113 protein-coding genes and 9 pseudogenes (2 of these 122 running past the window's edge) are annotated in these 109,257 nt (G+C 69.0%); 58 read left to right on the top strand and 64 right to left on the bottom strand.

Annotation, left to right across the window (positions count from 1 at the left end; all coding sequences use genetic code 11):
• A protein-coding gene (locus QFZ67_RS03460; RefSeq protein ID WP_307659594.1) for a phosphoketolase crosses the window boundary here: on the bottom strand, positions 1-675 show its 5' portion. Its footprint begins 1,710 nt before the window's first position; the window shows 675 of its 2,385 coding nt (coding positions 1-675); it begins with the start codon at positions 673-675; its stop codon lies beyond the left edge, outside the window.
• A gap of 843 nt (positions 676-1,518) precedes the next feature.
• On the opposite strand from QFZ67_RS03460, the gene QFZ67_RS03455 reads away from it, so the two are divergent.
• Positions 1,519-3,246: a GAF domain-containing protein gene (locus QFZ67_RS03455; RefSeq protein WP_307659593.1), complete on the top strand. Its 1,728-nt coding sequence runs from the start codon at positions 1,519-1,521 to the stop codon at positions 3,244-3,246.
• A 197-nt stretch (positions 3,247-3,443) separates the two neighbouring features.
• Here QFZ67_RS03455 and QFZ67_RS03450 read toward each other — a convergent pair whose 3' ends face one another.
• Together QFZ67_RS03450 and QFZ67_RS03445 are read right to left on the bottom strand one after the other, a co-directional pair.
• Positions 3,444-4,142 (bottom strand): response regulator transcription factor, encoded by a 699-nt coding sequence (locus QFZ67_RS03450; protein ID WP_307659592.1) that lies wholly within the window; start codon positions 4,140-4,142, stop codon positions 3,444-3,446.
• A 149-nt stretch (positions 4,143-4,291) separates the two neighbouring features.
• Complete coding sequence (locus QFZ67_RS03445) at positions 4,292-5,191, bottom strand: universal stress protein (protein ID WP_307659591.1); 900 nt, start codon at positions 5,189-5,191, stop codon at positions 4,292-4,294.
• On the opposite strand from QFZ67_RS03445, the gene QFZ67_RS03440 reads away from it, so the two are divergent.
• The 4 genes from QFZ67_RS03440 to QFZ67_RS03425 all read left to right on the top strand — a co-directional run bounded on the left by QFZ67_RS03440 (position 5,190) and on the right by QFZ67_RS03425 (position 8,780).
• Complete coding sequence (locus tag QFZ67_RS03440; protein WP_307659590.1) at positions 5,190-5,798, top strand: universal stress protein; 609 nt, start codon at positions 5,190-5,192, stop codon at positions 5,796-5,798. The genes QFZ67_RS03445 and QFZ67_RS03440 overlap by 2 nt on opposite strands.
• Positions 5,799-6,245: 447 nt before the next feature.
• Positions 6,246-7,115, top strand: a complete 870-nt coding sequence (locus QFZ67_RS03435; protein ID WP_307659589.1) for a universal stress protein — start codon at positions 6,246-6,248, stop codon at positions 7,113-7,115.
• Positions 7,116-7,246: 131 nt separating this feature from the next.
• Positions 7,247-7,450 (top strand): hypothetical protein, encoded by a 204-nt coding sequence (locus tag QFZ67_RS03430; RefSeq protein ID WP_307659588.1) that lies wholly within the window; start codon positions 7,247-7,249, stop codon positions 7,448-7,450.
• Between the two features lie 451 nt (positions 7,451-7,901).
• Positions 7,902-8,780 carry a universal stress protein gene (locus QFZ67_RS03425; protein WP_307659587.1) on the top strand — a complete coding sequence of 293 codons (879 nt, stop codon included), beginning with the start codon at positions 7,902-7,904 and terminating at the stop codon, positions 8,778-8,780.
• A 534-nt stretch (positions 8,781-9,314) separates the two neighbouring features.
• Here the strand turns inward: QFZ67_RS03425 and QFZ67_RS03420 are convergent.
• From QFZ67_RS03420 to QFZ67_RS03385, 8 genes are all read right to left on the bottom strand, one after another.
• The gene (locus QFZ67_RS03420; protein WP_307665717.1) at positions 9,315-10,838 is read right to left on the bottom strand and encodes an aldehyde dehydrogenase family protein; all 1,524 of its coding nucleotides are present in this window, start codon (positions 10,836-10,838) and stop codon (positions 9,315-9,317) included.
• Positions 10,839-10,980: 142 nt separating this feature from the next.
• Positions 10,981-12,543, bottom strand: coding sequence for a GMC family oxidoreductase (locus QFZ67_RS03415; protein WP_307659586.1), 1,563 nt, complete (start codon positions 12,541-12,543; stop codon positions 10,981-10,983).
• Positions 12,544-12,566: 23 nt separating this feature from the next.
• Entirely contained in the window at positions 12,567-14,153 is a 1,587-nt protein-coding gene (locus QFZ67_RS03410; RefSeq protein ID WP_307659585.1) for an APC family permease, read from the bottom strand.
• Positions 14,150-15,619, bottom strand: a complete 1,470-nt coding sequence (locus tag QFZ67_RS03405) for an aldehyde dehydrogenase family protein (RefSeq protein ID WP_307659584.1) — start codon at positions 15,617-15,619, stop codon at positions 14,150-14,152. The genes QFZ67_RS03410 and QFZ67_RS03405 overlap by 4 nt, the downstream gene beginning before the upstream one ends.
• Positions 15,620-15,807: 188 nt before the next feature.
• A complete protein-coding gene (locus QFZ67_RS03400; RefSeq protein WP_307659583.1) occupies positions 15,808-17,061 on the bottom strand; it encodes a GAF domain-containing protein in 1,254 nt (417 codons plus the stop codon).
• A 57-nt stretch (positions 17,062-17,118) separates the two neighbouring features.
• Positions 17,119-17,700 carry an N-acetylmuramoyl-L-alanine amidase gene (locus QFZ67_RS03395; RefSeq protein WP_307659582.1) on the bottom strand — a complete coding sequence of 194 codons (582 nt, stop codon included), beginning with the start codon at positions 17,698-17,700 and terminating at the stop codon, positions 17,119-17,121.
• 176 nt (positions 17,701-17,876) lie between these two features.
• Positions 17,877-19,235 carry an SWF or SNF family helicase gene (locus QFZ67_RS03390; protein WP_307659581.1) on the bottom strand — a complete coding sequence of 453 codons (1,359 nt, stop codon included), beginning with the start codon at positions 19,233-19,235 and terminating at the stop codon, positions 17,877-17,879.
• The gene (locus tag QFZ67_RS03385) at positions 19,232-22,156 is read right to left on the bottom strand and encodes a DEAD/DEAH box helicase (RefSeq protein WP_307659580.1); all 2,925 of its coding nucleotides are present in this window, start codon (positions 22,154-22,156) and stop codon (positions 19,232-19,234) included. The genes QFZ67_RS03390 and QFZ67_RS03385 overlap by 4 nt, the downstream gene beginning before the upstream one ends.
• A 270-nt stretch (positions 22,157-22,426) precedes the next feature.
• Between QFZ67_RS03385 and QFZ67_RS03380 the strand changes: the two genes are divergently transcribed.
• Both QFZ67_RS03380 and QFZ67_RS03375 read left to right on the top strand, forming a co-directional pair.
• Positions 22,427-23,506 (top strand): acyl-CoA desaturase, encoded by a 1,080-nt coding sequence (locus QFZ67_RS03380; protein WP_307659579.1) that lies wholly within the window; start codon positions 22,427-22,429, stop codon positions 23,504-23,506.
• A gap of 69 nt (positions 23,507-23,575) precedes the next feature.
• Positions 23,576-23,758 (top strand): hypothetical protein, encoded by a 183-nt coding sequence (locus QFZ67_RS03375; protein WP_215094399.1) that lies wholly within the window; start codon positions 23,576-23,578, stop codon positions 23,756-23,758.
• Between the two features lie 191 nt (positions 23,759-23,949).
• On the opposite strand, the gene QFZ67_RS03370 is transcribed toward QFZ67_RS03375, so the two are convergent.
• The 4 genes and pseudogenes from QFZ67_RS03370 to QFZ67_RS03355 form a co-directional block, all read right to left on the bottom strand.
• Positions 23,950-24,750, bottom strand: coding sequence for a hypothetical protein (locus QFZ67_RS03370; RefSeq protein ID WP_307659578.1), 801 nt, complete (start codon positions 24,748-24,750; stop codon positions 23,950-23,952).
• Between the two features lie 531 nt (positions 24,751-25,281).
• A complete protein-coding gene (locus tag QFZ67_RS03365; RefSeq protein WP_307659577.1) occupies positions 25,282-25,587 on the bottom strand; it encodes a hypothetical protein in 306 nt (101 codons plus the stop codon).
• A gap of 83 nt (positions 25,588-25,670) precedes the next feature.
• Positions 25,671-25,808, bottom strand: a pseudogene (locus QFZ67_RS03360) (PadR family transcriptional regulator); the annotation flags it as partial.
• Positions 25,809-25,813: 5 nt separating this feature from the next.
• Positions 25,814-26,413: a class I SAM-dependent methyltransferase gene (locus tag QFZ67_RS03355; protein ID WP_307659576.1), complete on the bottom strand. Its 600-nt coding sequence runs from the start codon at positions 26,411-26,413 to the stop codon at positions 25,814-25,816.
• A 151-nt stretch (positions 26,414-26,564) separates the two neighbouring features.
• Here QFZ67_RS03355 and QFZ67_RS03350 point away from each other — a divergent pair, with 151 nt between their 5' ends.
• From QFZ67_RS03350 to QFZ67_RS03335, 4 genes are read left to right on the top strand one after another with little or no spacing between them, the layout of a single operon-like run.
• Entirely contained in the window at positions 26,565-27,401 is an 837-nt protein-coding gene (locus QFZ67_RS03350) for an MHYT domain-containing protein (RefSeq protein ID WP_307659575.1), read from the top strand.
• A 48-nt stretch (positions 27,402-27,449) separates the two neighbouring features.
• Positions 27,450-30,041, top strand: a complete 2,592-nt coding sequence (locus QFZ67_RS03345) for an ATP-binding protein (protein ID WP_307659574.1) — start codon at positions 27,450-27,452, stop codon at positions 30,039-30,041.
• Positions 30,038-30,460, top strand: a complete 423-nt coding sequence (locus QFZ67_RS03340; protein WP_307659573.1) for a roadblock/LC7 domain-containing protein — start codon at positions 30,038-30,040, stop codon at positions 30,458-30,460. Before QFZ67_RS03345 ends, QFZ67_RS03340 begins: the two co-directional genes overlap by 4 nt.
• A 5-nt stretch (positions 30,461-30,465) precedes the next feature.
• Positions 30,466-30,876: a DUF742 domain-containing protein gene (locus QFZ67_RS03335; protein ID WP_307665716.1), complete on the top strand. Its 411-nt coding sequence runs from the start codon at positions 30,466-30,468 to the stop codon at positions 30,874-30,876.
• On the opposite strand, the gene QFZ67_RS03330 is transcribed toward QFZ67_RS03335, so the two are convergent.
• The gene (locus QFZ67_RS03330) at positions 30,873-31,433 is read right to left on the bottom strand and encodes a GNAT family N-acetyltransferase (protein ID WP_307659572.1); all 561 of its coding nucleotides are present in this window, start codon (positions 31,431-31,433) and stop codon (positions 30,873-30,875) included. The genes QFZ67_RS03335 and QFZ67_RS03330 overlap by 4 nt on opposite strands.
• Positions 31,434-31,738: 305 nt before the next feature.
• Between QFZ67_RS03330 and QFZ67_RS03325 the strand changes: the two genes are divergently transcribed.
• The 8 genes and pseudogenes from QFZ67_RS03325 (at position 31,739) to QFZ67_RS03290 (ending at position 38,565) form a co-directional block, all read left to right on the top strand.
• Positions 31,739-32,344 (top strand): ATP/GTP-binding protein, encoded by a 606-nt coding sequence (locus QFZ67_RS03325; RefSeq protein WP_307659571.1) that lies wholly within the window; start codon positions 31,739-31,741, stop codon positions 32,342-32,344.
• A gap of 85 nt (positions 32,345-32,429) precedes the next feature.
• On the top strand, positions 32,430-32,834 hold the full coding sequence (locus QFZ67_RS03320) for a roadblock/LC7 domain-containing protein (protein WP_215096117.1): 405 nt from the start codon (positions 32,430-32,432) through the stop codon (positions 32,832-32,834).
• Between the two features lie 121 nt (positions 32,835-32,955).
• Positions 32,956-33,954, top strand: coding sequence for a DUF6397 family protein (locus QFZ67_RS03315; RefSeq protein WP_307659570.1), 999 nt, complete (start codon positions 32,956-32,958; stop codon positions 33,952-33,954).
• Between the two features lie 271 nt (positions 33,955-34,225).
• Complete coding sequence (locus QFZ67_RS03310; protein WP_307659569.1) at positions 34,226-34,732, top strand: two-component system response regulator; 507 nt, start codon at positions 34,226-34,228, stop codon at positions 34,730-34,732.
• Between the two features lie 200 nt (positions 34,733-34,932).
• Positions 34,933-35,097: pseudogene (locus QFZ67_RS03305) on the top strand (helix-turn-helix domain-containing protein); the annotation flags it as partial.
• Positions 35,098-35,419: 322 nt separating this feature from the next.
• Entirely contained in the window at positions 35,420-36,448 is a 1,029-nt protein-coding gene (gene tdh / locus QFZ67_RS03300; RefSeq protein ID WP_307659568.1) for an L-threonine 3-dehydrogenase, read from the top strand.
• A gap of 24 nt (positions 36,449-36,472) precedes the next feature.
• Complete coding sequence (locus QFZ67_RS03295) at positions 36,473-37,654, top strand: glycine C-acetyltransferase (protein WP_307659567.1); 1,182 nt, start codon at positions 36,473-36,475, stop codon at positions 37,652-37,654.
• Positions 37,651-38,565 (top strand): LysR family transcriptional regulator, encoded by a 915-nt coding sequence (locus QFZ67_RS03290; protein WP_307659566.1) that lies wholly within the window; start codon positions 37,651-37,653, stop codon positions 38,563-38,565. Before QFZ67_RS03295 ends, QFZ67_RS03290 begins: the two co-directional genes overlap by 4 nt.
• Positions 38,566-38,579: 14 nt before the next feature.
• On the opposite strand, the gene QFZ67_RS03285 is transcribed toward QFZ67_RS03290, so the two are convergent.
• The 7 genes from QFZ67_RS03285 to QFZ67_RS03255 form a co-directional block, all read right to left on the bottom strand.
• Positions 38,580-39,092, bottom strand: a complete 513-nt coding sequence (locus tag QFZ67_RS03285) for an SRPBCC family protein (protein ID WP_307659565.1) — start codon at positions 39,090-39,092, stop codon at positions 38,580-38,582.
• Between the two features lie 46 nt (positions 39,093-39,138).
• Positions 39,139-40,755, bottom strand: coding sequence for a cation acetate symporter (locus QFZ67_RS03280; protein WP_307659564.1), 1,617 nt, complete (start codon positions 40,753-40,755; stop codon positions 39,139-39,141).
• Positions 40,752-41,141, bottom strand: coding sequence for a DUF485 domain-containing protein (locus QFZ67_RS03275; protein ID WP_307659563.1), 390 nt, complete (start codon positions 41,139-41,141; stop codon positions 40,752-40,754). Before QFZ67_RS03275 ends, QFZ67_RS03280 begins: the two co-directional genes overlap by 4 nt.
• Positions 41,142-41,350: 209 nt before the next feature.
• Positions 41,351-41,623, bottom strand: a complete 273-nt coding sequence (locus QFZ67_RS03270) for an EamA family transporter (protein WP_373430200.1) — start codon at positions 41,621-41,623, stop codon at positions 41,351-41,353.
• Between the two features lie 107 nt (positions 41,624-41,730).
• Entirely contained in the window at positions 41,731-43,920 is a 2,190-nt protein-coding gene (locus tag QFZ67_RS03265) for an RICIN domain-containing protein (RefSeq protein WP_373429939.1), read from the bottom strand.
• A gap of 156 nt (positions 43,921-44,076) precedes the next feature.
• Positions 44,077-44,262: a hypothetical protein gene (locus QFZ67_RS03260; RefSeq protein ID WP_307659562.1), complete on the bottom strand. Its 186-nt coding sequence runs from the start codon at positions 44,260-44,262 to the stop codon at positions 44,077-44,079.
• Complete coding sequence (locus QFZ67_RS03255; RefSeq protein WP_307659561.1) at positions 44,259-45,518, bottom strand: glycoside hydrolase family 16 protein; 1,260 nt, start codon at positions 45,516-45,518, stop codon at positions 44,259-44,261. Before QFZ67_RS03255 ends, QFZ67_RS03260 begins: the two co-directional genes overlap by 4 nt.
• A 226-nt stretch (positions 45,519-45,744) precedes the next feature.
• On the opposite strand from QFZ67_RS03255, the gene QFZ67_RS03250 reads away from it, so the two are divergent.
• From QFZ67_RS03250 to QFZ67_RS03225, 6 genes and pseudogenes are all read left to right on the top strand, one after another.
• Complete coding sequence (locus tag QFZ67_RS03250; protein ID WP_307659560.1) at positions 45,745-47,028, top strand: MFS transporter; 1,284 nt, start codon at positions 45,745-45,747, stop codon at positions 47,026-47,028.
• Positions 47,025-47,450, top strand: a pseudogene (locus QFZ67_RS03245) (heme-binding protein). Before QFZ67_RS03250 ends, QFZ67_RS03245 begins: the two are co-directional and overlap by 4 nt.
• Before the next feature lie 69 nt (positions 47,451-47,519).
• Positions 47,520-47,819: a helix-turn-helix transcriptional regulator gene (locus QFZ67_RS03240; protein WP_307659559.1), complete on the top strand. Its 300-nt coding sequence runs from the start codon at positions 47,520-47,522 to the stop codon at positions 47,817-47,819.
• Positions 47,816-48,043, top strand: a complete 228-nt coding sequence (locus tag QFZ67_RS03235) for a DNA-binding transcriptional regulator (RefSeq protein ID WP_307659558.1) — start codon at positions 47,816-47,818, stop codon at positions 48,041-48,043. Before QFZ67_RS03240 ends, QFZ67_RS03235 begins: the two co-directional genes overlap by 4 nt.
• Before the next feature lie 190 nt (positions 48,044-48,233).
• On the top strand, positions 48,234-49,001 hold the full coding sequence (locus QFZ67_RS03230) for a uracil-DNA glycosylase (protein WP_307659557.1): 768 nt from the start codon (positions 48,234-48,236) through the stop codon (positions 48,999-49,001).
• A gap of 97 nt (positions 49,002-49,098) precedes the next feature.
• A complete protein-coding gene (locus QFZ67_RS03225; protein ID WP_307659556.1) occupies positions 49,099-50,064 on the top strand; it encodes an LLM class F420-dependent oxidoreductase in 966 nt (321 codons plus the stop codon).
• Between the two features lie 49 nt (positions 50,065-50,113).
• On the opposite strand, the gene QFZ67_RS03220 is transcribed toward QFZ67_RS03225, so the two are convergent.
• The 5 genes from QFZ67_RS03220 to QFZ67_RS03200 all read right to left on the bottom strand — a co-directional run bounded on the left by QFZ67_RS03220 (position 50,114) and on the right by QFZ67_RS03200 (position 55,408).
• Positions 50,114-50,548: a VOC family protein gene (locus tag QFZ67_RS03220; RefSeq protein WP_307659555.1), complete on the bottom strand. Its 435-nt coding sequence runs from the start codon at positions 50,546-50,548 to the stop codon at positions 50,114-50,116.
• A gap of 143 nt (positions 50,549-50,691) precedes the next feature.
• The gene (locus QFZ67_RS03215; protein ID WP_307659554.1) at positions 50,692-52,629 is read right to left on the bottom strand and encodes a transglycosylase domain-containing protein; all 1,938 of its coding nucleotides are present in this window, start codon (positions 52,627-52,629) and stop codon (positions 50,692-50,694) included.
• A 69-nt stretch (positions 52,630-52,698) separates the two neighbouring features.
• Positions 52,699-53,970 (bottom strand): HAMP domain-containing sensor histidine kinase, encoded by a 1,272-nt coding sequence (locus QFZ67_RS03210; RefSeq protein WP_307659553.1) that lies wholly within the window; start codon positions 53,968-53,970, stop codon positions 52,699-52,701.
• 2 nt (positions 53,971-53,972) lie between these two features.
• A complete protein-coding gene (gene cseB / locus QFZ67_RS03205; RefSeq protein ID WP_307659552.1) occupies positions 53,973-54,695 on the bottom strand; it encodes a two-component system response regulator CseB in 723 nt (240 codons plus the stop codon).
• Complete coding sequence (locus QFZ67_RS03200; protein ID WP_307659551.1) at positions 54,692-55,408, bottom strand: hypothetical protein; 717 nt, start codon at positions 55,406-55,408, stop codon at positions 54,692-54,694. The genes cseB and QFZ67_RS03200 overlap by 4 nt, the downstream gene beginning before the upstream one ends.
• Before the next feature lie 160 nt (positions 55,409-55,568).
• Here QFZ67_RS03200 and QFZ67_RS03195 point away from each other — a divergent pair, with 160 nt between their 5' ends.
• Positions 55,569-57,161, top strand: a complete 1,593-nt coding sequence (locus QFZ67_RS03195; RefSeq protein WP_307659550.1) for an adenosine deaminase — start codon at positions 55,569-55,571, stop codon at positions 57,159-57,161.
• A gap of 19 nt (positions 57,162-57,180) precedes the next feature.
• Here the strand turns inward: QFZ67_RS03195 and QFZ67_RS03190 are convergent, their stop codons facing one another.
• The 3 genes from QFZ67_RS03190 to QFZ67_RS03180 all read right to left on the bottom strand — a co-directional run bounded on the left by QFZ67_RS03190 (position 57,181) and on the right by QFZ67_RS03180 (position 59,720).
• On the bottom strand, positions 57,181-57,810 hold the full coding sequence (locus QFZ67_RS03190) for a class F sortase (RefSeq protein ID WP_307659549.1): 630 nt from the start codon (positions 57,808-57,810) through the stop codon (positions 57,181-57,183).
• A gap of 173 nt (positions 57,811-57,983) precedes the next feature.
• Positions 57,984-58,472 (bottom strand): sortase, encoded by a 489-nt coding sequence (locus QFZ67_RS03185; protein ID WP_307659548.1) that lies wholly within the window; start codon positions 58,470-58,472, stop codon positions 57,984-57,986.
• Positions 58,473-58,772: 300 nt separating this feature from the next.
• Positions 58,773-59,720, bottom strand: coding sequence for an AraC family transcriptional regulator (locus tag QFZ67_RS03180; protein ID WP_307659547.1), 948 nt, complete (start codon positions 59,718-59,720; stop codon positions 58,773-58,775).
• Between the two features lie 137 nt (positions 59,721-59,857).
• Between QFZ67_RS03180 and QFZ67_RS03175 the strand changes: the two genes are divergently transcribed.
• Complete coding sequence (locus QFZ67_RS03175; RefSeq protein WP_307659546.1) at positions 59,858-60,145, top strand: DUF1330 domain-containing protein; 288 nt, start codon at positions 59,858-59,860, stop codon at positions 60,143-60,145.
• 57 nt (positions 60,146-60,202) lie between these two features.
• Here the strand turns inward: QFZ67_RS03175 and QFZ67_RS03170 are convergent, their stop codons facing one another.
• Positions 60,203-60,502, bottom strand: coding sequence for a hypothetical protein (locus QFZ67_RS03170; RefSeq protein WP_307659545.1), 300 nt, complete (start codon positions 60,500-60,502; stop codon positions 60,203-60,205).
• A 931-nt stretch (positions 60,503-61,433) separates the two neighbouring features.
• A pseudogene (locus QFZ67_RS03165) lies at positions 61,434-61,956 on the bottom strand (ROK family protein).
• Between the two features lie 113 nt (positions 61,957-62,069).
• Between QFZ67_RS03165 and QFZ67_RS03160 the strand changes: the two are divergent.
• From QFZ67_RS03160 to QFZ67_RS03140, 5 genes are all read left to right on the top strand, one after another.
• The gene (locus tag QFZ67_RS03160; RefSeq protein ID WP_307659544.1) at positions 62,070-62,801 is read left to right on the top strand and encodes a GntR family transcriptional regulator; all 732 of its coding nucleotides are present in this window, start codon (positions 62,070-62,072) and stop codon (positions 62,799-62,801) included.
• A gap of 88 nt (positions 62,802-62,889) precedes the next feature.
• Positions 62,890-63,387, top strand: coding sequence for a Gfo/Idh/MocA family oxidoreductase (locus QFZ67_RS03155; RefSeq protein WP_307659543.1), 498 nt, complete (start codon positions 62,890-62,892; stop codon positions 63,385-63,387).
• A gap of 78 nt (positions 63,388-63,465) precedes the next feature.
• Complete coding sequence (locus QFZ67_RS03150) at positions 63,466-63,813, top strand: hypothetical protein (protein ID WP_307659542.1); 348 nt, start codon at positions 63,466-63,468, stop codon at positions 63,811-63,813.
• A complete protein-coding gene (locus QFZ67_RS03145) occupies positions 63,780-64,013 on the top strand; it encodes a hypothetical protein (RefSeq protein ID WP_307659541.1) in 234 nt (77 codons plus the stop codon). Before QFZ67_RS03150 ends, QFZ67_RS03145 begins: the two co-directional genes overlap by 34 nt.
• Positions 64,010-64,516 carry a hypothetical protein gene (locus tag QFZ67_RS03140; protein ID WP_307659540.1) on the top strand — a complete coding sequence of 169 codons (507 nt, stop codon included), beginning with the start codon at positions 64,010-64,012 and terminating at the stop codon, positions 64,514-64,516. The genes QFZ67_RS03145 and QFZ67_RS03140 overlap by 4 nt, the downstream gene beginning before the upstream one ends.
• On the opposite strand, the gene QFZ67_RS03135 is transcribed toward QFZ67_RS03140, so the two are convergent.
• A complete protein-coding gene (locus QFZ67_RS03135) occupies positions 64,513-65,232 on the bottom strand; it encodes an ATP-binding protein (protein ID WP_307659539.1) in 720 nt (239 codons plus the stop codon). The two genes, QFZ67_RS03140 and QFZ67_RS03135, sit on opposite strands and share 4 nt — an antisense overlap.
• Between QFZ67_RS03135 and QFZ67_RS03130 the strand changes: the two genes are divergently transcribed.
• Entirely contained in the window at positions 65,225-65,596 is a 372-nt protein-coding gene (locus tag QFZ67_RS03130) for a hypothetical protein (protein WP_307659538.1), read from the top strand. The genes QFZ67_RS03135 and QFZ67_RS03130 overlap by 8 nt on opposite strands.
• A 35-nt stretch (positions 65,597-65,631) precedes the next feature.
• Here QFZ67_RS03130 and QFZ67_RS03125 read toward each other — a convergent pair whose 3' ends face one another.
• Positions 65,632-66,603, bottom strand: a complete 972-nt coding sequence (locus QFZ67_RS03125; RefSeq protein ID WP_307659537.1) for a serine protease — start codon at positions 66,601-66,603, stop codon at positions 65,632-65,634.
• Between the two features lie 354 nt (positions 66,604-66,957).
• Between QFZ67_RS03125 and QFZ67_RS03120 the strand changes: the two genes are divergently transcribed.
• Both QFZ67_RS03120 and QFZ67_RS03115 read left to right on the top strand, forming a co-directional pair.
• A complete protein-coding gene (locus QFZ67_RS03120) occupies positions 66,958-67,617 on the top strand; it encodes a hypothetical protein (protein ID WP_307659536.1) in 660 nt (219 codons plus the stop codon).
• Positions 67,618-67,621: 4 nt separating this feature from the next.
• Positions 67,622-67,861, top strand: coding sequence for a hypothetical protein (locus QFZ67_RS03115; protein WP_307659535.1), 240 nt, complete (start codon positions 67,622-67,624; stop codon positions 67,859-67,861).
• A 325-nt stretch (positions 67,862-68,186) separates the two neighbouring features.
• On the opposite strand, the gene QFZ67_RS03110 is transcribed toward QFZ67_RS03115, so the two are convergent.
• A complete protein-coding gene (locus QFZ67_RS03110; protein ID WP_307659534.1) occupies positions 68,187-68,855 on the bottom strand; it encodes a TetR/AcrR family transcriptional regulator in 669 nt (222 codons plus the stop codon).
• Between the two features lie 96 nt (positions 68,856-68,951).
• Here QFZ67_RS03110 and QFZ67_RS03105 point away from each other — a divergent pair, with 96 nt between their 5' ends.
• On the top strand, positions 68,952-69,881 hold the full coding sequence (locus tag QFZ67_RS03105) for a zinc-binding dehydrogenase (RefSeq protein WP_307659533.1): 930 nt from the start codon (positions 68,952-68,954) through the stop codon (positions 69,879-69,881).
• A gap of 912 nt (positions 69,882-70,793) precedes the next feature.
• The gene (locus QFZ67_RS03100; RefSeq protein WP_307659235.1) at positions 70,794-71,144 is read left to right on the top strand and encodes a PRC-barrel domain containing protein; all 351 of its coding nucleotides are present in this window, start codon (positions 70,794-70,796) and stop codon (positions 71,142-71,144) included.
• Positions 71,145-71,256: 112 nt separating this feature from the next.
• On the opposite strand, the pseudogene QFZ67_RS03095 reads toward QFZ67_RS03100, so the two are convergent.
• A pseudogene (locus tag QFZ67_RS03095) lies at positions 71,257-71,538 on the bottom strand (CBS domain-containing protein); the annotation flags it as partial.
• Between the two features lie 308 nt (positions 71,539-71,846).
• On the opposite strand from QFZ67_RS03095, the gene QFZ67_RS03090 reads away from it, so the two are divergent.
• The 4 genes and pseudogenes from QFZ67_RS03090 (at position 71,847) to QFZ67_RS03075 (ending at position 74,371) form a co-directional block, all read left to right on the top strand.
• Positions 71,847-72,398, top strand: a complete 552-nt coding sequence (locus tag QFZ67_RS03090) for a phosphatase PAP2 family protein (protein WP_307659532.1) — start codon at positions 71,847-71,849, stop codon at positions 72,396-72,398.
• Positions 72,399-72,649: 251 nt separating this feature from the next.
• The gene (locus tag QFZ67_RS03085; RefSeq protein ID WP_307659531.1) at positions 72,650-73,060 is read left to right on the top strand and encodes a phage holin family protein; all 411 of its coding nucleotides are present in this window, start codon (positions 72,650-72,652) and stop codon (positions 73,058-73,060) included.
• The gene (locus QFZ67_RS03080; protein WP_307659530.1) at positions 73,057-73,485 is read left to right on the top strand and encodes a DUF3618 domain-containing protein; all 429 of its coding nucleotides are present in this window, start codon (positions 73,057-73,059) and stop codon (positions 73,483-73,485) included. The genes QFZ67_RS03085 and QFZ67_RS03080 overlap by 4 nt, the downstream gene beginning before the upstream one ends.
• Positions 73,485-74,371, top strand: a pseudogene (locus QFZ67_RS03075) (YihY/virulence factor BrkB family protein). Before QFZ67_RS03080 ends, QFZ67_RS03075 begins: the two are co-directional and overlap by 1 nt.
• Before the next feature lie 1,120 nt (positions 74,372-75,491).
• Here QFZ67_RS03075 and QFZ67_RS03070 read toward each other — a convergent pair.
• Positions 75,492-75,932, bottom strand: coding sequence for a hypothetical protein (locus QFZ67_RS03070; protein ID WP_307659529.1), 441 nt, complete (start codon positions 75,930-75,932; stop codon positions 75,492-75,494).
• A 33-nt stretch (positions 75,933-75,965) separates the two neighbouring features.
• On the opposite strand from QFZ67_RS03070, the gene QFZ67_RS03065 reads away from it, so the two are divergent.
• Positions 75,966-76,217, top strand: coding sequence for a hypothetical protein (locus QFZ67_RS03065; protein ID WP_307659528.1), 252 nt, complete (start codon positions 75,966-75,968; stop codon positions 76,215-76,217).
• A 456-nt stretch (positions 76,218-76,673) separates the two neighbouring features.
• Here QFZ67_RS03065 and QFZ67_RS03060 read toward each other — a convergent pair whose 3' ends face one another.
• Both QFZ67_RS03060 and QFZ67_RS03055 read right to left on the bottom strand, forming a co-directional pair.
• Positions 76,674-77,048 (bottom strand): ANTAR domain-containing protein, encoded by a 375-nt coding sequence (locus QFZ67_RS03060; RefSeq protein WP_307659527.1) that lies wholly within the window; start codon positions 77,046-77,048, stop codon positions 76,674-76,676.
• 118 nt (positions 77,049-77,166) lie between these two features.
• On the bottom strand, positions 77,167-77,397 hold the full coding sequence (locus tag QFZ67_RS03055; protein ID WP_307659526.1) for a DUF5133 domain-containing protein: 231 nt from the start codon (positions 77,395-77,397) through the stop codon (positions 77,167-77,169).
• Positions 77,398-78,236: 839 nt separating this feature from the next.
• Between QFZ67_RS03055 and QFZ67_RS03050 the strand changes: the two genes are divergently transcribed.
• Positions 78,237-78,734, top strand: coding sequence for a hypothetical protein (locus QFZ67_RS03050; protein WP_307659525.1), 498 nt, complete (start codon positions 78,237-78,239; stop codon positions 78,732-78,734).
• Between the two features lie 61 nt (positions 78,735-78,795).
• Here QFZ67_RS03050 and QFZ67_RS03045 read toward each other — a convergent pair whose 3' ends face one another.
• Entirely contained in the window at positions 78,796-78,957 is a 162-nt protein-coding gene (locus tag QFZ67_RS03045) for a type II toxin-antitoxin system RelE/ParE family toxin (RefSeq protein ID WP_373429933.1), read from the bottom strand.
• A 78-nt stretch (positions 78,958-79,035) separates the two neighbouring features.
• Positions 79,036-79,293, bottom strand: a complete 258-nt coding sequence (locus QFZ67_RS03040; protein ID WP_307659524.1) for a type II toxin-antitoxin system Phd/YefM family antitoxin — start codon at positions 79,291-79,293, stop codon at positions 79,036-79,038.
• A gap of 333 nt (positions 79,294-79,626) precedes the next feature.
• On the opposite strand from QFZ67_RS03040, the gene QFZ67_RS03035 reads away from it, so the two are divergent.
• From QFZ67_RS03035 to QFZ67_RS03025, 3 genes and pseudogenes are all read left to right on the top strand, one after another.
• Positions 79,627-79,884 carry a hypothetical protein gene (locus QFZ67_RS03035; protein ID WP_307665714.1) on the top strand — a complete coding sequence of 86 codons (258 nt, stop codon included), beginning with the start codon at positions 79,627-79,629 and terminating at the stop codon, positions 79,882-79,884.
• 8 nt (positions 79,885-79,892) lie between these two features.
• The gene (locus QFZ67_RS03030) at positions 79,893-80,261 is read left to right on the top strand and encodes a hypothetical protein (protein ID WP_307665713.1); all 369 of its coding nucleotides are present in this window, start codon (positions 79,893-79,895) and stop codon (positions 80,259-80,261) included.
• A 173-nt stretch (positions 80,262-80,434) separates the two neighbouring features.
• A pseudogene (locus QFZ67_RS03025) lies at positions 80,435-80,626 on the top strand (DUF3830 family protein); the annotation flags it as partial.
• Positions 80,627-80,657: 31 nt separating this feature from the next.
• On the opposite strand, the gene QFZ67_RS03020 reads toward QFZ67_RS03025, so the two are convergent.
• Complete coding sequence (locus QFZ67_RS03020) at positions 80,658-81,107, bottom strand: hypothetical protein (protein ID WP_307659523.1); 450 nt, start codon at positions 81,105-81,107, stop codon at positions 80,658-80,660.
• Between the two features lie 620 nt (positions 81,108-81,727).
• Here QFZ67_RS03020 and QFZ67_RS03015 point away from each other — a divergent pair.
• A complete protein-coding gene (locus QFZ67_RS03015) occupies positions 81,728-81,916 on the top strand; it encodes a hypothetical protein (protein ID WP_307659522.1) in 189 nt (62 codons plus the stop codon).
• A gap of 77 nt (positions 81,917-81,993) precedes the next feature.
• On the top strand, positions 81,994-82,125 hold the full coding sequence (locus QFZ67_RS03010) for a hypothetical protein (RefSeq protein ID WP_307659521.1): 132 nt from the start codon (positions 81,994-81,996) through the stop codon (positions 82,123-82,125).
• Between the two features lie 103 nt (positions 82,126-82,228).
• Here QFZ67_RS03010 and QFZ67_RS03005 read toward each other — a convergent pair whose 3' ends face one another.
• Positions 82,229-82,864, bottom strand: coding sequence for a serine protease (locus QFZ67_RS03005; protein ID WP_307659520.1), 636 nt, complete (start codon positions 82,862-82,864; stop codon positions 82,229-82,231).
• A gap of 6 nt (positions 82,865-82,870) precedes the next feature.
• Positions 82,871-83,368, bottom strand: coding sequence for a hypothetical protein (locus QFZ67_RS03000; protein ID WP_307659519.1), 498 nt, complete (start codon positions 83,366-83,368; stop codon positions 82,871-82,873).
• A 921-nt stretch (positions 83,369-84,289) separates the two neighbouring features.
• Here QFZ67_RS03000 and QFZ67_RS02995 point away from each other — a divergent pair.
• Positions 84,290-84,959, top strand: a pseudogene (locus QFZ67_RS02995) (transposase family protein).
• A gap of 75 nt (positions 84,960-85,034) precedes the next feature.
• Here the strand turns inward: QFZ67_RS02995 and QFZ67_RS02990 are convergent.
• The 5 genes from QFZ67_RS02990 to QFZ67_RS02970 all read right to left on the bottom strand — a co-directional run bounded on the left by QFZ67_RS02990 (position 85,035) and on the right by QFZ67_RS02970 (position 87,505).
• Positions 85,035-85,469: a VOC family protein gene (locus tag QFZ67_RS02990; RefSeq protein WP_307659518.1), complete on the bottom strand. Its 435-nt coding sequence runs from the start codon at positions 85,467-85,469 to the stop codon at positions 85,035-85,037.
• 96 nt (positions 85,470-85,565) lie between these two features.
• Positions 85,566-85,901 carry a hypothetical protein gene (locus tag QFZ67_RS02985; RefSeq protein WP_307659517.1) on the bottom strand — a complete coding sequence of 112 codons (336 nt, stop codon included), beginning with the start codon at positions 85,899-85,901 and terminating at the stop codon, positions 85,566-85,568.
• 254 nt (positions 85,902-86,155) lie between these two features.
• A complete protein-coding gene (locus QFZ67_RS02980) occupies positions 86,156-86,692 on the bottom strand; it encodes a hypothetical protein (RefSeq protein ID WP_307659516.1) in 537 nt (178 codons plus the stop codon).
• Between the two features lie 19 nt (positions 86,693-86,711).
• Positions 86,712-87,272: a hypothetical protein gene (locus QFZ67_RS02975; protein WP_307659515.1), complete on the bottom strand. Its 561-nt coding sequence runs from the start codon at positions 87,270-87,272 to the stop codon at positions 86,712-86,714.
• A 62-nt stretch (positions 87,273-87,334) separates the two neighbouring features.
• Positions 87,335-87,505 carry a hydrophobic protein gene (locus QFZ67_RS02970; RefSeq protein WP_307665712.1) on the bottom strand — a complete coding sequence of 57 codons (171 nt, stop codon included), beginning with the start codon at positions 87,503-87,505 and terminating at the stop codon, positions 87,335-87,337.
• 190 nt (positions 87,506-87,695) lie between these two features.
• Here QFZ67_RS02970 and QFZ67_RS02965 point away from each other — a divergent pair, with 190 nt between their 5' ends.
• Positions 87,696-88,142 carry a hypothetical protein gene (locus QFZ67_RS02965; protein ID WP_307659514.1) on the top strand — a complete coding sequence of 149 codons (447 nt, stop codon included), beginning with the start codon at positions 87,696-87,698 and terminating at the stop codon, positions 88,140-88,142.
• Between the two features lie 35 nt (positions 88,143-88,177).
• Here QFZ67_RS02965 and QFZ67_RS02960 read toward each other — a convergent pair whose 3' ends face one another.
• Entirely contained in the window at positions 88,178-88,570 is a 393-nt protein-coding gene (locus tag QFZ67_RS02960; RefSeq protein WP_307659513.1) for a cytochrome c oxidase subunit 4, read from the bottom strand.
• Complete coding sequence (gene ctaD, locus QFZ67_RS02955) at positions 88,567-90,276, bottom strand: cytochrome c oxidase subunit I (protein WP_307659512.1); 1,710 nt, start codon at positions 90,274-90,276, stop codon at positions 88,567-88,569. The genes QFZ67_RS02960 and ctaD overlap by 4 nt, the downstream gene beginning before the upstream one ends.
• Before the next feature lie 224 nt (positions 90,277-90,500).
• On the opposite strand from ctaD, the gene QFZ67_RS02950 reads away from it, so the two are divergent.
• Complete coding sequence (locus QFZ67_RS02950; RefSeq protein WP_307659511.1) at positions 90,501-92,147, top strand: ubiquinol-cytochrome c reductase cytochrome b subunit; 1,647 nt, start codon at positions 90,501-90,503, stop codon at positions 92,145-92,147.
• Between the two features lie 67 nt (positions 92,148-92,214).
• On the opposite strand, the gene QFZ67_RS02945 is transcribed toward QFZ67_RS02950, so the two are convergent.
• The 6 genes from QFZ67_RS02945 to QFZ67_RS02920 all read right to left on the bottom strand — a co-directional run bounded on the left by QFZ67_RS02945 (position 92,215) and on the right by QFZ67_RS02920 (position 95,294).
• Positions 92,215-92,538: a plasmid stabilization protein gene (locus QFZ67_RS02945; RefSeq protein WP_307659510.1), complete on the bottom strand. Its 324-nt coding sequence runs from the start codon at positions 92,536-92,538 to the stop codon at positions 92,215-92,217.
• 125 nt (positions 92,539-92,663) lie between these two features.
• Positions 92,664-93,443 carry a metallophosphoesterase gene (locus QFZ67_RS02940; protein WP_307659509.1) on the bottom strand — a complete coding sequence of 260 codons (780 nt, stop codon included), beginning with the start codon at positions 93,441-93,443 and terminating at the stop codon, positions 92,664-92,666.
• Positions 93,440-93,694, bottom strand: coding sequence for a hypothetical protein (locus QFZ67_RS02935; protein WP_307659508.1), 255 nt, complete (start codon positions 93,692-93,694; stop codon positions 93,440-93,442). The genes QFZ67_RS02940 and QFZ67_RS02935 overlap by 4 nt, the downstream gene beginning before the upstream one ends.
• Positions 93,691-94,326 carry a nucleotidyltransferase family protein gene (locus tag QFZ67_RS02930; RefSeq protein ID WP_373429930.1) on the bottom strand — a complete coding sequence of 212 codons (636 nt, stop codon included), beginning with the start codon at positions 94,324-94,326 and terminating at the stop codon, positions 93,691-93,693. The genes QFZ67_RS02935 and QFZ67_RS02930 overlap by 4 nt, the downstream gene beginning before the upstream one ends.
• Positions 94,327-94,388: 62 nt before the next feature.
• Positions 94,389-94,622 carry a DUF5133 domain-containing protein gene (locus tag QFZ67_RS02925; protein WP_307659506.1) on the bottom strand — a complete coding sequence of 78 codons (234 nt, stop codon included), beginning with the start codon at positions 94,620-94,622 and terminating at the stop codon, positions 94,389-94,391.
• Positions 94,623-94,997: 375 nt separating this feature from the next.
• Positions 94,998-95,294: an antibiotic biosynthesis monooxygenase gene (locus tag QFZ67_RS02920; RefSeq protein ID WP_307659505.1), complete on the bottom strand. Its 297-nt coding sequence runs from the start codon at positions 95,292-95,294 to the stop codon at positions 94,998-95,000.
• Positions 95,295-95,524: 230 nt separating this feature from the next.
• Here QFZ67_RS02920 and QFZ67_RS02915 point away from each other — a divergent pair, with 230 nt between their 5' ends.
• The 4 genes from QFZ67_RS02915 to QFZ67_RS02900 all read left to right on the top strand — a co-directional run bounded on the left by QFZ67_RS02915 (position 95,525) and on the right by QFZ67_RS02900 (position 102,338).
• Positions 95,525-97,930 (top strand): SpoIIE family protein phosphatase, encoded by a 2,406-nt coding sequence (locus QFZ67_RS02915; RefSeq protein ID WP_307659504.1) that lies wholly within the window; start codon positions 95,525-95,527, stop codon positions 97,928-97,930.
• 471 nt (positions 97,931-98,401) lie between these two features.
• On the top strand, positions 98,402-99,088 hold the full coding sequence (locus tag QFZ67_RS02910; RefSeq protein ID WP_307659503.1) for a FadR/GntR family transcriptional regulator: 687 nt from the start codon (positions 98,402-98,404) through the stop codon (positions 99,086-99,088).
• Positions 99,085-100,500, top strand: a complete 1,416-nt coding sequence (locus QFZ67_RS02905) for a hypothetical protein (RefSeq protein ID WP_307659502.1) — start codon at positions 99,085-99,087, stop codon at positions 100,498-100,500. Before QFZ67_RS02910 ends, QFZ67_RS02905 begins: the two co-directional genes overlap by 4 nt.
• Positions 100,497-102,338 carry a GMC family oxidoreductase gene (locus QFZ67_RS02900; RefSeq protein WP_307659501.1) on the top strand — a complete coding sequence of 614 codons (1,842 nt, stop codon included), beginning with the start codon at positions 100,497-100,499 and terminating at the stop codon, positions 102,336-102,338. The genes QFZ67_RS02905 and QFZ67_RS02900 overlap by 4 nt, the downstream gene beginning before the upstream one ends.
• 37 nt (positions 102,339-102,375) lie before the next feature.
• On the opposite strand, the gene QFZ67_RS02895 is transcribed toward QFZ67_RS02900, so the two are convergent.
• The 4 genes and pseudogenes from QFZ67_RS02895 to QFZ67_RS02880 all read right to left on the bottom strand — a co-directional run.
• Positions 102,376-103,854, bottom strand: coding sequence for a glutamate-cysteine ligase family protein (locus QFZ67_RS02895; RefSeq protein ID WP_307659500.1), 1,479 nt, complete (start codon positions 103,852-103,854; stop codon positions 102,376-102,378).
• A 91-nt stretch (positions 103,855-103,945) separates the two neighbouring features.
• Positions 103,946-104,293 (bottom strand): TetR family transcriptional regulator C-terminal domain-containing protein, encoded by a 348-nt coding sequence (locus QFZ67_RS02890; protein ID WP_307665711.1) that lies wholly within the window; start codon positions 104,291-104,293, stop codon positions 103,946-103,948.
• Entirely contained in the window at positions 104,290-104,553 is a 264-nt protein-coding gene (locus tag QFZ67_RS02885; RefSeq protein ID WP_307659499.1) for a TetR/AcrR family transcriptional regulator, read from the bottom strand. Before QFZ67_RS02885 ends, QFZ67_RS02890 begins: the two co-directional genes overlap by 4 nt.
• A gap of 102 nt (positions 104,554-104,655) precedes the next feature.
• Positions 104,656-105,351 (bottom strand): annotated as a pseudogene (locus tag QFZ67_RS02880) (3-hydroxybutyryl-CoA dehydrogenase); the annotation flags it as partial.
• On the opposite strand from QFZ67_RS02880, the gene QFZ67_RS02875 reads away from it, so the two are divergent.
• A complete protein-coding gene (locus QFZ67_RS02875; protein WP_307659498.1) occupies positions 105,290-105,958 on the top strand; it encodes an aldehyde dehydrogenase family protein in 669 nt (222 codons plus the stop codon). The pseudogene QFZ67_RS02880 and the gene QFZ67_RS02875 sit on opposite strands and share 62 nt — an antisense overlap.
• Before the next feature lie 35 nt (positions 105,959-105,993).
• On the opposite strand, the gene QFZ67_RS02870 is transcribed toward QFZ67_RS02875, so the two are convergent.
• The gene (locus QFZ67_RS02870) at positions 105,994-107,247 is read right to left on the bottom strand and encodes an AI-2E family transporter (RefSeq protein WP_307659497.1); all 1,254 of its coding nucleotides are present in this window, start codon (positions 107,245-107,247) and stop codon (positions 105,994-105,996) included.
• Between the two features lie 75 nt (positions 107,248-107,322).
• Positions 107,323-107,862 (bottom strand): ATP-binding protein, encoded by a 540-nt coding sequence (locus tag QFZ67_RS02865; RefSeq protein WP_307659496.1) that lies wholly within the window; start codon positions 107,860-107,862, stop codon positions 107,323-107,325.
• Between the two features lie 201 nt (positions 107,863-108,063).
• Here QFZ67_RS02865 and QFZ67_RS02860 point away from each other — a divergent pair, with 201 nt between their 5' ends.
• Together QFZ67_RS02860 and QFZ67_RS02855 are read left to right on the top strand one after the other, a co-directional pair.
• Positions 108,064-108,279, top strand: coding sequence for a DUF397 domain-containing protein (locus QFZ67_RS02860; protein ID WP_373430199.1), 216 nt, complete (start codon positions 108,064-108,066; stop codon positions 108,277-108,279).
• Between the two features lie 87 nt (positions 108,280-108,366).
• Positions 108,367-109,257, top strand: the 5' portion of a protein-coding gene (locus tag QFZ67_RS02855) for a helix-turn-helix transcriptional regulator (protein WP_307659494.1). Its footprint extends 12 nt past the window's final position; only the first 891 of its 903 coding nucleotides appear in the window; its start codon is at positions 108,367-108,369; its stop codon lies off the right edge, out of view.

Raw genomic sequence — 109,257 nt, 5'->3', positions numbered from 1 at the left:
CCTGGGCAGGCGCGCAAGCACGGTCGGGTTGGCGATCTTGTACCCGTTCAAGTGCAGGACCGGCAGGACCGCTCCGTCGTGGACCGGGTCGAGGAACTTGTTGGAGTGCCAGGACGCAGCCAGCGGCCCGGTCTCCGCCTCTCCGTCGCCGATGACGCAGGCGACCAGCAGACCGGGGTTGTCCAGGGCCGCGCCGTAGGCATGGGAGAGCGAATACCCCAGCTCACCCCCCTCGTGGATCGATCCCGGAGTCTCCGGGGCCACATGGCTGGGCACTCCGCCGGGGAAGGAGAACTGACGGAACAGGCGCGCCATACCCTCCGCGTCCCGGCTCACGTCCGGGTACGTCTCGGAATACGTGCCCTCCAGCCATGAGTTGGCCAGGACGGCCGGTCCTCCATGGCCGGGGCCCCAGACACAGATGGTGTCCTTCCCATGGTCCCGGGCCACCCGGTTGAGGTGGGTGTAGACGAGATTCAGACCGGGCGAGGTGCCCCAGTGGCCCAGCAGCCGAGGCTTGATGTGCTCCGGCTTCAATGGCTCGCGGAGCAGAGGATTGGCCATCAGGTAGATCTGGCCAACGGCCAGGTAGTTCGCGGCCCTCCAATGCGCGTCCAACGCCGCCAGCTCTGCTTCATCTAGGTAGTTGGCTGATCCCGGGTGAATGTCAGGCATTTCGTGCTCCTTTGCAGGTGCCGAGCGGAGAGTTCGGCATGGTACGTCGGTACGGGCAGGCGGCCGTTGGGACCGATGCGCTCGGCTCATCTCCCAACGGGGCGGGGTCGGTGGTCAGGGCGGAGAGCAGTGCTGAACCGGGCAGCACGACGACGCAGAAGACGGCTGTGGCCTACCGCGCCCCGCGGCTCGGCAATTGGCGTCGGCCGCCAGCGGTAGAAGATCCGCTTACCTGCCTCGATCAGGGCGAGGTAGCAGATCACCATGGCGACAAGCGCGACGAAGAAGCCAAGCGGAAGCGGTTGGAACCCGAGCCTGGCGGCCGGCGGTGTAGCGGGCAGCCTGTGTGGAGCGGGCAATGCCCGCGCGGACCGGTGTGGAGAACTCGGTGACAAGGTGCGCACCGGGCCGCTTGCCGCCCGTACAGCGTGACGATCATGGACACGAACTCCTGCCCTGTGGTGTTGATCCTCGGCAGTCGCCATGCGCCATCACTTCAGTGGGTGAGGGCTCATGGGCGTGGTGCCCGCCACCTCAGCCTGTGCCGTATTCGGGTTCAGAGGCGAGGGCCGAACGGCCTCTCCAAGGGGCCCACCGGCCCTGTCAGAGCGACTCGATGGCCTCTTCGCCGGCATCCCCGGCAGCATCATCCAGATCGTGATGGGCGTCATCGAGTCGCAGGGCTGATGGGTTCGTGCCCCGCAGCATGCTGGACGGCTTCGTGAACGCGGGTTCTTTGACGGCATGGATTCGTCTTGGTACGCGTGGGTGCGTGCAGACCGATCCGTCCGGGGCAGGCTTGAGGAGCCAAAGGCAATGTGCCGGCGGCCTTAGGGAGCCGAAGTGGGCGAGGACACGGATGCCGAGGGGGATACCGGGGCGGCGGCATCGCAGCTGCGGCTGGACGAGCTGCTGAACGACCCGCAGTCGCAGGAAGTCCTTGCGCGCTCGCCCCGGGATCGCGTAGATCCGCTGCTGGAGGCGATTCTGGCCGTCGGCAGCGACTTGGACCTTGGTGTTGTACTGCAGCAGATAGTGCAGTCCGCAGCCGACCTGGTTGATGCTCGGTACGGGGCCCTGGGCGTGATTGGTGAGGAGAATGGGCTCAGCCAGTTCATCACGGTCGGCATGGACGACGAGACCATCGAGCAGATCGGTCCCTATCCGCAGGGCCGGGGCATCCTGGGGCTCCTGATCCGTGAACCGCACTCGCTGCGGCTGGTCGACCTGGGCGAGCAGCCCGATGCCTCCGGCTTCCCGGCCGGCCATCCACCGATGCGGTCCTTCCTCGGTGCTCCCGTCCGGGTGCGTGAGAAGGTGTTCGGCAACTTGTACCTGACCGAGAAGCGGGGCGGGGCCGAGTTCGGCGCCGATGACGAAGCGGTGCTGGTCACGCTGGCCGTGGCAGCCGGGGTGGCAATCGACAATGCTCGGCTGTACGACGCCGTCCAGCGTCGGGAGCGCTGGCTGATGGCCAGCGGCGAACTGACCCGTGCCCTGCTGTCCGGCATTGAACCCGCCGAGGTGCTGAGGAACTTCACCGCCACCGTCCTCGAGATGGCCGACGCCGACGTGGTCACCCTCGCCGTGCCCGTTCCTCGCACCGGCAATCTGGTGATCGAGGCCGCCGCCGGAACGGACGCGAATCGTGCCCTTGGACTGGTGTTGTCGCACACCACCTTGGCCGGGAAGGTCTACAGCTCAGGCGAGACGATCACCACCCAGGACTGGAACGCCGACCCCCGCGCCGAACGGGACACCGCTGCCACGACCCTGGGGCCGGTCTTCCTGGTCCCCCTCGGTACGCCCGAGCATGTGCGCGGTGTCCTGCAAGTCGCCCGCCACTGCGGCCGTCCCGCGTTCTCCGACGCGGCCGTGGCCATGATTGCCGGATTCGCCAACCATGCCGCTCTTGCCCTGGAGATCGCCGGACATCGGCACGACGCCGAACGCCTCCTCGTTCTGACCGACCGTGACCGCATCGCCCGCGATCTGCACGACCTGGCCATTCAGCGCCTGTTCGCCAGCGGTCTGAGCCTGCAGTCCACCCTCGCCCAGGTCACCGACCGACCGCAGGTCGCCGAGCGCATTGCACGAGTCGTGGATGACCTCGACGACACCATCAAGGTCATCCGCTCCACCATTTACGGATTGCAACAGCGCGGTCGCCCCGAGGACACCGGGCTGCGCTCCCGCCTGGTGGCCGAATCGAACCGGGCATCCGAGGCGTTGGGATTCGCACCTGCCCTGCGCATGACCGGGCTGCTGGACACCCTGGTCCCACAAGCCATGGCAGACCACCTTCTTGCAGTGCTCCGCGAAGCCCTCGCAAACGCCGCCCGGCACGCCGACGCCACCGAGGTGGAGATCACCGCCCAGGTAACCTCGGCGCACCTTACGCTGCGGGTGACCGACAACGGCCGGGGTACTGCCCCCGCGCGCGCCCACCGCAGCGGCCTGGCCAACCTCCACACCCGCGCCGAGGAACTCGGAGGAGCTCTGGTTCTTGCGCCCAATCAGCCCACTGGCAGTGTCGTGGACTGGAGCGTTCCCCTTCCGGCCGACGAGTGACCCCGCCCCGGACAGCGCGGCGCGAAGTAGCGCACGGTACCCCGTGAGCGCTCAGTCTCCGCCCGTCGTGGGCCGGGCTCGGCGCCCGATGGACCGTCGACACCTCCCCGCACGGCGGCACGCGCCTGACGTGGCAGGTACCGGGCGTCCCTGGGTGAAGGCTCGCTCTCCCGGACTGACGAGTGCCTTCCTCCGCTTCAGCGGTCCCGCCGAACGGGGGCCTGCGGAGCGGCCTGCGTGACCATGACCGCAGCCTGGATGCGCCGCTCGACGCCCAGCTTGGCGAGCAGGCGGGAGACGTTGTTCTTGACCGTCTTCTCCGCGAGGTAAAGCCGTTTGCCGATCTGGGAGTTGGTCAGTCCCTCTCCGATGAGATCGAGGATCTCCCGTTCGCGGGCGGAGAGCCCGGACAGTGCGCCTGCTTCGGTGTTCTGCGGAGAGTCGTCGCCGCGGAGGCTACTCATCAGACGGGTGGTGGTCGCTGGGTCGAGCATCGACTGGCCGGAGGAGACGGTGCGGACCGCGGCAACAAGCGCAGACCCTTTGATCTCCTTCAGCACATAGCCTGCGGCCCCCGCCATGATCGCGTCGAGGAGTGCGTCGTCGTCGTCGAAAGAGGTCAGCATCAGACATGCCAGGTCCGGCACCCTCGACCGCAGTTCTCGGCAGACCGTGATCCCGTCGCCGTCCGGCAGCCGCACATCCAGCACGGCGACGTCAGGACGCAGCGCCGGCCCTCTGGCAAGAGCCTGTTCTGTTGTCCCCGCCTCACCGACGACTTCGATATCGGGCTCCGCGTCGAGCAGGTCGCTCACCCCGCGCCGCACGACCTCGTGGTCGTCGAGCAGGAATACGCGAATCGGCTTCCGCGGTGAAGTTTCCAGGTCCTCGGTCATTGCTTGTCCTCCACACTGTCACGAGCACCTTGCCCTGTGGTTCCATCTTTAGCCCGTCGCCATGGGGCCGCGCCAGGGCCGGGTGGGCCCCCGCGTATCTCGCCACGGGAGCCCACCCGACGGGCGGTCACCTGGACCGGGGCTTGGTCTCAGGCGTGGGGCACGACGGCCACCGGGCAGGCTGCGTGATGAATCACGCCGTGAGCCACAGACCCCAGATGCATTCCGAGGGGGGATGTTCGCTCGCGTCGGCCGATGACCAGCATCGGCGCATCGGCAGCCGCTTCGACCAGGTGGGCGACGGCCTGCCCCGAAACGCTGCTGGCACGGACGGCAACGTCAGGGCTCTTTTCGCGCCACGGCTCCAGGACCGTGCTCAGCGCGTACTCACGTTCCCTGACCAGCCCGGAATCGTCGATGAGCGTGCCCCCACCGGCGGCGATCGCGTATGACGAAGGCAAGGTGTAGCCGTGTACGACGTGCAGGCCCACGCCGCGTACGAGGGCCGCTTCGAAGGCGAATTCGATCACCTCGTCGCAGGAATGGGTGAGGTCGATGCCGGCCACAACGTCGGAGCTGTGGGGAGCGCCGGTCGGCCGGAGTACGTCGGGAGATGAGTGTGCCCCGGTGTGCCCCTCGGATCGTACGAGTGCGACCGGCCGCGGAGCATGGGCGACCACTCTGAGTGCTACGGAGCCGGTCACGAATCCGGCCATTCCGCTCAGGCCGCGGGAGCCGAGGACGAGTACCTCGGCGTCCTCGGCCGCTGCCAGGAGCGCGGCGACGGGCGAGTCCGATATCTGCTCGTGGGTCGGCCGAAGCCCAGCGTGGCTGCTACGGAGCTGTTCCACGGCCGTACGCAGGATGCGACCGGCCCAATGACGCTGAGTCTCACTGGTCGGGACGGAAGCCGAGGGGGCGGGAGACCATTCCCAGGCGTGCACGAGATGGAGCGGAACGCTGCGGAGCACGGACTCTGTGGCTGCCCAGCGCGCGGCAGCCAGGCTCTCGGGAGAGCCGTCGATCCCGACAATCACGGCACGAGCCATGAGTAATACCTCCTGCTTGGGCTGTTGTGTTCCTGGCAGCAGCTTCACCCGCGCCGAGCAAATGGGGCAGGGGCCGCCAGGCCCCCTCTGCGGTCCGAAAGGCCCCCGCCCGAGGGGCACGCTCGCGACCGAAGGTGGAATCGGGTGGAGGCCCTGCTCTCCGGCCGACGGAAGGTGGACCGTCACGACGCGCAGTGTGGTAGTTGGAGTTGACGGATCGTCATGCAGCGCTGGCGCCGCGGACTGGACGGCTCGGGAAGCTGCTCTTCGCCGGCTGCCGTTGCGGGTCGTCCATGGTTCCCCGTGGTCCAGGGCCGACCTTGCGGACCTCTGGCCGTATCGCCCCGAGGCGCTGCCCGGGTGTCCCGCCGCCGCCATCACCTGCCGGTGTCCCCGACTGCGGGTCGAGGCCGTACGGCTGACAGGCTGTCCCGTTCCGGCGCTGACCGCAGAGACTGGTCCCTGTGGTCAGCGGCAATATCGAGGCGCCGATGTCCGCCCCGACGAGGTTGCCGCACGGCCGAACGGCACTGTGGCGGCAGACCTGTTGGGGCGATCCGGCTCAGCCGTTGCGGTCCCGGCTGTCAGCTCCGGGCAGGACGCCTGAGATGCGTCGCGAAATCTGTATGGGGCGGCGAGCGCGGGGGTCAGTCACGGCCGGTTTGGGCGGACTTGCGCGATCACTTGCATGCGATCGCGACTCGGGAGAAGCGGCCGACCGGGCGAGGCGGGGATTTCCGTGACCGTGAGCGGATCCGCTCCTGGGCGCAGGCCATCGCCCGCGAGCTGGTGGCGCTCCCCCCCACGTGCGGCCGACGTTCGCACGACGAGGGGAGACGCCGGTCGTAGCCCCGACTGCGTAGGGGCCCGAGCGCGGTGCAGGGATCGTTCCCGGCTCTGCGGTGGTCGGTACAGCGTGGAACAGGGCCGAGAGGACCCGGGCCAGGGACGATCGGCCCAGGCACCGCCGGTCCCTCCTCTGTAATCGTCTACCTCACGAAGTCAGCAAGTCCGTCGCGAATACTGACCGCGGCGGCACCACCGGGAGGCGACCATGCCTGGCACCATCACCGTTGGACTGGACGGAACAGACCACGCCCTCGCCGCCGCGGACTGGGCGGCGCACGAGGCGGCAGGCCGGGGGATGGACCTGCGCCTGGTGCACGCCTGGGTGTGGCGCGGCACCGACACGGTGTACATCGGGGACCGTGCTATGGAGGAGCGGTGGGTGCGCAACGTGCTGAACGAGGCGGAAGCCCGCGTGGCCAAGGTGTACCCGGACCTGAACGTCACTACCGAGCTGCTGGTCGATGACCCCGTACCGACGCTCGTCGCCGAAGCCGCGCGGGCCGAGATGCTGGTGCTGGGCTCTCGCGGCTACGGCACGCTGACCGGCTATCTGGTCGGTTCTGTGTCTCTGCAGGTGCTGCGCCAGGCGACCGGGCCGGTCGTCATGGTGCGCGGGCCGAGGCAGACCACAGTGCAACAGCGCTTCGACGAGGTCGTCGTCGGCGTCCAGGAAGCAGAGGAAGCCGGCGGACCAGTCCTCGAGTTCGCCTTCGCGGCTGCCGCCGAACGCGGAGCGACGCTTCGAGCTGTACGCGCCTGGAGCATCCCGTCGGTCCTGTCCTGGAGTCCGGGATCGATGTGGCTGGCCGATCAGGCGGGTGGCTTGGAGCCGCTGCACAAGGAGATCCTGGCCGACGCCCTGGGGCCCTGGCGCCAGAAGTACCCCGATGTGGATGTCATCGAGCATGTCGAGATCGGCGCAGCCTCGGAGGTTCTGCTGTCCAAGAGCGGCCGCGCGAGCCTCGTGGTCGTCGGACGCCGCACCCACGACACGGGCCTGCGCCGTCTTGGCTCAGTTACCCATGCTGTTCTCCACCACGCGCCCGGTGCGGTCGCGGTCGTACCGCACCCCTGACACCGCGCGCATGGGACCACGCGCCGGCCCCCCCTGCTACACCGAACCGCCCTGGACGGGTCCGTCCAGGGCGGTTCGGTTTGGGCCGCGGCCGGCCAGTCGTGGGCCACCACGGCGACGGGCGACGCGGCGTGTTCGATGACGGCATGGGCGACATGGCCGATGTGCGGGCCCCAGCGGACCGCGCCGGATGCGACCGGCCGACCACCACCGGATCGGCGCCCTCGGCGGCCGCCGACAGCTGCCGCGTAGCAGAACCCGGGACCGGCTTCTCGACCACGTCCACCGTGTGGAACTTCTGCCGCCACGGCAGCAGCATGTCGCCGTGCGCCTGAGCCACCTGGGCACTGATGTCGTCCTGCAGTCCGGCATCGAACACGGGCAGGTAGGTGAAGGCCGAGGCGGAGATGCGTCACGAGCGAGACGTGAACTCTTCCTGCGACACGTCCGCATGCTCACCTTTGGCTCGCTGAGGCCGGGAGAAGACCCGACGATATGGCGGCCCGTCGGTTCGCCGGGCCCGCTCCCGGGGTGTCCGGCTGTCGTTCGATCTGTCGGCTGGTGGGGGAATGGCGGTCCCACCAAGTCACGTGCGGGGGGCTGGGCACGGCCGCGACATCTGGGGTGCGCCTCAAGCCGGGACCAGTGGTCCCCCGGCGGGCACCTGATGGCCCTCGCGTGTGGCGGGCGATGCGGCGAGGCTGATGGGGCCGGTATGCCGGCGCTGTCACAGTGAAGGAGAGAGCCAAGATGCCTACGGCCCCCGCCCCCCATGCCCACGGGCGTATGCCCGTAGTCGCCGGAGTCAGCCAATCCGACGCAAGCAGAACCGGCCTTGCCTGGGCCTCGGACGAAGCCGCGCTTCGGCAACTGCCGCTGCGGCTGGTACACGCGCTGGAATGGCCGCCGGGAGCAGACCCCGACCCCCACGTCCCCCACCCGGAGCGCACCTGGAGCGCCCATTTCCGGTCCGGCGGAGAGGCGGTGCTGCGTGAGGCTGTGGAGTTCGTCCACGCACGCCATCCGGGCTTGGAGGTCGAGGCGCGTTCCGCTGACGGTCCGCGAGCCCGGGTGCTGGTGGAACAGGGTGCGGATGCCGCTCTGTTGGTGGTGGGTGCGAAGCGGCTGAACGTGGCGGAGCAGCTGTTCACCGTCTCCCCCCTTGGGGTCACCCTCACTGCCCATGCCGGGTGCCCGGTAGTGGTGGCCCGCGAACCCGAGCATGCCGTCGGCGAGCCGCCCCTGGTCGTCGTGGGGGTCGACGGGTCCGCCAATTCCCGCGATGCCATGGCGTTCGCCTTCGAAGAGGCCGCGGTGTCCGGGGCTCGGCTGCGGGCGGTCATGGTGCGCTACCTGCATCGCGAGCGGGCGGTAGGCGGCGAGCGGGCCGATGTCGAGAATCGCTCCAGGACCGAGCTGTCGGAAGCGACAGCGGGCTGGCGGGAGAAGTACCCGGAGGTTGAGGTTGACTATCGGGTGAGGTATGGCCACCCGGCGCGGGTCTTGGCCCACACGGCCGCAAATGCGCGGTGCCTGGTGGTCGGGTCCCGCGGGCTCGGCGGCTTTCGCGGCATGCTGCTCGGCTCGGTGAGCCACGTGCTCCTCCATCAGGCGACCTGCCCTCTGATCGTGGTACCGCCGCGGGAAGGCACAGCCGCATACTGAACGTCCTACAGCGGCTGGGGGCACCTCCCGGAGGCGGGGTGAGGCATGCTCAACCTGACGGGGCGGGGTCGTAACCTCCGGCAAGGAGTGGACCGACGACGGTGAGGTCTATGAAGCGCACTCCCCAAAACGACGCGCTGCCAAGGCCACGCGGCCCGTGCCGATCCCGCCCTCCTTCGTGAGCACGCTGAGATCACACATCGACCGGTTCGGCGTGGCGCCGAACGGCCGGCTGCCACGAGGCCTTACGACCTTCGGCACGCCGGGATCTCCCTCTGGCTGCACTCTGACGTGGACCCCGGCCGAATGCGCGGGCCGAGCCGGGCAGAGCATTGAAGTCCTCTTCCGGCACTACGCCAATTCCCCAGGGCTGAGTGCCGGATCTGGTCCGCGACTGGTCCGCAACTGCTGGTCAGGAGTGGGAGACCGGTGGGAGGAGTTGGGATAGTCGACGCAATCCGGGCTGCTTTGCAATCGGATAGCGCAGAGGGCGCCTGACGGCAGCAGCCCAGTTCAGGCGCCCTCTTCTTGGCCCTAGAAGAAGCCGAGCTTCTTCGGCGAGTAGCTGACCAGAAGGTTCTTCGTCTGCTGGTAGTGCTCCAGCATCATCTTGTGGTTCTCCCGGCCGATCCCGGACTGCTTGTAGCCGCCGAACGCCGCATGCGCCGGATACGCGTGGTAGCAGTTCGTCCAGACCCGCCCCGCCTGGATGGCGCGCCCCGCCCGGTACGCCGTGTTGATGTCCCGCGTCCACACGCCCGCGCCGAGCCCGTACAGCGTGTCGTTCGCCGTCTTGATCGCGTCGTCGAAGTCCACGAAGGACGTGACAGCGACGACCGGGCCGAAGATCTCCTCCTGGAAGACCCGCATCCGGTTGTCGCCCTCGAAGACCGTGGGCTGGACGTAGTACCCGCCCGCCAGTTCGCCGTCGTACTCGATTCGCTGACCGCCCGTCAGGATCTTCGCGCCCTCCTGCTGGCCGATGTCCAGATACGAAAGGATCTTCTGGAGCTGGTCGTTGGAGGCCTGTGCGCCGATCATCGTGTCGGTGTCCAGGGGGTGGCCGGGCACGATCTGTTCGGTGCGGGCGATGCCCGCTTCCAGGAACTCGCTGTAGTGGCCGCGCTGGATCAGTGCGCGTGAGGGGCAGGTGCACACCTCGCCCTGGTTGAGGGCGAACATCGTGAAACCTTCGAGCGCCTTGTCGCGCAGGTCGTCGTCGGCCGCCGAGACGTCGTCGAAGAAGATGTTCGGCGACTTGCCGCCGAGTTCGAGGGTGACGGGTTTGATGTTCTCGGAGGCGTACTGCATGATCAGCCGCCCCGTGGTGGTCTCCCCGGTGAACGCGATCTTCGCGACGCGCGGGCTGGATGCGAGCGGCTTGCCTGCCTCCACGCCGAAGCCGTTGACGATGTTGAGGACTCCCGGCGGCAGCAGATCGGCGACCAGGCTCAGCCAGAAGTGGATGGAGGCCGGGGTCTGTTCGGCCGGTTTGAGTACGACCGCGTTGCCCGCGGCCAGTGCGGGTGCCAGCTTCCAGGTGGCCATCAGGATCGGGAAGTTCCAGGGGATGATCTGGCCCACGACGCCGAGCGGCTCATGGAAGTGGTACGCGATGGTGTCGTCGTCGACCTCGCTGAGCGACCCTTCCTGGGCGCGCAGGGCGCCCGCGAAGTAGCGGAAGTGGTCGATGGCCAGCGGGATGTCGGCGGCCAGCGTCTCGCGGACCGGCTTGCCGTTCTCCCAGCTCTCGGCGACCGCCAGCTCCTCCAGATGGGACTCCATCCGGTCGGCGATCCGCAGCAGGATCGTGGCGCGGTCGCCGGCCGAGGTGCGGCCCCAGCCGGGCGCTGCCGCGTGCGCCGCGTCCAGGGCGCGCTCGACGTCCTCGGCGGTGCCGCGGGCGATCTCGGTGAAGGGGCGGCCGTTGACCGGGCTCGGGTTCTCGAAGTACTGGCCGCGGGCCGGTTGTATGTACTCGCCGCCGATCCAGTGGTCGTAGCGGAACTGGTACGAGACGAGTGCGCCGTCGCTGCCCGGCGCTGCGTATCGGGTCATCTCCATGGCCTCCCGGTGAGGGTGCCGCCCGCCTTTGGACGGCGCTCGCCGCGAGGCTAGGAGCCCGGACGTTGCAGCCAGGTTGCACGATGTACGGCACGACCTGTTGCGCGAGCGCGACGGCCGGTCAATTGATCGTCACTCAGGCCGACTTGATCAGATCTGCGCACTTCTCGCCGATCATCATCGTCGTGATGCACGGGTTGGCCGTCGTCAGGAACGGCATGATGGACGCGTCGGCCACCCGCAGCCCGCTGACGCCCTTGACCCGCAGCTGCGGATCGAGCGGCGCGTCCGCGTCGTCCGCCGCGCCCATCCGAACCGTGCCCGCCGGGTGGTAGACGGTGTTGTGGGTCTCGCGGATGTACGAGAACAGCTCCTCGTCGGACTGCAGCGCCTGCCCGGGAGCGAGCTCCTTGCCGGCCCACTCCGCCATCGGGGCCTGGGCGGCGATCTTGCGCGCGAGCCGAAGGCCGTACGTCATCACCCTCATGTCGTGCTCGTGCGTGAAGTAGCGCGGGTCGACCTTCGGCTTGTCCCGGAAGTCACGGGTGCGCAGCCGCACCGTGCCCATCGAGCGGGCGCGGGTGACGTTCGGGGTGAGGCAGAAGGCGTTGTCGGACGTCGGGTAGCCGCGCCGGTAGGTGTTCATGTCGAACGGCACCGAGCCGTAGTGGAACATCAGGTCGGGCCGGTCCAGACCCGGTTCCGTGTCGGCGAAGATGCCGATCTCCCACCACTGCGTGGACGAGGTGACCATGGGCTGCTTCGCCTCCCACATGATCACGCCCTCCGGGTGGTCCTGGAGACGGGAGCCGACCCCGGGGGAGTCGACCCGCACATCGACCCCGCACTCCCGCAGATGCCCGGCAGGTCCGATGCCCGACAGCATCAGCAGCTTCGGCGAGTCGATGGCGCCGCAGGAGACGATCACCTCGCGGCGCGCCGAGACCGACCCGCTGTGAATGGTGTCGGGCTCCAGGTACTCGACACCCGTGCAGCGCCCGTCGCCGCCGAACAGCAGCCGCTTGGCCTGCAGTTCGGTGCGCAATTCCAGGTTCGGCCGCTTGCCGAGAACGGGGTGCAGATAGGACACCGAGGCGGACGAACGGGTGCCGTCCGGACGGGCGTTGATCTGGAACCAGTTCACCCCGCGCACCACCGTGGTGCCGCTGTTGAACGGCGTGGTGGAGATGCCGACCGCCTCGCAGGCGGCGATCAGTGCCCTGCCGCACGGGTCGTTCGGCGGTACGGTGCGGATGGTGACAGGTCCCGAGCGGCCATGGTGCTCCCCGGGCGCGTCATTGGACTCCAGGCGCTGGTAGAGCGGGAAACAGTCCTTGGCGCTCCAGCCCGTACAGCCCATCGCGCCCCACTCGTCGAGGTCCTCGGCCGGTGCCCAGAAGGCGATGCAGGAGTTGTGCGACGAGCAGCCGCCGAGCACCTTGGCCCGGGCGTGCCGCAGAAAGCTGTTGCCGTTCTCCTGCGGTTCCACCGGATAGTCCCAGTCGTAGCCGGACTCCAGCAGGGCCATCCAGCGGTCGAGCCGGAGGATGTTGTCGTCACCGACGTCCGAGGGCCCCGCCTCCAGTACGCAGACGCTGACGTCAGCGTTCTCGGTCAGGCGCGCGGCGATGACGGCGCCGGCCGTGCCGCCGCCGACCACCACATAGTCGAACTCGTGGGCGGGGCTCTGTGCGGACATCGCGTCTCCAGGATCGAGGGAGGTCAGGAGGTGGCGGGCGGCGCCGCGTCCTCGACGACGGCGCGGTGCTCGGCGAGTACGCCGGTGCGGTGCCGCTGCACGAACCAGTAGTAGGCGAAGCCACCGAGTGCGACCGCGCCGACGAACAGGAACGCGCCCCAGCGCAGGTACCAGTGCTGCGGACCGGTCGCGTTGTAGACCTCGGCGCGCGGCCAGGCAAGGTTGATCGACATGGCCACGCCCCACAGCACGGCGATGATGTTGACGGGCAGTCCGAACCTGCCGAGCGAGAACTTTCCCTCGGCGGGCTGCCATGTGCCGCGCAGCCGCTGGATCAGCATGGGCGTGGTGACCAGCAGATACGCCACGTAGATCATGATGATCGCGATGCTGGTGATCACCGAGAAGATCTGCGGCTGGTTGATGTTGATGACGAGGATGACGACACCCACGACGCCGATCACTACGGCGGGCACCACGGGCGTCTTGAAGCGCGGGCTGACCCGCGCGAGCAGTGAGCCCGCGGGCAGGTTGTTGTCCCGGGCCATGGCGAACATCAGCCGGATGCCGGCGGCCTGCACGGCCAGTACGCAGACGGTGATCGCGATGACCACGCACCACAGGAAGATCTCGCCGATCGTCGAACCGAGCGTCTCCAGGACGACGTACTGCAGACCGGCCGTGGACAGCTCCTTGGCGAACAGATCCGGCACCGCCATGAGGGCGAAGAGCAGGATCAGACCGCCGATGATGAAGGACGCGATCAGAGCCCGCAGGATGGCGCGGGGCGCGTTGCGGCTCGGGTCGTGCGACTCCTCGCCGAGCGACGACGCCGTGTCGAAGCCGTACATCACATACGCCGAGGCCAGCGACGCCGTCAGGAACGCGCCGAAGTAGCCGAGGGTCTGGCCGCTGCCGAGCCCGTACGTCTCGGTCAGGACGCTGCTGGGACCGCGGGTGATGTGTGCCGCCAGGAAGACGATGAGTGCGACCGCGGCGATCAACTCGATGAACACACCCGCCGAGTTGATGCGCGCCATGAGTTGGACACCGAAGGCGTTGACCACGGTGGAGAAGAGGATGAGCACCGTGCCGAGGAGAACGGCGTTGGCGGCCGCGTCGGTCTTGCCGCTCCCGTCACCCACGAACTGGAACCAGTCGTCGATCTGCGGCAGCGTGATCTGGTAGGCGAGCGCCACGGCCGACAGCGTGACCATGGTGGCCGTCATCATCATCCAGCCGCCGAGCCAGCCGATGTGCGGGCCGCCCATGGTTTTGGACCAGTTGTAGACGGACCCGGCAACCGGGTAGCGGGCGGCGAGCTCGCAGAAGCACAGCGCCACCATCAGCTGGCCGGCGAAGACCATCGGCCAGGACCACCAGTACGCCGGGCCGCCGAAGCTGACGCCGAAGTAGAACAGCTGGAAGGTGCCGGTCAGGATCGAGATGTAGCTGATCCCGGCGGCGAAGGTGTGGAAGTTGCCGAGGGTCCGCTTCAGTTCCGGACGGTAGCCGAGTACGCCGAGCGCATCGTCGTCGTGCTGGCTCTGGGTCCGGGCGGCGCCGGCGGGTCCGGTGGGGTCCGGCCCTGGGCCGGCGTCCGTGCTCATGCGAACCACCTCTGGGGGCGGGGGGCGAGGTTGCGCCAGATGTGCTTGGCTTCCTGGTACTCCGCGAGACCCGCGGGGCCCAGTTCGCGGCCGAAGCCGGACTGTTTCATACCGCCCCACTCCGCCTGCGGGACGTACGGATGGAAGTCGTTGATCCATACGGTTCCGGCGCGCAGCTGGGAGGCGACCCGGTGCGCCCGGCCGACGTCCTGCGACCAGACCGCCCCGGCAAGCCCGTAGACGGTGTCGTTGGCCAGCGCGACCGCTTCCCTCTCGTCGCGGAACCGCTCGACGGTGAGGACCGGGCCGAACGACTCGTCGGTCACCACCGACATGCCCGGTGTGCACTCGTCCAGCACGGTCGGCGGGTAGTAGAAGCCGTCCTGCAGAGCCGGGTCGTCGGGCCGCGCGCCGCCGCAGCGCAGCACGGCGCCCTCGGCGATGCCCGCCGCGACATAGGCCTCGACCTTGTCGCGATGGGCGGCGGAGATCAGCGGCCCCGTGCGGGCGTTCTGGTCGAACGGGCCGCCGAGCCGGATCTCCTGCGCCTGCGCCACCACCGCGTCGACGAACCTGTCGTGCAGCTCTTCCTGGACCAGCAGCCGCGCCCCGGCCGAGCAGACCTGCCCGGAGTGCAGGAACACCGCCATCAGCGCGTAGTCGACCGCGGCGTCGAAGTCGGCGTCGGCGAAGACGATGTTGGGGTTCTTGCCGCCCAGCTCCAGGGCGACCTTCTTCACGGTGGGCGCGGCGGCGGCCATGATGCGGCGCCCGGTCAGGAGCCCGCCGGTGAACGACACCAGATCGACCCGCGGGTCTGCTGTGAGTGGCGCGCCGACCGTGGGACCCGCACCCAGCACCAGATTGGCCACCCCGTCCGGCAGCCCCGCCTCGGTCAGCAGGCGCATCAGAATGATCGCGGTGTGCGGGGTCAGCTCGCTGGGCTTGAGGACGAAGGTGTTGCCCGCGCCGAGCGCCGGGGCGACCTTCCAGGCGGTCTGCAGCAGCGGATAGTTCCATGGAGTGATCAGCGCGCATACGCCGACCGGCTCGTGCACCACCCGGCTGTCCGCCTCCGGATTGCCGGTGTCGACGATCCGGTCGCTGCCGCCGGACGCCGTCAGATTGCCGAAGTAGCGGAAGCACTTGGCGATGTCGTCCATGTCGTACTCGCTCTCCACCAGCCGCTTCCCGGTGTCCAGGGATTCGGCGCGGGCGAGTGCGTCCTTGTCGCGTTCCAGCAGGTCGGCCACGCGCAGCAGCAGCCGGCCGCGCTCAGCGGCCGGGGTGCCGGGCCACGGTCCGCGGTCGAAGGCGTCACGGGCCGCGGCGATCGCCGCCACGGCGTCCTTCGGCCCCGCCTCGTCTACGGTCGCGACAAGGGTGCCGTCCGCAGGGCAGCGGATCTCACGAACATGCCCGTCGACCGCGGCGGTCCACTTACCGCCGATGAACAGCTCCGGCATGGGGACTCCTCCGGCTTCGGATGAGCGGGCACCCGGCACGGGCCCGGCCGGACGCATGCCCCGTGGTGCCCCCACCATTGACAGTAAGGAGATCGGGCCCCTTTCGCAGTGCGGGAGCCGTCATTGGGTGGGGAAAATGCGCCGTCCATGTGTTCGAATGCGGTCTGGCGTGCGCCGGGCGGCAGTCGTCACGACCCCTGCCAGGCATCCAGTTCGTGTACGCGCGCGAGTGCGGACGGACGCTGCTGTACGGGGAGCGCGGCGGCCAGCGCCCGCCACACCGGGAGGTCGTCCTCGCCCCACGGGCTGTACGCCCAGTCCGCCAGCAGCCCCGGATCGCCGCGCGCGATCAGCGCCGCCCGCAGCTGGTCCTCCAGTCGGCGGCGCAGCCGCGCCACCGCGGGCGCCTGCGAGGCGGGCAGCAGTGGACCGGCGTACGCGCTCAGCGCCCCGGTCACCGCCCCCGACGCCAGCCGCCGCGCCATCGTGTCGAAGTCCGCGTCGACGGGTACCGCGAGCCGGTACGGGCGCGAGCGCAGCAGCTCAGGGCCCAGCAGCCCGCGCAGCCGGGACAGCTCCGCCCGCAGCGTCACCGGGGTGACCGACTCGTCCTCGTACAGCTCCATCAGCAGCTCGTCGCCGCCGACGCCCTCCGGGCGGTGAGCCAGCACCACGAGGATCTCGCTGTGCCGGCGGCTCAGGCGCGCCTTGCGGCCGCCCGCCACCAGCAGCGCCTCGTCCCGCCCCAGCGCCGACAGCTGTACCCGGCCGACGGCGGGCGGCGGGGCGAGCAGCGCCAGCTGTGACTCGGCGGCCCGTGCCACCGCCCCCACGAACGCGAGGCTGTGCGGATGCGCAAGCCGGTCACCGCCGGTGATGTCCACCGCGCCGAGCAGCCGCCCGGTGGCCGGATCGTGGATCGGTGCCGCCGCGCACGTCCAGGCCTGCACCGGCCGCCGGAAGTGCTCGGCGGCGAAGACCTGTACGGGCCGGTCCAGGGTGATCGCCGTGCCCGGGGCGTTCGTACCGGCGACCGCCTCGGCCCAGCGGGCACCCGGCACGAAGTTCATCCGGTCCGCCTTCCGGCGCGTGGCGTCAGGCCCTTCGACCCACAGCAGCCGACCGTGCGCGTCGCACACCGCGACCAGATGCTCGCCGTCCATGGCGTACGCACCCATCAGCTCCCGCACCAGCGGCATAACCCGCGCCAGCGGATGGCTCCCGCGGTACGCCGCCAGCGCGTCGGCGTCCAGCTCGACGCCCGCTGTGCCCTCCGGGCTGACATGGGCGCGCGCCGAACGCCGCCAGGAATCGGCCACAACGGAACGGACCGGCCGTTCGACCCGTCCCGCGGTCAGATACGAGTCGTACGCCCTGCGCAGCACGGCGATCCGCTCCGTCGGATCCGCGCCGGACTCAAGGGCCACCCATGCGTCGCTCACCTCGGCCTCCTGAGCCCATCGTGACCCCATCGGCGAATGGCGACAAGCGCCCCCGCGTCAGGCGAAGTTGACCAGGCGGATATAGCGCGTCCAGTCCCACAGCGGTCCCGGGTCGGTGTGGGTGGCGCCGGGCACCTCGTTGTGGCCGATGATGTGCGCCCGGTCCTTGGGGATGCCGTACCGGTCGCAGACCGAGGCGGTGAGCGCCGCGGACTGCTCGTACAGTGCGTGCGTGAAGTACTTCGGCTGATCCACCCAGCCCTCGTGCTCGATGCCGATGCTGCGCGTGTTGTAGTCCCAATTGCCGGCGTGCCAGGCGACGTTGCGCTCCTGTACGCACTGTGCGACAACGCCGTCCGACGAGCGCACCACATAGTGCGCGGAGACCTTCTTGGCCGGGTTCTGGAAGATCCCCAGCGTGACGGCGAAGGTCACCTGCGTCACATGGATGACCACATACTGCACCGGATACTCCGAAGGACGGCTGGAGACCGTGTAGTTGGAGACCGAGGCCGGCGCCCAGTGCGCTGACGGATAGTCGGTGTTCGCCCGGGTGGACGCATACGCACGGGCGGCAGGCAGCAGCACGCCGGCGGTGGCCGCGGCGGCGGCACCCTGAATCAGTCGTCTACGGTCCATGGGGGCCTCTCCTGGTGGGGGGCGGGGGCATGTGGATCTCCCGCCGCACCAGCTCCAACTGCCGTGGCCGGGACGGGGTTACGTGACCAGGAGGGTGCTGTCCCCGAACCGCCGTACCGGGACGAACGTGGACGTCATCCGGGCATTCCACCGCGCAGCGGCCGCGGCACGGCTGTTCAGCCGGCTTCGCCGAGTGCGCCGGTACCCCCCAGCGCGCCGGTACCGCCGAGCGCGCCGGTCCGGGGCGGCGCGCCGGTCTCGCCCGTTTCGCCCAGGACGCCCGCCAGCGCCGCCGCCGGATCGTGGTCCGCGGGCCCGGCCGGCGCCCAGCGGCCCCGCACCTTGCGGTACGGCCACCAGCGGCCGTCCCGCCCCAGGCGCAGCTGCGCCTCCGCGCCCACCACCGTCCAGCGGGCGGGGCCCGCCGCCCGCAACTGAGGCCGGTCCGCCTCCTCCCATGCCTCCGCGAGCGCTGTCGTCGTCCGGGCGAGGACCTCGGGCTCCGGAGTCCACTCCTCCTCGAGCGCCGAGAGCGCGGCCACACCACCGAACTGCCAGGCGCTTACGGCAAGTTCCAGCTCGGCGCGCTGCCGGGCCGTGCCCGCGGCCAGACGACCAGCGATCGCCGGTGAGGGCGCCGCGGACGCGAGCCGCACCGCATCCTGGTCCCGGTTCAACTCCGGCTCAGGCGGCTGAAGCCCGTGCCCGGGCGAGAGCGCCTCCGTGAGCATCCGGTGCGCCCGCGCCGCCGCGTCCGCGGCCAGGAACTCCAGTGCCGAGGGGTCGACACCTGCCGCCGGAGCGGTCTCGGTGTCCAGGGCGGGCGGCAGGCCGGGCTCGTCGGGCACCGGTGGGGGAGCGGGCAGCGGCGGCAGGATGTCCCCCGCCGCGAACGCCTCGTCGGCCCGCACGCCCACAGGCCGCTCACTCTTGTGCTCCGGCGCCGCCGAGGCAGTCGCCCGAGCCACGCTCCGTATCTGCAACTCGTCCAGCAGCCTGCGCTCCCCGCGCCCGCGCATCAGCAGCAGCACGAACGGATCCTGGTCCAGGAGCCGCGCCACCTGGTAGCACAGGGCCGCCGTGTGCGGGCAGTGGTCCCACGCCTCGCACGCGCACTCGGGCTCCAAGTCGCCGATCCCCGGAAGGAGTTCGACCCCGGCAGCCGCCGCGTCCTCCACCAGGTGCGGCGGCATTTCCCGGTCAAGCAGCGCCGCGATGTGTCCCGCACGGTCGACCGCCATGTCCAGGAACCGGTCCCACTCGGCCTCGGTCAGCTCCTGCAGCAGCACATCGCTGCGCTGCGCGGTGCCGTCCCGGTCCCGTACGACGGCGGTGATCCGCCCGGGACGCACCGACACCGCACCGACCGCGCCCTCGCGCGCATGCCTGCGGCCCCGCTTCAGCTGTTCGCCGTCGAGCGCCGTGTCCTCCAGCGCCTTGAGCCACGCCTGGCCCCACCAGGTCTGCGCGAAGCCACGTCCGCGCGCCGGCGGCAGCGCGGCGAACGTCCGCTCCATCTCGTCCCCGCCGCTCATCGCCCGCTCCCTCGCAGCTCCACCAGATCCGCCAGCTCGGCGTCGGTCAGTTCCGTCAGCGCGGCCTCGCCGGAGCCGAGTACCGCGTCCGCCAGCTCCCGTTTGCGCGCCAGCATGTCCGCGATCCGGTCCTCGATGGTCCCCTCGGCGATCAGCCGGTGGACCTGCACGGGGCGGTGCTGGCCGATGCGGTACGCGCGGTCGGTGGCCTGCGCCTCGACCGCCGGGTTCCACCAGCGGTCGTAGTGCACGACATGCTCGGCGCGGGTGAGGTTGAGCCCGGTGCCCGCCGCCTTCAACGACAGCAGGAAGACGGGCACTTCACCGTCCTGGAAGCGGTTCACCATCGCCTCGCGCTCGGCGATCGGCGTGCCGCCGTGCAGGAACTGGGTACGCACCCCGCGCGCCGCCAGATGCTGTTCCAGCAGCCGCGCCATCTGCACGTACTGGGTGAAGACCAGCACGCTCGCGTCCTCGGCCAGGATCGTGTCGAGCAGCTCGTCCAGCAACTCCAGCTTCCCGGAGCGGCCCGCGATCCGGGGCCGCACCTCCTTCAGGCTGTGCTCCTTCAGGCTGTGCTCCTTCAAATACTGCGCCGGGTGGTTGCAGATCTGCTTGAGCGCGGTGAGCAGCTTCACCACCAGGCCGCGCCGCTCCATGCCGCCGGCCTCCGAGATCGCGGCGAGGGTCTCCCGTACCACCGCTTCGTACAGTCCTGTCTGCTCCTTGGTCAGTGACACGGCTCGGTCGGTCTCGGTCTTGGGCGGCAGCTCGGGGGCGATGCCCGGGTCGGACTTGCGCCGACGGAGCAGGAACGGCCGTACCAGCGCGGCCAGTCGCTGGGCGGCGGCGGGATCGTTGCCGCCCTCCACCGGCTGCGCGTAGCGCGTACGGAAGGTGCCGAGCCGGCCGAGCAGCCCGGGCGTGGTCCAGTCGAGGATCGCCCACAGCTCGGACAGGTTGTTCTCCACGGGCGTGCCGCTGAGTGCGACGCGCGCCTTCGCGCCGATGGTGCGCAGCTGCTTGGCGGTGGCGGAGTACGGGTTCTTGACGTGCTGCGCCTCGTCGGCGACGACCATGCCCCAGGGCACTTTGGCGAGGACCGCGGCGTCCAGGCGCATCGTGCCGTACGTCGTGAGTACGAACTCGCCGTCCGCGAGCGAGTCGAGACCGCGCGAGGTGCTGTGGAAGCGCCGTACCGGTGTGCCCGGCGCGAACCTCTCGATCTCCCGCTGCCAGTTGCCCATCAGAGACGTCGGGCAGACGACGAGCGTGGGGCCCGCTGCCGACGCGTCGGTCTGCCGGTGGAGATGGAGCGCGATGAGCGTGATGGTCTTGCCCAGGCCCATGTCGTCGGCGAGACAGCCGCCGAGGCCGAGCGAGGTCATCCGGTTCAGCCAGTTGAGGCCCCGCAGCTGGTAGTCGCGCAGCGTCGCGGCGAGCGCGGCCGGCTGGCCGATTTCCTGCTGTCCGCCCTCGGGGTCGGCGAGCCGGTCGCGCAGTCGCGCCAGCCACCCGGATGCCTGTACGTCGACGCTGCGGCCGTCGACCTCGGTCGAGCCGGTCAACGCGGCGCCGAGCGCGTCGACCGGAGTCAGCTTGCGGTCCTGGCTCTCGCGGGCGCGCCTGGCCTCTTCGGGGTCGACGAGCACCCACTGGTCGCGCAGGCGCACGACGGGCCTGCCGGCTTCGGCGAGGCGGTCCAGCTCGGCGCGGGTGAGCTGCTGATCGCCCAGCGCGAACCACCAGTTGAAGGCCAGCAGGGCGTCGGCGGAGAGGAAGGAGGGCAGCCCGGAATCGTCCTTCCGCGGGCCCTTGGTCTCCGCGTCGGTCTCGGCTTCGGTCTCCATTTCCTCGGGTGGGCCGATCACGGCACGCGCGGTGAGTTTGCGCGCCATCTCCTTGGGCCAGTGCACCTGCACTCCGGTCGTCGCCAGTGCCCTGGCCGCCTCGCCGAGGAGCTCGGTGACCTCCTCGTCGGCGAGCTCGATGGCGTCCGGCACGGCGGCGTGGAGCAGCGGGGTGAGCGGCGTCCATGCGCGGGCGGCGCGGCGCAGCGCCAGCAGGGCGTCCATCCGGGCGCGCGGCCCGAAGGCCGTCCCCGATCGTCCTGCCCAGACGTCGGCGGCGTCCATGACGACGGTCGGATCGCTGACACTGTGCATCTGCAGGACGGCACGGAAGACCGGACCTTCGCCGTCCGCCTCGGCCTCTGCCAGCCCCGGCAGTTCGACGCGCAGGGAGAGCCGTACTCCCGCGTCGTGACCCGCGGCGACGACCGCAGCCCAGGCGCGCTGGTCGGGGAGGTGCTGCGGCTCGGGCGCGGCGAAGGCGGGGCTTCCGGCGGCGATCGGCGCGGCGGGGGTGCGCGGCAGACCGTCCGCGACCGCGTCCAGGAACGCCCGCAGCAGCCGCTCCGGTTCGGGCAGCAGTACGGGATCGGCCGCCTCGTCCAACGGCACGGCGTGCGCGGCCGGCGGCATCGATGCCGCGAGCGTACGCACCCGCTCCAGATCCTGTGGGGTGAGCGGCCCGACCCGCCAGGCGTCGTGATCGGCAGCGGTCAGGCCCGGCAACAGCAGCCCGCGTGCGGCGAGTTGAAGGGCGAGGACGGCCGCCGCGCCCCAGAAGGCGGCCGCGGGGGAGGCGTCCGCGCCGACCCGTGCCCTGGTGAGGACCGGCAGCGCGTCCCGTACCGGCAGCAGCAGCGCGCGTACGGCCCGAGGGCGGGCGTCGTCGCCGACCACGGTGAGTCGCTCGACGGAGTGCGAGCGTGGTCCGGGCGCGGTCGGGGGCTCGTCGCCAGCGGGACGCCAGAAGGCGACGCGTCCGGTGCGGGACGGGTCGGCGGGCACGAAAACCGCGGAGCAGCGGGTCAGTTCGGCGACCGGGGAGGGCGTTGCCGCGGGGGGCGTGTGCACAGCTATGACGCATTCCTCAAATTTGACTACTGCGGACCGAGCCGCCGAGAGTACTCCACACCGGACGCCGGACGGATGCGGCAGGGCGGTGACGTATCTCACTACGAGACGAGCCGGCGGGGTGCAGTCAGCACCACCCTTGGCCCATGGGCCTTCCTCCGCCGAAGTCCGGGTGCTGGCATCATGGCCGCGAAGGGGCACGGGAACGTACGTTTGCTGAGGTCAACGCAGAAGCAAATCTTTGCACGGCCTACAGACCGGAGTCCCCGCATGCCCCAGGCCACCGCCACCCTCGCACCCCCTGCCCCTGTCGAGGGAGCGCGGCGGAGCACCGGGAGCGACTTCGCGCCTCTCCTGCGGCAGGTCAAGGAGCAGGGCCTCCTGGAGCGCCGCACCGGCTGGTACACACGCGGCATCACCGTCAACCTGCTCGGCCTCGCCGCTGTGATCACGGGCATGACGCTGATCGGCGGCTCCTGGTGGGTGCTCCTGCTCGCGCCGCTGCTCGCAGTGGTGTCCGCCCGTACCGCCTTCTTCGGCCACGACGCCGGACACTCCCAGATCACCGGCGCCCGCCGGGGAAGCCGGGTCATCCAGCTCATCCACGCCAATGTGCTCCTCGGCATGAGCCAGGAATGGTGGAACGACAAGCACAACCGGCACCACGCCAATCCCAACCACACGGACAAGGACCCGGACGTCGCCGCCGAGGTCCTGGTCTTCACGCAGAAGCAGGCCAAGGGCCGCGACGGGATCCGCGGCTGGCTCACCCGTCACCAGGCCTGGCTGTTCTTCCCGCTGACCACCCTCGAAGGCATCGCGCTCAAGGTCTACGGATTCCAGGCCGTCTTCTCCAAGGAGGCGGGCGCACGCCAGCCCAGGCGCGAGCGCGCCCTCGAGGGCCTGCTGCTGCTCGCCCATGTCGGCGCCTACGTCACCCTGCTGCTGACCACCATGCCGCTCGGCCACGCCGTCGTCTTCGCGCTCGTTCACCAGATGCTGCTCGGCCTCCACCTGGGCATGGCCTTCGCGCCGAACCACAAGGGCATGGAGGTGCCCGACGAGCAGAGCGGCGAGCGCTGGGGCCATCTGCGCCGGCAGGTGCTCACCTCCCGCAATATCCGCGGCGGCCTGGTCACGGACTGGTTCCTGGGCGGCCTCAACTATCAGATCGAGCACCACCTCTTCCCGAGCATGCCTCGTCCCCACCTGAGGCTCGCCCAGCCGCTGGTACGCGCCCACTGCCGCTCGCTCGCCGTCTCGTACACCGAGACGGGGCTGGTCGACTCCTACCGGCAGGCGCTGACCCACCTGCACAAGGTCGGCGAACCGCTGCGCGCGGACGCATAGTGGAACCGTGAGACGTGCGTGCACGTTCTCATGCCAGGAGCGGCCAAGGCCGCGAAGGAGGCGTCGAAGATGTCGACACGAACAAAGCTCGTCATAGGGGGAGTGGCCGTCGGCCTGCTCCTGATGCCGCTGATCGGATTCTGGTGGGCGCTGCTGGTAGTGCTCGGAGTGCCCGCCGCGGCGTATCTGATGCTGGACCCCAGCCAGCGCCGCAGGCTGCGCCGTGTCTCCCGCAAGGAGATCGGCCGCTGATCCGGAGCCCTCGGTCCACGCCTGTGCCAGGGCGGTAGCCGGGGGACCCGACATGCGCGCGCCTGACCCCGCCGCTGGAAGCGGTGGGGTCACCCGCGTTTCTCGCTTCGCAGCTTCCCGGCACCGCCTGCCAAGGCAGCCCCGGCGATCAGCACCGGATCGCAATCGCCAAGCTACAGCCGGCCGGGGGCTCAGGCCGGGCGCACGGCCATCTTGTCCAGCGCCTCCAGCAGCGCCGGCAGTTCCGGTCCGCGGCCCACCGGCAGTACCTCGCACGGCTCCTCGTCCAGCAGCACGAAAGCGATGTCGTCGGTCCTGGCGACCAGGGACCAGCCAGGACCGTCGGCGCGCAGCGTCCGCGCCCCGCCGGGTGCGAAGGTGGAGCGGACCCGCCCGGTCGGCGGGGGCGACGCCACATAGCCGTGGGCCTCCTTCAGCACCCGCCGTACACCCTCGTGCGACTGCTCCCGTTCGTCGTCGGGCGTGTCCGACGACGCCGGCACCTCGTCGTCGAGCTGCTGCCGCCACTCCGCCCACTGGAGCGCGATCTCGTCGGCCCCCAGCCGACGCTGCGCGGGCCCCCACACATCAGTGTCGGGCGGCGCCAATGGTGGCCGGTCGCCCTCTTCGGGCGCCGGATCGTGGGGCGCGGGCACGCCGGGCGCCGCGACCGCGACGGCCAGCGGCCAGCCCGGGAGCGCGGCGACCACCGTGCGCTCGCTGGGGGACAGGTCGTACTCCATCCCGCAGTCCCAGGACGCGATCGCGACGGCGACGAGCGACACATCGTCGACCACGACCGTCCACCGCGCGCCCTCGGCGTCCTGGCCGAGCACGAGTCCGTACCCCTCGGCGTACGGCTCGAGGCCCAGCGCCGCGCACGCGGCCGGGAAGTCGTCGCCGAGCACGCTCGGGAACTGCGCCGGCGTCAGCAGGACCGCGGTCAGCACATACAGCGCGTCGTCGTCGACGGCGTCGTCCGTCCCGGCCACGTCACCCTCCCCCCATCCGAACGTTCGTCGGCGCACCTTAACCAGTGGGTAACCCGGTAGTCGAGGGCCTGCGTGGCGAAAATGATTCGGCCTGTTCCGCGCCGGGGTCCTGGGGCGTGCTTTAGAAGTCCCTCCCCCAGAGCTTCGCCTGGGAGGTGCCCCCAGCCCCGCGACGCCTGGCACGCATCATGCCCGCAGCCCGTCACCACTTCGTCTGCCTGCCCTGCCGGGCCTCCTTCAAGAAGGCGCCGGACTACGCGAGGGTCCGTACGGAGCTTTGCCCGCGATGCGGCGGCGTGTTGCTGAACGCGGGCTCGGCCCTCGCGGTGCCGCGTCGCCGTGACACTGCAGGCTGGCGCGCACTCTCCGCCGTGCTGAGCGCGGGCCTCCGCTTCCGGCAGGGCTGCTGCGGCGGCCCCGGCTATCGGCCGCGTACCGTCCGCGAGGTCAAGGAACGCCTCGCCTACGCCCAGCGCGCCGGACTGCTCCCGGCCCAGGCGCTCGCCCGGTACGACCTGTCCCTGACCGACGTCACGCGGCGGGCAGGCCGAGGAGACTACGCGCCACCGTCTGCGGGGACTCGTCCCGCTCGCGGGCGAGGGCGATGACCGCGCGGCAGGCCAGCTCGTTGATCCCGAAGGAGAGCGCCTCGGGGGACACCCAGGTCACCGCCTCGTCTATCTGCTCCTGATCGTCCTCCGCGCACCCCGACACATAGACGGCCGCGGCCTCGAAGATGTTGTGCTGACGCGGCCGGACGCGGCCAGCCGCCGTCTGCTCGCGGTACTCGGGGCGGTACGCGAGGAACTTGCGGAGCCTGCGGAGTCTGTTGAACACCCGGACCACCTCTCCCCAGGGCGGCGCGTCCGCCGCCGATCTTCCAAGTCTGTCATTGCTGCGCGGACTTGGGCCTGACTACGTCAGTACCGGCGTCCCGGGGCGATGGAGTCGATCGTGGTACGCAGCCACTTCAGCTCCGCCTCCCTCGTGGCACGCCCGATGGTGAGGATGCCGCGGCGGAAGGGATCGTCCAACTCCTCGGCCCGCAGCGGCCGTTCGCGGCTCAGTCCTGACGAACGGCAAGTGCGAGGAAGCGGGCTTCCTCGTCGACGTACGAGATCATCCGCCAGCCCGAACCGGCCAGCAGCGGACGGAGGACGGGCTCGGCGCGCAGATCGTCGTCGGTGATCTGCCTGCCCTGACGGGCGGCGAGGGCCGCGCGGCCGATGGGGTGGAAGAGCGCCAGCCTTCCGCCCGGCCGCACCGCCCGGGCCAGCTCCCGCAGATTCACATCCGGTTGGGGCAGGTGAGCGATCAGGCCGGCGGCGAACACGGCGTCCAGTGACCCGGTGCGCATCGGCAGCCTGGCCACATCGGTGAGCAGCAGTTGCCCGCTGTCGCCTCGCCCGGCGCGCAGTGCCTCATCCAGCATCGCGGGTGTCAGATCCGCCCCGATGACCACGCCCTGCGGTCCCACGGCGGACCTCAGGGGCGGCAGCGCGCGGCCCGTGCCGCAGCCCGCGTCGAGCACCGCGTCTCCGGGGCGCAGCCCGAGCTCGGCGACGGCGGCGGCGTAGGCCGGGCCGTCGCCGGGGAAGCGCCTGTCCCAGTCCGCGGCGCGGGCGCCGAAGAACTCCTGCACATGTGTGTGGTCGTCGGCCATGAGGACATGATCCCCCAGCGGCTCACCCGACCGTACGGCGCACACGTTCGAGCGCGGCACGATCGTTCTGAAACATCTCTCTGTCATATTCCATCACCTTTCGAAATGCGCCCCTTGCGCGCGCCCCCTGCGGGTCTAGCGTCCTTGAGCCATGGGACACCTGGACCACGCCGCCTTCGGCTTGCTGACTCCCGTGCTGTCGTACGCGATGGCCGTCATCGGCGCCGCCCTCGGGCTGCGCTGCACCGTACGCGCGCTGGATGCGAGCGGCCCCTCCCGTCGCAACTGGCTGATCACCGCCGCATCGGCGATCGGGACCGGCATCTGGACGATGCACTTCGTCGCGATGCTCGGCTTCGCAGTGCGCGGCACCGACATCCGCTACAACGTGCCGCTGACCATCCTCAGCCTGCTCGTCGCCATGCTGGTCGTCGGCGCCGGAGTGTTCTGCGTCGGCTTCGGCCGCGACCGCGCGAGGTCGCTGCTGGTCGGCGGGCTCACCACCGGGGTCGGCGTGGCCAGCATGCACTACCTGGGTATGGCCGCCCTCCGGCTGCACGGCACGGTGCACTACGACCCGCTGCTCATCGTGCTCTCGGTCGTCATCGCCGTGGTCGCCGCGACCGCGGCCCTGTGGGCGGCGCTCAACATCAAGTCGCCGGTGGCGGTCGCGGTCGCCTCGCTCGTCATGGGCGCGGCGGTCAGCAGCATGCACTACACCGGAATGCTCGCGGTCAGCGTGCGGGTCGAGCCCTCCGGCACCCAACTGCCCGGGGCCACGGCGATGCAATTCATCTTCCCCCTCGCCGTCGGCCTCGGGTCGTACCTCTTCGTCACCTCCGCATTCGTCGCGCTCTCCCCGACGGCACGCGAACGCGCCGCGTACACCTCGGCCGAGCGGCCGACCGAAGCCCCCGCCGCCGAGTCTCTGGCGAGCACCGAACCCGCCGCGAGCACCACGGGCACCGCGACCTCTGCCACCGCCTAACCGACCCGGCTGCCGCACCCCCAGCCCCGTAACCGGAACGAGGAGGCCATGCGCACACCCCGCAGGACCCCGGGCGCCGACCCGACAGCGTCGCCGCCCCCACTGCCGCCCGCGCCCGCGTCGGCAGCCCGCGGACGACGGGCGCACGCAGGGCCGCCCGCAGTCGAACACGCCGGACAGGAGCCACCGGACATACCCCCGCCCCCCGCTGTCGTACGCGGACGATGGCTACCGCGCCCCAGAACCGTACGAGCGAAGATCATCTCCCTGCTGATGGTGCCGGTCGTCTCGCTGCTTGCCCTGTGGGGGTTCGCCACGGTCAGCACCGCCCAAGAGGTGTCGCGGCTGAGCCAGTTGCAGCGCGTCGACGCCCAGATCCGCGAACCCGTCGCCGTCGCCGTCGCCGCCCTGCAGGACGAACGGCGCGCGGCAGTACGTCAGGTGGCGGCTCCCTCGGACGAACGCGCCGCCGCAGTGCAGCAGGAGGCACGGCGCACCGACGACGCGGTGAGCAAACTGCGTCTCGACGACCGGACGACGGTCGCCGCGGGCGGCGGCATCCCGGCCGGCGTGGCGGGACGGCTCGACCAGTTCGTCGCCCGCGCGGAGAAACTGCGCACCCTCCGTACCGCCGTCGTCAGCGGCAAGGCCCCCTGGAACACCACGTACGAGCAGTACACCGCCACCGTCACCGCCGCCTTCGGCGTCTCCGGCGCACTCGCAGGCATCCAGGACGCCGGACCGGGCTCCGATGCCCGCGTGCTGCTGGAGTTCGCCCGGGCCGGCGAGATGCTCGCCCAGGAGGACGCGCTCCTCACCTCGGCGCAGCTCAGCAACTCCATGGCCACGGAACGCCTGCGGCGGTTCACCGGAGCCGTCTCGACCCGCAGAAGCCTCACCGAATCGACCGTCACCGACCTGCGCGGCCCCGAGCGCGCCGCCTGGCTTGAACTCGCCAGGCAGAGCGCCTACCGGCAGTTGCAGACGGCCGAGGACAAGGTGGTCACCGCCCCCGCGGGCCGCAAGGCGGCCCAGATCGTCCCGGCCACGGCGTGGGACAAGGCCCGTACCACCGTCGCGGACGGCATACGCGCCATCGAGACGGACGCCCGCGGCAGCGCCGCAGACAGGGCGGACCCCGTCACGGGCGGCATCCTCACCCCGGCAGGTGCGGCCGTGCTCCTCGGACTCGCCGCTGTCACCGCCTCGTTGATCATCTCCGTACGCATCGGCCGCGTCCTCGTCGTCGAACTGATCAGCCTGCGCAACGGCGCACTCAAGATCGCCCGGCAAAGGCTGCCGCACGCCATGCGCCGACTGCGTACCGGCCAAGAGATCGACATCCAGGCCGAAGCCCCGCCGGGTCCACCCGCCGAGGACGAGATCGGCCAGGTCGGCGAGGCGCTCGGCATCGTCCACCGGGCCGCGCTGAGCGCCGCGATCGAACGCGCCGAGCTCGCCGGCAGCATCTCCGGGGTCTTCGTCAACCTCGCCCGCCGCAGCCAGATCCTGGTCCACCGCCAGCTCACCCTGCTCGACACGATGGAGCGCCGCGCCGACGACCCGAACGAACTCGGCGACCTGTTCCGGCTCGACCACCTCACCACCCGTATGCGGCGGCACGCCGAGAGCCTGATCATCCTTTCCGGCGCCGCACCCGGTCGCGCCTGGCGCATGCCCGTCCCGCTGACCAGCGTCGTACGGGCCGCCGTCTCGGAAATCGAGGACTACGCGCGCGTGGAGGTACGGCAACTCCCCGAGACTGCCGTCGTCGGCGCCGCTGTCGCCGACGTCACCCACCTGCTGGCCGAACTGGTCGAGAATGCCGCCCAGTTCTCCCCGCCCCACACCAAGGTGCGGGTCAGCGGCGAACCCGTCGGCAACGGCTACGTCCTGGAGATCGAGGACCGCGGCCTCGGCATGGGCAAGGAAACTCTCGCCGAAGCCAACCGCCGCCTGGAGGAGTCCGAAGCCCTCGACCTGTTCGACAGCGACCGGCTCGGCCTGTTTGTCGTCAGCCGCCTCGCCCTCCGCCGCGACATCAAGGTCCATCTGCGCACCTCGCCCTACGGCGGCACGACCGCGGTCGTGCTGCTGCCGACGTCACTCCTGCAAAGCGCCCTGACCGCCCCGGCGGACTCCCGCGGCGCTCCGGACCCCGGCCACGAGGCACCGCTCGCGCCGCCGGAACCGGGGCCGCGCAGGACCGGCCCACCCGTCCCGGCCCCGGCCCACCGCCCGGCGCTCGTGGCGCAGGCCGAGATTCCCACACCGCCTGGAGTCACAGCCCTGCGCCTGCGCGGCGCCCCGCCGCAGACCGAGAACGGCGAACTCCCGCGCCGGGTCAGGCAGGCGCACCTCGTCCCGCAGCTGCGCGAACAGCCCCCGGCCCAGGAGCCGGAGGACCAGGCAACGGGCGCGGAGGAATCCCCGGAACGCACCCCAGAACAGGTACGCGACCGAATGACGGCGTACCGCAACGGCTGGACCAGGGGCGGCGGCGCGGCTCCAGGCACGGCTGCGCGTGGCATGGCAGCACCTCGCACGTCGGCGCCTCGTACGTCCCTGCCTCGCCCGTCCGCGCCTCGAACCGCCGCCCCCGGCACCGCCGCACCCGGCAGCGAAGGAGACAGACCATGACCGAGCACGAGACAGTCGAAGCCCGCCACACCTTGGGCGACCTCGACTGGCTGCTGAACGACCTCGTCCTGCGCGTCGGCGAAGTCCGCCACGCGGTCGTGCTGTCCAACGACGGCCTGCCGGTGGGCGCTTCGACCGCGCTGACCCGCGAGGACGCCGAGCATCTGGCAGCCGTCGCCTCCGGATTCCACAGCCTCGCAAAGGGAGCGGGACGCCACTTTCACGCCGGGGGCGTACGCCAGACGATGGTGGAGATGGATGACGGCTTCCTCTTCGTGGCGGCCGCGGGTGACGGGTCCTGCCTCGCCGTACTCACCTCCGTCGTCGCCGACGTCGGCCTGATCGCCTATGAAATGGCGCGACTTGTCAAACGTGTCGGCGAGCATTTGCGCACCCCGCCGCGCATCATCGCGACGTGACCAACATGACCGACACATCAGACATGGCCGGCATTGTCGGCAGCCAGTGGTACGACGCCGAAGCCGGCCCGCTGGTCCGTCCGTACGCGATGACCGGCGGGCGGACCAAGCCGGGCCCCAGCAACGTACGGTTCGACCTGATCGCACTCGTCGACATTGCGGCCGACGCGCCCGGCGCCGCCGAGGAGTGCCTCCTCGGCCCCGAACACCGCGCACTGCTCACGCTGTGCCGCCTCGAGACCCAGTCCGTCGCGGAACTCGCCGCCGACGCCGATCTGCCGGTCGGTGTCGTACGGGTGCTTCTCGGCGATCTCCTCGAAGCGGGCTATGTCCGGGTCAGCCGTCCCGTACCGCCCGCTCAGCTGCCCGACGAGAAGATCCTCAGGGAGGTGATCGAGGGCTTGAGGGCCCTCTAGCGTGTACGCGCCAAGTCGGCCCTGGTCAGGGCGTACTCGACATCACCCTCTTCGGAGCCTTCGATGGTCTCCGGCCACTCCTCGAAGAAGGTCCGGACATAGCTCAGGCCCGCTTTCTCCATCACACGCCGCGAACGGGCGTTGACCGTCATCGTGTTCGCGGTCACCCGCTCCACGCCGAGCTCTGTGAACCCCTTGCGGATCAAGGCGATTGAACCTTCGGTCGCATAGCCGCGTCCCCAGGCGCCCCTGCCCAGCCGGTAACCGAGTTCCACCACGGCGGCACTGTGGTCGTCCCGGGGCCGGAATTCGAACCAGCCCAGAAACTCGCCGGTGGTCCGCTCCTCGGCCGCCCAGTAGCCGCGGTTGTCGATGCACGGATAGTGACGGAGGAACCGCGGCAGGGACTCGGCCTCGACCGCCTCGCGGGTGGTCGGCCGGCCTCCGTTGATGAAACGCATGACCTCGGGATCGTTGTCGAGGTCGAACAGATGGTCCACGTCGGCCTCGCTGAAAGGGCGAAGCGTCAGACGGTCGGTCGAAAGGAAGAAGGGCATGACCCGATCCTCGGCACATCCGGCGGCAGCCGCCAGCGAATATCCATCCGGCCTTGCCGGTCGAGGCCCTCCGGAGCATGGACTGGCAGCAGGAATGTCTGTGGAAGGACTGCAGAAGGACTGCAGAAGGACTGCGGAAATGGGCATCGAATGGGCCCGGAACAGTCACAACGCTCTAAAAGCGATCCCTTCCCTCCGGGGAGGGCCGCTCTTGCCATGCTGTCTGCGTACTCGAAGTACTGGCACTAATGGCAGTACTGGCATGCGCCAACCCTGAGAAATTGCTGATCCGAGAGAAGTGACCGATGGCCTCCGAGAGCTCTCACGGCACCGGTGGGGAGTCCACCGCCCTCGCGCTGAAAATACTGGTCGCCGGCGGCTTCGGCGTCGGCAAGACCACCCTGGTCGGCGCGGTAAGTGAAATACGGCCCTTGCGCACCGAGGAACACCTCAGCCAGGTGGGCCGTACCGTCGACGACACCGGGGGAGTCGACCAGAAGACCACTACGACTGTCGCCATGGACTTCGGACGCATCACCATCCGCTCCGGCCTGTCCCTCTATCTCTTCGGCACCCCGGGGCAGGACCGCTTCTGGTTCCTGTGGGACGAACTGTCGCAGGGCGCCCTGGGAGCCGTCGTCCTCGCCGACACACGGCGCCTCGTGGACTGCTTTCCCGCTGTCGACTACTTCGAGCACCGCCGCATCCCGTTCGTCGTCGCGGTCAACTGCTTTGCCGGAGCCCGCACTTACGGCGCGCACGAAGTCTCACGCGCCCTCGATCTCGATCGCGGGACACCTGTGGTGCTGTGCGACGCGCGTGATCGCGATTCCGGGAAAGAAGTGCTCGTACGACTGGTCGAATATGCCAGCCGGATGCACACGGCCCGGCTGCTCGATTCGGTCGGCTAGCTGCACCTTGCCGTGTCGTCCCCCGTACGAAAGGCTTACGGACGACGCGCGGCCACGGGGAACGTATGAGCGGGGAGGACCAACCATGGCGTTGGACAAGGGCCTTGACTGGCTTCTGGACGACCTGACGAAGAGGATCGAGCACATACGTCACGCATTGGTGCTGTCGAACGACGGTCTGGTGACCGGAGCGAGCACGGGACTGGCGCGGGAGGACGCGGAACATCTCGCCGCTGTCTCGTCCGGTCTGCACTCCCTGGCGCGCGGGTCCGGACGTCATTTCCGCGCGGGCAAGGCGCGGCAGACCATGGTCGAGTTCGACGAAGCACTGCTCTTCGTCACGGCGGCCGGCGAGGGAAGCTGCCTCTGTGTACTCAGCGCGGCAGAGGCGGACGTCGGTCAGGTGGCGTACGAGATGACGCTGATGGTGAACCGAGTCGGCGAGCACCTGGGTGTCGAGGCCAGGCAGCCGGGCGGAACTGCCCACTGAGCTGCGGGAATTCGGCTGGGCATGGCCCGGTCAGTGGAGTTGTCCACAGGCCGGGCGGGATGTGCCTCAGTCGGGCTACGGTCGTCACCGAGAGTATTGACACCTCACGGGTGAGACCGTCATGACGGTGAAGGAAGCATCGACGCGCAGTCTGGCACTGCACGCACTGCACGCACTGCACGCACTGCACGCACCGCACGCACCGCACGCACCGGGCAGTCCGGCGGCGGGCGGCCCGGCGGTGGGCAGTCTGGCACTGGGCCGGGCCGCTCATGAACTGAACCTGAAGCGGGGCGAGTTGGATCTCGCGGTCCAGCTGGGCCACATCCGCACCACTCCCGGTGCGAGCGGCGGCCCGCCACGGATCGACCGGCAGGAGGTCGACCGGCTGCGCAGGTCGGAAGGATTCCCGGACGCCTTGCGGGAACGGGTGAGGACCGTGGGCACGGTCGAGGGCGCGCGGCTCATCTCGATCAGCCCGGCGCGGTTCACCCGGCTCGCCCGCACGGGCCATCTCATCCCGATCCGGTTCTATCTCAACCGCTACCGCGCGGTCGTCTGGCTCTATCTGGCCGAAGAACTCAGCGAATTCGCCCTCGCCCATCCCACCCTGCTCAGCGGCAGGACCCCACCGGCGCTGCGGACGATGCTGGACATGGGCGAGGACCGGCGCGCACGGAACTGGCGGGGCCGACGGCTCGGACTGCTGCTGCGCAGGACCGAGGACTCCTGGGAGCGGGCCGCGGCGATCGCCTCGGTACTCGACCCCGTCGCCGTGGCGGAGGTGGTGCCCGATCCCTACGAACGCTCGCATCTGCGGGTGCTCCGGCCCGAACTCGTCCCGGCCCGCCCGGAATCGCAGGCCGGGAGGGAGATGGTGGAGCGGCTGCTCCTGGCGGACCACCCGGACGAGATCCTCTGGCACCGAGTGAGCCTGGCCCAGGCACTCCGGGAGGCGCGCGAGTGGCGCCCGGCGCCACGGCCCGCCGCGAAGAGCGACGCCGGGTTCAAGGGTGAGGCAGTGCCCAGGCGCCCCCGGCTGATGCCGGTGCGCCGAAGTCCGTACGGACGCGGCCTGCTCAGGCGACTGCGCATCAGAAAGGCGGGGCCTGTGGGCTGACGACCGCCGGACCACCGGAGCAGCCGGGTCCCGGTGGTCCGTACGGGACGCTGCTGAAACTTGCCGTTTCGGAAAACTGGACAAAGGGGCGCGTTCACGCCTGGTGCTTCACGCCGCCCGAAGCTTCATACTGCCCCTACGCCCGAAGCCCGCGCGGGAGGCGAAGGGCACGGACGTGGCCCCTCGCCTGAGCGCGCGGCGTACGCTGATGTGGCCGACTGTCGAGGGAGGCACAAATGGGGACGTGGGCTGTGCCTTGAAGATCCTTGTGGTGGACGATCGCGAGGACAACCTCTTCGCGATAGAGAGCTTGTTACGCCCCGTGGGGCGTCCGGTGGTACGGGCACACAGCGGGGACGAAGCGCTGAAGACCGTCCTGCGCGGCGGCATAGGAGTGGTCATCCTCGACGTCGTGATGCCGCAGATGGACGGCCTGGAAGTGCTCGCCTATCTCAAACGCCTCGACCACACCCGCAATTTGCCTGTCGTGCTGATGACCGGCCTCGGCAGGGACGACGAACTGGCCGCCCGAGCCTACGATCTCGGGGTTTCCGACTTCCTGGTCAAGCCCGTCGACCCCTGGGTGGTGCGTACGAAAGTCAGGGCGCTCGCCGATCTGTACACCGAGAACCAGAGCCTGCGCGCCCAGGTCAGCGCGCTGACCGACCGACGGGCTGACGCCTCGGCCGCCGACCTCCCCAACCTGATGGAGGCGCGGGTATCGCGCCAGAGCGGCGGAACCACGGGTCGCGCCCGCCGCATCCGCGGCGGCGACTGACCGGCGCTGCGACGGCCGCCGGAGCCGAGCAGGCCGTACACCCACGGCGGCGCCCACGCGTCACCTGAAACCGGTCGCCCGCCGCCCGTTGAACGACCTAGGTGTATTGATCACGAGCGTTGTTGAGTCGCAGTTCTTGATCATGGCGAAGGCCTCCGTGTGTGGTGGAGGTGTCGAATCTTCACCGCACGGAGGCCTTCGTGTCCCACCGTAATGCCCGGCTGACCGTCTTTGGGAGGCGGCTGCTGGTTGAACGTGTCTGTTCTGGACGGCCGGTCGCTCACGTGGCTGCTGAGATGGGGATCTCGCGGGCCACGGCTCACACGTGGGTCGGCCGGTGGCGGGCGGAGGGCGAGGCGGGCCTGCTCGGCAACGTCCTGGACCTCTTCCGCAAGGAACTGGGCCGCCCCGCCTGAGGACCCGAGTGGCTCCCGGATGCGGTGCGACCGAGACCCGCGGCTGATCGAGTGGTCCGCGCCGGAGTTCGGTGAAGCCTTGCCTTGTGCGGCCCCTGTTCCCGGGCAACGTGTTGCTCATGTCGTTCCCCCCGCCCCCACCGGAGCGGCATGAAGCTGCGCTGTTGGCCCGCTTAAGAAATCCTCGATGGACTCTGAAGTCACCGATGGGCAGATTGGTGCAGGTCCACCCGCCCTCGGTCACCCCCACCACGATGCTGGAGCCGCCCCGATGAAGGCACTTGTCAAGCAGCACGCCGAGCCAGGCCTCTGGCTCATGGACGTGCCGGAGCCGGAGACCGGCCCCGCTGACGTGCTGATCAAGGTGCTGCGCACCGGGATCTGCGGCACCGACCTGCACATCAGGTCGTGGGACGGCTGGGCCCAGCAGGCCGTCAGCACGCCCCGCGTCCTCGGCCACGAGTTCGTCGGCGAGGTCGCCGCGGTCGGCGCTGACGTCCAGGACATCGCGGTCGGCGACGTGGTGAGCGGTGAGGGCCATCTGGTCTGCGGCAAGTGCCGCAACTGTCTCGCCGGCCGCCGCCATCTGTGCCGCAGCACCATCGGCCTGGGCGTCGGCCGCGACGGCGCGTTCGCCGAGTACGTGGCGCTGCCCGCGTCCAATGTCTGGGTGCACCGAACCACGGTCGACCTGGACATCGCCGCGATCTTCGACCCGTTCGGGAACGCCGTGCACACCGCGCTCTCGTTCCCGCTGGTCGGCGAGGACGTACTGATCACCGGCGCGGGCCCGATCGGCATCATGGCCGCAGCCGTTGCCCGGCACGCCGGCGCGCGCAATGTCGTCATCACCGATGTCAGCGAGCCCCGCCTGGAACTGGCCCGCAAGGCCGGTGCCACCCTCGCGCTGAACGTCGCCCAGAGCGACATCGCCGAGGCGCAGCGGCAGCTCGGGCTCAAGGAGGGCTTCGACATCGGCCTTGAGATGTCCGGCCGCCCCGAGGCCATGCGCGACATGGTCGCCAATATGACGCATGGCGGCCGCATCGCCATGCTGGGCCTGCCCGCGGACGAGTTCGCCGTCGACTGGTCGAAGATCGTCACCTCGATGATCACCATCAAGGGCATCTACGGCCGCGAGATGTTCGAGACCTGGTACGCGATGACGGTCCTGCTCGAAGGCGGCCTCGACCTCACCCCGGTGATCACCGGCAGCTACGGCTACCAGGACTTCGACGCCGCTTTCGACGAGGCCGCCACCGCCCGCAGCGGCAAGATCATCCTCGACTGGACCGTCTGAAGCTTTTCGTTAAGGAGCCCCACCATGTACGCGTCCGTCCGCGACGACCTCCGTACCACCCTCGACGAGATCCGCGCCGCCGGTCTCTACAAGCCGGAGCGGGTCATCGGCACCCCGCAGAACGCCTCCGTCTCCGTCGCCTCGGGTGACGTGCTCAACTTCTGCGCCAACAACTACCTCGGTCTCGCCGACCACCCCGAGGTCGTCGCCGCCGCCAAGGAAGCGCTGGACCGCTGGGGCTACGGCATGGCCTCCGTCCGCTTCATCTGCGGCACCCAGGACGTGCACAAGGAGCTCGAGGCACGCCTGTCGGCGTTCCTCGGCCAGGAGGACACGATCCTCTACTCCTCCTGTTTCGACGCCAACGGCGGCGTCTTCGAGACCCTCCTCGGCCCCGAGGACGCGGTCATCTCCGACGCCCTGAACCACGCCAGCATCATCGACGGCATCCGCCTGTCCAAGGCCCGCCGCCACCGCTACGCCAACCGCGACCTCGCCGACCTCGAGCAGCAGCTCAAGGAGACCCAGGACGCCCGCCGCCGCCTCATCGTCACCGACGGCGTGTTCTCCATGGACGGCTATGTCGCCCCCCTCGCCGAGATCTGTGACCTCGCCGACCGCTACGACGCGATGGTCATGGTCGACGACTCGCACGCAGTCGGCTTCGTCGGCCCCGGCGGCCGGGGCACCCCCGAGCTGCACGGCGTGATGGACCGCGTCGACATCATCACCGGCACCCTCGGCAAGGCGCTCGGCGGCGCGTCCGGCGGCTATGTCGCGGCGCGCGCCGAGATCGTCGCCCTGCTGCGCCAGCGCTCCCGCCCGTACCTCTTCTCCAACTCCCTCGCCCCGGTGATCGCCGCCGCCTCCCTCAAGGTCCTCGACCTGCTGGAGTCGGCCGGTGACCTGCGCGAGCGGCTGAACGCGAACACCGCGCTCTTCCGTACGAAGATGACCGCGGCGGGCTTCAAGATCCTTCCCGGCGACCACGCCATCGCCCCCGTCATGATCGGCGACGCCGCCGAGGCCGGCCGGATGGCCGAACTCCTGCTGGAGCGCGGCGTGTACGTCATCGGCTTCTCGTACCCCGTCGTCCCGATGGGCCAGGCCCGGATCCGCGTCCAGCTCTCCGCGGCGCACTCCACCGAGGACGTCGAGCGGGCGGTGGCGGCCTTCGTCGACGCGCGGGCGACAATGGCTGGGTGATCGACCCCCGCCGGCTGCGTATCCTGCGTGCCGCGGCGGACCACCGAACGGTGACCGCCGCGGCCGCAGCGCTGTATCTGACCCCCTCTGCCGTCTCCCAGCAGCTCGCCGCGCTGGAACAGGAGACCGGCCACACCCTGCTGACCCGCAGCGGCAAAGGCGTACGGCTCACGGCGGCCGGAGAAATCCTGCTGGAGCACGCCAACGCGGTTCTGACCCAGCTGGAGCGGGCCGAGGCGGAGCTCGCGGCCTACGCGGGCGGCGCGGCCGGCGAGGTCACGGTCGCCGCGTTCGCCACCGGCATCGCCGAGGTCGTCGCCCCGGCCATAGGGCGTCTCGCCGTGGAGCACCCGGGCATCCGGGTACGCGTACGGGACGCCGAGGGTGACGAGAGCCTGCCGCTGGTGCTCGACGGCGAGGCGGATCTGGCCGTCGCGGTCGAGTACCGGGGAGCGCCCCGCGAGGACGACCGGCGCCTGGCGCGCGTGCCGCTGTACGCGGAGCCCTTCGACGCCGTGCTGCATGCCGGCCACCCCCTCGGCGCGGCCGATCGAGTCGCGCTTGCCGAGCTCGCGGACAGCGACTGGATCGGTCCGTATCCCGGCAACCCCTGCCACGACATGGTGCTGCTCGCCTGCGAACTCGCCGGTTTCCAGCCCCGCCTCATGCACTCCTCGGACGACTTCCGCGCCGTCGTCGCACTCGCCGGAGCGGGCGCCGGGGTGGCGCTGGTGCCCCGCTCGGCGCTGCGCGGGATGGAGTTGAAGGACACCGTCGTACGGCCGGTGGCGGGCCCGGCCGCGACCCGCCGGGTCTTCGCCGCCGTACGCCGAGGCGCGGAAGCGCACCCGCTGTTCCGGCCGGTCCTCGACGCACTCGCCGAGTCCGCGGCCGGACTCTCCACCGACTGAGCGCAGCCGACCGGTCAGTCCTTGGCCGGCGCCGCCTCCATCGCCTGCTTCAGGTTGTCCAGGGTGGTGCGGATATTGCGGCGCTGGAAGTCGGCGAACGTGTGCCCCCGGGTGGCCATCCTGTCGAAGGCATGGGCCAGTGCATCGGGCCAGGCACGCCGGTCGTCGGTCCAGGTCTCGGTCACCCTGGTGCCGCCGTCGACGGCCTCGAAGCGGTACTCCCAGGTGGCGATGCGACCGGGCAGCACAGGCCGGCGCCGCCCTATCGCACGCACCCGGAAGGCGAACCGCTCACCGGGATCCGCCGCAATCACCGTGCACCGCGTGGTCCAGCGCATCGGCCCGCGCTTGTTGTAGCCGTTGAAGACCATGCCCACGTACGCCCCCTCAGCGCCGTCGAGTACCGTCGCGCCCCGGTTCTCCGGGCTCCAGTGGCCCATCAGCGCGGGGTTGCTGACCTGTGCGTAGATCGTCGAGGGTGCGGCGTCGATGACGATGCTGTCCGAGACCGAGAAGGTACGTGCCATGGGTACGACTCCGATCGTGGCTACGGGTGTACGAGTCAGTCGGTGATCAGCCCTTCGGTCGTGCGGCGTCGGCCAGGATGGAAGCCTCGACCGCGTCGTAGTCGTACTCCTCCTGGCGGCGCGCCCCCGGGCTGTGGCGGGCGAAGACAGTGCCGAGCCAGCCGGCGAGGAACCCCACGGGGACGGAGACAAGGCCCGTCGTGGTGTACGGGAACCAGGTGAAGTCGCTGTCGGGGAAGACCGCCTGGGCGGAACCCGAGACGAGCGTGGTCCCCGTGATGAGGATCAGAACGCTCGCCGTACCGCCGATGAGTGTGCTCAGCAGCCCGGTGCGGTTGTACCGGCGCCAGAAGAGGGTGTAGATGAGCGCGGGCGCGACGGCGGAGGCGCCCAGGCAGAAGGACAGAGTGACCATCGCCTGCAGGTTCACATGCCGGGATGCCGCCGCGAGGAAGATCGCCGTAAGGCCGACCGCAGCCGCCGTCGCCCGGGCGATGGTCATCTCGGTGCTGTCACGCAGAGCCTGCTTGCGGCGCAGACCGTGCGTGATCAGGTCGTGGGCAAGGGTGTTGGCGCAGGCGAGCGTGATGCCGGCGACGGACGCCAGCAGTGTCAGGAAGATCGCCGTGGCCATGGCGGTGAACAGCAGCGTTTCAAAGGTGGAGACGTCGGCGCCCATGATCGCCTGGCTGACAAGCAGGATCGAGGTCTTGCCCTGTGGGTCGCCGGCGGTGATCTGCTCGTGGCCGACGATCGCGGCGGCGCCGAAGCCGATCACGGCGCAGAGCAGGCACACGACGACGACGGTCGAGACGGCCCAGGACATGGAGCGCCGCACGGCGGGTGCGCTGCGGGAGCTGAACATACGCATCGTGATGTGTGGCAGGCACGCCGCGCCGAGGACGACGGTCAGCTGGGCGCTGATCATGTCGAGCCCGTCGCCGCCGAACTGGAGCCCGGGCGCGAGATACGCATCGCCCGCACCGCTCCCGCGTGCCGCCGCGCCCAGCAGCGAGGGAAGGCTGAAGTCGAAGCGGTTCAGGATGAGCGAGGCGATGGCGGTGGCCGCGGCGAGCAGCACCACAGTCTTCACGATCTGGATGAAGGCGGTGCCCTTCATACCGCCGATGGCCGCGTAGATGATCATCAGGAGGCCGAGCAGCACGATGGAGCCGGTCTTGAAGCCCGCGGCGTTGATGCCGAGGACGAAGGCCAGCAGATCGCCGGCGCCCGCCAGTTGGAAGATCAGCAGGGGGAAGAGGGCGATAAGGGTGACCAGGCACGCGGTGATGCGGACGGCTGAACTGGGGGCGCGCCGGGTGAGCACGTCGCCCATGGTGAACCGGCCCGCGTTGCGCAGGGGTTCGGCCAACAGGAACATCAGCAGCACCAGGGAGAGAGCGGTGCTGAGGGCCAGTACAAGACCGTCCTGGCCGAGCAGCGAGATCACTCCGACGGTGCCCAGCACACTCGCGGCGGAGATGTAGTCGCCGGCGATGGCGAGGCCGCTCTGCACCGGGGACAGGGAGCGAAAGCCGGTGTAGAACTCGTCCAGGTCGTCGCGGTCGGGCCCCGTCATCACACACAGCAGCAGGGTCACTGTGGTCACCGCGATGAAGGCGACGAACGACATGGTCTGGGCCTCGGAGCTGAATCCGGTCATCGGCGTGCTCCCTGGGTGGTCGGGGCGGCCTCGAGGCGCACGGCTTCGGCGAGCGGGTCGACCCGGCGGCGCGCGGACTTCTCGTACGCGGCAACGGCGATCAGGGTGACGGGGAGCTGGATCAGGCCGAGCAGCAGGGCGACGTTGAGGCCGCCGGTGATCTTGCCCGTCATCAGCCCCGGCGCGTAGGCGGAGAGTATGAGGAACAGTACGAAGTACCCGAGGGCCGTCAGTGTCGCGACCCGGCGCAGCCGGCGGTAGGCGGCACTCAACGCCCGTATGCCGTGGCGCGGATCGGCCGGTGGCTCGGCCGGCGGCGCCTGCCAGGCCTGGTGGGGGTGGCCCGGCTGCTCGGGATGTGAGGGCTGTGGGGGGTAGTACGACATCGCGATGGGTTCCTCGTATGCCTGTGCGGACGGCAGGGGCAGGGCATGCTGACGGAGCGGCTACGTTACCCGCGGGTAGCGGGGCAGCCGGTGCATTGTTGCATGAACTGTCCGGTCGGTCAGTTGAATGTTCATGGACCGACCAGAGCCCTGCCTCCGGCCTCAGAAATGGGCGGCCCTGGCCACGGCAGGCCGCCCGGCGACTGTGATCACGGCGTCGCGGTCCGCGAAGCGACGGACTGCTCCGCTCCCACCAGCGGCGATGCCGACGGCGTCCGCCGCTGCCACCGCGTCAGACCGACACCGGTGAGTACGACGACCATGCCCGCCACGACCCGCAAGGTGAGCGCTTCGCCGAGAACGATCGCCCGGAGTGCGATGGAGACCACAGGCAGCAGATAGCCGACGGTGGCTGCGCTGGTCGCGCCCTCGTCCGCGATCAGCCGGTGGTTGAGGGCGAAGGTGAAGCCCGTGCCGAAGATGCCGAGGCGGCCGACCGGGGGCCTGGCCCTCGGCTCGCCCCGAACGGCAGGGCCGGACCCGACGGTTGTCGGGTCCGGCCCGGCCGGTGTACTGCGGGAAGAGTGCGTCAGGGATAGCTGACGAGATTGGCCACATTCGTAGAGGAGTTGGACGGACCGCCTCTGTCGTTGATGACATGGCGGATGGTTCCGGTGCCGCCGAGCGAGACGGTCACCATGTTCCGGAATCGCACATTCGGATTGTTGGGGACCTCGAAGGCGTGCTCGGCGGTCACGGACGGATTCGCGTTGAAGAAGCAGTAGCTGCCGAGCCCGAACGCCTGATGGCTGGTGACCGAGTTGGCCACCTTGTACGCCGCGTAGCCCTGGGTCGAGCCGTTCATCCAGGCGGCCTGGTTGGGCGGGTCGTACGGCATCTCGTTCTGGTAGAAGTACGTTTGACCGCCGTTGCCGTTCCAGATCGTCTGATGCTTCTGGTAGTGCTCGACGAACAGCCCGTACATGGTCACGTCATCGCCGTTGACGACGAGTCCCGTGTCCGCCGTATTGGTGTTCCAGCCGATGCCGCTGCCGTGGTCGCCGCGCCAGATCCACATGTGATCGCCGATGACGTTGTCGCTGTTGACCACCAGGCTCGTGGTCGCCTTGCCCACCGCGGCGCCGCCGACCCGGAAGTACACGTCGTGCAGGGACGTCGGGTTGGCGCTGTGACCGGCGGAGGAGCCTGCCGGGCCGACCTCCATCAGGGTCTGCGAGTTGGTCGTACCGGCGTCGAAGAGGATGCCCGCGACCTTGACGCCGTCGACATCGGCGACCGTCATGGCGGTGACGCCGCCGTCCGGGATGAACGTGGCGAGGCCGAGCCCCAGGATCACGGTGTCGGGGCGAGTCACCCGCAGGGTCTGATTCAAGTGGTACACACCCGGAGTGACCAGCAGGTTCTTCCCCTCGGCCAGCGCGGCGTTGATCTGCGCGGCGGTCGTCCCGGCCTTCACGACGAAGAACTGGTCCATGCCGAGCGAGGTGCCGGCGGTGTTGCCGCCCGCCCACGTGGTGCCCGAGGAGTTGGCCCGCAGGGACGGCACGAACACCTTGTAGGCGCCGGTGCCGTCGACGTACAGGAACGGCTTCTCCCGCACCGTGGGGCTCTCGTTCACCGTCGTGTAGGGCGGGTTGGGGAAGGTGTTGCCCGGAACGCCCTGACTGCCGACGAAGACCATGTTCCAGTTGGATCCTGTCCAGCTGCCGAGCTGGGAGTTGCGGGTCAGCCACTGCTGCTGCGAACCGGAGCGCACCTGACCGTCGATCTTGCTGTCGGCCATGAAACCGCCGCTCGCCCAGCCGCCGTCATCCAGAGCCAGGTTGCCGCGGACATGCATGCGCCGGTAGGGAGCCGCCTGGGACACCGCCCACCGGTCCGTGCCGCCGGCCGGGTTGACCGAGAGGTTCTCGGCGCCGCGCCAGAAGTTCTGAGTTGCGTTCTGCGGGGGGAACCAGTCGGCCTCGACGTGCACCGCGCCGTTGATCGTCACCGAGTCGGGCGACTGGCCGAGGCCCAGAACCTGGGTGTAGAAGCCCACGTTGACGTCGTTGCTGTAGGTGCCCGGCTTGAACATGACCGCGTAGCGCTGGGCGCCGAACTGGTTGGTCTCCTGCTGCTGGAAGATCGAGTTGAGCCGGCTCTGGATGGTCGCTGACGGCATCGAGGGGTCGAAGACGACCACGTTCGGACCGAGGTCCACGTCACCGGGCGCGGTGCTCGGAGGCGCGACCTGGAACCGCTGGGCCGCCGTGCCGTTGCAGGTGTACTGCACGAGCTGGACGCTGTCAGCCGTCGAGGCGGCGGGGACGTCCAGGCACTTGCCACTGTTGCGGTTGACGAAGTGGTACGCGCCGCCGCCTTCGTCCACGGCCTGCCACTGCTGGTTGTTGCCACCGCCGTACGTCCACAGGTGCACCGCGGCGTTGTCGGCGGTGGACACGTCGCTCACGTCCACGACCTGGCTCGCGTCATTGCGGTTGTCGATCCGCACGAAGCCGTCGCTGGTGGCCGTGAAGCTCCACTGCTGGGCGGTGGAGTTGTTGCACGCGTACTGCTGGACGGCGGTGCCGTTCGCGGTCGCGGCCGAGCGCGCGTCCAGGCACTTGCCGCTGCCACTGTTCACCACGGTGGCCCAACTGGTCGGCAGAGCGGCGGCCCCGGCGGCTCCGGCGGCTCTTTGAGGGGTGGCCGCCTGGGTGGACGGGATGGCGGCGAGGACCGAAAAGGCCGAGGCCACCACGACGAAGGCAGCCACAAGCGGCCTTGCGCGGCTGGCGGTTGTGAAGGCGTGACGGCCCGCTCTGGGCGTTCGCAGGGATCGGAGCACGGTTTCTCCTGTGCCGGCGGCCCGGCTCGGTGGGGGGTTGACGGATGGGGGTGACGGACGGGGTTGGCGGACGGGGAAGGGGGATCAGCCGGTGTACTGGGCGAAGACGCGGGTGAAGTCCCACGGCTGCTGGGAGATGCCCGAGCAGATGTCGGCGCCGCCGCCGGTGCAGGGGCTGTCGCGGTTGACCGACCAGAAGGTCAGCCGCGCGAGGTGCCGCCGCCCTGCACGCCGCGCAGCGCGGGCCTGCGAAGGCGTTGCCCGCCTCATCGGCCGGTCACCGTCCACTTCTGGTTGGCGGCTCCGGTGCAGGTCCAGATCTGCAGGCGGGTGCCGTTGGCCGAGCTGTTGCCGGTGGCGTCCAGGCATTTGTCGGCCTGGGGGGTGACGATGTCGTGGGCGGCGGTGACGACCCATCGCTGGGCGGCAGTTCCGTTGCAGTCCCAGAGCTGGACGGTGGTGCCGTTTGCCGTCCCGGCGGAGGTGACGTCCAGACACTTGCCCAGCGCCCGGATCGTGCCGTCCGTACCGACATTCCATTGCTGGGCGCCGGTGCCGTTGCAGTCGTAGAGCTGTACGGGTGTGCCGTTGGCGCTGTTGGCACCCGCCAGGTCCACGCACTTGCCGCCAAGGCCCGTGATGGTGTCGCCGACGCCCGGGCTGTCGCTGGTGCTGACCCGCACATGGTCGACGACGAGTTGCGAGGGGAAGACGGTGCTGCCGTCGGGGTCGCCTGGCCAGTAGCCGCCGACCGCGAGGTTGAGGATCAGGAAGAACGGCTTGTTGAACACCCAGGTACGGCCACCGAGATCGGCAGGCGTACGCCGCTGGTAGACGTTGCCGTCGACCGACCAGGTCACCGAATCGGGAGCCCAGTCCACGGCGAAGGTGTGGAAGGCGTCGGCGAAGGCCTGACCGCCGGGGAGGGTGTACGCGGCGCCGATGCCGCCGGAGCCGGAGTAGCCCGGGCCGTGGAGCGTGCCGTGGACGGTGGAGGGCTCGAAGCCGACGTTCTCCATCACGTCGATCTCGCCCGAGCCCGGCCAGCCGACCTGGCCGATGTCGTTGCCGAGCATCCAGAAGGCGGGCCACATGCCCTGGCCGCGCGGCACTTTGAGCCTGGCCTCGACATGGCCGTAGGTCTGGGTGAACTTGCCCGCGGTGTTCAGCCGGGCGGAGGTGTACTCACATCTGCCGTACCAGCACTGGTAGTTGGCAGGGATCTCGCGGCGGGCGGTGATGACCAGATGACCCTGGCCGTCGAGAGCGGCGTTGCGGTTGCCCGCCGTGTAGTACTGCCGCTCGTGGTTGTTGACGTTGTCGCCCGTCTCGATCTGCCATTTGCCGGCGTCGACGGCGGAGCCCGCGGGGCCGTCGAAGTCGTCGGCGAACGTCACGGCGGCCGGTGCCGCCGCGGCGACAGGCGGTGCGGGTTCACCCTGTGCGACACCGCTGGTGAGAGTCGCAAGGGTCAGGACTGACAGAACGGACAGCAGCAAGCGCCGCGTCAAACGGGGGGAGTCCATGACTCTCCCTTCCGGGACATGAAGGAGGAAGGGGATGTGTCGTGCATATGACATGAGGCTTAGTTCACTACGTGATTTAAGAAGTGAACTAAGCCACTGTCAAGGGTTTGGTATGGACCATGACTCCGTCGAGGTCACCAGATATGGAGCGCTTGCAAGTAATGGCGTCTGCAATTATTGTGGACGCCCGTAAGGCGCAGGCGCAATCGTTCTGGAAGGTCCTCCCATGCCACTCGCGCTCCTCGCCCTCGCCATCGGGGCCTTCGGCATCGGCACCACCGAGTTCGTCATCATGGGGTTGCTGCCCGATGTCGCGTCGGACTTCGGCGTGTCGATCCCGATGGCTGGATTCCTGGTCACCGGCTATGCGCTCGGGGTGGTGCTCGGCGCACCGCTGATGACCATCCTCGGTACGAAGGTGTCCCGGAAGCGGATGCTGATGCTGCTGATGGGCCTGTTCATCGCCGGAAACGTCCTCTCCGCCGTCGCACCCGTCTTCGGAGTGATGCTGGCCGGCCGAGTCGTCGCCTCGCTCGCCCACGGCGCCTTCTTCGGCATCGGCTCGGTCGTCGCGGCCGACCTCGTCGCCCCCGAAAAGAAGGCCGGCGCGATCGCGATGATGTTCACCGGTCTGACCGTCGCCAACGTCGTCGGCGTCCCGCTCGGCACCTACGTCGGCCAGAGCGCCGGCTGGCGCGCCACCTTCTTCATAGTCGCCGCCCTCGGCGTTCTCGGACTCCTCGGCGTGGCGAAGCTGGTGCCGGAGCAGCCCAAGCCCGAAGGCGTACGGCTACGCCACGAGCTGGCGGCCTTCCGTAATGTGCAGGTCCTGCTGGCGATGGCCATGACGGTCCTCGGCTTCGGCGGAGTCTTCGCCGCGATCACCTACATCACGCCGATGATGACCGAGGTCGCCGGGTTCGCCGACTCGTCCGTCACCTGGCTGCTGGTCCTGTTCGGCCTCGGCATGGTCGGCGGGAACCTGATCGGTGGAAAGTTCGCCGACCGTGCCCTGATGCCGCTGCTGTACGTGTCGCTGGGCGCCCTCTCCCTCGTACTGGCGCTGTTCACCCTCACCGCGCACAACACGGTCACCGCGGCGATCACCATCGTCCTGATCGGCGCGCTGGGCTTCGCGACCGTACCGCCGTTGCAGAAGCGGGTCCTGGACCAGGCCGCGGGCGCTCCCACCCTGGCCTCCGCCGTCAACATCGGCGCCTTCAACCTCGGCAATGCCCTCGCCGCCTGGCTCGGCGGCATGGTCATCGCGGCCGGACTCGGCTACACCGCACCCAACTGGGTCGGCGCCGCCCTCGCCGCCTCCGCGCTCGGCCTCGCCGTCGTCTCCCACCTGCTGGAGCGCCGCACGGCGACCACCCACAGCCTGGTCGTCACCGCCTCCACCCCGGCACGGCCGCAGTCTCCGCAGCCAACCACTGATCCACCGCGGCCAGTCACGATCCACCGTGTCCCACCACTGATCCACCGCACCAAGGAGCCACCTTCATGACCGCCACCGCCACCACCGCCGTCGCCCCGCTGACCATCCAGGACGCGGAGACCCTTGTGGACACCGCCCGCCGCGCCGCCGAAGCCGCCGGGGTCAGCGCCGCCGTCACCGTCCTGGACGCGGGCGCCACCTGCTGGCTTTCCGCCGCGACGACCGGGCCGTGCTCATCGCGGGCGAGACCAGCACCCGCAAGGCGTGCACCGCGCTCCAGTTGAACGCCCCGACCGCCGAGCTCGTCGACGCGGTCCAGCCCGGCGGCCTCTTCCACGCTGCCGACCGCCCTCGACAAGCCGCTGGTCTTCATCGCCGGCGGCATCCCCCTCCACCGCGACGGCCGTCTCATCGGCGCGATCGGCGTCGGCGGCGGGGCCCCTGACCAGGATCACGGCTTCGCCACCGCGGCCGTAGAAGCCCTCGTGTAGCTCGACGGTTCCTCATGCGGACTGTGCATAATCCGGCTGTTCAGAGCCTGAGATTGATAGAGTCCGCATATGCCGATGACGCTGAGGGAGACGCTGCGGCTCACCGTCGCGGCCCTGATGCAGGCCACCGGGGACTCCCAGAACGACCTGGCAGGCCCCCTCGGCCTGACGCAGACGCAGATCTCCCGCCGCCAGTCCGGCCGTACGGCATGGACGCTGGACGACTGCGACCTGCTGGCGGCGCACTTCGGCCTTCCGGCCCTGGAACTGCTGGCCGGACCCACCCGCGCCTGCGAGTTGCTGCCCGCCGCCCGTCTGCGCAGCGCTCGTACGGAAACGGCACGGGCTCCGAGGGCGGTGGGGCGGTGACGGATTTCGAGTCGGCCGACGCGCTGCTCGCATCCGTGCGCGTCGAGGCCGAACTGCCTTCCGCGGACGAGCGCCGCGCGTTGCGCCTGGCCCTGAAGCTCTCCCAGGCGGACGTGGCGCGAGCTCTCGGGGTCAACCCGAAGACGGTCGGCGGCTGGGAGTCCGGTCGTGAGCCGACCGGGGAGGTGCGGGCCAAGCGAGCACCTCCGACATGCCCGACGTGATCGGCGACGCGGTCCGCGCGGCGCTGGAGAAGCACGGCGGCGATCTGGAGGCGGCCACGGCAGCCCTGGTGCGCCGATCTCGGCTCCGACTGGGGGAAGTACGAGTACGTGACGAACCTCGGCTTCGCCGCCTGACGACCCCGGATGTTGGGGAAGCCGAGGGACACCTCGACACAGCGAGGGAGGCGAAGTGGCACAGTCACCACCGAGTCCTGACGACGGTGACTTTCCCGCGCGCAGCGCACCGCACTGCCGGGAACTCGGCGAGCTGGACGCCCTGGTGGCCCAGTGCCGGGCCTGCCCGAGGCTGGTGGCCTGGCGGGAGGAGGTCGCCGAAACGAAACGCGCCGCCTTCCGGGACTGGGACTACTGGGGAAGGCCGGTCCCCGGATTCGGCCCGCCGGACGCGGCGCTGGCCGTGGTCGGCCTCGCGCCCGCGGCGCACGGGGGCAACCGGACCGGCCGGATGTTCACCGGGGACGCGTCGGGCGACATCCTCTTCGCCGCGCTGCACGCCGTCGGCCTCGCTTCCCGGCCGGACTCCACGCACCGCGGCGACGGGCTGAAGCTGCGCGGAGTGCGGGTCACGGCACCCGTCCACTGCGCTCCACCGCAGAACAGGCCGACCCCGGCCGAGCGGGACGCCTGCCGGCCATGGCTGGCGAGGGAGCTGGAGCTACTCAGCCCAACCCTGCGCGCGGTGGTCGTCCTCGGCGCCTTCGGCTGGCAGGCGCTGCTGCCCGTCCTCAGCGAGGCGGGGTGGCAACTGCCGCGACCCCGGCCCGTGTTCGGGCATGGCGCCCAGGTGACGCTTCCCGGCCGCGGGGAGCGCCGGGAGCTGCATCTTCTCGGCTGCTACCACCCGAGCCAGCGCAACACATTCACCGGACTGCTCACCCTCCCCATGGTCGTCGACGTGTTCCGCCACGCCGCCGATATCACCGGCCTCGATCAATGATGCTGTTCACCGCGGCTACCTGGTCAGATGCCCCAGCAGCCTCCGCCATGGCCGATGGCCGAGGTTTCATCCGTCGAAGATCGGCAACAGGACCGATATGCCGCAATTCGGATACACGATGATGACCGAGCAGGCCGGCCCCCGTGAGCTCGTCGAGCACGTCGTCGGCGCCGAGCACGCGGGCTTCGACTTCTCCGTCACCTCCGACCACTACTTCCCGTGGCTGGCGTCCCAGGGCCACGCCCCGTACGCGTGGAGCGTCCTCGGGGCGGCCGCCCACGCCACCTCCCGCATCCCGCTCATGACGTATGTGACGTGCCCGACGACCCGCTACCACCCCGTGGTCGTCGCCCAGAAGGCCGCGACCATGCAGCTCCTGTCCCAGGGGCGCTTCCGGCTCGGCCTCGGCTCCGGGGAGAACCTCAACGAGCATGTGGTCGGCGGAGGCTGGCCCGCCGCCCACGTCCGGCTGGAGATGCTGGAAGAAGCCGTGGAGATCATCCGAGCCCTGTTCGCCGGCGGAAACGTGAACCATCACGGTGCGCATTTCGACGTCGAGAACGCCACGCTGTGGGACCTTCCCGACGAGCTCCCGCCGATCGGCGTCGCCGTCTCCGGCGACCGGTCCTGCGAGCTCGCCGGCCATATGGCGGACCTGGTCATCGCCACCGAGCCCAAGCGTAAGCTCCTGGACGCTTTCGACCGGCACGGCGGTTCGGGCAAGCCCCGGATCGGCCAGCTGCCCGTCTGCTACGACACCGACCGGGACGCGGCGATCGCCCGGGCGCACCACCAGTTCCGCTGGGCCCTCGGCGGCTGGCCGGTCAACGCCGAGCTGCCGGGACCCTCCGGCTTCGCCGTGGCCACCGAGTACGTACGCCCCGAGGACGTCGCCCGGTCCATCCCGTGCGGTGACAAGGTCGACGATTTCGTCGAGGCCGTACGGCCGTATGCGGAGGCGGGCTTCACCGAGATCGCGCTCGTCCAGGTCGGCGGTGACCATCAACGGCCGTTCCTCGACTGGGCGGAGACAAAGCTGCTCCCCGCCTTGCGCCAACTCTGAGCGCTCTGAGCGGGCGTGCCGCCGACGTCGGGGCCCGGCGCCGTCGGCCTCAGGCCAGGCGCAGGCCGTCCTGGGGCTTCGGCGCCGGGGGTGTGTCGGGGCGCGGGGCCGAGACGGCCAGCGAGAAGGAGTGCCCGGCGGGATCGGAGTAGAGGCGCACATCGCGCGGCCCGCCGTTGTCCTTGGTGTCCAGCGGGCGTGCGCCGAGGCTGATCGCCTCTCGTTCGGCCTCGTCCATGTCGTCGTGCGAGACGAGGATCCGCAGGTGCGCCTGCTGTGAGTCGTCCGGCCGCGGCCAGCTGGGTGGCGCGTACCCGTGATCCCTGTGCACGGCCAGGTGCACGCCGCCGTTACCGACGATCTCGACGTAGTCGGGGTCCGTTCCCACTTGGGTCCGGGCATCGAGCAGGGCGGCGTAGAACTCGGCGAGAGCAGCGGGTTCCGCGCAGTCCAGGATCAGCACGCTCGTCTTGGCGACTGCCATGAGGGCCTTCTTCCGCAGGGCTGTTGGTGTGGATATGCCTACGGTTGGCGGGTTCCCCGGCGTCGGCCCGTCTAACGGCGCGGCGCCTGCCCGGCCGCCGTTACCCGTCGGCGCGGCTCGTCGCCGTCCGTCGTACCGCCTCCTCAGCCCGTGGCATCAGGCGTGGGCACGGGCTGCCCATCGTGCAGGCCCCGCTCGGTGTACCCGGACCAGATCTTGGCGGGATAGCCGTCGTCGATGTTCTTGAGGGTGACCTGCTTGTGCGTGGTGGCGTCCTCGCCGAAGAGGCCGATCGAGGTGACGAGGTCGTTCGTGGAGCCGATGAACCACTCGGCCTTCCTGTCGTCGGTACGACCCGATGCCGTGGTGACGGTCTGCTCGCTGACGCCGGGCGTCAAAGGGCCGTCGATCCCGCGTCGGCCGACGCCGCCGCTCAGATACGAATTGACCATGTCGGCGGTCCTGGGGTCGATCGCCTGACCGCCGACCGCTCCCCGCAGATGTGTACCCTGTCCCTCGCGCTCCGCGGACTTCAGGATCGAGGGGGTGACCTTCCTGCCCTCGTGGTGGAAGGAGGCGTAGACACCGGCCAGTTCCAGCGGGCTGGCTCCCATCAGCCCCAGCGACGTCGCCTGTGGTGAGGCGAAGTCCTTCGTGTCCACATCCATTCCGAGCGCGGTGGCGATCTCTTCGATGTGCTCGGTGCCGTACTGATCCTTGTCTTGGGTCTTGACCTCCATGGATGCGGCCACGGCGACGGGTTCGAAGGTGGGACCTGCCTGGTAGTCGGAGCGGGTGGCGTTGCTGAGGTAGTGGCGGGTGTAGTCGCGGCCGCCGTAGAGCGCGACGATACGGCCGGACCTCGGGTTCACCGAAACGGCTCCGGCCTGCCGATTGCCGTCGGCGGACGCTTCGCCGGAGGCTTTGTCCGCGTCCGCACCTGTACCTGTACCTGCGTCCGCACCTTCGCCGAGCCCCGCCGTGACGGCCTGCTCCAGGGCCCGCTGTTTGTCCGGATCGATGTTGAGAGTGATACGCCAGCCACCGCCCGCCAGCTCCTGCTCGCTGACCCCGGAGGCCATCAGCTCGCGCCGGGCCGCGTCCACGAGATAACCCGACTGGCCGGACAGCCCGGCGCCCGGCGTGGGCGCCACCGGCTCGGGGAACTTCATCCGCTGCCGCGCGCCCCTGTCCAGCCAGCCCTCATCGACCATGTTGTCGAGTACGTAATTCCAGCGCTCCGTGACCAGCCGTTTGCCCTCGGGGCCGGCGATGGCCCAGTCGTACTGGCTGGGCGCCTGCAGCAACGCGGCAAGATACGCGCCCTGCTCGACGCTCAGGTCCTCGACTTCCCGGTGGTAGTACGCGCGGGCCGCGGCCTGGACCCCGTAGGCGAGACGCCCGTAGTAACTGCTGTTCAGGTAACCGGCGAGGATGTCGTCCTTGGAGTTCTGCCGGTCGACCTTGAGGGAGATGACCAGTTCTTTGACCTTGCGGGTGACGGTCTGCTCCTGGCTGAGGTAGTAGTTCTTGACGTACTGCTGGGTGATGGTCGAGCCACCCTGCTTGCCCTTGCCGGTGAGTGTGCTCAGGATGCCGCGGGCGGTGCCGGACAGCGAGACGCCGGAGTCGCTGTAGAAGTCCTTGTTCTCGGCGGCGACGAAGGCGTGCTGGACGTCCTTGGGCACCTTGCCCAGCGGGACGGTCTCCCGGTTGATCTCCCCGGTGCGGGCGAGGCGGGTGCCGTCGCTGTACAGATAGACGTTGCTCTGCGCCTTGGCCAGTTCATTGGCCTGGGGGATGTCGATGGAGACGTAGAGGACGGTGAAGCCTCCGGCGAGCAGGACGATCAGGGTGACGACGCAGGCAAGTGCCTTCTTCCAGGTGAGGAAACGGCGGAAGCGGCCTGTCCCGGTCCGCTTCCCGGCCTTACGCCGTGGCCGCCGGATACGGGTGTTGCGGTGTGCCCCTCTCGTCCCTCTGGACGCGCCTGCCTCGCTGACCTCGCTGCTGACCTCGCTGCTGACCTCGCTCGCCTTCTGCCGCCCCGATGTCCGGTCCGGACTCCACCTGGTACGCATGGCGCCATACTCAGCGCCGGAGATCTTTGTAAACGCAAAGGGAGACATCGGCTGTGCCTCGGAGATGTATCAGCCGTGTATCGGCGGCTCCGCGTCCGGGAGGCGGAGGGTTGCCTGCGCACCGCCATCGGGCGCGTTGGCGAACTCCAGTGCCGCTCCGATGACTTGGGCCTGGCCGACGGCGATGGTCAGCCCGAGCCCATGGCCTGTGCCGCGTTCCCTGGCGCCGGTGCGGAAGCGCTGCGGACCGTCCCGCAGCACGCTGTCCGGGTAGCCGGTGCCGTGGTCGCGAACGGTCACGGTCCTGCCGTCGGCCGCCACCGTGACCGTGACGGGCGCGAGGCCGTGCCGGTGCGCGTTTACGATCAGGTTGGCGAGGATGCGTTCCAGCCGCCGGGAATCGGTCCACACCTCACCCTTTTCCCCCTCCTCCCGGTCCTCTCCGTCCTCCCCGTTCTCCCCGTTCTTGACGACGAGTTGTACGGACAGGCCGGTGCGCGCGGTGATGTCTTCGAGCAGGGGACCGAGGTGGCTGGGGGAGAGGTCGGCCTCCTCTGCCCCGGCGTCGAGCCGGGAGATTTCGAGAAGGTCTTCTACGAGGGCGGCCAGGACGCGTACCCGGTTGCGCACATATCCGGCCGCCTCCCCCTCGGGGAGCAGTTCGGCGGCGGTGACCAGGCCCATGAGTGGGGTACGCAGTTCATGCGCAACGTCGGCGGTGAACCGCTGCTCGCTGCGCAGGCGTTGTTGCAGTGCGGCGGCCATGGTGTCGACAGCCGTGGAGATTTCGGCGATCTCGTCACGGGGACGCGGCGCGGCCTCGATCCGGGCATCGAGGTCCCCGCCGGCGATGCGCCGTGCTGTTCCCGCCGCGCTGCGCAGTCGGCGGCTCATCCGCCCGGCGCTGAGCACGCCGAGCGGCAGCACGGCCGCGGTAGTGAGGGCTCCGGCCCAGGCGATGCTCGTGTCGAGAGCGCTGATGTCGCGCAGCGTGGTGGTCATGTCGATGCGTACGGACAGCACTTGCCCGCCCGCGGGTCGGGCGGCCCACATCGCAGGCCCGGCGGGATCGGTGGCGTACTCCGTTCCCTGACGGCCGCGGGCCGTGAGGTCGCGCAGCCCCGCGGGCACCCCGGGGGCGTCGAGACTGGCGCCGGTGCCCTGGACGGTGCCGGAGCGGGCATAGGTGACGGCGGCCCGGTCGAGCGTCGTACGGGCCGCCTCACGGGCCTGCGTCAGTTCCCGGTCGCGCGAGGCATGGTGGACGAGTAGGCCCACGGCGGCGACAACGGCGCAGATGGCGACGGCGACGAGGGCGGCGATGCGCCATCTCAGTGGCATGTTCAGCGCCGCAGCTTGTAGCCGAAGCCGCGGACCGTTTCGATCCGTTCGGCGCCGATCTTCGCCCGCAGACGCTGCACATGCAGATCGACGACGCGGGTGTCGCCGTGCCAGGCGTGGTCCCACACCCGGCTGAGCAGGGTCCGGCGTTCCAGTACGACGCCGGGCGACGCGGCGAATTCGAGCAGCATCCGCAGTTCGGTCGGGGTGAGCGCGACCGGCTGTCCGGCGCGGTGTACTTCCATGCCGCGGGTGTCGATGGTGAGGTCCCCGAAGGTGATGAGGGTGGCCGCATCGGCAGCGCCGCCCGCGGGCGAGGGGGTGAAAGAAGCGCGACGCAGCAGGGAGCGGATGCGGGCGACGAGTACCGCGCTCTCGCAGGGTTTGATGACGTAGTCGTCGGCGCCGGCCTCCAGCCCTGATACGACGTCGAGGGAGTCGCCGCGTGCGGACATCATCAGGATGGGCGCCAGGCTCAGTTCGCGGATACGACGGCACAGTCCGATGCCGTCGAGCTCGGGGAGCATGACGTCGAGGAGCAGCAGGTCCGGGCGCCGCTCGCGGAAGAGCTCCAGACCGGACAGCCCGTCGGCTGCGGTGGAGACGGTGAAGCCGTAACGCTCGAGGAGCATCCGGACGGTGTTACGGATGACCTCGTCGTCCTCGACGAGCAACAGATGCGCCTCGGTGACACTGCCGGGCGGGCGGGCTGGGGCACTGGTCATTGGTCCGTCCTGGTCCGGGGGCTCGGCAGCGGACTCGACCCGGCGGCGGACGGAGCCCGGTCACCGGTCTGGTCCTGTGGGACGGCTGCGGTGAGTACGTTGCCGTCCCACCGGTAACGCGTCGTGAAGCGGCCGTCGTTGCCGGTGGACGCAAGGATCAGATCGTGTCCGAAGGTCTCACCGGTGAGCCCGAAGGGGCCCCAACTGATCAACACCGGCCGCACAGCGGTACCGAAGGCCCGGTACACCTGAATCAGCGTCAGCCCGGCCTTCGGCTCATCCAGCGCGACGATCAGCTCGTCCCGCCCGTCCCCGGTCAGATCCCGGTATACGGGCGCACGCAGACCGCACACCGGGCCGGGACAGTTCTGCATGGCTTCCCGTACGAGCTGGGGCACGTTCGGGTCCTTCTCCAGCAGCTCTTTCACCGGTATCTGTTTCAGCCCGCCCGCACCCAGGTGGACACCCTCGATGCTCAGATACTGGCGGTCGGGGGCGGTCGGCACGTTCGCGGGCGGGGTGGGCGGGGCGTACTGCGGCCACAGCGGCGAAGAACGGACGGGCGGCGACACCCGCGGCGCGACGCCCCCGTCCCGCGCCCCGGTATCGGCGGCACACCCGACGAGGCTCACGGCGGCCGCGCCGACGGCGGCGAGGGCGATTCGGCGAGGCCGCCTGCGGTGGTGGGGGTGGGTGTGGGGGAGGTGGGGCATAGGCGTATCAGCGTACCGGCGGAGACGGGAGTGGTGACCGAGAGCGCCGGGAGCCGGCGGAGCTTGCCAACTCGCTGGTGGGCGCGTAGCCAATCGCCCCTTCAGGTGATCACGGCCTGTCACTTCGTCAGTCGTCGACGGGGCTGGCCACGATGCCAGCATGATCAACAAGAATCGCGGCACCGCACGGAGCCGTCCGACGATGCTGCTCGCCCTGGCGCTGGCGCTGACGCCGCTCGTCGCGCAGTCGGCCGCCGCCGACGCCGGCGCCGATGCGGAGGTGGCCCCGCCACCCGCCGTCGAGCGCCGCGTATCCGCGTATCTGGACAGCATCCGCGACCAACCCGAAGCGCTGGCCTCCTTCTTCCGCGAGCTGCCCAAGGGCGGCGACCTGCACAGCCACCTCGCCGGTGCGGCATCGACCGAGCTGCTGATGGACCTGGCGACGGCGGATGGTCTGTGCATCGAAATCGGCACCCAGCGGGCCCTCCCGCCGCCGTGCCCGGCGAACAGCCGGCCCGCCGTCGAGATGCGTACCGACGCCGCGTTCCGACAGCAGGTCCTGCGCGCCTGGTCGATGCAGGACTTCAGGCCGGGCGAGGAGTCGGGACACGACCACTTCTTCGCCACCTTCGGCAAGTTCTCCGAGGTGGCCCAGCGCCATCCCGGGGAGATGATGGCCGAGGTGTCGAACACGGCTGCCCGTCAGAAGCAGTTCTACCAAGAACTGATGGTCACCCCCAACGGCCACGGGGCCGACGTGCTCGCCGACCGGGTCGGCTACGACGCGAGCCTGCCCCGGATGCACCAGAAGCTGCTCGCCGACAGCGCCATGGACCAAGTCGTGCGCCAGGCACAGACCGAAGCCGACCAGGGCCTCACGGCATTCCGCGCCACCGCCCACTGCGACAGCGCAACGCCGGACCCGGGCTGCGCGGTGCCCTTCCGGTTCATCTCGCACGTCTCGCGGAACAGCACCCCCGAACGGGTCTTCACCCAGATGGTGCTGGCCATGGAACTGGCCGAACGCGACCCGCGGTTCGCCGCGGTGAACCTGGTCCAGCCCGAGGACGGAGCCGTCTCCCTGCGGGACTACAGCCTCCACATGCGGATGCTCGCCCATCTGCACCGCGTCTACCCGCGGGCACACATCACCCTGCACGCCGGCGAACTGGCCCCCGGCCTGGTCAAGCCCGAGGACCTGCGCTTCCACATCCGCGAGGCGGTGAACGTCGCACACGCCGAGCGCATCGGCCATGGCGTCGACATCCGGCACGAGGACGCGGCGGACGAACTGCTGAGGACCATGGCCGAGCGCCATATCGCCGTAGAGGTCCCGCTCAGCAGCAACGACCAGATCCTCGGTGTCTCCGGCCCCGAGCACCCCTTCCCGCTGTACCGGGAGCGCGGCGTCCCCGTCGTGCTCGCCACCGATGACGCGGGGGTCTCCCGGATCACCATCAGCGACGAGTACCGGCGCGCGGCCCAGACGTACAACCTGTCCTACCGGGAACTGAAGGACCTGGCCCGCGCCTCCCTCGAGTACGCTTTCCTGCCGGGCCGCAGCCTGTGGCGCACCCTGGACGGGTATCGGCCGGTGCGCGAGTGCCTGGCCGGACGCACCGGGCGGCGCGAACCGCGGCCCAGGTGCGCGGCGTACTTGTCGGCCAGCCCGAAGGCAGCGGTGGAATGGCGGCAGGAGGCCGCGTTCACAACTTTCGAGCGACGGGTGCTCGCGCTCGCCCGCAGCTAACCAGGCCGGCCGACTCAGGTCACCGGCGGATTCCGCCGGGCGGCGCGGTGGGCTGTTTCACCGCGGTCAGCGTCGCGTAGACCACGACGTTGCCCTTGTAGCCGGTGCGCTTGGAGTAGCCGCCGCCGCAGGTGATCACCCGCAGTTCGGGCCGGTCGGAGCTGCCGTAGACCTTCTCGTCCGGGAATTTCTTCTTGTCGTAGACCTCCACGGCGTCGACGGTGAACACGGCCGTGCGCCTGTCTGCCCGGCTGATCTCGACCGTGTCGCCCTTGGCCAGGGCTCCGAGGTCGTGGAAGACGCCGGGGCCGGTGGGCGTGTCCACGTGCCCGGCGGTGACGGCTGTCCCTACCGAGCCGGGAGCCGTGCCATCGCCGTACCAGCCGGCAAGCATGGGCTTGTCGGCGGGCGGCGGCCGCAGCGCCCCCGCCGCGTCCAGGCTCAGTCTTGTCACGGGGGCGTTCACGCCGATGGCGCGGACCCGAAGCCGGACCGGATCCGACGGGGGCAGCGGCCGGACGGCGGGGGGCTTGGCTGAGGCGGTGCCGCGGGGAGCGGGGCGTGCGGAAGTGGAGAAGGCCTGGGCAGCTGAAGGCTGCGGTGGCTGCTCGTCGCGTGCCCCGCTGATCACCAGCACGGTACCGGCCATCAGTGCGCAGGCCAGAAACTTGACCGAAAGGGTGGACGAGTGTGGGGAAGCCCTGGTCTTGTGCCCTGTTTCCATCGCGGTTGAGCCTCTGCTTTCGCAGCGGGTGGAGTGGGGCCCTCGGGGCCCCCGGATCGATGCGGTGTCCGGGGGCCGGTGTGGCGGGAGGTGGGCGGTCAGTTTCGCGTGGCGCTCAGGCGGCGGCGCCTCCTGACCACACCCACGGCGGCGGCTCCGGCGAGCAGCGCACCGCCCAGGGCGAACTGCGTACCTCTGTCCGTGGCCGGGCCGAAGCCGGCGTCTACCGCGCCCTTCGGCTCGTGGTCGCTGACCTGGTAGGTATCGGTGATCTTGATCCGAGGTGGGCACTTCACGGTGACTTTGTCGCTGCCGGGATCAGTCCCTTCCGGGACCTCGAACTCCCCGGTGAGTACACCTTTGCTGTCACCCTCGAAGAGGTGGAACGCCCCTCCCGCCTCCGACTCGCCCTTGCCATAGGTGACGTCCGGGCCGCAGGCCTTGGTGCTGACGGTGACCTTGGAGCCCGGTGAGACGTTCCCGGGGCGGATGTGGATGCCTGCGTCATCGGCGACGGCGGCCGGGGCTGACAGGCAGAGGGCACCGAGAACCAGGCCGATACCTACACCAACACGTGTGTTACGCATGAGGATCCTCCAACGGAGCAGTGTCCGGCCTGTCTGCGCGGCGCCTCTGCTGTGCTCCGTTCATGAGGCAACCGACAGTCCGTCACCACCGCAACATGACATTCGACTTATGTGTCACCCGGGCAGGCGAAGCGGCTGGTCTCGCTTGATCATTTACGCAGGTCACCGGAGCGGAGACCGTCTCGGTGAGAGATGCACCAGGAGGACGGCGAATGGGCGAGGGGCGTTCATTCGGATCACCGCGCGGACCAGAGGCAACTGCTTCAGTCGGTTGATGCACCGTTAGATGCTGTTGCACCGTCAGGGCACGGATACGGGGGCCGCACGGTGCTCTCGCCGGAAGCGGCCGGGGGCGACTCCGAACGTGCGCTTGAAGGCGTTGGAGAAGGCGAATTCCGAGGCGTAGCCGACCTGTTGGGCAACGGTGGCGAGGGGAGCGTCGCCGTCCCGCAGGATGCGTGCAGCGGTACTCAGCCGCCACCAGGCCAGGTAGGCCATCGGCGACTGCCCGACGAACGAGGTGAACCGTCTGGCGAAGGCCGTTCTGGACATCCCGACTTCGTTGCCCAGTTCCTGCACCGTCCAAGGCCGCGCGGGCCGCCGGTGGATGTGGTTGAGCGCGGCTGCGACGGCCGGATCGGTGAGCGCGGCGCACCAGCCGGAGCCGGACCGGCGAGAGGCCTCTTCGTCCAGCCATGCGCGCAGCAGGTAGACCAGGAGCAGGTCCAGCAGCGCGGGCAGGGCAGCGTCTGCCCCGGGTCGGGCGTCCGTGAGGTCGGCGCCCAGCAGGTCGACGGCTGCGCGAAGGGCGGGGTGGTGGCCCGGCCGGGCGGGGATGTGGATGACCTCGGGGAGCGCGCGCAGGAACGGGTGCACCTGCCCTCGGTCAAGCCGGTAGGCACCACACAGCAGGAGCGCTTCACCGGGTGCGGGCTCGTGCTCCCCGTCGCCGAGGAAGCTGTCCTCCCCGCGGGCTTCCGGCTCGGGCGGCAGTTCTGCGGGTACACGGTCCGGGCTGCTGCTCATGCCGTGCATCGCTCCATGCGGCAGGAACACCACATCACCTGCGGTGAGCAGCCTTGGCGAGCCGTCCGGCGAAAGCATCCAGCAGCTGCCCCTCAACACGATGTGGAATCCCGCGCCGGGGTACGGGCCGAATCGGTTGCCCCACTGCCCGCCACGTCGCGAGTGGGTGAACTTCGCCCGGCCGATCCGCATGGTGGCGATGACGTCGCTGAATACGTCCATGGCGCAGAATCTATCGTGAAGGCGTGCATCGGGACGATGGCGTATTTTCTCGCCACTTCCACGCATAGGAAAGCCCGCGGCACCTTCCGTACGGTCGATGACAACACACCGGCACGCACACATGGAGGAAACCGACCATGACCGCTTACGTCGTCATCGACCTCAATATCGCCGACCCGGAGGGCTTCCAGGAGTACATCGACGGGGTGACACCTCTCATCGACAAGGCCGGCGGCCGTAACCTGCTGATCGACGGCAACGCCCTGGTTCTCGAAGGGGACTGGCGCCCGGCCACGTTGGTCATCCACCAGTTCGAGTCCAAGGCGGTGCTCCAGAGATTCTGGGACTCCGCGGAGTACCAGCCGCTGAAGGAGCTGCGGCGCAAGTACTCGACAGTCAAGGTGGTCGCGGGGGAAAACGCCTGACACCTTGGGCCGCGTGGCGGACGGGGACGGTTCGGGATGCGGCGCCGTCCTCGCGGCTCAGGCCGGCGGAACCATGCCCTGGTCGACGGAGACGGGGGCGGCTCCCGCTCCGGCACGTACCGCCTCCACGACGGATTGGTGGAGGGTGCGGCTGGCCTCTTCGGAGGGGCACGGGATGGGGCTGCCTGCCATGGTGTACCAGTCCGAGGCGCCGCTGAACTGAATGGCGATCTGGGCCTGGCCGTCGTACCAGGTGGTGTGGACGGACAGGTCGCCGCTGATCACACCGACCTCTTCGGTCAGGACGCCACCGGCTCCTGCGTAGATTCCGGTGGTCGTCCACGATGCCCAGGTCATGGTGGATGCCCTTACTGACGGTGGCAGAAGCTGAGTGTCGGCTTGCCCCCCCCGATTGCCGTTCTTCGAGTCTGACACCTGCAGGACCGCTTCGCGCGGTGATGGCGCCGGTGTGGCGCCGACGAGACCGTGCGGTTCAGCCGGTGCGGACGCCGCCTTCGGGCATCCGGACGCGGCGGGCGCCCCGGACCAGCTGTATCAGCGGCAAGCACGACCACGACATTCGATGAACGCCTCAAGTGGCGCACCGTCAACTTCCCAGGGCCAAGCCGTGATCGTGGTTCCGATTGACTGGAAGACCTCTCTCGCGTCCGCCGGCCGGTTGGCTTTCGTCAGTACGAACGCGAGCAGATTCAAGTCCGCGAGAGCTGCTGCATGACGCAGGAAGCCGGGTGCCGATGGCGGCTTCCGCGTCCGGGAGTGATCCGTTTGCGCGTGCCGTGGCGAACTGAGCCCAGGCGTGGAAGAGGATGGCGTACCCGTTGCTGGGCTGGCGGGATCGCCATTGGTCGGCGAGGACGACGGCGTCCGGCATGTTGGCCAGGACGCTGAGTCTGTGGGTGCGTCTGTCCCAGTCTTCTCCAGCCTCCCGAAGTACCCGCTCTATGGGGTAGGTGAGAGCGCCTCGGTCGTTGGACTCGGCCAGGTTGTCGCCCTGGGCCGCTATCTGGGCTCCCACATGCGCGATGGCTCGTGCAAGCTCGATGTCATCGAGTTCCGGCTGGAGCCTGGGACGGGATTGTCGTGCCCTGGTGTGGAACCACATCGAAGAATCACGTCCTCATGAGATCCGTGGCAGCGCCGCAGGCCCGTGCCTGTGCCAGTGCTCCGTGCTTCCGGCCGGTTCGAAGGTGTCGAGGGCGTGGAGTGCGGCTCCGAAGAGTCCGGTACTCGCCCCTAGGGGGGATATGTGTACGGAGGGTGCTGAGCGTCAGGCAAGCCCGTCCTGCAGCGTGCGCCGCACGGGTTCCAGCAGGTGGTTGCCCGCTCCTGTCATTCCTCCGGCCAGCACGATGAGTTGGTGATCGAGCAGAACAGTCGAGGTGACCAGAGCGCGTCCCAGAGCGTTCATGCCTTCCGTCCAGACGCGGTCTGCCGGTTCGTGGCTGCCCAGTTGGGCGACCACATCGGCTGCGCCGTCCGCGGTTCCCCCGGCTTCTCGGTAGCGGCGTACCAGTGCGCCGGCAGCGGCATAGGCTTCGACGCAGCCCATGGCCGCATGCGCATGGCTCGCCGTCGGCGAACACCGCAATGTGCCCGAATTCTCCCGCGATTCCCTGGGCGCCGTGCACGATCTTTCCGGCGGTGACGATGCCGGCGGCGACGCCGGCGCCCAGTACGACAACGAGCACTTCGTCGATCCCGGCCGCGTTTCCGAGACGGAGTTCCGCGAGGCATGCGGCCGCGTCGTGCTGAAGGCATGGCTCGGCATCAGGAGTTGTGTCAACCGTCACGGCAAAGTCACGGAGCGGACGCCCTTGCAGGGCGGTAGGGCAGGGGATGCATACTGGTTACTACCAGTTGCGGAATGGCCGAGCGCCATCGGAGGATCAAGGGTGGGAATGGCATGGCCAAGCCGCAGCAGATCGCCTCGAATGCGATGTTGCCCAAGCACGCGCAGTTGCGCGCCATCTTGGTCGACATGTGCACGAATCAGCTGTCGCCCGGAGATGCCCTTCCGAGTGAGCGCCAACTGTGCATCGATCACGGAGTGAGCCGCGTAACGGTGCGCGAAGCCCTCAGTCAGTTGGTGGCCGAAGGCCTCGCGGTGCGCGTGCACGGCCGGGGTACGTTCGTGGCGGAGCGGGCCTACCGCTCTGAGCTGCGTCTGGCGTCCTTCCACGAGGACATGCGCAGGCTTGGGCTCGAGCCGAGCACCGTGATCCTTTCCATCGGCCGGGACGCACCCGCGCCCGCCACGATCACAGCCCTGGAGCTTGGCCCGAACAAGGATGCCTGGCACGTGCGACGCCTCCGGCTGGCCAATGGCACACCGATCTCGGTGGATGACGCCTGGTACGACGCCGAGCTTCTGCCGGACCTGGACAGCGTCGACTTCACGTCTTCGATCTACGAGACGCTCGCCGTCCAGTACGGCTACCCGGTGGACCGCGCCGAACAGATCGTGGGGGCCGGCCGTGCGCCCGCGGAGATCTCCACGCTGCTGGGCATGAGTAAGGGCGGTTCGGTCATGACCTTCGACCGCACCTCCTACAGCGGCAAGCAGCCGATCGAGCACACATACTCCTGGTTCCGTGCCGACCGGTACCAGCTTCACATGACGCTCGCCGACCGTTAGAAAAGTCCGCTGTGGTCGGTGTACGACCGGGCTGACCAGCAGGTGTCGACGTTCCGTGGGCGGGCCGCTCCGCGTCCTTGCCCTGAGCATGAATTTTCATGTATGCGACATATGCCCGTTACCCCGGTTCTCGCGTATTGCGCGACCCCTTCCGCGGGAGGCCAACAGACTGCTCCAGTCCGACAGCGACACCGCGGGCGTCGAAAGTGCGGGGGTCGTCACCCTGGAATACCCCAGCGGAGTCGTCGCCACCGTGGACTGCAGCTGGAGCCGCCCGCCCGAGCACCCCACGTGGGGCGGCCTGACCATGACGTGCGTCGGCGACCGTGCCATCGTCGAGTTCGACGCTTTCCCCCAGCTCCTCGACGGATTCGACTCCGCACAGGCCCGTCCCCGCTGGGAGCCCGGAGCGGCAGACCTCAACCAAGCGATGCTCGAAGCCTTCCTCGATGCCGCCCGCACCGGCCGACAGGCTCAACCCGATGGGCAGTCCGGCCTGCGCACGCTCCAGATCGTTCTGGCCGCCTACCACTCGCTCGCGACCGGTCAACCTGTCGCCCTGCAATCGAACGAGTTGTGTGCGTAGGCCGCTTACGCATATTCACGGATGCTGATGTGAACTCAAAAGCGCGATGATCAGCATCCGATCTGAAGGGGGAGGGCGATGATTGCTTACTCGGGCCTGGGGTGTCTGCCCATCGCACTGCTGTCCGCCGTGTTGGCTGTCTGGTTCTGGATCACCGACGCGAGTGACGGCGACTGGGCGACCGCCTGCCTTGCCGCGGTTCCGATCGTCCTGGTGCTCGGTCTGATCAATCTGTTGACGGCCTTGGCCGTCAACCGCGCGGAGGTTCCGGGACGCGATTTCGCCGTGTGGACCTCCCGGCACCGGTCCGGGGGTACGCCTCTGCAGAGTTACTCGCCCTACTTCCTGGGGATGGCCGGTCTCTTCTTCGTCGGACGGCCCAGTGGGTGCATGTGCTCGTCGCGGTTGCCGAGTACGCCGCTCTGACCGCCGCCTACTACATCGTGCCGGAGCTCCTGCGGCGCCCTGCCAAGGCTGAAACCGTCGCGCAGCGCCGGGAGTTCGCGCAGGCTCGCGGCTGGGCGTTCAGAGACCGGCTGCCGGCTCTCGCAGGGCGGTGGGCGTCCGGCCCCATGCAGCGACTGTCCACCAACGCGGCCGAGCTCTTGAACAACCCGCCCAGGTGAAACTCCGCGTCCACTTCGCCGTGATGTCCGGCACCCACCAACGCGTCACCTTCACGATCGCCGATGCCTTCGAGCCCGTGCCCTTCGCACCATTCCGGGCGTGGCAGCAGCTCCATGTGACCGTCTGCGCCGTGCACTTGGACATCGTCTTCCCGTCCATTCGGATCGTGCTGCGCGGCACGGGCACCCGGCGCAATCGGCACACGGTCGAGGTCGACACCCTCCGGCCGGACTTCGCCGAGGCGCTGGTCACGGAGGAGACCACCGCGGCGATGCTGGCCGCAGGGGTGATGGAGTGGTCGATCCAGGGCAGGGACGTACTCGTCGTGCTGAGGGACCAGCCGGACGACACGGAGGACGGCGATACGGAGGACGAGCCGGCCGACCACGATCTCGATGCGGTCCGTGCGGTCGAACGCCTCACCACTGTCATCTCCCGGCTGCCCACCGACCTCGGCCCGTGGGCGGACGACGTCGTACCCGACCTGCCTCTGTCCGGCTAGGTCCTGTCGGTGGGAGGACGGGCTGCCCACAGGGGGTGCAGCTCCGCCCAGTGGGTGACTCCGCCGGCGTGGGCCACGGTGCCATGTTGAGTTGCGACAGCGGTGACGATGCAAATGCCGCGGCCGTGCTCATCGTGCAGCCCTTCGGTTCGCTGCTTATGCATCGGCCCGCCGTCGGTGACTTCGATTCGAAGGATGCCGCGTCGGCAGGTCACTCTCAGCACGGCCGGTGGCAGTGCATGGGTGACAGCATTGGTGACCAGTTCGGAGATGACCAGGAGAGCATCTTCGACTACGTCCGGTGACACGTTCCAGCGGCCAAGGAGAGCGTCGACACGGCGGCGTGTACGCCCGACGTCCCGGGCGGCGTGGATATCGGGGCACATGAACTCGCGGTCATCGGTATCGACAGCCGTTGCGTTGATTGCCATGACGACCTCTATTTCCCAGTAGCTGTGCGCGTCGCCGGGCCTTTTCTCCTTGGCGGGCACTGGCACTACCGAAACCTTCTGGTCATAACCAGTTATTACCAGACTGAGCTCGATGTGGGGTGTTGTCAACAGCTGAATGGCAGGGGATTCGCCGAGCCTGCCCGAGAGTCGTCCGACTGCGAAATGCTGGTCCCCGAGCTGGTCCCCGAGCTGGTCCCCGAGCTGGGCCCCGAGCTGGGCCGGGGAGCAGTGGGGAAGCGGGGGGGAGAAGACGTCCGTGGTCATCGGGGAGAGACCTGCCATCGAGGAGCCGCGCCTGGCCGTCCGGCGCCAGTCGTCGTCCTTGTGGTCACGCCGCCGTCTTCTGGTCGTCTTCCTGCCAGTACTCGCCGCCGTTCTGACGGGTGTAGCCGTACTGGCGGTTTCGGGAAACATCCTGCTGCCCTTCGAGCGGGTCGTCACGCTCGAGGGCGAGATGGCGTCCAAGCGGGACTTCTTCGAGGACGAAGAGGTTCAGCGCCTCCTGTTGAAGCACCACATACGGGCCCACATCACCAGCACAGGGTCGCGCGAGGTGGCCATCCGGGACATCTCCTGGAACGCCGACGACGCGGTCCTGGAAGTGCAGGCCATGGCGATCTTCCGGTAGCCGGAGCGCGCGCCGTACCGCGTCCCGGACGGCGATCAGACGAAGTTGACCTCGGCGCGGCGCAGCAAGGGATCGTCCACCAACTGCCACAGAGGCACGGCGTAGTTGCCGAAGCCGTAGCGGCCGCCGAAGTGCAGGCCGAGGACGCGGTGGTCGGTGAGGTCGAAGACGGGGGAGCCGCTGTTGCCGCCCAGGGTGGAGCAGTCGTGCTTCATGACGTTCTGCTCCGGCACGAGCTCCGTGGTGGTCCCGGGCTGCAGGCGTTTGACGTTGTAGATGTCCATGAAGATCCTGCGCATCGACTCCGGTTCGTTGCGACGCCCGTCGTACGCCGGATAGCCGACGCAGTACACCGGACGACCCGACAGGTCGCCGGGGGCGTCCGCGGCCACCGCGAGAGGGGCAGGCAGCGCAGTGGCGCCCCCGGCCGGCGAGACCCGTAGCAGGGCCATGTCGACGTCCTGATGGATGCCGAGCACCTCGGAGATCTCGTACGCCGGTCCGCCGCCCGCCGGGAGCGCGCCGTACTCCTCGGCCATGTCGATCCGGGCGCTCATGCTCTGCTGGAAGGTCCAGCCGATGCCGTCGGCGCGGGCGAACTCCAGGGCGACATGACGATTCGTCATGATGGCGTCGGGGCCGACGAGGAAGGCGGTGCCGACCCAGTCCAGGCTGGCGTGGCCGGAGACCTCGACCCGGCCGACGTGGGCGATCGACTCGCGGATCGCGGCCCGGTGGCCGTCGAGGACCGCCCAGTCGCCCTCCTGGGACGGGAAGTCCTGGTGCTGGACGAGGATGGCGGGTCTGCCTTCGAGCAGGACGATGGCCTCCATGCCGAAGGACTCGTCGTCGCTGATCTCGTCCGCGCGTCCCTCGGCGAGCTTCTCCAGACCGTTCGCGCCCGCGGACAGAACCCGGTCCCGTTCCTGCTGGGCGAACTGGGATATCTGCCCGGCGGGCTGGCTATGTCCTTTGGCTCCTCGATCGCCCCGAGGTGCCAAACACACGTCACGCCTGGCAGACCTGGCTTGAGACGGGCTCAGCATGCGGGCTTGCCCGACCCGGTCGAGGCCGAGGTAACTTTTCCTCGGCCGTGTCCTGCTCGCGCTCGCCCTCGACCCTGAGGACGCCGGGCGCCCCGTCGTCACGGATGGCCGCTTCATCGACTGCGGCCGCTCCCAGGGCTATGCCCAGTCGCGGCTGTACGAGCTGCGCGAGCTCGCCGCGTACGCCCAGGCCCGAGGCCTGCGCGTCACCTGGGGCTGACGCCCCGCCCCACGGGGGCGGGGCCCGAACCACCGGCGGCGGGGGAGTGGCACCCCCGCCGCGCCGAGAACACACTCCGAGAAAGGGCACCCGTGATGAGCGCGCACACCGCCGAGACCGTCAGCCAGTCCGTCAGCGTCCTGACCCTGTCGGTCCGTATCGCCGAGTCCGGCAGCATCACGCACCTGCCGGAGACCGTCCGCCCCTTGGGCTGGGCGGCGCAATACGCCGGAGCCGAACAGCCCTGGGAGCGGGTAGCAGAGGCCCGCGTGAACCAGGAAGCCGCCCCGCTGCTCGCCGAGATCGCGAGGGCCGAGCCTCCGGCCGACGTCGCGCACCTGTACGCGTCCGTGGAGAGCTGGCGGCGCGCAGCGGCTGCGGAGACGCGCCGCACGGCCAAGGACAAGGCGTATGAGCGGGTGGTGGGCGAGATGCGCCGGGAGGCTCTGGCAGCCATCGACGCCAAGGGTGCGGCCTTCCGGCCGGTCCAGCGGCAGGAGTCGCCTCGGGTGTTCCGCGTACAGAGCGAGTGGACCGTCAGCGGAACCGACCACACGGCCGTACGGGAGGCGTTCGCGGCCGGCCTTTCCGGTACGGGACGAGATCCTGGCAGACGCCCAGAAGCGCATCCCGCGCGTATCCGGCACCGTCCGCGCCGCCGCCGACACCCCGGAGCGGGTGCGCAAGGCGTGGCAGCGGGACCGCCGCAAAGGCACTGCACCGAAGCCCGCCACCGGCTGCTACTCGCCCGGTAGTTGGGTGACGTGGCAGCACCCCGAGATTGGCCAGACGCTCACCGGGATCGTCACCAAGTGGCTGCTCGGCGAGCGGACCGACCCGATCCGCCGCACGGTGATCCCCTCGGACGGCAGCGAGCCGGTCGTGATGGAGCTGGAGCCAGGTGCCAAGCCGTCCGAGGGTTCGTGGCGCGTGGTGTACGGGGAGGGGCTGTCGAGCCCGGTGGAGCGGGGCGCGCATCAGAGCGAACTGGTCGGCTGAGGCGGAAGGCAGGAAAGGTTCCTTCCTGTGTCGCGGCGTGGCAGCCGGTGCTGGCCGGCCCGCGGTCCCGCCCCTGCGGCCGCAACGCCGAGCCGTTGTGCGGGGGCTGTGGGAGCGGCGCTGTGGCACCACCGCCGACCGGGCCTCGTTCATCCCGCTCCGTGGGAATGTGAGCTACCGACGGAATGCGGCTCTGATGGCGCTCTATGAAAATCCCCACCCCTCTGCTCAGGGCCTCCTCACACCTGCTTGCTCCGATTCCCCACACAGCATGTGGGTCGACCCTCGTGGCGGGGTGCGCCCAGGATGGTGCCAAGCGTGTTCCTCAACGCGCCGATGGGATCCGCAGGTTGACGGTCAGGGTGAGGCTGCCGGGGACCGCGTCGAATGCGTTGCGCATGTCGATGGCGAGGTCACTGCGGGCTGGTGTGCCCGGTCGGTTGGTCCATCTGTCGAGCGCGCAATGGAAGGCGGCGACCAGCAAGTCCAGGGCGAGCTGCGGTCGCAGGTCGTCGGGGGCGGCGAAGTCGAGTCGGCGGTGCAGGGTGTCAAGCGCCGTGCGGCTGGTCTCGTGGCAGAAGTGCAGGCCGTGCGCGTCCATGGACGGGGTCTCCTCGGTCAGCCGTCGGCTGAGCAGGACACGGCGGGCCCAGCCTTCTTCGGTCATCCGCTCCAGCGCGGCAAACAGGGTCTCCTGAAGCATCTCAGCCAGCGGACGGCCGCCGGGCTCGCGGGTTTCCAGATCGTCGAGGAAGGTCCGCCACAAGTCCTGTGTCGGTGCCATGGCCACGTCTTCCTTGCTGGCGAAGTTGCGGAAGAACGTGCGCTTGGAGACGTCCACCGCATCACAGAGCTCGTCGAGGGTCACTCCGCTGAAGCCCCGCGTGGTGAACAGCTCCAGGGCGGCGTCGATCAGGGCCTGGCGCGTGCGCATCTTCTTGCGCTCACGCAGCGGAGGCCGGCTGGTGCCGGATGACGGAAGCTCGGCAGTCATGGCTCGATCGTACCCAATAGGCAAACGCCTCTTGCACGCGAATGCCACTGAGTGGCATAACTATGGTTCTTGATCCCTAGCGAAGGGGACACCCCCATGCGTGCTCTGCTCGTTGACCGCTCCACGCCTACCGGACTGCGCCTCGGCCAGGTGCCCGATCCCGAACCGGCCCCGCATCAAGCTCTGATTCGGGTGACGGCGACTTCCCTCAACTACGGTGAAGTCCGGTTCAGCCTGCAAGAAGCGCCCGACGGCGCCGTCCTCGGCTGGGACGCGGCCGGGGTGGTGGTGCGGGCCGCCGCTGACGGGTCCGGCCCGGCGGCCGGCACCTCTGTGGTCACGCTCGGCATCGACGGCGCGTGGGCGGAACTCCGTGCCGTGGACACCGCCTGGATCGGCACGGTCCCTCCCGGAGCCGATCCGGGAGTGGTCAGCACGGTCCCCGTCGCCGGAGCCAGTGCCCTGCGGGCCCTGCACCGTACGGGCCCACTCCTGGGCAGGCGCATCCTGGTCACCGGCGCCACGGGCGGCACCGGCCGGTATGCCGTGCGGCTCGCCCGCCTCGGTGGAGCCCATGTCATCGCATCCACTGGAGACCCGGAAAGGCACGGCGACAGCCTGCGGGCGAACGGGGCGCATGAGGTGGTGGCCAGTCCACTCGAGGTCAAGGAGCCGGTGGACGGCGTCGTGGACATGGTAGGCGGCCAGCAACTCGTCGACGCGTACAGCATGTTGGCTCAGGGAGGCACTCTGGTCGCCGTCGGGCACTCCGCTCACCAGGGCGAATCCTTCCCCTTCGGCGCACTCTTCGGCGACCACGGTCGGCACAACCGCTCAATCGTTGCCTTCGCCCTGCCTGCCTGCACGGGCCTCGCGCCCGACCTGACCTGGCTTGCTCACCGTGTCGCCGCCGGCGAACTCGACCCGCAGATCTCGTGGCGCAGCAGCTGGGACGGAGCCGCCGACGCCATCGACGCCCTTCTCCAACGCCGCCTCCACGGCAAGGCAGTCCTGGACATCGCCTGATGCCGATGCCGCGTCGGAAAAAATTCACGGATCCTCATCAGCAGTGAGCGACGCCATGCACATCGTCCTGGTCGACACTGCGATGGCTGCGGCCGGCCAGGGCAATGTCCTCGCCTCCCGCCTGATTCACCGCGCCCACGCCGAAGCTGATTGGTTCCTGTATGCCCCATCACCGGAGGTACGGAGGGCTACCGCACAGCCCGCGGCTACATCCACGCCGACACCGTGGGTGACACGGATACGCAGCTCACCGTCCACCTCATCCGCTGACAGGGCAGGAGCGGCATCCCCCGAGCGGCTCGGCCATCTCGGGGGCCGCTCGTGGACGCCGAGCTGTTGCCCGGGGAAGATCGCCCGGGTCATCAGCCTCGGGGAACAATGGGACAGTCATGAGCGCCAAGGGAACGATCGTGAAGCGTGGGTGACCGAGGTGAGCGGGAAAGCCGCCAGTAGTTGAGCTCGGGCGGGGTTGACGCGGGCCGTGTCCTTACGGTTGCTGTCGGCGTTGGTGGGGTGACGCGTGCACTGGTTTGGACCCCTACGTCGGACCTGTGCAGTCCGCGGCTCCGATTCCCGCCCGGCGTCGGGGCCGCGTCAGCCCCCCGGTTCCCTCTTCCGGGCCGGCGTGATCGAAGGCCCTGGTCTCCCTCGGGACCAGGGCTTCGAGGCGGTGTTCCGTACAGACCGGTTGAGGTGCTGGGCTGGTGAGTGTGTGTCTGCGTCGGTGTAGGTCTTGAGGGCGTCGGAAATGAAGTGGCGGGTGCTGTCGGGGGCCGCTCCAAAGGCCTCGCCGCGAAATCTGGGATTGCTTCAGTGGAGGAACACCCTGAGTGGCAGCCCCTGGGCTTCGGAAGTACGTTCACCGACAATCGGCGGATTCTCATATCTGTCACGCACCGGAGAGGCATTGCTGTGAGCGAAGACATCTGGGGTTATAGACCGGGCGCGGGATATCAGAAGGGGATCGACCTCATCGGTTACAAGGTCGAGGCCACTGATGGCAGCATCGGCAAGATCGACAAGCACTCCGAAGACGTTGGTTCCTCCCACGTCGTTGTCGATACCGGTATCTGGATTTTCGGCAAGCACGTGCTGCTGCCCGCCGGGACCATCGAGCGCATCGACAGGGCCGGGGAAACGGTCTTTGTCAACCGGACGAAGGATCAGATTAAAGACGCGCCCGAATTCGACGAGGCCAAGTACACCGGCGAGCCCAGCTACCTGGAGCAGTTCGCCCGGTACTACGGCCAGCCGCACATGTAGGGGCGGGGTCACCCCACCAGCGCTGCGGCACGGCCCACTGCGGTGGATCCCCTGCGCTGCGTCAGTGCAGGGGTGGCGTCTCTCCTCACTGCACCCCTCAGGCGTGTGCCGGTCAGTCGGTGGACAGGGCCTCGAGGAGGTCGCCGACTTGGGGGTCGGGCAGAGCGCGGGCGACGTCGGCCTGGGCGACCATGCCGACCAAGTCGTGGCCGTCGATGACCGGTAGCCGGCGCACCTTGTGGCTGGCCATGGTGCGCAGAATCTCGCCTGCGTCGTCGTCGGCTCCGATGGTCACCGCCTCGCCCTGGGCGAGTTCGCCTGCCTTCGTCTGCCCGGGGTCCTTACCCGCGCCCAAAACCTTCACCACAATGTCGCGGTCCGTCAGCATGCCTTGAGGATGAGGCGGTCCGGGTCAGGCGGCGGCCCTGAATGGGCCGGGCACGACCGGATACAGCGCAAGGCCGTTGAGCTGGTTCGCGGGCAAGTGCCGGGCCACAGGGGGGCGGACCGGCCAACGCGGAACGGGCTGGGCGATGCGAACGGTCGCGCTGGTCACGCGCAGGACGAGCCCGGTCACGTTTTGCGGTGACCAGCGCGCGCCCGCGGCTGTGGCTGGGCTGTTTGCCCGTCGAGCCACCGTGGGTAGGTCGGCCATGACGTGGGCGATGTCGACGTAGTCTGGGCGATGGGAATCAATTGATCATGCGCCTTCTCAACGATGTCCGTCGCCTCGACCGGCGCCTGACCCGCCAGGCCGCTTCATGGGAATCGGCCTGGGCGCGGCGGGCGTTGCCTGCGGTCGAGTCCGCGGCCGAAGGCACCAAGCTGTGGTGGGGCATGGCGGGGCTGATGGCTGCAACCGCGGGCCGTTCGGGGCGCAAGGCCGCTGCGGCGGGCGTGCTGAGTATGCTCACCGCGCAGCTGCTGGCGAATGCGGTGGGCAAGCAAATCTCGGACCGGCGCAGGCCGCCCGAGCAGTTGATTCCGCACGGCGACGTCGAAGACCGTCCGGACACCTCCTCCCTCCCCTCCGGGCACACCGCCGCCGCCGTGGGCTTCGCTGCCGCAGTGACGGCCTCTTCCCCGGCGTGGGGAGTGGCCGCCGCGGTCCCCGCCGTGATGGTGGCTCTGGAGCGCGTCCACAGCGGCGCGCACTATCCCAGCGACGTCGCAGTTGGCACCACCATCGGCCTGGCCAGCGCCTGTCTGATCAACCGCGCACCCCGACTGCTGCTCCGCGGGCTGCTGCCATAACGCCTCAGGCCCGGCTGCCGGCAGCCGAATGAGTCGGCCCGGCTCGGGTACCCACCGACCAGATCACGCCGCGCAACCCAACAGCAGTAGGCGCTCACGGCGACTCGCTTGGAGGCCGCCGGCCAGGGCCCGGCACATGCGACGCCGACGCCCCAGGGCACCACCGACATCGTGACCGAGGGGATCTGACGTCCGCTTCTCGTACCTGACTCCTGCCCCCACCGGCCGAGCAACGGAAGGAAGTCACGACGATGAACAGTCCACTGGACAACCCGCCGCGCCAGGAGTCGGTGGGCGAGCTGGTCAAGCAGGCATCGGAACAGATCTCCCAGCTGATGCGGCAGGAACTGCGACTGGCGCAGGCGGAGATGCAGCACAAGGGCAAGCGGTTCGGGATCGGGGGCGGGCTGTTCGGCGGAGCGGGCGTGGTCGGATTCCTCGCCCTGCAGGCTCTCGCGGCCACCGCGATCGTGGCGCTGGACCTGGTCTGGCCGCTGTGGGGCTCGGCGCTGACCGTGACCGCCGTCCTGCTCGCGGTGGCCGGCGTCCTCGCTGCGGTGGGCAAGAAGCACGTCAGCCAGGCCACCCCGCCCACCCCCGAACAAGCCATGGAAGGCGTCAAGAGCGACGTGGCCGAGATCAAGGAGAGGGCACACCGATGACGGACAAGTCCCAGGACAAGGACGCAATACCCACCGCCGAGGAGCTGCGTGAGCAGGTGGAGGGGACCCGCGAGGAACTCGGCGAGACGGTCGAGGCGCTGGCCGCCAAAGCCGGCATCAAGGCACAGGCGCAGCAGAAGGCTACGAAGGTCAAGAGCCAGATGCAGGACAAGGCCTCCCATGCTCTGCATGCGGTGCAGGACAAGACTCCTGAGCCGGTACGCGACAAGGCCGCGCACGCCAAGCAGCAGCTGACCGAGACTGCCCACATGCTCGGGGAAAAGATCCACGACAGCACCCCGGAGCCGGTGCGCGACAAGGCCGGCCAGGCCGCGCAGCTCGCGCGCGGCAACCGCAAACTGCTCATCGCCGGCGCGGCCGCCCTGGCTGTCGTCATCCTCGCCTGCCGCAGGAGGAGGAGCTGATGAAAGCGTCCAAGGTTGCCTACAAGCCGGTAGGCCTGGCCCTGGGCGCGGTAAGCGGTGCTCTGGCCGGCGCTGTGTTCGTGCTGAAACGCACCGTCAAAGAGTTCAAGGACGACAACCAGACCGACTTGGCGGCCGCCCCGACCTACTACGGGGTGCTGGCGATCTTCCCGGCCCTGCTGGCTCTGGTATCGATCCTGGGCCTGCGCTGATCGACAATGTGGGCAGTCTGGCGCCCGTTCCGTCCGCGACATCCTGAACAGCATGCTGACGCAGTTGCAGAGCAGCCAAGGCAAAGCAGGCATCGCTCCGATCATCGGCATCGCGGTCGCCTTGTGGTCGGCCTCCGGCTACATCGCGGCCTTCATGCGCGCCTCCAACGCCGTGTACGACATCGGCGAGGGTTTGGAAGACCCTGCCCACCCGCCTCGTCATCACGATCGTCGTGGTGCTGCTGGCCGCCATCGCGGTCGGCGTGGTCTTCACCGGCGCTCTGGCCAAGAAGGCGGGGGAAGTCCTCGGGGTGGGCGATACGGCCGTCACGGTGTGGAACATCGCCAAGTGGCCCGTGCTGATCTTGTTGTTCAGTCTGGTGATCGCCCTGTTGTACTGGGCGGCCCCGAACGTCAAACGAGGTTTCCGCTGGGTCAGCCCCGGCAGCATCCTGGCGGTGGTCATCTGGATCGTTGCCTCAGCCGCTTCGCGCTGTACGTGGCGAACTTCTCCAGCTACGACAAGACATAGGGCAGCCTCGCGGCGGTCATCAACTTCCTGATGCTGGCTGTGGCTCTCCAACATCGCGATCCTCCTCGGACTGGAGTTCAATGCCGAACTCGAACGCCGGCGCGCCATCGAAACCGGCCACCCCGCGGAGGAAGAGCCCTAGGTCGAGCCCCGCGACACCCGAAAACTGTGACGGGCCGGTGGACGTTCCAGGCCGGGGGTCAGGCGGCCAGCCTCGGGATGCGGCCGATGCCCTGCCTGCGACCGGACAGACCGGCACCTCGTCCGCATGACGTTGCACCGAGGGAGGCCCGTTGGGCGGCCGGCAGACGCCGGGCCGACAGCCTCACCCACGTGCCGCCCTTGCTGTGGACGGTGGAGCAGCGTGGGTTCCGGTACGGCGTGCAGATGGCGCTGGTGTGAGGTGTGGCTGGGCCGGCCCAGCACGCGTTCTTCGTAGCGGCCCAGGGCGAGCAGGGCGCACAGCAGCAGAGGAGGTAAGAGGAGAGCGGTGACAACCACGAGGTTCCTTCCGGCCAGGGCTGGTCCCTGAGCCTCGAGTTGCCTTCCGTGTCTGCCGGAAACCCTTTCGGTGTCCGTCAATTGTCGGGCGGTGATGGTTACCAGCCGTTGTGGGCGAAAGGCCGGTACGAGCGGCCGTCCGCGCCCCGAGGGCGCAGGGTGGCTGTAGCTCCCTCAGTTCGGGCATGTGCTCGAAGTGCATGGCGGTGGACGAATCAACGCGGCGCCCCCTCTTCAGGCGATTGATGTTGCCCTCGACGGCGCCTGAACTGTGGGGCAGGGAGAGTCCGTTGCGGACGGGGCACGCATGGGCCCCACGCCGCTGACGCCGGCTTGGGACACCGTTCCGCGACGCCTGCCGTTCGCGGCAGGCGCACCCACCGCGGCGAGCAGCACCAGGGAGGGCGTCCCCGAGATCAGGGTCCCGCCTCCAGGACACCGAAAAGTATGGTGCGCGCAGGCTTGCACTCCGGCTGACGAGCCCTGGGGAATACACCCTTGGACCTGGCCTGGACAATGGCCGTCGGTGCCTGCGTGGCCTTTCACGTCTCCGCCGGACCCCTCCATGCGCACGCGTGGCATGGGCACCGCCCCGTTGCACCCCTGGGGGGAATGTGCGGCACGGCGGGCGAACACACAGGCAGGATGGCTCCCGTTGGCGTGCTCGCCCGCTCGAACATGCTGCTGCCCGCTCGGTCCCCACTGACTGCAGCCCACCAGGACCGGACCATCGGGACCCCGAAAAGCGCAAAGAGACTCACTCAGGGGAACTCGCGCAATACGACACACACCACCTCGGTGATCACGGTGGCCACGGCGATACCGATTATCGCGGCGCGTCCGCTCCGCGACGTCAGCCGGTCTGTCAGGCGTTGGCGCTTGGCGACAGGGCTCTCGTCGTCGGGCCCAGGCCGGCGCCAATAGGCCGCCAGCACGGGCGGACCTGCCGCGGCGTCATCACGGTGAACATTAATGCGCTGCCCAACGAGTGACAAAAGGTTCAGAAACCTTCTCTCGGGGCGGGTGTACCGCAGCCCGCCGTTCACAGCTTCGAGCCGGATCTCCAGGACACCGCTGGTTCCGACGGTGCGGGTGGCGTCGTCGCAGGTGCAGCACCACTCACCGTGAGATAGAACCGCCTCATGGATGACGTCCCGAAGGCCGAGCACTTCCCGTTGTCGGACATCTGCGGTCTGTGTCACCGAGCCGTCGCAACGGGTACGGGAATGTACGCGATGGTGCCTGACTCCTCCGCCGTCCACCCTTCCGATGCTGAGCTGGACGGCCGACGCATCGTGAGCGCCTGCGGCCCCGAACACCTCGGCGAGCTTCAGCAGCGCTACCACGAGCGGCCCTTCGTCAACGAGGAGCTGTGGGCCGCGAAGATCGACCGCGCCCTCGCACAGCACCCCGAAGGACTCAGCCCCCTGCGCCTGGCCGAGACGACCGGCCTCAATCTGCTTCAGATCGAAAAAGCCGCCTTCTAGGCCCTGCGAGTCCCCGGCCAAGAAGAGTCACAGTCGAAGCAGGTGCCGCCCAGCCCCGGACCATGAGGAGGCTCGGGGTCGGTACGCGCCCTGCGCCCTCGCCTTTACCCGCGCGTCCAAAACCTTCACCAGAATGTCGAGCTCGGTTATTCTGCGCCGCCAGCAGTACGGTTTCCTCGGCACCGATGCACTCGGTACCACTCTTCATGATGTCCCGGCAGGCGACTCCGGTGAGTGGTTGGTGACAGGGCAACGGGCCACCCTCATAACGGAGCGCACGGCAGAGGTGACCCGTACGGGCGCGGGCTGGCTGACCGATCGGCCCTGACCTCTGACCGCGCACTGCGTGGCCGCAGCAGGGAGCCCCTTGGAGGCGGTGGAGTTCCGCCGTTGAGCTGGTCCGCGGGCAAGCTCCGGGCCAAGGGGGCGGACCGGCCAACGCGGAACGGACCAGGTTCATTCAGCCCGAGTGGCGCGAACCCGGTCACCTGGAGAACCCGGGGCCTGTCGGCGCAGTGCTTGCTCAAGGGCGAGACGGATAGTGAGATCGATTTCCCCGGTGTACGACCAGGCGGTGAGGGCTTCTGCGAGGCAGCGCAGGGTGAGGTGGGTGTGCTGGGTGACCTCCTGCAGGACACTCCATGCTTGATCAGGCCGGATGCGGCCCAGGGCCATCACGATGCCCGTCGCCTGGTCAATGACCGCGTGTGAGGGCAGGGCCTGCTGCAGCGGTCCCACCTCGTCCTGCACCATGGCCACCGAATCCTCGGGCGCCGGTGCGGGGTCCTGGGCCGGGTTCTCCCAGGTCGTGGGTTGCGTGTCGTGCGCCATGTCTCCTCCCTGGGCCTTCGGAACGGTTGGCAAGGGCCTGCGCGACTTATGGGCCGGTACCAGCAGCAATCGGCCGGACACGTGCCGTGGCGTCGAACGCTCCCGGCCGGAACCTGGTTCAGCTGGCAGCGAGTACTGAATCGTCCTCGGGACGGGCGCCGGGAAGCTGGTGGCGCGCGGCGATCAGGGCGGCATCCACGTCGCAGGTTCCAGTCGATACGCACAACGTGTAGGCCACGTCCTCCATGCGCTGCCGCACCGCAGGCCCGCCCTTCTCAGCATTCAGCGCCCGCAGCGTCTCGTACTTTTCGACCAGGTCCGTCAACACCGCCGGGTGAGCCATCAGCATGATGCGCCTCCTCCACAACAGGAACCACCCCCGTCGCCTATGAGCCGCATACCCGCGCCCTGCATCTACATGCGGCCGCTCCCCTCCACGCCAAGCGCTCCAGACTATGGAGTGGCTCGGCGAAGCCCTGGACAGCGCCGTCACACCCCGTCCAGGGCTTCGTCCTTACCCAGGGTGCTCCCGACGTGCCCACGTGCGCCATAGGCTTGATCTTTATCTCGGTGATCGTGAGTTCGCGTTCGACGGTCTTGCCGACGTCGTAGCGGGGTGCCCGGCGGTGGTTCTTGGCACTGGGTGGCCGCCCCGGGGCCTGTGCCGGTGGGTTCGGGAACACGGGCCGGGCAGGCGCGTCCCGCTGTCGTGGATCATGCGAGCCCGTCGGCACCGCGGGGACCACGAGAGGCTGCCGCAGGTCAGCGAGAACCTCATCACCCGGGCGACCATCACGCTGACGACCCGGTGCCTCACCCGCGAACCGGCCCGAAAGACGGCACGGCCACCGGCCACCCCAACCCGATGCCGATCGCCACCTGACCACGAACAACATCATTCTCATCGTGGAGAGGACTGCTCCAGCAGCGCCGGGGGGAACGACACGCCGCCGGAGCAGTCCTCACCACGGACGTCTTCCCGCCGCCTCACCGTCCAGCCCCAATCTCAGTCGCACGAGCGACAGGGCGAAGACGCGTGCGACCCGCCGGTCGCTCCTGGCCCACTCGCAGGTCGCCGCATGCGCCCGGACGATAGAGGCATGACGAATCCCACCTACGCCGGCGACGCCTTGCTGATCGCGGGTGAGCTCCAGACCTCGCGGTGCTCGCCGACGGCCCCGGCGGCATGTGCGAGCCCCTGCCGGAGGAGACCTTCGCGCTGTCCGCTCGCACGGCCTGTCCGCGCGGGACTGCGCCAGCTGCGGCACGCCGGTCACCGACCGGCACCCGCACTGGCCGGGCGTGTGGGTCAGCGTGGAGAACGAGTTCGGGCCGTCCTGCGACCGCTCGCGGATCGGCCGGGACGATTCCCTGCAGCGGATCGCGCACGTCGTCGACGCGGCCCAGGCCCGCCCCGCCGGACATCTGACCGGCAAGGAGCAGAAGGTCCAGTGCCAGCACTGCGACGCACACGTGACCGAGCAGCACCCCGACTGGCCGGGGGTATGGACTGAGGCCGGCGGATACAGCACACCGGTCCGCGCGGTGGTCGGATCCGGGTGCGACGACGCGCAGGCGTACGACCTGATCGACTGCGTCTACCCGCACGTTCCGGTCGGTGGGCACAGCCCGGCCGCCGCAGCCATCGCCGCGGCCAAGAAGGCCGGCTACTTCTTCCAGCCCTGACCCGGGGCGTGTCCCGAACGCCGAAGGGGGCCTCACGGATGAGCCCCCCTCCGGTCATCTTTCAGCGCAGGCGTCCGAGGTGGATGACGCTGATGCGGACCTGTTGGTCGCTGATCTCGTACATCACGCTGTAGATCCCGACGTGGATGCGCAGCACGTCGGTGCTGCCGAACGCGCCCTCGGGCCGGGGGTCGTGGGCGAGAGCGTCGACCGCGGTGAACACCTGCCGGACTCCCTGCGGGTCGTCCTTGGCGAACCGCTCGGCCTGCGCGAGGGCCTCGGGCTCCCCAGACCTCGTACCTCACGCCTCGTCGCCGAAGACGCGGCGGTACGCCTCGTCGTGCGGGACGCCGGCGCTTTCTCCCCGGGCCTGGCGCGCGCGGTAGGCGGCTAGGGCCCGCACCTCCTGCAGTTCGAGGGCGTCGGCGGGGCTGACCAGTATCGCGATGGTCTGCCCGTGGTCGGTGATGGCGACCGGTTCACGGGTGGCGCTCACCTCGCGGGCGATGGCGCCGAGCCGGGCGCGGGCTTCCACAATCGAGTAGGTGGTCTCCGTCATGCGCACCACCTTCCGGAAGTGTGCACAGTCCGGCTCCCTTCCGCCGTCACCCTCCCGACATTCGGAACACACACCTCGACCCGGCCCGGGCCGGGTCGGCTGAGCGCGTCGTGCGGACAGCCGTCGGCCCTCCCGTGGGAGGCCGGGAGGGACGGCGCAGCCAGGTGACAGCGCAACCGACGGGGTGGGCGTGGGTCTCCCCCTGGCGAGGGCCAGAAGGATCACCGCGTCAGCATCGCACCGGATACAGCCGCACAACAGGTCAGTGTCTGGAATAGGCGCACGGGTACGGGTACGTACCCGTACCCTGGTGGGATGGGAAGGAGCACGATGATGTCCGATGCCAACGTCCGTATCCCCGAGGAGGCCAAGGACCGGCTGGCCGCTATCGCAGCGGCGGAGGGTCTGTCGCTGCGCGCGTATCTGGCCCGTCTCGCTGAGACGCTGCTGACGCCCGAGGAGCGTGCCGAGCGGGCGGAGAAGGCCCTGGCCGCGTTGAAGGAATGGAACGGCTACGCGCCGACCGCTGCCGAGGAGCAGGACCTGGACAGCGAGCTGGACCGGCGCCTGGCTCAGGTGACCGGCCGGTGAGCGACGCCATGTACATCGTCCTGGACGACACCGCGATGTCTGCGGCCGGCCAGGGCAACGTCCTCGCCTCCCGCCTGATCCACCGAGCCCACGCCGAAGCGGATTGGTTCCTTTACGCCCCGGCGTGCGCGTTAGTCGAAGCCGATCGCGCCCGGCCTGGCACGGCCGAGCATCTGGCCTCCCTGCCCGGCATCACTGTTCTCGATCTGGACCTGGCTGCCGCCCTGGCCGTCGCGCGGCAGGAGACCTGGGCTGCGGCGCACAGCCAGTACGCGGCGCAGCCCACCCCGGACCGTCCCGACGGCGCGATCATCGCCACCACCGCCCCGCACCGGTGGGCAGGGGAGCCGGTCCGCGTACTGGACCTCACCCCCTGATCGGGGAACCGACGAATGCGGCGCGTGAAGTGACGGAATGCCCGCCGGGGGCTCAGCGAGCCGGGGGCCGCCGCGAGTCCGGCGACGCTCGCGCTGCGGTGCGTTCCCAGTTTGGGAAGGCGGGACTTGCTGGGCGCGGTGAGGCCGCGCGCGTCGCGCTGCCAGTACCGGAGCGCGCCGGTACGACGGTGGTGGACTGGCGCTGTTCCACGAGCGGAACAATCTGCTGCTGAACGGTGATGTGGGGCGGGTGCCCGGCATCGTGGTGGCAGGTCGTGGAGGGGCTGGAGGAGATGGTCAACGCGTGCAACGACCTGTGGCGGTCGGGGGCGTCGGGGGAGTCGCGCAGGTTCCGGAGGGCTTGAGCCTCGTGCCGCACGGGCCCGTCCCCGTCGGTCAGTGCGGCTCGGGCTTGGTGTACGTCGGCAGGTCGCCGGTTCCCGACACCTCAAACCCGCGGCCCTTGTTGTCGAGGACCTTGCTTCCGCGCTCCCCATCGGCCACCCACTCCACTTCGACCGTGAAGCGTACGTGCCAGTCACCGGGGTCGAGCCTGAGGCCGAGCTGCTCGGGGTCACTCTCCGAGAGCTTGAGAGGGAAGTCGACGGTTGTACCGTCGTCCCCGGCTGTCGGCAGGACTTTCACCGGAGACTTGGAGAGACCCACTTCGAAGGGGCGGGTCATCATGCTGCCTCCGCACGCCCGTTCGCCGACGATGACTCCGGAGGTGGGCACCGCCGTGCGTTTCAGGACCTTGACCTTCACCCCCGTGACCACGACGGCTTTGGGCGTCGGAGTCTGCAATGTCAGCACCAGCTCGGGTGGATAGCCGTCGCCGTCGTACACATCCACTCCTGCGCCGCCAGCGCTGTCAGGGCTCCGCCTCACCTCGTCCAGCGTCGCGTCGGTATACCTGGCACACCCGACAATGCCGTCGCTGTGCACCGTCACACCGGGTGGCTCCGGGTCGTTGACCTTGCCCCACACCCAATCCCACCCGCCCAGGAGCACCGTTGGGACCAAACCGGCCAGCACAGCGAGCCAGAAGGTGATCCACAGCGCTCTATGCGGTGAGGGCGACGGCGTCCGCGGCGGGTAAGGCGGCATCGGTGGAATCCCGGCCCTCCCGGGATCGGGAGGCGTCGGTGGCCGCCCGCCCGGCGGCACAGGTGTGCTTCCCATCCGTGGTCCCCCCAGCTCCGTGCCGCTCAACCGCGGTATCCGTACGCGTGTCCACCATGGCCCGACCCGTGTCACCGTGCCGGTTCTTCACAACTTCTCTCACCCGAACCGGCGACACCACCGGCCGGGAGTTCACAGGGAACTCTGGTCCGGCGCCGTGACGGCCGCGCCGTGCTGATGCGGCCGCTGTACGCCGACTTCGACACCGACCTCGCCCACCTCTTCCCCGACGAGGTCAACCGGCTCACCGACTACGAGATCCGGGAGCTGGACAAGCGCGGCCTGTGGGGCGACTGGAACCGGCCCCGGAGCCCGGCGAGTTCGGCCCCGCGCCCAAGGAAGACGGCGACGACGACGAAAGCGGCCGCCGGTCCGGCAAGGGTGGCAAGCGCGGCCGCAGTGAGCAGCGCCGCGACACCGTCACCTCCGCCCGCCAGGCGCTGGAGGCCATCCAGAAGCTCACCAACGCCTGAACCCCTGTCCCTTCCCGGGCAGGCCTGCCCGAGCACGGCCGGCCCGGGCACACCGTCACGAAGAAAGGCCCACGCCCGTGGCCATCTCGCTCTTCCCCGCCGTGCTCCTGGGCATCGTCGTCGTGTTCCTGCTCAAGCAGGGCTACGTCCGCGTCGGCTCCGCCACCGCCTGCAGCGGGGAACTGACGAAAGGCGCCTTTGCGAGGTGACGAAATATCCCTCGGCCGTCAGCTGGGCGACTGCCGCTTAGCCGAGTCGCCCGGCCAGACGAGGGCCTTGCCCTGGAGTCAACTTTGCGGCAGCGGCTGACTTCTAGGGCCAGTTCGTGCGTCCCCATGCCACCAGCCTGTTCAAGCCGGGGCCGCCGGCCGCGACATTGATGCGGCCCATGTCCTCGTCATCTGCCTGGAACCCGGATTGAACTGCGGTGATGCGGGGATCTTGCTCACCGAAGAAGGCGAACATCGGGCCCCCGGAGTTACCTTTGGTGGTGTCGCCGCGATGTTCGATTTCGAGGCCTCCGTTGATGTCGTCATCGGTGTCCAAGACCGGAATGCCGCCCTGGAGGCTGGCTCCCACGAACCACATGTTGATGGGATAGCCCATGTTGTTCCACCACGGCTTCCCGTTCCAGGCAGGGTCGTATTTCTTTGTGCCGAAGTGACCCAGTCGGTCCGCTGTCCCGAGGGGTTCGTACAGTCGGCAGACGGCCCAGTCGTACCCGGCCGAGTCCCCGCCCGGGAAGTTCGGGTTGAAGCCCCGCACGTCCGATACGAAGGATTGGACGCCCGCACCGTGGAGGGACTGGCCGTTGTAGTACGCGGGCACGAAACGCATCCACCACTGTTCGGATTGCCACGGCACCACATGACCCGCCGTGATGAGAAGGCGGTTGCCGACGAGCGCCCCTGAACCGTGGTTTCCCTCGTTGTTGATGACTTTCCCCACGCAGCCTCAGGGAAAGCTCGTCTCGGCCAGTTCCGTCCGGTTGTCTGGGTCGAAGACGGCTTCCGGCTGAACCAGACCTCCCCTCAGTCGCCGGATCGGCTCTACTTCGCGGCTGGGCAGGAAGCGCGGTACATAGAGCAGGTCGAGCCACTCGGGGCGACATGCACGCAGATCCACGTCGGGATCGATGTCGGACAGCAATTCTTCCGGGTGGATGCGGGTGGCCGTTTTGCCCGGTAGGGGCACGTCGCCTTCGGGCCCCACCGGCACTTCGACACGCCATAGATTCCCCTCGGCCCCGTCCATGCGGTGGACTTCTGGCTCTGGGGGGCTTCCATCGGCGAAGACGTGGATGCGCTGGTGATTGGCGAGTTCAACCATCGCCGGAGGCCGTTCGCCGGTTCCCAGACTGGGCCGCATCTGCGCGAGTTCATACGGCGTCAGCGGCCGCTCCCCGTTTCCGGCGAAGCGCAGGCGATCCATCGTCCGCTTCTCGGTTGGCATGATGTGCCTCCGTGGCGACTAGAAGATGATCAGGCTGGGATGCTTGCCGTGCCCAGATGCGACTGGCCGACGCTGGTCGGGAGCCCGTTCGGGACGGATCAGGTGTATGCGGCCGCTCGCACAGAGACGCAGCAGTGACGGCGTGCCTAACCCTCTTCCAGGACACCACTCATGAGCCGGAGTCGCATCTGGGTACCTGGGGTCTCACCACCCGTTGCTGGGTGGCCTCTTCCGGCTCTCGGTTCGGCTTTGCAACAGGTCGGCGCGTCAAGAGGGTCTTGTGCACCATCAGGCACTCGACACAAGTTCTGGTTGAAGCTTCGATCGACAGGCCGACCGCGGAGTCACAGTGGCTCGGCGCGTACCGGTCGACCTCGGACTTCGGCAGCGCCCGGGCGCCCCTCGCCGGGCAGAGCCAAGATCGACGGCATCACTCTCCCGTAGACGTCGCTCCCAACCTCCAGGGAATCGGAGGGTCTCAACACGGGAGTCACACCGACCCCTGGCGAAGAAACTGCGGGTAGACGAATTTCGTCGGTACCCCGCAGCCTGTTCGGCTTCACCCTCGCCTCCACCGGCCTGGCCCCGGTCATCTGCGGCGGCCTCGCCTCGCTCACCGGCTTCATCTCCAGCATCTGACCGGGAAATTCAGCCACCTTCCGGCATCACCGCAGTAAACAGCCAGGTACTGGCGCATGCTTCTGTCGGGCCCCACCACGCAAGGGAGGACACGAGGGCATGGCACCCCTGCACCACACCTGCTGGAGCTGCGACGAAGACTGCGCGTGTACGGCGAGGGGTGTGATTGCTGCGACCTGGTCGAAGTCCCCGATGAATGGGACTGCTGGAACTGCGGCGCGCTGAACTACACCCCCGACTAGTTGTCCCGTAACTGCTGGTCACGGGTGAGAAGATCTTGTGATGGCTGGTGTGATCACGGCGTCGGAGCCGTCCTGGATAGCCCCGTTCACCGGGCTGAGCCCGCGGCAGTTCGGCAAGCTGGTCACTGCGATGCGGCGCGAGGGTGCGAACCCGGTACGCAAAGGCCGGCCGTGGAGCCTGCCACTGGAGGACCGAATCCTGCTAGCAACGGTCTACTGCCGTACGAACTTGACGCTGCGGCAGCTCGCCCCGCTGTTTGGGGTGTCGAAGTCGGCCGCCGACCGCATCATCGGCCACCTCGGGCCGTCGCTCGCGCTCCAGCCCCGCAAGCGGTTTCGCAAGGACGCTGTGCTGGTCATCGACGGCACCCTGGTCCCCACGCGGGATCACACGGTTGCCGAGCAGTCGAAGACATCTCATGTCGCTGGTGGGCCAAGGCCGCCGTCGGCCGGACCACGGTCATCGCGGCGGCGGCTACCGGGGCACCGGCCTGATCATCCCGCACCGCCGCGAACGCGGCCAGACCGAACTGCCTGCATGGAAGGAGGAGCACAACACCTCCCACCGCAAGGTCCGCGCCCGCGTCGAGCACGTCTTCGCGCGGATGAAGACCTGGAAGATCCTTCGCGACTGCCGCCTGAAGGGCGACGGCATTCACACCGCGATGCTCAGCATCGCCCGACTGCACAACCATGCCCTCACGGGATAACTCCCGCCCCACACGAGACACCTTCAAGAGAGGCCCAAGAAAGACGGCTCCCCACCTCGCTGGCCTGGAGGATGCTCAGTCGAGACAGAACTCGTTGCCCTCGATGTCCTGCATCACGATGCACGACTCGTTGGTGCCATCGGCAAGCAGCGTTCGCACGTGTACCGCGCCGAGCGCGACCAGCCGTGCGCACTCGGCCTGGAGTGTGGCGAGGCGCTCGTCACCCACGAGCCCGGTGCCGGCCCGTACGCAGAGATGCACCCGATTCTTGACGACCTTGCCTTCGGGAACGCGCTGGAAGAGCAGCCGCGGGCCCACACCTGAGGGATCAATGCAGGAGAACCATTGCACCTGATGCTCAGGCGGCAGCGAGCGATGGTAGTCGTCCCACGTGTCATACCCCTTCGGCACCGGCGATACGACGTACCCCAACACCTCGCACCAGAAGCGAGCGACGCGCTCGGGTTCTGCGCAGTCAAAGGTGACTTGGAACTGCTTGATCGAGGACATCGGCGCACCATAACAGGGGGACTCTCTTGCTCATTCACCGGTGTGGATCCGCGTGTTGCCGGGAGAACAGCCCTCACCAAGATCTTCATCGACCTTCTAGCGGGGCGCACTGCCCACCCATCGCAGGACGGCTGAGACCGTTGTGTCGTCCAGTGCGGAGAGGACGTTGATGGCGTCCATGTCACCGGGAAGCGGCGCGATACCCGCGGTGGTCAGCACAGCGTGCAAGTCCAGGCGGTGGCTGTCCTCGGCCGCCAGCGTGAACGGCAGTCGCTGCCGTGGATCCGGCGCGGACAGGAAGTAGTCGCCGAGCTCATCGACAGCTCCCGCGATCTCGGGCTGGTCGAAGTCCCGCACACCGGGGAAGCGGTACGAATCGATCGCCGACTGCGGCGTCGTCAGCGGAGGTTCAGAAAACTGCCAGGCGTTCATCAAGGCCTCCTGGGTCGTCGTCACTGACCAACAAGAGCCCCGCTCGGCCGCGTTCAGTTGCAGGCGATGCCGAACACCACCCGAACGCCCCCAATAGCATCTCTTCACAAGAACACGGCGCCACCCTCTGGCCGTCGGCGCCCGGCCGAGCCGGGCGCCGCGCCAATGGAATGAGCCTTGCTTGCTCTGATGTATTCGGGGCGCGTCGGCCGCCGCGGGACTGCCCGCGTACCCGAGTCGACCGTGTCCAGGGCCTATGTACTGAGCAGACGGTTGAAGAACGAGCGGTAGTGCTGGAGCGCGACCCGCAGCTCCTCCGTCGCAACCTCCTCGCCCCGGTCCCACTGGACCTCCAGGCCCTGCTTGTGGGCGGAGAACGACCTGGCCAACGTCTGCATCACGTCAGCGACCAGCGCATCGGCCGAGCGCACCGCGTCCCGTGGATCGTCGACGAAGGTGCTCTGGATGTCCCGCCACTTGCCGCGGTACTCATCCGTCTCCTCGGGGCCGAGCAGTGCGCGGTCCTCTTCATCGGCCTCCTGCACGACCCCGGATTCCTGCGGTGCCTCCTCAGGTTCGCCGACACGGTCCTCGTCGACGGCATCCGGACCGTTCACCGGCTCCTCCTGCTGTTCCGTGGCACCGGCGGACTCTCCGGGGTAGACGGGGGCCTGCCGGTCCTGAGACTCCGCCCGGGGATCCTGGGGATTGGCGATGCTCTCGGTCGTGAGGCCTTCCTGGCCGGGCGGGCGACCCGTATCGCCCGGATCCCGTATGCCGTCTCGTTGCATGTCTCTCACCTCATCCGGCTCAGAAGCGGTCGTTCCGCGGGGTACTGCCCCGGTCGCTGAGCAGTTCCTCGAACAGTGCGCGGTAGTGCACCATGGCTCCTCTCAGCTCTTCGGTGGTGGCCTGCCCGTCACCGCTGCGCACGTTGATCTCGTGGGCGGTGCGGTAGTGCTCCAGGGTGCGGCCGTGCTCCACCGAGAGATCTGCCAGCTGCTGCTGGTATCCGTCGGTCGGATATCCGCGCTCGGTCATGAGCCGGGCCACGAGCCGGTCCGCCTCGGCGACCGCCTCGCTGGGGCGATCCACGAAGCGTTCCTGGACGCTGCTCCAGTCGGCCGCGTACTGGCGTTGGACCTCGGCCGGCAGTTCCTTGATTTCCAGCTTGTCGTGGCGTTGTTCGCGGGCACGCAGCTCGCGCTCTGCAGCCGGTCGGCTGTCCTGCTCCTCGACAGTGCGGTCGTACTCCGGGCCGAAGCGCTCCCGCAGGTGCCGTCGGCGCGACAGAGTCCACAGCGTCACGGCGATGATGATCAACACCACTGCGACGGGGACGATGATGGCGACAAGAGTGCTGGCAGACATCTGTTCCTCCAAGGGCGTGGTCAGAGTTGGTCAGAACCTGACCTTGCCGGGTTGCGGCCCAGCTACCACCGGTACCAGCGGGACCTTCCGCCCCCGGCGGTCGTGCCGCGCATGAAGAAGCCCAGCAACCAGAGGACGAGCACCGCCAGTGCGATGTACCAAAGGACTTCTACGGCGAATCCGAACCCGAAGAGAATCAGGATCAGAAGGAGCACCAACAGGATCGGGACCATGTCGATCATCTCCGTGTCTTGACGTTGCGCGCCGTTGCGCACGTTCCGCTTTCAGGCACGCGGGTTCCCAGGATGCGGAGAATTAGGCATCGCAGTTTGTCCCACTTCATTCGGGGCAGTCGAGAGTCAAATGGGCGGGGGGTGTGGTGTCAGCATGCTGACACCCTGGCTGAGAAGGCTGGATTGTCCGATGAGAGCGCCCCTCGAAGAGCCGATCCGCGGTTTCAGTCAGCTCGAGTTGCTGAGCGTCACTCTGCAAGCTGAGGGTCGCGAAGGGCTCGACGTCCCGCTGCCCGCACCCGGGAAGGCAGAAACCACGCTGCTGGAGTCTCCATTCGCGCTCAAAGAAGGCGCGGAAATCCGCATCACACTGGGCTTCCGCCTCCGGCAGGCCGTCGAAGGCCTCAAGTTCACAGTTGTGCGGAAACGGCAGGGAGCGGTTATCGGGACGACCGAGGTGATGCTCGGCAGTTACCGGCCGGGCGGCCCGTACGAGCTGGTGCTTCCGCCGGAGCGGCTGCCGACCGGTCGCTTGGCCCGCGACACCTACCAAGTGACCGGGACGTTCACGGACGCCGACGGAAACGAGTTGGGTCATGAAGCCCATTGCTTCGAGATCACGAAGGAATGGGAATGAGGACGGATCCGTGGCGGCGTGGTGACGTAAGCCGCTCAGTCCTCGCTGCCCCCGGCGAACTGGAAGACGAGTCCGAACACTCCCGCCGCCAGGACACCGAACCCGATCAACACCAGCCATAGGCCGTACACGACGCCGACGGCCAGTGCCGCGCTGCCTGCGGCGGCCAGCACGGGATAAGCGCTCTGCGGCGGGAAGAACCCGAGAGGGCCCGCTCTGTCGAGGATCTCGGCCTCCTTGCGGTCCTCCGGGCGGAGGCCCTTCCTGCGGTATGTCGTGCCGAAGAAGAACGCGACCAGGGACGCCATGGCGAACGCCACGGTGAGCGCCGCGATGCCGGCAGGCTCCTTGGACCACACGGCGTACAGCACGTCGGTCGCGAGGAAGAACAGTGCGACCCCGGCGAAGAGGTAGGCCTCGGTCTTCATGCGCTTCCTTCCCCGTGCGGATCCGGCGTCGGCCGGACTCGTCCAAGTTCGGCGGGGGGCCTCTCCGTCGCCTCCGGATGATTCATGTCGAAGGCCGGTGAGTCGGAACGTACACGGGGCAGCGCATGGAAATTATGCCGAGGTGCTGGGCAAGGTGTCGCCCATTCCAGGGACCGGCCGAAGCCCCATGGATCGTCGACCGCGATTTTGGGCCCGTACTGAGTTGTGCGCCACACGTTGTAGAGAAATGGCAGAGTGGAAAGGCCCAGCAGGAACGAGCCAATGGTGGAAATTGTGTTCAGGAGTGTGAAGCCGTCCGCGGCGAGGTAGTCCGCGTAACGGCGGGGCATCCCCATTTCTCCGAGCCAGTGGTGGACCAGAAAAGTGGTCTGAAATCCAATGAATAGGGTCCAGAAGTGGATCCTTCCCAGTCGCTCGCTGAGCAGGCGCCCCGTCCATTTCGGCCACCAGAAGTAAAAGCCGCCGAACATGGCGAAGACGACAGTGCCGAAGAGTACGTAGTGCAGATGGGCCACGATGAAGTAGCTGTCCGTGACGTGGAAGTCCAGCGGTGGAGAAGCGATCATCACCCCGCTGAGGCCGCCGAGCAGGAACGTGACCAGGAAGCCCAACGCCCACAGTATCGGTGTCTCGAACGAGATGCTCCCGTGCCACATCGTGCCGATCCAGTTGAAGAATTTAACCCCGGTCGGCACCGCGATGATGAACGACATCATCGAGAAGAAGGGCAGTAGCACAGCGCCCGTCGTAAACATGTGATGTGCCCAGACCACCGCGGAGAGCATCGTGATGGTGATGGTGGCCCCGACCATTCCAACGTATCCGAAGATCGGCTTACGGCTGAAGACCGGAATGATTTCGGTCACTACACCGAAGAAGGGCAATGCGACGATGTAGACCTCGGGATGGCCGAAGAACCAGAACAGATGCTGCCACAGAAGCGCACCGCCGTTGGTCGGGTCGAAGATATGGGCCCCGAACTTGCGATCCGCCTCGAGCGCCAGCAATGCCGCGGTCAGCACCGGAAAAGACACCAGCACGAGAATGGAAGTGAACAGCACATTCCATGTGAAAATCGGCATGCGGAACATAGTCATACCCGGAGCGCGCAGGCACACGATGGTGGCGATGAAATTGACCGACCCGAGGGTGGTGCTCACTCCGGCCAGCACCAGACCCATCGCCCACAGGTCAGCTCCCTCGCCGGGGGAGTACACCGGCCCGTTCAGCGGGGCATAGGCGAACCATCCGAAATCCGCCGACCCGCCAGGGGTGAGGAAACCGGAGACGACGATCAGCGCACCGAAGAGGTACAGCCAGTAGGACAGGGCATTGAGCCGGGGAAAGGCGACGTCGGGTGCCCCGATCTGCAAGGGCATCACTGCGTTGGCGAATCCGGCGAACATCGGAGTCGCGAAGAGCAGCATCATGATCGTGCCGTGGATTGTGAACATCTGGTTGTACTGCTCACTGCTGACGATCTGCAGCCCGGGGCGGGCCAGTTCGGCCCGGATCACCATGGCCATCAAACCGGCCAGCAGGAAGAACCCGAACGCTGTGACCATGTAGAGATTGCCGATGACCTTGTGGTCCGTGGTCGTCAACCAGCCTCTGATCCGATTCCCGACCACGGTCCTTTCCTTTACGGCCACAGCCGTTGGCGTCACAAGGGGGCCGTGGACCATCCGTGGGTCCTCCGTTCGCCGACGGTGAGAGGGGGGACAGGCGGCCCGTCCCAGGGGTTCGCGACGGGCGCTGCATGCTATGACCGTTTCTCCCGCATTGCGGAGCGCCGCCACCCACTGTTCCAACCCGTGTCGGAGACTGCCCTCGTATGGGTGAGGGGGCGGCCCGATCAACCGAATCGCGGCCGAATCCGCTGGAGCACGTCAGGGGGCAGGAGCAGCTCATGATCTTCTTCCGGCGGGCACGACTGACCGCACGCGCCGTGAAACGCCGCACCCAGCTCGCCGCGGGACGGACTGCTGAAGGGCTGGACGCCCGGCTGCCGCTCGGCGAGGGCGGCGGTCTGCTGCGCAAGGCGTTCCCCAATCATTGGTCCTTTCTGCTGGGCGAGTTGGCGCTGTACAGCCTGATCGTGCTGCTGCTGACCGGTGTCTACCTCACGCTGTTCTTCAAGCCCGAGATGAGCGAGGTGGTGTACGACGGGTCGTACGCACCGCTCGACGGTGTCCGGATGTCGCAGGCCTTCGATTCCACGCTGAGCATCAGCTTCGATGTCCGCGGGGGGCTGCTCATCCGGCAGATGCACCACTGGGCGTCGGTCATCTTCGTCGCCGCCATCGGTGTGCATCTGCTGCGGGTGTTCTTTACCGGCGCGTTCCGCAAGCCCCGTGAAGCGAACTGGATGATCGGTGTCACGCTCTTCGTGCTGGCGCTGGCGGAAGGGTTCGCCGGTTACTCGCTCCCGGACGACCTCCTCTCCGGCACGGGGATGCGGATCGCTCAGGGCATCATGCTGTCGATTCCGGTGGCCGGGACCTACATCAGCATGTTCGCGTTCGGTGCGGAGTTTCCGGGGGAGGTCATGATCACCCGGCTGTACGGGTTGCACATCCTGCTCCTGCCGGGTCTGCTCCTCGCCCTGGTCACGGTCCATCTGATGCTGGTTTTCTACCTGAAGCACACCCAGTGGGCGGGCCGGGGCCGCACCAATCGCAATGCGGTCGGCAAGCCGTTCTTCCCCCACTTCATGGCTGCTTCGGGCGGACTGTTCTTCACCGTCCTCGGGGTGATCGCGGCCCTCGGTGGGCTGGCACAGATCAACCCGGTCTGGGCGTACGGGCCTTACCGAACCGACCTGGTGTCGACGGGCTCGCAGCCGGACTGGTATGTGGGCTTCCTGGAAGGTGCGCTGCGACTGGTGCCGCCATGGGAGACGGTGGTGGCCGGGCACACGGTGATGTGGAACGTCCTGCTGCCCGCGCTGGTCCTGCCCGGCGTCCTGTTCGCCGTTCTGTACGCGTATCCATTCGCTGAGGCGTGGGTGACGCGTGACCGGCGCGAGCACCACTTGTGCGACCGGCCGCGCGACCGGCCGGTGCGCACCGGGCTCGGTGTCGCGGGTATCGCCTTCTACGGCGTGCTGCTGCTGGCCGGCGGCAACGACGTGGTGGCCTTTACGTTCCGTATCTCGCTCAACGAACTGACGTGGGCATTGCGTGCCGCTCTGGTCGTGCTGCCGATCGTCGCGTTTCTCGTGACCAAGCGGCTCTGTCTCGCGTTGCAGGAGGCCGAGTTCGAGGGACTGGCCTCCGGCGTGGAGACCGGTAACGTGCGCCAGACGGTCGAGGGCGGCTTCGAGCAGGAGCACCGGCCCCTCGATGTCGACAAGCGGTATCTGCTGACGCACAGGAGCCTGCCCGCGCTCAAGGAGCCGCCATCGGGTTCCGGTGGGGAGGACCTGCGGGTCGAGCGGTTGCGGGAGACACTCGGCAACTGGTTCAACACCAGGTCAGTGGCGGAGAGCCACGACACCGGCAGGGGAGGCGAGAGGGCTGGCGAACCGTCGGACCACCAGTCCGGGCACCCATGATGAGCCCCTCGCCTCGGGCGCGCAGCGAACGGCCGCTCTCAGCCGCACCGGACCGCCGCACCGGAGGTCAGTGGCCAAGGGACTTTTTGAGTTCGGACTTGTTCATGGACGAGCGCCCCTGGATATTGCGGCGCTGAGCCTCCGCGTACAGCTGGTCGTAGGTCGGACCCTCGGACCCACTGTGGGAACGCTGCCCGCCACGCTTCGAGGACGACATGTCCTGTGTGGAGCTCTTGCTGGCCGTACGGGACTCACCAGCGCGTGCACGTTCCTTGTTGACCGTGCGTGCGGCGATTTCCTTGGCTCGCTTCGTGCTCTCGCCTCGTTCCTCGGCGCTCTCCTTGATGTGTTCGTACTGTCGTTCTCGTTTGGAACTCGAGCCCCTCGGCATCGCTGTCGCTCCTCTCACAGAGCTGCATCGGATCGGGTGTGCCCCCTCCCTGACGGCTGAGGGCCGCGCCATCCACAGTGCGTCTCCGATCCTCCCGCCGCAAATGGGGCACTGGACCGCGACGTCTACCGCGAAGTGCCGCGGCCTGAGTCGAACGGCCGGCGACTCCTGTTGCCTTGGGCGTCCACCGGCAGCTGGTAGATGGCGAACGCGCGGCCGATGACCGGCTGGGCGACATTGCGCACCCGTACCCCGCCGCTGGTCATGCCGTGTTCCTTGCCCATGTGGGCATGGCCGTGGACAGCCAGGTCGGCCCCGGCCTCATCCACTGCCTCGGCCAGCAGGTAGCTGCCCAGGAAGGGAAAGATCTCCAGTGGCTCGCCCGCCAGGGTGTCCGGGACGGGTGCGAAGTGCGTCAACGCGATCCGTACGGCACAGCCGCGCTCCCTCAGCCCGTCCAGGGCATCGCGCAGGCCGTCCGCGCAGCGCCGGGTGTAGCGGATGAATGCCTTCATCTCCGGTTCGCCGAACTCGTCGCCGCTGCGTCCGGCGAATCCTCCGCCGAAGCCCTTGGTTCCGGCGACGCCGACCAGTACCCCGCCGATGTCCAGGATCGTTCCCTCGCCCTCGAGGACGGTCACCCCAGCCCCGGCCAGTACGTCCGTCACCTCGGCCTGCTGGTCACTGTGATAGTCGTGGTTACCCAGGACCGCCACGACCGGCACGTCCAGTGCGGCCACCTCCCTCGCGACTACCTCGGCCTCGTCCGCCGTGCCGTGCCGCGTCAGATCACCGGCGAGCAGCAGCAGGTCCGCGCACTCGCTCAGGGTCTCGAAGGCGGGCCGAAGCACCCCCGCGCTGTCCGGCCCCAGGTGGATGTCGCCGACCGCTGCTACACGGATCACGCCAGCTCCTCGGGATGGTCGGGGGCATCGGAGCAGACCACGAACAGGTCTTCACGGACCGGGATTCCAGCCAGCTCCTCCTTGGCGATACGCAGGATCTCGTCCCGGGAGGCGGCGCTGGCGACGGTGCCGGAAAGCAGGACGCTGTCTCCCCGTAGCTCGATCCGCACTCCCAGCTCTGCGATCGCCCCGCCTGCCAGGCGGTCCCGCAGGTGGGCAATGCGGTACTCGACGGTGTCCGAGCCGGTCATGGCATTGCCTCCCGTCGTTCGATGACGTCCAGACGCTCGAGGAGGTAGAGGAAGGCGTCGGGCATGGGCGAAGCCTGGTGTTCTCGGCGTAGGCGGTCCCAGTCGATCTTTTCCCGGAGTGTCCTGGCGATGGGCAGTACAGACCCGAAGTCGCAGTGGTGCTCCGAGAAGGCATGGAGCAGGCTGCCCATCAGGTCGGTCGGGGACAGCACCGGCATATGTACGGAGTCCACGGGCAGGGTCTCCGCCCGGTCGAGCAGCTCTCTGGTCACGGGCTGCTGCGCCAGTTCGAGGATGAGGTCGATCTCCTCACCGTGGCTCCTGGCCTTGATCAGCCAGTCCTCGGGCGCGATGCGCACCTCGATACCGTCGGCCTCCAGCGCCTCGGTCACGGCTTGGGCGTCCTCGCGCAGAATGCAGAAGTCGGTGTCGTGCTGGAGGCTGGCCGGCACGCCGTGCGCGTAGGCGGCAACACTGCCGGCCAGAGCGAATGGATACCCGCCGCTCTTGAGCCTGCCGGCCACCTGCTTGGTGGCCTCCAGGATGCTCTGGGTGCGGTCCGGTGGCAGTCCCGGTGCCCCGCCACCGGGGGTGTCCTGTGCGTACTTCTTCACGGGTACCGTCCTCGTCATGGGCCGGGTGGGGATGATTCGGGTACCCGGCCCGAGGCAAAATGACCCGCCCCGAGGTCGGGCTATTTCCGCAGCGAGAAACGGGCAAGCTGTGCTGTTGGAGCCTTGAGATACCGCTCTGCCTGGAGGACGGCATCGCGTGCCGTTCGTTGCCCCATGAGGATGCACAGGGTGTACGCCACGTCTTCGAATCGAGCGCGGGTGTCGTTGTGCATCGGGTTGGCAAGCATTCGGCGCTCCAGTTCCCTGAACCGGATGAGGAGACTGCGAACACGGCCTTTGTCCGGCAGCAGCATCTCGAATCCTCCATCTGTGAAGGGCCGCGCGCGGACTGATCTCGAATGCCGCGCGTGGGTGCTCCTGTGAGGTGGCGGCAGAGGGGGTAGAGGTACGGGCGGCTCGCACACGTCGACGCCGTAATTCCCGACGTCTCGATAGGTGGCGGCCCCCGTTGTCCGGGGCCGGTCGGCCCCATGGAGGCCAGGTCCTTGCCCGATCAATTGATCGGGAGCGTCGGCCTCAGCTGCTCACTCTCCGCCTCCGGAGTGAGGTTCTCCACTTCAGCCCGTCCCTGCCAGACGGCAGCGGGCATCGGGTGCCGTCGGCGGTCGTTTCGCATGCGCAGTGGATGCGCCTGGGGTGTACGGGCCGGCCTCAGCCCGCCGGTCTGATCACTGACCGGGGACGTTGAGTTCGCCGCCGCGGTAGAAGCCTTCCCGCTCGTCGACGACGTACGGGGCCATGGCATCACGCCGTTGCTTCTCCCCGTCGGAGGTCCGCCAGGAGTCGCACGCTTCCCGGGAGTCCCAGAACGACACCCCGGTGATCTCCTGCCCGTCCTCGGACCAGTACGCGTAGGCGCGGCGCAGGCCGTGCGGAGTCGAGCCCGGTCGCCATGCCCTCTCGAACTCCTCCAGAGTGCCCGGCTTGATGCGGCGCGTCGTGACCCAGACGAAGTAGTCCTCCATTGCGGCCTCCTGCGGAACGTCGGTTCGGAGATGGCGCTCCCCGGACCACGGTAGGTCGCCTCCGCGGCTTCCGCCTCCGCGGCGAAGCCCCAGGCCGCCGGGGCGGACGGCGAACGGAAGGTTTGTCAGGGCCATGGCGCTCATGGGAGGCCCGGAGGACCGGCATCGCGGTTGTGCCGGGCCCGGTCAGGGCCGATTCTGGAGGTAATGAACCGGGCTGGTGTGGCGCCATGAGCGCGTGGAAGGCGGCCAAGAGCGCCGATTTCCGTGGTCCGCTCGACGTCACCAGGGCTGCCACGGTGGTTCTCGACGCCCAGGACACGGTCATCGGCTGGGGGCCCGCGGCCGAGGATCTCCTCGGCTATCCGCCGCACGAGATCATCGGGAAGCACCTGGATACGTTCCTGCCGCCCCGGCAGGACTCCGGATTCACAGCTGCTCAGGCAGCCGAGCCGACCATGGGGCCCCGGTTGAGCGGAAGCGACATCCGCGTCGCCCGGCACCGGGACGGCCACGAGCTGCTGCTCGCAACAGCGGTGTCCCCTCTGACCGGTAGTGGCACGGCGGCTCGCGTTCTCGTCGCGGCCGAGCTGGAGCATCTGCGGCTGTGGGAATCCGGGCTGGCTCTACTGGAGGGGCTCGCCACCCAGTCGCCCGTCGGTCTGGCCATCTACGACACCGACCTGCGCCTGACGTGGTGCAACGCCGCGTACGAACGGGAGATCGGACAGCCGTTCGCCGAGTTCCGCGGTATGCGGGCCGATGAGCTGTACTCCGAGGGCAGGTTTTTGACCGAGGGGTACCCGGACACTCTCGATGCGGTGATGCACTACGTAATCGACACCGGCGAACCGATCCTCGACCTCCACTTCCGTGGCCAGCCACCCAGCGAGCCCGGAACGGACCACCTCTGGTCATGCTCCTACTACCGGCTCCAGGACGCCGACGGGCACGTGTTCGGAGTATGCGAGGACGCATTCGACATCACCGATCGCTACGAGGCCCAGAAGCGGCTGGCTCTGCTCGTCGAGGCCGGCCGCGGAATCGGCAACTCCCTGGACATGATCGTCACCGCTGAGGAGGTCACGGATGTGGCGGTGCCGGGATTCGCGAGCACTGTCACAGTCGACCTTGCGAGGGAGGTCCGGGAAGGCGATGTGCTGGGCACCGGAGCCCCGGGAAGGACGGACCTCGTACGGGTCGCCTCCCGATCGGCCACGGCGAACGGCGGGGCGGGCGGTCCGGGGGAGTCGCGTCCGCCTTCTCCCGTCGATTACCCGCCAGGTTCACCCCAGTACCGCAGTCTCTCCTCGGGCGGACTCGTGCTCGTGGACGACACCCTGGTCGTGCCGTTGCGGGCCGGGGGCAACATGCTGGGACTCGTCACCTTCCATCGCGGCGCCCCGTCAGCCACCTTCGACAGTGGCGAGGTCGCGCTCGCCGACGAGCTGACCACTCGTACGGCGGTGTGCATCGACAACGCCCGACGCTTCACCCGTGAACGCACCGCCTCCATCGTCCTTCAGCGCCAACTGCTGCCGCAGCACCTGCCGCAGCCATCGGCGGTCGACCTGGCCCATCGCTACCTGCCCACGGACGACGTGACAGGAGTCGGCGGCGACTGGTTCGACGTCATCGCGCTCTCCGGTACCAGGGTCGGACTCGTCGTCGGTGACGTGGTCGGTCACGGCCTCCAGGCGGCGGCCACCATGGGACGGCTGCGCACGACCGTACGTGCGCTCGCCCAGCTGGACTTGGCCCCCGACGAGTTGCTCAAGCGACTCGACGATCTGGTGGGCCAGTCGGCGGAGGATCAGTCGGACGCCGCCGGCACGCCTGCCGACCCGCACATGGACGACGCCACCGGCGCCACCTGTCTCTACGCGGTCTACGATCCGGTCTCGCGACGATGCACCATGGCCCGGGCAGGGCACCTGCCGCCGGCGATCGTGGACCCCGACGGCCGCCTGTCCTTCCCGGACCTGCCGGCCGGCCCGCCGCTGGGGCTCGGCGGCCTGCCGTTCGAGTCCATGGAACTCGAGCTGCCGGTGGGCAGCCTGGTAGCCCTCTTCACCGATGGCCTGGTCGAAGCCCGCGACCGCGACATCGATCAGGGGCTGGACGTCCTGGGCCGAGTGCTCAGCGACCGCCGCGGGTCCCTGGAAGACGTCTGCGACCGGGCTGTGTCGGAGCTCCTGCCGGATGGCACGACAGCCGACGACACGGCACTGCTGCTCGTGCGTACCCGCGAACTCGATGCCGCGCAGGTCGCGGCCTGGGACCTGCCCGCCGAACCGGTCGCGGTTGGCCATGCCCGGGAGCTGGCTATCGGCAAGCTTCGCGAATGGGACCTGGAAGAGATGTCGTTCTCGACCGAGCTTGTCGTCAGTGAGCTGGTCACCAACGCGGTCAGGCACGCCGACGGGCCGCTGCTCCTGCGCCTCATCCGTGATCGCACGCTCGTATGCGAAGTCGCGGACACGGGCCACACCTCACCGCACCTCCGCCACAGTGCGGACGACGACGAAGGCGGGCGCGGACTGTTCATCGTCGCGCAACTGGTTCACAGATGGGGAACGCGCTACACAGAGTCCGGAAAGACCATCTGGACGGAACTGGCATTCCCGTCGGCGTGATGATCTTAGGACTGACCCGGCCGGCCGCCGTGGCGGCTCCTGGGTGACGGTTCGGTTGCATGGCCGCGGGACTCCGTTCCCCTCCGCCGGTTTGCAGCGTTGGGCCGGGTATGAACGTCTCCGGCAACGACCCGATCCCGCTTCCCGACGCCCGGCTGGTGGGCGCGTATTGGCTCGCCTCTGCGAAGCATGAGGACGACAGCTGCATGTGGTGTGCGCAGCTGCGCTCGTCTGATGCCCCGGCCCGTCGGGCACCCCCGGAGGGAAAACGTTCCCCCGCGGTTTGGGTTGTGCCTCCGGGGCTGCCTCCCCGTCCACAGCCCGGCCGCTGATGGCGATGCGGGCCGCGCCAACGCCAGTCACGGGGCCCGGGGTTGTCCCCCGGATCGCTGGCTTACTCGTTGACTTCACTCTTCGCCCCTGATTCAGTGGCTCATCCACTGAGCCACTGAATCGAGAAGGAAGGACGGCATGGAGGCGCTGCCCCGCGAGACCATCGTCGATGTCCTGGAAACCCGCTTGCGCGAGGACATCCTCGCCGGGCGGCATCCGGCAGGCAGCTATCTGCCGCCGGAGCGCCGACTCGCCGACGGATACGGCGTCACCCGCACCACCCTCAAGCACGCTTTCGGCCGCCTCGTCCAGGCCGGACTGCTGGAGACACGGCACGGAGTGGGCACCCGGGTGCGCGACTATGCGCGGCTCGGTGGGGCCGATCTGCTGCCCATGCTGGTAAGGCACAGCCCGGACTGGGTGCGCGAGATCTTCGAAGTGCGGCGCAGCATCGGCGCGTTGATTGCCGAGCGGGCAGCGGCGCGCGCCACCGAGGAACAGCGTGCCGAGCTGCGTGGCCTGCTGGCGGCGGTACGGGTGGCCGAGGGCGGGGACGCAGTGCAGCTGGCCGACATCGAGGTGCACCGGGCGCTGGCCCGTGCCACCGGGAATCGTGTCTACGTACTGCTGACCAACACCCTCTTCAACGCCTACGCGCCGGTGCGGGCCGCCCTCGTGGGCCCGTTCAACAGCCGCGATGCCGCACACGCCAGGCTGGAACCGGTGGTCGAAGCCGTGGCGGCGGGCGACCAGGCAGCTGCGAGGCGGGCAGCCGATGCGTATCTGACGGCGACGGAGCGGATCATGCTGGAGGGCCTCGCATGAGCAGGCGTACACCTGAGGGATTCCTGGGCACCCGGGGCACCGCTTTCCGGGAGACCATGCTCGGCACGGTCCGGCTCGACGGCGAGGACCGGGCCCGCCCGGTGCGCCTCGACCTGAGCGCCACGGCGGATCGCGTGCTGCGCCTGCGTGGCACGACCGACGCGCGGATCACAGGGCGGATACGTATCGCCGGATGGGCCGACGATCCTTGTATCGGGGGCGAGTTGGAGATATCACCGCTGGCCAGGCGGCGTATCCGCTACCGGATCTCGTTCACGGCCGGCGATCGCCGACTCACCCTCGACGGGTGGAAGTCAGTGACGCCGCGCCGGCCGCTGACGTCGATGACGGTGCTGCCATTCACGCTGTACGAAGAGGGAGTGCCGGCCGGCGAAGGCACGCTGCGCTTCCCGGTGACGACGGGGCTCGCGCCCTTCCTCGCGAGCTTCCGTTTTCCGCGGCAGGAGGACGCGGCTTCGCACATGGCGCCGCGCTGGAACGGCGAGCCGGGCCGCACCGAAGTCTGGTACACGACGGTGACCGACCCGGCGACCGGCACCGGACTGTGGCTGCACCACGAACTCACCGCACCGGCCGATGGGTCCGAACCGTTCGCTCACGGCTGGGCCGCGGTGTTCCCCAAGGACGGTCCGGTACGGCACGCCCGCTTCGGCCCCGCGAAGTGGACCGGGGGCGGGGACGGCTTCACCGCTGACGGCGTCCTTGCCGGACCCGGCCGGTTGTCCGGCTCGGCGGGCGCACTGCGCTGGGACCTGGCCGAACAGGCCGACGGGGCACCGCTGTTCACCTTCCCTCGCTGGTCCTGGCGTCGCCCTCTGCTGCCCGCGGCGCAGATGCTGCCGGCCGCGCGGGCCACGTACGCCGGGACATTCGGGTACGAGAACACGACCCTGACGCCGGCCGGCGCGCCCGGAGCCTCCGCCCGGATCTACGGCCACGGCAACGCGCACCGCTGGGCCTGGCTGCACGCCGATCTGGGATCGGGCGATGTGCTGGAACTCGTCGCCGCGGTCTCCACCCGGCCGGGGCTGCGCCGGCTGCCCCCACTGGTCTTCCTGCGGCTTCGCCGGGGCGGCCGCACCTGGCCGCGAAGGGCGGAGCGCACGGCGGTCGGCTGGGCCGGACTGGGCCGGTTCCGCGCCGCCATCGGTCTGCCCACATGGACGGTGACCGGGCGCGCGGGCCTGCGCCGTATCCGCGTCGAGGTCACCCAGCCCGAGGAGCGCACGCTCGCGCTCGACTACACGGACCCGGACGGCAGCCACGCGACCTGCCGCAACAGCGAACGTGCCGATGCGCATGTCCTGCTGGAACGGTGGCGGGGCGGCTGGCGGACCGAGGCCGAGTGGACCTTGGCCGGTACGGCACACGCGGAGGTGGGCACGCGATGAGTCTCGACGGTCTGGTGGCCGCGCTCATCGCCGACGACGGCACCGCTGACTGGCCCGCCCGGGTCCCCGGCAGGCTGGAGACCGTCATCGGCTCGATGCCGTCCCCCGCGCGTGCCGGGGTGCGGGCGGCGGCGGGCGCCATCGACGCGTACGCCGTGGCCCGGACCGGGCGCAGGCTGGCCGCCCTCACCGCCGCGAAGCGAGAGGCCGTGCTCGGCTCCCTCGGCGCGCGCCCCTCGCTCCTGCCGCTCCTCGACGTACTCAAAGTGCCCGTCCTGCTCGCTGCCGGAACCGAGCGCATGCTCGAACACGGCATACGTACACACGAGTTGACGCGCCAGGATTCCCCACTCGACTGCACGCCGTCCCGCCAGTGGCCGGCGCGCACCACCGCGGACGCGGTGGTCATCGGCTCCGGAGCGGGGGGTGCCATGGCCGCGCGGACCCTGGCCCGGGGCGGTCTCCGCGTTGTCGTACTGGAGGAAGGGCAGCACCACTCCACGGCGTCGTTCGGGCGGCGCACCCCGCTCGACCGGTTCGCCGAGCTCTACCGGGACGGCGGGGCAACCGTCGCCGTGGGCAGTCCGCCGCTTCTGCTTCCGGTGGGCCGGGCTGTCGGCGGCACCACAGTCGTCAACTCCGGGACCTGCTACCGCACTCCGGACCATGTGCTGACGCGCTGGACCGGCGACTTCGGCTTCTCGCCCGCCGAGCGCTTCGGCCCGTACCTCGACGAGGTCGAACGCACGCTGCGGGCGGCCACCCAGCCGCTGGACGTCCTCGGGAACAACGGCCGTCTCGCGCTCGCCGGGGCCGAACGTCTCGGCTGGCGGGCCGCGCCCCTGCGCCGCAACGCGGCCGGCTGCAAGGGGTCCTGCCAGTGCGTGGTGGGCTGTCCGACCGGCGCCAAGCAGAGCGTGCAGCTGTCGGTGCTGCCCGATGCCTGCGCCGCGCGAGCCCGCATCGTCACCGGCGCCACGGCGCGGCGTGTCCTGGTGGACGCAGACCGCCCGGGGGGTCCGCGCGCGGCGGGAGTCCTCGTACGAAGGCAGGACGGCGGCGAATTCGAGATCCTCGCACCACTGGTCGTCATCGCAGCGGGCGCCCTGCAGTCGCCGCCCCTGCTGCGCCGCTCCGGCCTCGGCGGGCACCCGCGGCTCGGCCGCAATCTCAGCGTCCATCCGGCGACCAGCGTCGCCGGCCGCTTCGCCGAGCCGGTCACCGCCTGGGAGGGAGTGCTGCAGAGCGTCGGCGTCGAGGAACTGCACCACGACGGGGTACTGATCGAGGCCACCGCGACCCCGCCGGGAATTGGGTCCTTCGTACTGCCGGGCCTGGGCAGCGAGTTGCGGCGGGAACTGGAGAGCGCCGACCGGCTTGCCACCCTCGGCGCGATGATCGCCGACCGTCCGTCCGGCCGTGTGCTGGGCAGGGAGCGGACCCTGCTCCGCTACGACCTGGACCGGCGCGACGGTGGCCGATTGATGCGCGCCGTACGCGCCATGGGCCAAGTCCTCTTCGCGGCGGGCGCGGAGGAGGTCCTCACCGGCATCCCCACCGCGCCCCGCGCCCGCTCGCTGACCGAACTGGACGAGATCCTCGCGCACGTGGGCCCGGGCCGGCTGCACCTGTCCGCGTACCACCCCACGGGCACGGTGTCCGCCGGTGCCGACGCGCAGCGCTTCCCCGCCGACCCCTTCGGGCGGCTGCGCGGCGTGCACGGGGTGCTGATCGCGGACGCATCGGTGCTGCCGGGCTGCCCCGAGGTCAATCCGCAGCTGAGCATCATGGCTGCGGCACTGGCGGTCGCCGAGGGCCACTTGGAGGCGTGCTCGTAGGGCGCCGGCAGCCGGGCGGCCTTTTTCACTCGCAGGCTCAGTCGACGGGCCAGGTGTGTGCCGGGGCGTTGAGATGCATGTATTCCATGTACTGCCGTGTCATCCGGCGCAGTGCTTCGTGGTTGTCGACATGGCTGGTGTCAACGATGTGGTGGAACATCTCTGCCTGCCACACCGCGCCGTTGCGGCCCGTGACGCACCGCTGCTCGATGATGCCCAGCAGCGGCTCCCGCCATGCCGCGTCCATGCCCGAGAGCTCCAGCCCGCGGTGTGCCATGGGCAGCAGGCGTCGCAGTACGAGTTCGGCGACCGGCACCTCGCCCATCCCGGGCCAGTACAGTCGCGCGTCGATTCCGTGTCGTGCCCCGGCGTGCAGATTGTCCTCTGCGGCCGAGAACGACATCCGTGACCAGACCGTCCGTTCCTCGTCGACCAGGGCGCGCGTCAGCCCGTAGTAGAAGGCGCCGTTGGCGAGGACGTCGGCCACCGTGGGGCCGGCAGGCAGCACTCGGTTCTCCACCCGCAGATGTGGTTTGCCGTGGGCGACGTCGTAGATTGGGCGGTTCCACCGGTAGATCGTGCCGTTGTGCAGAGTGAGTTCGGCCAGTGCGGGGACGCCGCCGCCGTCGAGCCTCTCCTGCGGATCCTCCTCGTCGCACAGCGGCAGCAGCGCGGGGTAGTAGCGCAGGTTCTCTTCGAAGAGATCGAAGACGCTCGTGATCCACCGCTCGCCGAACCACACCCGGGGCCGCACGCCCTGCACCTTGATCTCCGCCGGGCGGGTGTCGGTGGCCTGCTCGAAGAGGGGGATACGGGTCTCGCGCCAGAGCTCCTTGCCGAACAGGAAGGGCGAGTTCGCCGCCAGGGCCACCTGCACGCCTGTGATCGCCTGCGCCGCGTTCCAGTAGTCCGCGAACTCGTCCGGCGAGACCTGAAGATGGAACTGGGTGCTGGTGCACGCCGCCTCGGGAGTGATGGTGTCGGCGTAGGTCCGCAGTCTGTCCACCCCGTCCACCGAGATCTGCAGATCCTCACCCCGGGCCGCGAATATCTGCTCGTTCAGCAGCCGGTACCGTGGGTTCTCCGACAGTGCCGCCTCACCGACATCCGTCTGCTGCAGCGTCGGCAGGATCCCAATCATGATCAGATGCGCCCCCGCTGCCGCGGCACGCTGCTCGGCATGGTTGAGCGCGTTCCTGATCTCCTTCTCCCACGCATCGGGACCACCAGCCGTCAGCCGTCGCGGTGGGATGTTGATCTCCAGGTTGAACCGGCCCAGCTCACTCGACCAGGCGGAATCCGCGATCGCCTCGAGTATGTCGGTGCTCCGCATCGTCGGCTCTCCGGCCGCGTCCACCAAGTTGAGCTCGATCTCCAGACCCACCTGGGGCCGCTCCAGCTCGAAACGTTCCTCACTCAGCATCTGCGCGAACGCATCGAGGCAATTCTGCATCTTGTTCCGGTACTGGCGGCGGTCATCACGGGTGAACACCAGTGCCGGGACATCTCGTCCCATCGACCCTCCCGAGTCTCCTCGGCGGACATCCCTCCATCAGAGTCCCACTCCACAGCCGCCCGGACCACCGCGGGCAGCGGCTTCACGGCGGTCACATCGTGGGAAACTCCGGCGGCACCCCGACTGTGGGAGCGATTGCCCCCCAGATTGCGGCCTGAGCCCCGTCCAGACCGACCTTTGGGTCACCCAGCATCAGGCGGATGCCGAACCCGTCGCACAGGGCGAGCAGCAGCGTGCTCGTGGCGTCGACGTCGCAGTCGGCGAATTCCCCGGAGTCGATGCCGCGCTTGATCGCCTGGCCGACCCAGGTGTGAAGCTGGTCGTAGAGATCGATGGCGAGGTGCTGCGCGGTTCCGTCGCGCAGGGCCCGCACCCACAGCTCCTGCCAGAGCCTCCAGTCCTGCCGTAGCTCAGGGTCCGTCGGGAGGAGGCTGTTCAGGATGCGCGCCAGGACGAGCGAGGCGGGAACCGCGTGGGCATCCGCTCGAGCTCGACGCCTGTCGTCTGGGCGAAGGAGTACGTCATCGCTTCCGAGAAGAGCTTCTCGCGGTTCTCGAAGTGATAGTGGAGCAGTGCCGTCGAGACGCCTGCGTGCTCCGCGACCATGCGCATACGGATCTTCTCGAAGCCGACCTCGGCGATCACCTCGCACGCCGCGGCGAGAATCCGCTCACGTGTTTCGCGCGTGCGTTCTGCCATGGCCACGTCGGTGTCCTCGGGGGTCGATTCGGTGTCCCAGAGCGACGGGCGGGCTGTGGGCCCGTTGTCGCCGCGGCGTATCGGGCGGCTTCGGCACGGCATTCATCGGTACGTGTGAAAGCCCCTGCCCGACTTTCGGCCGAGCAGACCCGCATCGACCATCCGGGCCAGCAGCGGCGGCGGCGCGTACAGCGGCTCCCGGAACTCCTCGTCATCGACTCCGCGATGGCCTGCGTGGTGTCGAGCCCGATGAGGTCGGTCAGTGCGAGCGGCCCGAGCGGGTGGGCACAGCCCAGGACGATCCCCCGGTCGATGTCCTGGACCGACGCCGTACCCGACTCGTCCATCCGTACAGCCGCCAGCAGATAGGGGACGAGCAGGGCGTTGACGATGAAGCCGGCCCGGTCCCGGGCGCGCACGACCTGCTTGCCCAGCACCCCAGCACGCCGGAGGCGAACTCCTCCGCGCGCCGGGCGGTGCTCTCGCCGGTCAGCAGGGATAGCACCAGTTCGACCAGGGGAAGCACCGGAACGGGGTTGAAGAAGTTCAGACCCACCACCTGTTCCGGGCGCGCGGTGGCCGCCGCGAGCCGGATGACGGGGATGGAGGAGGGTTGGTCGCCAGAATCGCGTCCCGGCGTTGCACGGTCGCGTCGAGCCGGGCGAACACCGCCAGCTTCGCCGCCTCGTCCTCGGCCACGGCTTCCACGACCAGGTCCCGGTCGGCCATCAGGTCCATGTCCGTGGTCGTCGAGATTCGCGCCAGCGCCGCATCCCGTTCCTCGCCGGACAGCTTGCCTGCGGCGGTGGAGCTCGCCGCAGTCGCGTATTACAACGCGGGCCAGAACTGCACAGCCCCGACGCGACTTCTGGTCCACGCCCGCGTGCACGACGCGTTCGTTGCGGCGTTCGCCGCCCACACGGAGAAACAGCGACCGGGCACCGACTTCGGCCCCCTCAACAGCGCTTCCCAACTCGCTTCAGTGGAAGGCATGTTGAGCAGGCTGCCAGACCACGCCGAGATCGTCACAGGGGGTTGCCGGATCCAGCGGCCCGGTTACTTCCACGGGGCCACCGTGGTCGCCGGTGTCCGCCAGGCCGACGAGATCGTGCAGGATGAGATCTTCGGCCCGGTCGTCACTGTGCAGCGGTTCGCCGACGAGGACGAGGCGCTCCGGCCGGCGAACGATGTGCGGTTCGGTCTCGCGGCCGGCGTATGGACCGCGGATCACGACTGCGCCATGCGGGCGACCAGGGCGCTGCACACCGGGATCGTCTGGGTGAACACCCACGGCACTACCGTGTCCGAGATGCCACACGGCGGAGTCAAGCACTCCGGCTACGGCAGCGACCTGTTCATGGCCGGTCTGCTGGACTACACCCAGGCCAAGCACGTAATGCTATGACCCCGCCCGTCGGCGGAGACGGTTCGTCAGTGCCTTTACGAGTCCGTCCCTCGGTCGGCGGCCGGGGGCAGCAGCGGATCCGGCTCGCGCGCCCGGCGCAGCGCCCGATGGACCGACCAGAGGACCGACACCAGCGGTACGGCCACCACCGCGCCCAGCACTCCGGCAGCGATGGCCCCGCCGATGACCGAAAGCGCGACCACCACCGGGTGGAGCCGGACGGCCCAGCTCATCACGATCGGGTGCAGGAGATGGCCCTCGATCTGTCCGATGATCACGATGAGGGCGACGACCATGGCCGCGATCAGCGGGCCTTTGGCCGCCAGGGCCACCACGGCGGCGATCGCGAGGGCGATGGGTGAGCCGATCAGCGGAATGAAGGCGGCAAAGAACTCCAGCATGGCCAGCGGGATGGCGAGCGGCACGCCGAGAGCGAAGAGGGCGACCCCGACCAGGATCGCGTTGGTCGCGGCCACAAGGACGATGCCGTGGGTGTAACCGGTGAAGGTCCGCCAGGCCGCGCGGCCCGCGGTCGACACGCGATCCCGGGCGGCCGGCGGAAGCTGGTCGCAGAACCAGCCCCACTGCCGGTCGCCGGAGTGGATGAAGAAGACCGAGCAGAACAGGGCCAGGGCGAACACGGTCAGGACTTCGACCAGTCGGCCGGCGCCGCTGATTGCCGTACTGATGAGGGTGGTCCGGTGGCTGGACAGGAAGTGCCCGATCCGGGACTGGATGTCGTTGAGTGCCTCGGGGTTGAGCCGGAACGGCGGCCCCTCGAACCAGCGCTCGATCCTGCCGAAGCCTGCCTTGAACTCCCGTACCAGCCCGGCCTGCTCTCCCGCCACCGCCTCGCCGACCAGCGCCAGGACCCCGAGGACGACGACGATGCTGCCGAGCAGGGACACGGCGACGGCGAGCGGTCGCGGCAGGACGCGCCCCAGGAGGTCGGTCACCGGCCGGAGCATCGCGGTGATGACCATGCCGAGGAAGACCGCCACGGCGATCTCGTGGAACCGCCCCAGCACCGAGAAGACAACGTATACGAGGGCACCGACAACGAGGATCCGCCAGGCGTAGGCGGCAGCCGTCTGAAGGGCGGGGAACACCCGCAGTTCGCCGCCGGGGCGTGAGTGGGGCGGCGGGCGCAGAGTGCCCGGTTTCCCGGCCGGACGCCGGGTGATGCTGCGTAGCGCCTGACGCGACGCCGTGCGGACCCGGTGCCGGCGCCCGGCGGACGTCGCGCCGAGGTCCGGGTTGCTGGGCTGCGGATCCGAAGGCGTGGACATCCACAAGCTCGTACCACCGGGGCCCCTTCGTGCCACGCCACCGGCGCGATATTCGCCCGAAGGGGTATCGCTGTGTCAGCTGACCTGTGGGTGAAGGGGTAGCGTCGCCCATACGGTCTTGCCCCGCGGCGGTGTCAGTGACCACGACCAGGTGTCGCTCAGTGCGCTGATGAGTCTGAGGCCCCGGCCGCCCACTGCGCAGGCGTCGGCGTCGGCGTCGCGCGGACGCGGCGGATCGGAGCTCGGGTCGGTGACCGCGCAGACAAGGTCGCCGGGGTGCAGGAAGATGCCGAGCCAGACGGGGTAGTCCCCGTCGTCGGGCGAGGTGGGGTCCAGCGCGTGCTGGACGGCGTTGGTGACAAGTTCGCTGACGACCACCGCGACGTCAGGAACGAGAGTGTGCAGCGCCCACCCATTGAGGGTCGCGGCGACGAAGTGCCGTGCCTGGGGAGCGTTTCGAAGCTGTCCGTCCAGGCCGCATGCGGCGAATCCGACCGGGCTGTTGCCTTGGACCAGTGCCCATTCCGGCTCGCCTGAACGGGCTGATCCGGTCGGCAGTTCCGCGTCAGGCTCGGCACCGCAGAACCGGCCTCCGTGCCGGGTGCTCGTGCTCATTGAGGCTGACAGGTGGGTGGTCACTGGCCATGTCCCCCTGAGGGCTTGGGACTTCGACGCTGCGGCAGCCGCCGTGGAACGAGTATGGTCTAGCACCACCCGAGAATGCAATTGCATCTGGGATTGCATTCAATGGGGGGTTGAGGCGAACGAACTTGCGAACGGTGAGGGGCTGTTGCAGTGGAGTCTTTCTTCAACGGCATGCAGGCAAGTGCTCTGAGCTCGGCGATGTGGACCAAGAGCAGTCACAGCAACGCGACAGGGAACTGTGTGGAGATAGCGGAGTTGCCTGGTGGGCTTGTGGCGATTCGTAACTCCCGTGATCCGCAGGGGCCGGCGCTGATCTATACGCGGGATGAGATTGCGGCGTTCGTGGCGGGTGCCCGAGGTGGCGACTTCGACTCCGTAATCGGCTGAAAGAGGCCCCTGGGAACGTCAAGTTCCGTATGGGGGGAGTGGCTTTGGTGGATACTGGCGTCTCCCTAGCGTCCGCAGGAGCGCCCGATGGCTGCAGCCGACCCGAATGCGTCGTTGTTCGTACGACCGCTAGGGGCGGTAGAGGACAACCCGACTGCGCTGAGGCTGATCCTCGGCGGCAAATTGCGCGAGCTGCGCGTCGCCGCCGGGCTCGACCCCGTGGACGTCGACGGTCGGCTCGGGTTCTCGCGGTCGAAAACCAGCCGGATGGAGCTGGGGCGGCACAGCTGCAAGCCTGCCGACGCCCTGGCCCTTCTGAGCCTCTACGGGGTGGACCGCGAAGAGCGCGTCGCCGAGTTCCTCCACCTGGTGGACCAGTCCCGCCGGACCGACTGGTGGCGCTCGTTCAGCGACGTCCTGTCCGACTTCTTCACCCCGCTGGTCGCTCTGGAAGGAGCGGCCGAACGCATCCGTACGTACGAGCCGTTCTACGTGCCCGGGCTGCTGCAGACCCCCGCGTACACCCGCGCTGTGATCCAGGCCGGACCCGGCCATCTCCTCTCACATGAGGTGATGCGCCGGGTCGATCTGCGGCAGGAACGGCAGCGGCAGCTGGACCAACCGGATGCGCCGCGACTGTGGGCGGTGATCGACGAGTCCGTCCTGTTGCGGGCGGTCGGCGGCCCGGACGTCATGCGCGCCCAGCTCGAGCACCTCGTCAAGATGATGGAGCGCCCCCGGGTCACCCTGCAGATCGCCCCGCTGGATGTGACAGCCGCGGTCGGAGTCGGCACCGGCGTGACCTGTCTGCGCTTCGCCTTGAGCGATCTCAAGGATGCCGTGTACGTCGAGCACCTGACCGACTCGACGTTCACTCAGAAGCCGCAGGTCGTAGAGGAGTACCGGAACATGCTGGACCGGCTGGGGGCATGTGCGCTGACGCCTGCGGAGTCACTCGCGGTGCTGCGCGAGCGTATT

The organism is Streptomyces sp. V1I1 (assembly GCF_030817355.1).
Taxonomy (GTDB): domain Bacteria; phylum Actinomycetota; class Actinomycetes; order Streptomycetales; family Streptomycetaceae; genus Streptomyces.
Note: the sequence above shows the minus strand (reverse complement) of the source record. Positions and strands in the feature narration are given on the sequence as shown.

What these genes read in the sequence shown, in the direction of transcription:
- QFZ67_RS03450 (WP_307659592.1), bottom strand. Translation starts at nt 4,142, where the DNA reads ATGACCGAGGACCTGGAAACTTCACCGCGGAAGCCGATTCGCGTATTC.
- QFZ67_RS03440 (WP_307659590.1), top strand. Translation starts at nt 5,190, where the DNA reads ATGAGTAATACCTCCTGCTTGGGCTGTTGTGTTCCTGGCAGCAGCTTC.
- QFZ67_RS03445 (WP_307659591.1), bottom strand. Translation starts at nt 5,191, where the DNA reads ATGGCTCGTGCCGTGATTGTCGGGATCGACGGCTCTCCCGAGAGCCTG.
- QFZ67_RS03435 (WP_307659589.1), top strand. Translation starts at nt 6,246, where the DNA reads ATGCCTGGCACCATCACCGTTGGACTGGACGGAACAGACCACGCCCTC.
- QFZ67_RS03425 (WP_307659587.1), top strand. Translation starts at nt 7,902, where the DNA reads ATGCCCGTAGTCGCCGGAGTCAGCCAATCCGACGCAAGCAGAACCGGC.
- QFZ67_RS03420 (WP_307665717.1), bottom strand. Translation starts at nt 10,838, where the DNA reads ATGACCCGATACGCAGCGCCGGGCAGCGACGGCGCACTCGTCTCGTAC.
- QFZ67_RS03415 (WP_307659586.1), bottom strand. Translation starts at nt 12,543, where the DNA reads ATGTCCGCACAGAGCCCCGCCCACGAGTTCGACTATGTGGTGGTCGGC.
- QFZ67_RS03410 (WP_307659585.1), bottom strand. Translation starts at nt 14,153, where the DNA reads ATGAGCACGGACGCCGGCCCAGGGCCGGACCCCACCGGACCCGCCGGC.
- QFZ67_RS03405 (WP_307659584.1), bottom strand. Translation starts at nt 15,619, where the DNA reads ATGCCGGAGCTGTTCATCGGCGGTAAGTGGACCGCCGCGGTCGACGGG.
- QFZ67_RS03395 (WP_307659582.1), bottom strand. Translation starts at nt 17,700, where the DNA reads ATGGACCGTAGACGACTGATTCAGGGTGCCGCCGCCGCGGCCACCGCC.
- QFZ67_RS03390 (WP_307659581.1), bottom strand. Translation starts at nt 19,235, where the DNA reads ATGAGCGGCGGGGACGAGATGGAGCGGACGTTCGCCGCGCTGCCGCCG.
- QFZ67_RS03380 (WP_307659579.1), top strand. Translation starts at nt 22,427, where the DNA reads ATGCCCCAGGCCACCGCCACCCTCGCACCCCCTGCCCCTGTCGAGGGA.
- QFZ67_RS03375 (WP_215094399.1), top strand. Translation starts at nt 23,576, where the DNA reads ATGTCGACACGAACAAAGCTCGTCATAGGGGGAGTGGCCGTCGGCCTG.
- QFZ67_RS03355 (WP_307659576.1), bottom strand. Translation starts at nt 26,413, where the DNA reads ATGGCCGACGACCACACACATGTGCAGGAGTTCTTCGGCGCCCGCGCC.
- QFZ67_RS03350 (WP_307659575.1), top strand. Translation starts at nt 26,565, where the DNA reads ATGGGACACCTGGACCACGCCGCCTTCGGCTTGCTGACTCCCGTGCTG.
- QFZ67_RS03345 (WP_307659574.1), top strand. Translation starts at nt 27,450, where the DNA reads ATGCGCACACCCCGCAGGACCCCGGGCGCCGACCCGACAGCGTCGCCG.
- QFZ67_RS03340 (WP_307659573.1), top strand. Translation starts at nt 30,038, where the DNA reads ATGACCGAGCACGAGACAGTCGAAGCCCGCCACACCTTGGGCGACCTC.
- QFZ67_RS03335 (WP_307665716.1), top strand. Translation starts at nt 30,466, where the DNA reads ATGACCGACACATCAGACATGGCCGGCATTGTCGGCAGCCAGTGGTAC.
- QFZ67_RS03330 (WP_307659572.1), bottom strand. Translation starts at nt 31,433, where the DNA reads ATGCCCTTCTTCCTTTCGACCGACCGTCTGACGCTTCGCCCTTTCAGC.
- QFZ67_RS03325 (WP_307659571.1), top strand. Translation starts at nt 31,739, where the DNA reads ATGGCCTCCGAGAGCTCTCACGGCACCGGTGGGGAGTCCACCGCCCTC.
- QFZ67_RS03320 (WP_215096117.1), top strand. Translation starts at nt 32,430, where the DNA reads ATGGCGTTGGACAAGGGCCTTGACTGGCTTCTGGACGACCTGACGAAG.
- QFZ67_RS03315 (WP_307659570.1), top strand. Translation starts at nt 32,956, where the DNA reads ATGACGGTGAAGGAAGCATCGACGCGCAGTCTGGCACTGCACGCACTG.
- tdh (WP_307659568.1), top strand. Translation starts at nt 35,420, where the DNA reads ATGAAGGCACTTGTCAAGCAGCACGCCGAGCCAGGCCTCTGGCTCATG.
- QFZ67_RS03295 (WP_307659567.1), top strand. Translation starts at nt 36,473, where the DNA reads ATGTACGCGTCCGTCCGCGACGACCTCCGTACCACCCTCGACGAGATC.
- QFZ67_RS03285 (WP_307659565.1), bottom strand. Translation starts at nt 39,092, where the DNA reads ATGGCACGTACCTTCTCGGTCTCGGACAGCATCGTCATCGACGCCGCA.
- QFZ67_RS03280 (WP_307659564.1), bottom strand. Translation starts at nt 40,755, where the DNA reads ATGACCGGATTCAGCTCCGAGGCCCAGACCATGTCGTTCGTCGCCTTC.
- QFZ67_RS03275 (WP_307659563.1), bottom strand. Translation starts at nt 41,141, where the DNA reads ATGTCGTACTACCCCCCACAGCCCTCACATCCCGAGCAGCCGGGCCAC.
- QFZ67_RS03260 (WP_307659562.1), bottom strand. Translation starts at nt 44,262, where the DNA reads ATGAGGCGGGCAACGCCTTCGCAGGCCCGCGCTGCGCGGCGTGCAGGG.
- QFZ67_RS03255 (WP_307659561.1), bottom strand. Translation starts at nt 45,518, where the DNA reads ATGGACTCCCCCCGTTTGACGCGGCGCTTGCTGCTGTCCGTTCTGTCA.
- QFZ67_RS03250 (WP_307659560.1), top strand. Translation starts at nt 45,745, where the DNA reads ATGCCACTCGCGCTCCTCGCCCTCGCCATCGGGGCCTTCGGCATCGGC.
- QFZ67_RS03240 (WP_307659559.1), top strand. Translation starts at nt 47,520, where the DNA reads ATGCCGATGACGCTGAGGGAGACGCTGCGGCTCACCGTCGCGGCCCTG.
- QFZ67_RS03225 (WP_307659556.1), top strand. Translation starts at nt 49,099, where the DNA reads ATGCCGCAATTCGGATACACGATGATGACCGAGCAGGCCGGCCCCCGT.
- QFZ67_RS03220 (WP_307659555.1), bottom strand. Translation starts at nt 50,548, where the DNA reads ATGGCAGTCGCCAAGACGAGCGTGCTGATCCTGGACTGCGCGGAACCC.
- QFZ67_RS03215 (WP_307659554.1), bottom strand. Translation starts at nt 52,629, where the DNA reads ATGCGTACCAGGTGGAGTCCGGACCGGACATCGGGGCGGCAGAAGGCG.
- QFZ67_RS03210 (WP_307659553.1), bottom strand. Translation starts at nt 53,970, where the DNA reads ATGCCACTGAGATGGCGCATCGCCGCCCTCGTCGCCGTCGCCATCTGC.
- cseB (WP_307659552.1), bottom strand. Translation starts at nt 54,695, where the DNA reads ATGACCAGTGCCCCAGCCCGCCCGCCCGGCAGTGTCACCGAGGCGCAT.
- QFZ67_RS03200 (WP_307659551.1), bottom strand. Translation starts at nt 55,408, where the DNA reads ATGCCCCACCTCCCCCACACCCACCCCCACCACCGCAGGCGGCCTCGC.
- QFZ67_RS03195 (WP_307659550.1), top strand. Translation starts at nt 55,569, where the DNA reads ATGATCAACAAGAATCGCGGCACCGCACGGAGCCGTCCGACGATGCTG.
- QFZ67_RS03190 (WP_307659549.1), bottom strand. Translation starts at nt 57,810, where the DNA reads ATGGCCGGTACCGTGCTGGTGATCAGCGGGGCACGCGACGAGCAGCCA.
- QFZ67_RS03185 (WP_307659548.1), bottom strand. Translation starts at nt 58,472, where the DNA reads ATGCGTAACACACGTGTTGGTGTAGGTATCGGCCTGGTTCTCGGTGCC.
- QFZ67_RS03180 (WP_307659547.1), bottom strand. Translation starts at nt 59,720, where the DNA reads ATGGACGTATTCAGCGACGTCATCGCCACCATGCGGATCGGCCGGGCG.
- QFZ67_RS03175 (WP_307659546.1), top strand. Translation starts at nt 59,858, where the DNA reads ATGACCGCTTACGTCGTCATCGACCTCAATATCGCCGACCCGGAGGGC.
- QFZ67_RS03170 (WP_307659545.1), bottom strand. Translation starts at nt 60,502, where the DNA reads ATGACCTGGGCATCGTGGACGACCACCGGAATCTACGCAGGAGCCGGT.
- QFZ67_RS03160 (WP_307659544.1), top strand. Translation starts at nt 62,070, where the DNA reads ATGGCCAAGCCGCAGCAGATCGCCTCGAATGCGATGTTGCCCAAGCAC.
- QFZ67_RS03155 (WP_307659543.1), top strand. Translation starts at nt 62,890, where the DNA reads ATGAATTTTCATGTATGCGACATATGCCCGTTACCCCGGTTCTCGCGT.
- QFZ67_RS03150 (WP_307659542.1), top strand. Translation starts at nt 63,466, where the DNA reads ATGATTGCTTACTCGGGCCTGGGGTGTCTGCCCATCGCACTGCTGTCC.
- QFZ67_RS03135 (WP_307659539.1), bottom strand. Translation starts at nt 65,232, where the DNA reads ATGACCACGGACGTCTTCTCCCCCCCGCTTCCCCACTGCTCCCCGGCC.
- QFZ67_RS03120 (WP_307659536.1), top strand. Translation starts at nt 66,958, where the DNA reads ATGAGCGCGCACACCGCCGAGACCGTCAGCCAGTCCGTCAGCGTCCTG.
- QFZ67_RS03110 (WP_307659534.1), bottom strand. Translation starts at nt 68,855, where the DNA reads ATGACTGCCGAGCTTCCGTCATCCGGCACCAGCCGGCCTCCGCTGCGT.
- QFZ67_RS03105 (WP_307659533.1), top strand. Translation starts at nt 68,952, where the DNA reads ATGCGTGCTCTGCTCGTTGACCGCTCCACGCCTACCGGACTGCGCCTC.
- QFZ67_RS03090 (WP_307659532.1), top strand. Translation starts at nt 71,847, where the DNA reads ATGCGCCTTCTCAACGATGTCCGTCGCCTCGACCGGCGCCTGACCCGC.
- QFZ67_RS03085 (WP_307659531.1), top strand. Translation starts at nt 72,650, where the DNA reads ATGAACAGTCCACTGGACAACCCGCCGCGCCAGGAGTCGGTGGGCGAG.
- QFZ67_RS03080 (WP_307659530.1), top strand. Translation starts at nt 73,057, where the DNA reads ATGACGGACAAGTCCCAGGACAAGGACGCAATACCCACCGCCGAGGAG.
- QFZ67_RS03065 (WP_307659528.1), top strand. Translation starts at nt 75,966, where the DNA reads ATGGTGCCTGACTCCTCCGCCGTCCACCCTTCCGATGCTGAGCTGGAC.
- QFZ67_RS03060 (WP_307659527.1), bottom strand. Translation starts at nt 77,048, where the DNA reads ATGGCGCACGACACGCAACCCACGACCTGGGAGAACCCGGCCCAGGAC.
- QFZ67_RS03055 (WP_307659526.1), bottom strand. Translation starts at nt 77,397, where the DNA reads ATGCTGATGGCTCACCCGGCGGTGTTGACGGACCTGGTCGAAAAGTAC.
- QFZ67_RS03040 (WP_307659524.1), bottom strand. Translation starts at nt 79,293, where the DNA reads ATGACGGAGACCACCTACTCGATTGTGGAAGCCCGCGCCCGGCTCGGC.
- QFZ67_RS03035 (WP_307665714.1), top strand. Translation starts at nt 79,627, where the DNA reads ATGTCCGATGCCAACGTCCGTATCCCCGAGGAGGCCAAGGACCGGCTG.
- QFZ67_RS03030 (WP_307665713.1), top strand. Translation starts at nt 79,893, where the DNA reads ATGTACATCGTCCTGGACGACACCGCGATGTCTGCGGCCGGCCAGGGC.
- QFZ67_RS03000 (WP_307659519.1), bottom strand. Translation starts at nt 83,368, where the DNA reads ATGCCAACCGAGAAGCGGACGATGGATCGCCTGCGCTTCGCCGGAAAC.
- QFZ67_RS02990 (WP_307659518.1), bottom strand. Translation starts at nt 85,469, where the DNA reads ATGTCCTCGATCAAGCAGTTCCAAGTCACCTTTGACTGCGCAGAACCC.
- QFZ67_RS02985 (WP_307659517.1), bottom strand. Translation starts at nt 85,901, where the DNA reads ATGAACGCCTGGCAGTTTTCTGAACCTCCGCTGACGACGCCGCAGTCG.
- QFZ67_RS02980 (WP_307659516.1), bottom strand. Translation starts at nt 86,692, where the DNA reads ATGCAACGAGACGGCATACGGGATCCGGGCGATACGGGTCGCCCGCCC.
- QFZ67_RS02975 (WP_307659515.1), bottom strand. Translation starts at nt 87,272, where the DNA reads ATGTCTGCCAGCACTCTTGTCGCCATCATCGTCCCCGTCGCAGTGGTG.
- QFZ67_RS02970 (WP_307665712.1), bottom strand. Translation starts at nt 87,505, where the DNA reads ATGGTCCCGATCCTGTTGGTGCTCCTTCTGATCCTGATTCTCTTCGGG.
- QFZ67_RS02965 (WP_307659514.1), top strand. Translation starts at nt 87,696, where the DNA reads ATGAGAGCGCCCCTCGAAGAGCCGATCCGCGGTTTCAGTCAGCTCGAG.
- QFZ67_RS02960 (WP_307659513.1), bottom strand. Translation starts at nt 88,570, where the DNA reads ATGAAGACCGAGGCCTACCTCTTCGCCGGGGTCGCACTGTTCTTCCTC.
- ctaD (WP_307659512.1), bottom strand. Translation starts at nt 90,276, where the DNA reads ATGGTCCACGGCCCCCTTGTGACGCCAACGGCTGTGGCCGTAAAGGAA.
- QFZ67_RS02950 (WP_307659511.1), top strand. Translation starts at nt 90,501, where the DNA reads ATGATCTTCTTCCGGCGGGCACGACTGACCGCACGCGCCGTGAAACGC.
- QFZ67_RS02945 (WP_307659510.1), bottom strand. Translation starts at nt 92,538, where the DNA reads ATGCCGAGGGGCTCGAGTTCCAAACGAGAACGACAGTACGAACACATC.
- QFZ67_RS02935 (WP_307659508.1), bottom strand. Translation starts at nt 93,694, where the DNA reads ATGACCGGCTCGGACACCGTCGAGTACCGCATTGCCCACCTGCGGGAC.
- QFZ67_RS02930 (WP_373429930.1), bottom strand. Translation starts at nt 94,326, where the DNA reads ATGACGAGGACGGTACCCGTGAAGAAGTACGCACAGGACACCCCCGGT.
- QFZ67_RS02925 (WP_307659506.1), bottom strand. Translation starts at nt 94,622, where the DNA reads ATGCTGCTGCCGGACAAAGGCCGTGTTCGCAGTCTCCTCATCCGGTTC.
- QFZ67_RS02920 (WP_307659505.1), bottom strand. Translation starts at nt 95,294, where the DNA reads ATGGAGGACTACTTCGTCTGGGTCACGACGCGCCGCATCAAGCCGGGC.
- QFZ67_RS02915 (WP_307659504.1), top strand. Translation starts at nt 95,525, where the DNA reads ATGAGCGCGTGGAAGGCGGCCAAGAGCGCCGATTTCCGTGGTCCGCTC.
- QFZ67_RS02910 (WP_307659503.1), top strand. Translation starts at nt 98,402, where the DNA reads ATGGAGGCGCTGCCCCGCGAGACCATCGTCGATGTCCTGGAAACCCGC.
- QFZ67_RS02905 (WP_307659502.1), top strand. Translation starts at nt 99,085, where the DNA reads ATGAGCAGGCGTACACCTGAGGGATTCCTGGGCACCCGGGGCACCGCT.
- QFZ67_RS02900 (WP_307659501.1), top strand. Translation starts at nt 100,497, where the DNA reads ATGAGTCTCGACGGTCTGGTGGCCGCGCTCATCGCCGACGACGGCACC.
- QFZ67_RS02895 (WP_307659500.1), bottom strand. Translation starts at nt 103,854, where the DNA reads ATGGGACGAGATGTCCCGGCACTGGTGTTCACCCGTGATGACCGCCGC.
- QFZ67_RS02885 (WP_307659499.1), bottom strand. Translation starts at nt 104,553, where the DNA reads ATGGCAGAACGCACGCGCGAAACACGTGAGCGGATTCTCGCCGCGGCG.
- QFZ67_RS02875 (WP_307659498.1), top strand. Translation starts at nt 105,290, where the DNA reads ATGTCCGTGGTCGTCGAGATTCGCGCCAGCGCCGCATCCCGTTCCTCG.
- QFZ67_RS02870 (WP_307659497.1), bottom strand. Translation starts at nt 107,247, where the DNA reads ATGTCCACGCCTTCGGATCCGCAGCCCAGCAACCCGGACCTCGGCGCG.
- QFZ67_RS02865 (WP_307659496.1), bottom strand. Translation starts at nt 107,862, where the DNA reads ATGAGCACGAGCACCCGGCACGGAGGCCGGTTCTGCGGTGCCGAGCCT.
- QFZ67_RS02860 (WP_373430199.1), top strand. Translation starts at nt 108,064, where the DNA reads ATGCAGGCAAGTGCTCTGAGCTCGGCGATGTGGACCAAGAGCAGTCAC.